Here is a 115,343-nt window from a genome sequence, read left to right on the forward strand (position 1 = left end):
CGCCCAGCGATGTCGAGCTGCCGCAAGCTGTCCACCCCGATGGTCTGGCTAGGGTTTTTGAAGGTTCCCCACCACACGGACGCTGTTGAGGAAGTTCCGGGGAGTGCGTTGAGAACCAGATTGCGGCTGTTACTGCCCGTCTCAGCAGTACAGGGCACAGTTCCAATCGGCGAGCTGATGTCCGAGAACGAGCACTTTGCCCGGCCTATGACCGCCGCTAGGTTCCGTCCTCCCGTTGTCGAGGACGTCGATCGAGATCGAATCTGGGAATGAAGTCTTGTTATAGCTCATCACCATCTGCCGAGTAATCCGAGCAGTGAGGCAGCCACTGTCTGCTCCTTCTGGGTCCTATTGATACCAAACGAGCAAGATCACATTGTTTCTCCTGGTGCCCGCACCTCGTGGTGGTTGGTTCGGGCCGAGTCAGTTCACGGGCGGCGGGATGATGCGTACCGATCGCGGCGGGCTGCAACGGTGAAGCCGCATCGACGAGCGGCCGCCACCAGCGGCTCGGGGTTCGCGTCGGTCGACCAGGTGGCCTCCCCCGCTTCCCCGAACAGTCCGACGGCGTTGGGGTTCGGCCGGGTGCTGAACCGGGTCTGGTAACGGATTCCGGCGAAGGTGGCCGAGAACGCCGCCGCCCATTCTTGCGGCACTCCGTACGGGGTCATGGACTCGAGCTCCCTGGTCAGGCCGAAGTCTGCGGCGGTACCCGCGCACGTGTCGGCCAGCTGATGCTCGTGCGGCACGGCCAAGGTAGACAGGCATCGGGTAGCGGCGAAGGCGTCACTGACGACCCCGGTTCTCGCCAACGTCTCTCCGACGGTTTCCCGGATCGCGGTGAGTTCGTCGAATGTGAGGTAGCAGGTGCCGTGTGGCTGTGTCAGGTCGCAGCGGCCTCTGCCGGAGGAGGCGAACCACCATGGTCCGTTCCCGGTGCTGTGTCCACGGATCAGTGGCTGCGCGGCGGTGAGCTCGCAGCCGGGGAACCTGAACAGCGAGCGCAGCGGCGGGCCGAGAGCGACAGTGTCGCGGTGGCTCACGCAGCCCACCGTTGTGTGTCGGCGCTGGCAAGCGCCACGACGATCTCGTGAGTGCGGCCGTCGGCGATCCACTCGGCTGCGCTGCGGCCATCGAGTTCGGGCTGCGGGCTGCGTAACCAGACTGCGCAGGTCCAGGGGTCAGCGGCAGCGCGCAGCGTCGACCACAGGGGAACCAGGCGCGGATGCACTGTTCCCGAGTCCGTGAATTGCCAGGTGAAATAGGCCCATTGACCTCCGTCGAGTCGGCAGGCGATCACGGCGCCGGCGGCGACAGCCTTGTTGATTGCTTGGCGGCTTATGCCCCACCACTGGGTAAGGCCGGTGGGTTGTAGAACGGGCCGACGAGCTGGTTGTAGATGCCGCTGATGGGCAGTGCCGCGGTCATGGAACGGGCGATCGATTCGACGTCGTCGAAGACGTCGGTGGGAACACCGGCAGCGCGGGATGCGCCAACGGCAGCGAACTGCAGTACACGGCAACCCTCGATGCGCGACGCGCGCATTTCACTCACCCCCCGGCCAACGCCTACCCTGTTCCAGTGAGCGATTCAGACGACAACGCACGTCTCGGTGCCGCGGCAGCGTTTCTGCAGGAAGATCGCCTCAAACTCTTCGCATTCACGGTCGCGGAAAAACACAACGAATATCTTTGGGTGCTTCGTGCCTTCGACATCGCCCGCGCCAACTATGTCGTTCTTCTACATGCGGCCGAGATTGCGGACACGCTGGCCAGGAATGCCCCCGAAGACGCGCGGCTCACCCCGGCCGAAATCGCACCGCTGCTCGAGCAGCTTCATACCTGGGAGCTTCTCGAGCGCAGCTACGACGGATCACGCGCCGCTACGTTGGCCGAGTACCGCAACCGCCATTACGTCTACCAATTCAGCCAGGCCGGCTACAAGGCGTTTCGAGCCGTCGAGGACGTGCTCGGTGCCAGGCTCGACGACGCATCACTGTCCCGGCTCGTCCTGCCTGAGCTGCTCGCCGACATGCACGAGTTGGCCGAGGCGAACCGTCAGGCCGACGGTGACCGCATCTACCGCAAGCTCAGCCGACTCGACTCGACACTCTCCGAAATGGCCACTCGGGCGGCGCATTTCTATCTGGTCCTCGGCGACCTCGTCCGCACCACCGAGATCACACCCGAATCGTTTCTGGTCCACAAAGATGCACTCCTGACGCATATGCGTGAGTTCAGCTCGGACCTGACGCGGTACGCCCCGAAGTTGGCGGAGGCCATCGCCGTCGTCGAATCGACATCCATCTCGACGCTGATCGAACGTGCCGCAATCAGTGACGAGCGGGTCTTTCTGACCATCGACGAGCGTCGTGCCGACTGGCAGGCGCGGTGGTCGGGTCTATCTCATTGGTTCGTGGCTGCGGAGGCCGAACTCAGTGAGTCCGAACGACTACGTGAAGGCACGATGAGCGCCATTGCCGCGGTGTTGTCGCTGCTTCGACGGGTAACCGAGACGCGCAGAGGTGGTGTGAGCCGCGAGAGTCAACTCCGTCACCTCGCAGGTTGGTTCGCCAACACTGCCACCGAGGACAGTGCGCACGCACTTTTCCATGCCGTGTTCGGTCTCGGCAGGCCCCGTCATCTGTCCATGGTCCACCCGGATGCGGACATCATTCCCACATCTCGATCCTGGTGGGAAGCCTCTCCCGTCGAAATCTCACGCACCTTGGCGGAAACCGGTCGCGCGCCGTCGCCCGGCCTGCCTGGCCGCGTCCAACGCAACGACGGCGGGATTCGTCGCCTCCGCGAACAGCAACTCGCCACGCAACGCACTCGCAGTGCCGCAGCTCGATCTCTGGCCTCGGTAGGTGTGTACGACCGGACGCTGAACGAGGAGGAGACCGAAGTGCTGTTGAGTTTGCTCAATGCCGCGCTCACCGCCCGGGTCCGGGTGAGTGGTCGTACGTCCGGCTCGACGGGTTCGGACAGTGGTGTGAAATTGACACTGAGCGACTCCGAAATATCGACCGTCGTCCGCACGACGCGTGGACGGTTACATCTGGATCGGCTGCAACTCGAGGTTGCGGATGTGACGCGCCGATGAGAGCACGCGAAATACCTTCTCTGGCACTCGATTCCTATCAGCGTGCGGCGCGCGTTGCGTTGGCGAACCATCTGGTGACGGCGACGTACCCGGACCGGATCGCTCTTCCACTTCTTCGTAGATGGGCAACGGAGCTTCGCGAGGATCTTCTCGAGTTGTTCGGCTATCGCCTCGAGGTCACCGAAACGACAGCCCGCTTGTTTCCGGTTCTCGACGCGCTCGATTCGACCCAGCCTGCCCGAACCGCCTCGGACCGCGTCTTCGATCGACGCAGATACGCCTACCTGGCGTTGTCCTTGGCTGCGCTCGGCCGAGCAGGCAATCAGATCACGCTCTCCGAACTCGCCGACCACGTAGCCGCCGAGGCAGGCCAGGTGGACGGTGTGGAACTTGCGACCGACCGCGCTGCGGACCGAGATGCGTTCGTCGACGCTGTCGGCTGGCTGGCCGCGCGGGGCGCGATATCGCTCGCCGATGGTGATGCAGGCGGCTGGGCGAACAATCCGGCTTCGGGTGAGGCTCTCTACGACATCGAGCGATCGGTGGTAGTGGCGATGTTCCGTCCCCCCAGAGCCGTTCAGCACCTCCGTTCGGTCACCGGTCTGCTCGTCGGTTCCGACGAGCAGACCGAAGACAGCGATGAGGACGGGCAATCCCGGCCGCCGATAGATCCCAAGGAGACTCTCAAAAAGGTGCGTCGTGCATTGGTCGAGCATCCCGTCGTCTATTTCGACGATTTCGATCAGGACGGTCGCACCGCACTCACTGCAGTACGGACAGTCGCCGACGTCGAATTGCTGACCGGTCTGATCGCCGAGCGTCGCGCCGAGGGCGTCACGTTGATCGATACATCCGGGCGGATGTCGGACCTCCGATTCCCCAGCACAGGAACGATCGCTCAAGTCGCGCTGCTTCTGGCCGGTGAGATATCGGACCGGGTGATCGATCCCGATGCCCTCGAATTGGCACGCCATCCGATTCCCGAAAACGGCGACCTGATCGACCTCATCGACTCGGCAATACCTGGAGGTGGGGTTTTCGACGACCTCGCCGAGTTCGGTGGGCGAGGTCGAACCGGTGAAAGCTCTACTACCGAGCTTTACCCTTTCGTGGAGAACAGTTGGGTGAACGGCGCGGTCTCCGACCTGGTCGAGAGGTACGGACGCACGTTCGCGGCCCAATGGCAGGCCGACCCGATCGGTCTCGGTGAGCGAGCGGTCGGCATGCTCCATCGACTCCGGCTGGTGCACATCATGTCCGGCGGGATACTCGTTCTCCCCGTCATCGCTCGCTACCGTGATGTGGTGATCAGTGTGCGAGACCGGATACCCCAGGATTTTCTCTTCGATTCCACAGAATTCGACGGCACAGAACCGAGTTCGCATTCTCACACCACGGAAACCGAGGCGCACTAGATGACCGCACATGCTCAGCGCTTCCGCCCGACCCGCGCCGGAATCATCAATCTGTGGGACTACCGCGATCAGGAATTCTCCTTTGCCGACGGTCGCCTCGTGTTACGTGGACCGAACGGCTCGGGAAAGACCAAAGCGCTCGAGGTTCTGTTTCCGTTCGTGCTCGACGGACGAATCGAGCCGAGGCGGTTGAACCCGTTCGCCGGTGAAGAGCGCACGATGAAGTCCAACCTTCTCTATCGCGGCCAGGAGAGCGCGCACTCCTATGTATGGATGGAGTTCGGGCGGGGCTCACGCGAGGATCCCGAGTCCGTCACTGTTGGTATCGGAATGCGCGCAAGTCGACAGAACGACAAGGTAACTCGCTGGTACTTTGTCGCCGATGGCCGTGTCGGCGTGGACTTTTCGCTCCTGGGTTCCGATGATCGGCCGCTGACCAAGAAGCAGCTTGCCGATCGACTCGGCACCGACGCGCTTTCCGACCGGCCGGTCGACTACCGAGCGGCCATCGACGCTCGGATGTTCGGTCTCGGCTCGCAGCGTTACGACCAATTGATCAATCTGATCTTGACGTTGCGTCGTCCGCAATTGGCAAAGAACTTGGATCCCAAGGGGCTCTCTCAGGCACTGACCGACGGTCTGCGCCCGCTGGACGAGCAACTGGTTCTCGAAGCAGCGCGCTCGTTCAGTGACATGGAAGAGGTCGGTCGCGCGCTCGAAGGCTTGACTCGGGCAGATCAGGCCGCCACAACCTTCGTCGGCGTGTACGCGAAATACCTTCGAGTGCAAGCTCGCTCGGACGTGGAACAGATCAGCCGCAGACTCGAGTCCGTTACCCACGCAACCACGGCGCACTTCGCGGCCGCGGCGCTGAAGGAACGCCGGCTGTCCGAGCGCGCTGCCGCGGAGAAGCGATTCGACGACGCCGAACGAAGTCTGGACCAAGCTCTCGCCGACCGCGAAACATTGCAGCGATCGAGTGCCTACGAAGGCAAACAGCAACTCGACGATCTCGCCGAATCGGCAGCGAAGCTGAAGATCTCCGCCGCCCAGCAGTCCGAGCGTGCCGGTAAAGCGCAGGCGGATCTGGCGCAGCGTTCCACCGAGGCCATCGACGCCGAAAGCTCGGTACGCGACTCGGTCGCCGCACTGACACGCGCCGAGGACGATCTCCAGATTGCTGCCGAGGACGCCGGCATCGCGTGGGCGTCGATGCCGGCCAGTGCGCGCACCGACCAGTTCAGCACGGCACTGCGCGGTCACGCCGAGGAACGTGACGGTGATGTGCGTGCCGTCCGCGATGCGCTCAGCACCGTCGAAAAGGCGATGACCGAACGCGCCCGTGCAGACAGAAGCGCCTCGCGTGCAAGAGAATTACTCGAAGCTGCTCGCGCGTCGGTCACCGAAGCCGAAGCTGCCGTGGAGTTGGCTCGTGCGCAGTATGCGTCGGGACTCCGGTCCTGGTGGGCCGAGAACTCGGCCCTGTACTCGGCTGCTGGAATCACCGTCGCCGCATTCGATTCCCTCGACGCTGCGGTACCTCACATCGGCGAGGACGACGCACCGAGCCTGGATGCCGTCCTTGCCGAGGCTTCGGCCGAGGGCCTCGAGAACGTGCGCGGACGGCGGACGCAGGCGGGTGCCGCCGCTGCAGCGCTGACCGAAGAACTGGCATCGATGCGTGCCGAACATGACCTCGTCACTGCTCAACGCGACGATGCTCCCCCATCGTTCGCAGCTCGTACGTCCTCGCGTGACGGGCTTGTCGGAGCGCCGCTGTGGCAACTCGTTCGATTCGCCGACGGCGTGGAACCTGCTGTAGCTGCTGGTGTCGAAAGCGCATTGCAGGCTGCGAACCTTCTCGACGGATGGATCTCGCCGACCGGCGCTCTCGGGTCCATGGAGTCGGACCAATTTCTGGTCGGCGTACCGAAAGCCGAGCGTCCGACGGGCCGCACGCTGGCTGACGTCCTCGAGGTCGAACCTGGAACGGACGTGCCAGAGGCCGTGGTGCGCGATGTACTGACCTCGATCGCACTGCTGGAGGAAACTGGCGCATCGAAGAATGCGGTGACCTCGATCGGCATCGACGGGCGCTACTGGCAAGGCGTTCAACGGGGACGTCACGTCAAGCCGGATGCGGAATACATCGGGGCTACTGCCCGTGCGCGTCGTCGGGCTACGCGGCTCGCCGAACTGGACACCTCGATCGAAACGGCCAGCATGTCCTTGGCGGCCGCCCGCGAAGAGGAGCAGTCGGCGGCCGAACTCCTGCGCGGCCTCGCGGTTGCTGCGAAGAATTTGCCGAAGGTCTCCGGAATCGTCAAGGCGCAGAAGACTGTCACCGAGTCGGCGGGCGCACTTCGTACCTCACAGGCAGGTTCCACGGCCGCGGACAGCGAGCTCGACCAGGCTATCGCGGAGCTCTCGGCGAAAGAGAGACACCTGCGGAGTACCGCGGTCGCCCACCGAACTCCCCATAGCGCACGGGATATCGACTCACTCGCTGCAGCGATCCGGCACTTCGAGAATCAGGGTGGTCTCGTCCTTCGTCGCCGAGGCGAACACGTTCGCGAAGCCGAGCGGGCACGCGAAGCACAGAACCGATTGGAAGAATCCACCGGCCTCGCCGAGGAGTTGGCCGAGGAGTCCGCGATCGCACAGGAAAACCATCTCCAACAGGTTCAGCGGTTGGACATCCTCACCGAGAAACTCGGATCCACTGCCGAACAGATCAACGCCGACCTGGAGAAGGCACGCGACAAGATCGAAGCATGCAAGGTCGAGCAACGAGCAGCACGCAAAGCGGACAAGGAAGCCGGAGAGGCGATCGGTAAGGCCGAAGGTGCATGCAACACAGCCCAGGAGGGTCTGCGCGCCGCGCTCACCGAGACGCTCGACGACACAGCACGCCTCGCCCCGTATGCCCGCAAGGATCTACTCGCCATCCTTGGTGTGCACGAGCTCTATTCCTGGCCATCGTCCGACTCCGCGTGGCTCACTGTCGAACAGATCCTCTACCGAATTCAGAGTGCCTCGTCACCTGATGAGGAGATTTCGGTGCTGCCACCGGTGGTGCACCAACTTCACTCGGCGCTCGACGAGGCCACCGCGTCGGTCAAGGCCGGCGACTCCTACCGCAAGAGCACGCGGACTGCGTTGACCGGTGCTCTGCAGGAATTCGACTCACAGCTGGCGTCGTCCGGGCAGGACTACCGGTTGCAGTGGGACGCACCAGACGGATTGACCATCGTTCGTGTGCAGGACGAGCAGGGATTCACCTCGGTCGGCGAGTTCGCACACCGTATCGGCGACGCGCGGTCGAATCAGGAGACGTTGCTCACCGAACACGAGCGTCGAATTCTCGAGGATGCACTGTTGACCGGCTTGGCGCAGCAAATCCACGAACGCACCGTCGATGCCCGCGAGCTCATCGCGCAGATGTCTTCCGAGATGAAGCAACGGAAGATGTCCTCTGGCAACACGATCGGTGTGCATTGGGTCCTCGCGGACAATCTCGACGAAGGCGCACGAGCGATCTCGAAGCTACTCGATCGTGACGCGTCCGGACTGAATTCGGACGACCTCGCCTCCATGCGAGCACATTTCGCGTCCGAGATCAGAATCGCGCGTGCGGCACACCCGGAGCGTTCGTACCCCGAGATTCTGGCCTCCACGCTCGACTACCGCCGTTGGCGGGTCTTCTCGTTCACGCTCATTCGCGGCGACGGTACCGAGGATCGCCTGACGGTCGCGCGACACAGCGCGTTGTCCGGCGGTGAGCAATCGGTGTCTCTACATCTACCGTTGTTCGCGGCCGCGCACGTCATGCTGTCCTCGGCCGATCCGCACGCACCCCGGCTGCTGGCACTCGACGAAGCCTTCGCCGGCGTCGATGACAACGGTCGTAGTGAACTGCTCGGGCTCAGCGTGCAGTTCGATCTGGATCTGTTCATGACGGGCTACGATCTGTGGATCACCTACTCCGATGTCCCCGGGTGTGCGCACTACGACCTTGCGCATTCGACAGCGGAAAACACTGTCAGCGCAGCGTTACTCGTCTGGGAGAACGGTGAACTGTTCGCCGAACACGATGGTTCCGATCTAGCCGCCGCCCTGGGTTCGCCGTTGACACGACGCGTGCCCACTCACGCCGAAGGCGGTCTCGAATTTGTCCGGTAACGAAGAACTCGGATGGCGAAACACGCCGGAACTCGACGCACTCTTGGCCGCCGCGCGCAAGAAGTTGGAGTCGAACTACCTGAAGGTCGGTGGCAACATCACCGTGCACCTGGGTGAGCCGGCAGAGTTGTGGCGATTGTGCAGTGCAATCTCTCGATCCAGTACCGGCCTGCACAGCCGCGCCCAGACTACAAAACTCGATCTCGCCCGTTTCGACGAATGGCTCGCCCACCCACGAAACGGTGGGATCGGCTTGATCGCAACTCTCGACGCCGTCGCTCCGCTACAGGACAGAAAACAGATCGCATCCGACAAGGCCGAGGTCAAGGCCACTGCACTCGCCGACGCGCGGGCTCTACTCGCCGAAACAACCGACGACGACTGGGCCGAGCATTGGTTGTCCTCGCTGCTGAATCAGGATGGCACACTCGGAGGACGCGTGGCCGTCGACGCCTTACGGGTGGCTGCACGGGTGTTGGCGTGCCTTCCCGTCGACGGCTTGTCGTTGACCGAACTCGCCGAATACGCGTGCGGGGACACCAAGGCACTGTCCTCCGGTGGTGCCCCACGTCTGGTTCTCGACGCACTTTCGCTCCGCGAAGGAATACCCCGTCCAGTCGACCCCGTCGGCATTCGGCTGCTGTGGGAAACTGCCGGAGTCTCGGTCGACGCACTGTCCAGCAGGGTTCTGGTGTTCGGGTATCGAGTCGACGAATCACATACCGTCGGACGGTGGCTGAACGACGCTGCAGACGCCGGGATTCCGTTCCCACTCACCCTCGACATGGCCTCGCGCGGTCCGCTCACCAACGTCGCAGATCGAATTTACGTGTGCGAGAACGTCGCAGTCGTCGCGGCGGCCGCTCGATCGTTGGGAAGTCGTTCTGCGACTCTCGTCTGCACCGATGGCCAGCCGTCGGCTGCGCTGCACAAACTACTCTCGGGCGTGCGGGCAGGCACGGAACTTTTCTGGCGCAACGACTTCGATTGGCCAGGCCTGCAGATGACCGCCCGCGCCCGCTCGCGCTACAACGCAGTCCCGTGGCGGATGGATGCGCAGTCGTATGTTCGTGCGCTGGACGCGCGAAATTCCGAACCGTTGAAAGGTCATCCGGGGCCGAGTGAGTGGGATCCTGATCTTGCGTCGGCGATGCACGAGTCGGGACGCGCGGTAATGGAAGAGCGTCTCGTGCCCGACCTTCTCCTCGACCTGGCGTAGTCCGGTGGGGACGGCTGATCCCGGGCAATGAAAGCCCCGGGATCACTGCCGGTTCGAAAGGCGCATCAGCGCAAGGGCACGCCGAGGAGTGCGTCGACGGCGTCGGCGAATGCACCGGGAGCGGTGGTGTCCGATCCCCCGCGCTCGACGGCGAAACTTGCCCACGCATCAAGTGCATCGAGAGCCCTCGGTGTGTCCAGATCGTCGGCCAAGTGCTGACGTAGGCGAACTACTGCGTCGTCAGCGCTGGCGGCCGATTCCAGTGCAGCTGCCTTGCGCCACAACGCCAACCGGGTATGTGCACGTTCGAGAACTTCGTCCGTCCACGGACGATCCTGACGGTAGTGCCCGGACAACAGACCCAACCGAACTGCAGCCGAATCGACATTGTCGGCGCGAAGCTTCGACACGAACACAAGGTTGCCGCGACTCTTCGACATCTTCTCGCCGTCCAGACCGATCATCCCGGTGTGCACATAATGCCGAGCGAACCGACCGCCACCGGATACAGCTTCGGCGTGCGCGGCCGAGAACTCGTGGTGCGGGAAGATGAGGTCGCTGCCGCCACCTTGCACATCGAAACCGGTCCCGATGCGATTGAGCGCAATGGCCGAGCACTCGATGTGCCAGCCCGGCCGGCCAGGACCGAACGGAGACGGCCACGACGGCTCACCCTTGCGCTCTGCACGCCACAGGAGGGCATCGATCGAGTCCTTCTTCCCTACTCGGTCAGGGTCGCCTCCACGCTCGGCGAAGAACTTGTCCATCGTCGCCCGGTCGTAACCCGACTCGTAACCGAACTCGGGCGTGGCGTCCGCACGGAAATACACATCGGGATACTCGGCGTCGTCGACGACGTATGCCGCACCCGAAGCGACCAGCTTCTCGACCATGTCGATGACCTCGTCGATGGATTCGACAGCGCCGATGTAATCACGCGGAGGCAGAACTCGGAGCGCCTCCATGTCCTCACGGAACAAGGCGATCTCACGATTACCCAGGTCGATCCAGCTTTCGCCGTCGCGGTCGGCTCGTTCGAAAAGTGGGTCGTCCACATCGGTGACGTTCTGCACGTAATGCACCTCGTGACCCGCGTCGCGCCACAGTCGGTTTACCAGGTCGAACGTCAGATATGTCGCGGCATGACCGAGATGCGTCGCGTCGTACGGGGTGATTCCACACACGTACATCTTCGCCACTTTGCCGGGCGTGACCGGTCGCACTTGCCGATCTGCCGTGTCGTAGAGCCGGAGCGTAGGCCCCTGGCCGGGGATCGAGGGAACGGCTGGTTCGGACCAAGACTGCATGAAGACGAGCCTAACGGAGAGGCTTCAGAAGGCGGGCCACGGTATCGGCCTGCTCGATCGTGGCTCCGGCATCACCGGATGTGCCACGAGCGCACGGGCTCGGCCGAGCAGGGCCTCGATCTCCTCGTCGGTGATGTGCCCACGAATTCGTGGTTCGACGACAGTGGCGAACGACTCTACGAAAGCGACGACGTCGGACATCGCAGCGTCGTCGATAGCGGTGCCGGCCCAACCCCACAGCACCGTTCGAAGCTTGTTCTGCGAGTGCAGACAAATGCCGTGGTCGACGCCGTAGACATATCCGTCCACCCCCTCGAGGGCGTGGCCGCCCTTCCGGTCGGCGTTGTTGATGAGTACATCCAGTACTGCCATCCGCTGCAGACGGGGATCGTCGGCATGAATGAGCGAGACTTCCTCGCCATCACCGTCGTAAGCCTGCATGACCGGTATCCATCCGGTCGGAACGAGGTCCGGCCTGCAGATATCGACCAGGTCGAACGTGCGGCCGTGCTCCCCGTCGCGGTCCGGCGTGTCGATCCACCGTTGCACCATCCCCGGGCCGAACGGACCGTCCCGAAGAATCGTGGTCGGAATCACATTCCAACCCAAAGAGTCCGACACCTCGTAGGACGCGATCTCTCGCCCGGCCAAGGTCCCATCGGGAAAGTCCCAAAGCGGCACTTCTCCGCGAACAGGCTTGTAGACGCACCGAACCGTGGACGTCTCACCGTCGTCCCCGGTGCCCGTTGCCTCGCAGACCAACGTCGCGTTGCTGGCCGACACCACTCGACCGATGATGGTCAACTCACCGGTTTCCATCACCTTGCGGCCCGCGAACGGCGGCCGGTCTTCGGTCAAAGCTCTTCGCCAAGTTCGCCGACCGAGCCGAAGGTGGCATCTCGTTTGTATCCGTTCGATCGAATACAGGTGTGTCCGTCCTGAGTCAGCGGCTCACCACACAGGGGGCACGGCGCACGGCCGGCAGCAATCACCCGCTCGGATCGAAGTGCGAACTCCCGGGCCGCGAGCGGCGTCAGGAAGACGCGAACTGCATCAGGACCTTCGTCGGTGTCATCGAGGACGACAGACTCGTCGACCTCTACCTCACTGATAGCCAGGAGTTCGACCACCACCGCGTTCGCATCCGCGTCCCAGCCCAGACCCATGGTCCCGACCCGAAACTCGGTATCGATCGGAGTCATCAACGGACTCGTGTCGCCCAGTTCGGTTTCCTCGGGCGGGAACTCCGCGCCGAACCGTCGTTGAACTTCATCCAGCAGCAAACCTATCCGGTCTGCGAGAACCTGCACCTGCTGCTTTTCGAGTGCGACCGAGACGACGCGGGCGTCGTGGACTGCCTGCAGAAAGAACGAACGATCGCCTGGCTCTCCCACGGTTCCCGCGACAAAACGATCAGGGGTGCGGAAAACATGTATTGCGCGTGGCATTGCACCTCCTGGAGCTTCATTCTCGGATCCGAAAACTCGGACCCGAACTTCATTATCCGCTATCGGCGGGCCTACGTTCCGGAACCGCCACCGGGCACCGCATCGGAGTCCATGCTCGATGCCGCCGGCACCGCAGGTACCAACGCGGTCAAGTCGAGACCGGTGTCGTTCGTCCGAAGCACGAACGGCCTGGTCGAGCTGTACCGGACGACACTGACGGAGGCAGGATCGGCAACGATACGTTGGAACGAATCCAAGTGGCAGCCCAATGCATCGGCGAGGATCGATTTGATGACGTCACCGTGTGAGCACGCCACCCAGAGGACGTCGCGGCCGTACTCCTCGGCGAGACGCGCGTCGTGTTCCCGGATTGCGAACACAGCCCGCGACTGCACCTGAGCCAGTCCCTCGCCACCAGGGAACACCGCCGCGGACGGGTGTTGCTGGACCACCTTCCACAGCGGTTCCTTCACTAGATCCTTGATCAATTTTCCCGTCCACGACCCGTAGTCGACCTCGATCAGCCGTTCGTCGACCGTCGGAGCCAGACCGCGCCGGGCGGCTAGAGGTGCAACCGTTTGCTCACACCGCTGCAGCGGTGAGTGCACGATCTCCTCGACCGGAAGCCCGCCCAATCTCTCCGCAACATGAGCGGCCTGTTCGAGTCCGCGGTCGTCGAGTGCGACACCGGCCGATCGCCCGGCCAGAGCACCCGCAGTATTCGCCGTCGAGCGGCCATGTCGCAGCAAGATCACCGTCATGGAACCCAGCCTAGGGCGTCTGGCGAATCAGGTGGCTGACACCACGCCCGCAGACAGCAGCGCCATCACGCCGATGCCGAGCACGATGCGATAGCCGACGAACCAGTACAGCGAGTGATTCGCAACGAACTTCAGCAGCCATGCGATCGAGGCGTAGCCGAGTGCGAACGCGACGATGGTCGCGACCAGCAACTGTGGGCCGGAGGCATTGAGACCTTCACCGGCCGGCTCGAATGCATCGGGCAGCGAGAACAGTCCGGACGCAGTCACAGCTGGTATGGCGAGCAGGAACGAGAACCGCACGGCTGCTTCGCGTTCGAGGCCCATGAACAGGCCTGCACTTGTGGTGGCGCCCGACCGCGACACACCGGGAATCAACGCCAGACATTGCGCGGCACCCATCACGAGCCCGTCCCGTGTGGTGATTTTTTCGAGTGGTCGCTTCTTGGAACCGAGGTACTCGGCGACTGCGATGACGATGGCGAACACGATGAGCATCGTTGCGATGAGCCACAAGTTGCGTGCCCCGGTTCGGATCTGGTCTTTGAACAGGATCCCCAACAGCCCGATCGGGATGGTGGCGATGATCACGTACCAACCGAGCCGATAGTCGAGATCGCGCGCAGCCTTGTCGAGGATGCCGCGGAACCAGGCCTTGACGATTCTCACGATGTCGCGCCAAAAGAACACGAGCACTGCCGCTTCGGTTCCGAGCTGTGTGACAGCGGTGAACGAAGCTCCTGCATCGGACCCGAAAAAGACGCTCGAGACGATTCGTAGGTGTCCTGACGACGATATCGGTAGGAACTCGGTCAACCCCTGCACAGCGCCGAGGATGATTGCCTGTAGCCAACTCATGGACTCACCGATCATCCTCGAACCTCCCCGAAGGTCGACGAGAGCAGAGGGGTTCGGCTGAGGAAAGGTGCGCAATTCACGGCCCGACGGTACCTGGCGCGGCTCGCCCGGATCGACCGGCACTCGCACCGCCGCCACCGGCGCACTACTCTGCTCACCTGGCGCCGTTTTCGTGATCGACTCAGAAAACCGACACCATCACAATCGACAAGGAATGTTGAAAAACTATGAAGCAGCGATCAGTCGGCTCCAGTGGCCTGCGCGTGTCGAGGATCGGGCTCGGCACGCTCGGATGGGGCAGCGGCACCGACGGTGACGACGCGGCTGCCCAACTCGCTGCCTTCGCCGACGCCGGAGGAACACTCGTCGACACCTCACCCGTCTACGGGGATGGACGAGCGCAACGAGTGCTCGCGGAGGTCCTCGACGACGTGGTCCCGCGCTCGAACCTCATCGTGAGCAGTGCAGCCGGTATCGAAACCGCGAGTGGGCACTACCGCGTCGACTGCTCTCGGCGCGCCCTGCTGGGTCAACTCGATGCGACGCTGCGTGATTTGGGTACCGACTACCTCGATCTGTGGCAAGTGGCGGCGTGGGATGCGAGCACGCCCGTGGACGAGATCGCGTCCACCTTGGACTACGCCGTATCGAGCGGAAAAGTCCGGTACGTCGGCGCACGTGGCTATCTCGGCTGGCAACTCGCGACTGCGGCTGGAGCCGCAGGCGCAGGCCGCATCGTCGCGACGCAGGCCGAGTATTCACTTCTTGCCCGCGGCATCGAGGACGAATTGCTGCCGGCCGCGCGTCATCACGGTGTCGGCATCCTCGCTGCGGTCCCATTGGCCGGCGGAGTACTGACCGGAAAATATCGAAACGGCACGCCGGCGGATTCGCGAGGTGCCGACGATCTCCACGCAGGATCGCTTGCCGGCTACCTCACCGACGCTGCCGTCAACGTCGTCGATGCGGCCGTCATGGCCGCAAGTGGCCTGCAAACTTCACCTCTGGCAGTGGCCTTGGCCTGGGCGCGCGATCGCCCGGGTGTGAGCTCGGCGATAGTCGGAGCCCGGGACCTCGCGCAATTGACCGGGGTACTCGTCGCGGAAGACCTCGAGTTGCCTGCGGCTATCACTTCGGCGTTGGACGACGTCAGTAGCTGACCGCGTGCCCACGCCGTCACGTTCTGCCGCGTCCGAATTCGGTCGAGGATCGACCCGACGCGCTGCAGAAACGACAGTGGGTTCGACGACTCCGGCGAGCCCGGGATCAGCTCGTGGGTAGTCCGGGAGTGTCGACTTCCGACCCATCAGGCAGGGTGGACTCGACACTTCGTTCCGCGACGCCACACCGTGGCACCCTTCAGACGCACGATCACAGTATCCAGGAGCAGGCATTCCCATGAGAGACAGACGTTTGCGGTGGCGAACTCTCGCCGCGGTCGCGGCAACCTCGACGATCTTGTTGGTGGCCGGTTGTTCGGGTGACGGAGCCGACGCACCCGATCCGGTAAGCGTCGAACCCCTGGCCGGAGTCAGCTCCCCCGAAACCTCGACTCCCCCAGCGGGAAGCATCACGGCGTCTCCATCCGGGATCCACTTCACCACGTTCGACACTGCCACGCGCAGCGTTCTCGCGCTCGACGACAGTTTTTCGAACCTGCTGGTGTTCGATACATCCGACGGCAACGCCGAACCTCGTGCAATATCGCTACCGGGCAAGGCAGCCACCATGGTGGCCCCCGGCGACGGCACAGTCGTACTGCCGATGAACGGAAGCCTCGCACGCGTCGATATAGGCGACTCGAAGGTCACCTCGACGAAAGTAGACGCGAATCTACTCAGTGCCGCTGTTCTAGAGGACGGCAGAACAGCTGTAGGAGATGATCGTGGTTCGGTTCACATTCTCGAGCAAGACGGGACCGAATCGCAGACCATAGACGGTTTGACCTCAGTCGACGCGCTCGCCTCGACCATGTACGGACTTACTGCTCTGGATCGCGATCAGACCTCGGTCACCGTCGTCGACATCGACAAAGGTTCCCTCGGCATCGCCCTCCGCGCCGGCGAGGGTGCAGCCGAGCTGGCCACCGACCGGTTCGGGCGAATCCTGGTTACGGATGCCACCGGAGAAGAACTGCTTGTGTTCTCCTCGGATGACTTGTTGTTGCGTCAGCGCTTTCCTGTCGATGCTCAGCCATGGGCGGTCACCTACGACAACCAGTCGGACGTCGTCTGGATCAGCGTGCCCGCCATCAATGAAGTTGTCGGATACACCCTCGACACGGGAATTCCTGTGGAGGTTTCCAGGTTCCCGACCGTAAGGCAGCCAGACTCCCTTGCGATCGACTCCGCGACGGGTGACTTGCTTGTAGGGTCGGCCGCCGGTGAGGGATTGCAGCGAATACCGGTTGGCGAGCCCCGGTAGAGGCAAAGAGAGTCGAGGCGACAACCCACGGTGTCGAAGAATCGTTACGGGAGCGGACGCTTCCCGCGAGAGTGGGACTTGACGTCCGAGGAGTGGGAATACGTTCCACTCCGCCTGCCCCCAGATGTCACACGGGTGGCAGCCTCGATGCGGCTTGCCATCCAGGCCGAGTTCGGCGGTTGGGAACTCTCACACGTGCGCGTCTACACCGATGGAAGTCGGCGGGTGCTGCTCAAGCGAAAGAAAACTGCCCAGCACATACCCGATCCTGGAATATGAGACAAAGAACGAAGACGGAAAGAAGAACCGTGGGCCAGACCTTGTACAGAGCACTGCTTCGGTTGATGTTTTTGCTGCAGCCGGAGCGAATCCACCATCTCGCGTTCGCGACCATGCGCACGCTGACCTCCTTTGCTCCGACGAGGAAGCTTCTCTCGCAGGTATTCGTGGTCGACGATCCACTACTTCGAAGCACAGTTTTCGGCGTGAACTTCCCCAGGCCACTCGGTCTTGCTGCAGGTTTCGACAAGAACGCCGACGGCGTGGATGCCTGGGGGCCGCTGGGCTTCGGGTTCGCCGAGGTAGGCACGGTCACCGCGCAACCGCAGCCCGGTAATCCGACTCCCAGGCTGTTCCGGCTGCCTGCGGACCGCGCTCTGATCAACCGCATGGGCTTCAACAACCACGGCGCCGGCAATGCCGCCAACGTGCTGAGGAACCGCCGAGGCGGTGTACCGATCGGCGCGAACATCGGGAAGACGAAGGTCACGCTCCCCGCCGACGCTGCTGCCGACTACACCACAAGCGCAACGCTTCTCGGGCCGCTGTCCGACTTCTTGGTGGTGAACGTCAGCTCACCGAACACACCGGGCTTGCGGGATCTTCAGGCTGTCGCGTCTCTACGTCCCATCCTCGAGGCGGTGCAAAGTGTCGTCACGGTCCCCATCCTGGTGAAGATCGCACCCGACCTGTCCGATGAGGACATAGACGCCATCGCCGACCTTGCTGTCGAGTTGGGACTGGACGGTATCGTCGCGACCAATACGACGATCGACAGGTCGGGGCTGCGCACTTCGGCCGAGGAGGTCGAGTCGATCGGAGCCGGCGGATTGTCGGGTGCACCCTTGGCAGACCGCTCGCTCGTGGTTCTACGACGGCTGTACGCCCGGGTGGGGACACGCATTGCCCTCATCTCGGTCGGTGGCATCGAGTCGGTGGATCAAGCCTGGGAACGCATCACCGCGGGCGCGTCACTGATCCAGGGCTACACAGGTTTCATCTATGGGGGCCCGTTCTGGATGCGTCGAATCAACAAGGGCATCGCCGGCAAATTGCGAGCGCACGGGTTCACGTCGTTGTCGGACGCGGTCGGATCGGACCACCGCAGCAGCTGACCCGTCGAACACGGCCGTGCTGCGCGCTCCGCACAGCACGGCCGTGTGCTGGGGTCGAGGACTTGTCGCCCGCCGCCCGCTGGGCCTCGCACATGCCATCTGCTGCGGGTGAAGCCCTGCGTCAGCTCAGGCGTCGAATGGCATCGACCGGTGACCAGACGCCGTCGCGTGATCTGGTGAGCGGGTAGCAGCACAGCCCCAGAAGCACCGCAGTGAAGTGACCGACCGCGGTGAAGTTCACATCGACGAACAGCGGAACTGCATAGAACACCAATACGCCAGCGAAATACACGTACCGCCAAGGTGAGGCGATCCGGTAGGTCAGTATCGCGATCACTCCTGCGAGTCCGTAGCTGACACCGACGTCCAGGGTAGTGACCGCCGACTCGGGTGCATAGCCGTGTTGGATCGCCCAGTACAACACCCCTTCACTCACATAGGTAGCGCCGACGTGGGAGACAACGACCACGGACACCCATCGCAGTGTCCCCAACCACCGCTCCCCCGGCACATGAAAAATGTTGTACAGGACAAAGTAGGTAAGCCATCCCCCACCTTCGAGCCAGAACGCGCTCGCGATCAAAACCCGAACCGGGTCTTGGGAAAGGTGGTGCAGGTTGGTGGACCGATTGCCCAACAACACATCGAGAGTGTCCGGCGACAAATGCCTCATCGTTATCGTCGTCACCAGCAGAATCGCCAGCCAGACGAAGGTGCCCGGCGCCCGGCGGACATAAGATCCGGCAGCACGCACGTACCTCAGAGGTCGCGACGAAACCGATCCATTCATCGACGGACCTCGATTACTGTGTCAACTCGAGCGGACGATCATCTGCGATCGGCGGAACCCTACGCTGAACGCTGTTGAACATATCGACTCCCGTTCGCCGCCGGGTGAGTGCTTCCGCGCGGTCGCACCGAACTCGGGACTACTCCCGACTACGCAAACCTTGCAGCCTCTGGAGGATCGGTCCTCACCCACCAGGGATGAAGACTGACCGTCTCACCCCTCGCGGGCCTCATCGAGCTTCGTACACCCCCGTCAGGATGGCTCGCCCGATCGCGTGTGAGAACAGGTTGAAACCGAGAAACGCCGGCGTTGCTGTCTCGTCCACTTCCAATCGCTCGACGTCGACCGCATGGACCACGAACATGTAGCGGTGCGGTCCATGACCGGCTGGAGGTGCCGCGCCGATGTACCGAAACAGACCCGCATCGTTCTTCAACGTGACAGCAGCACTGGGAACACCCGTACCGCCATCGTCACCGGCACCCGCGACGAGCGAAGTCGTGTCGACTGGGATGTTCGCCACCGCCCAGTGCCAGAAACCCGAAGCCGTCGGTGCGTCCGGGTCGAAGACGGTGAGCGCGAAGCTTTTGGTGCCTTCCGGAAACCCGGACCAGGACAGTTGCGGTGAATTGTCGTGGCCACCGGCGCCCATGATTCCGCTCAACTGCTGGCTATCGAGAGTTCCACCGTCCTCCACATCCTCCGAGGTGAGTTCGAAGGAAGGCAGTGCGGGAAGTGCGTCGTAAGGGTTGTACGCCATCAAATGATCCTTTCGATTCAGCTGTGCAGCAGAAAGTGTTCCAACACCTGTGTACCGAACTCCAGTGAACTGACCGGTACCCTTTCGTCCACTCCGTGAAACAGGGCTGCGAAGTCGAGTTCGGGCGGCAATTTCAGCGGCGCGAAGCCGAAGCATCGAATACCCAAGCGCGCGAAGGCCTTTGCATCCGTACCACCCGACAACATGTAGGGAACCGTACGTCCGTTCTCGTCGTGTGCAAGTATCGCGTCGTTCATGGCGTCGACGAGGTGCCCGTCGAATGTCGTCTCGTAGGAGTCGAGCTTGGTGACCCACTCGCGTTCGACGTTGGGCCCGATCAGTTCGTCCACTTCCCGCTCGAACGCGGCCTGACGCCCGGGGACCACCCGGCAATCGATCATCGCCTCGGCCGTCTGCGGAATCACGTTTGCCTTGTATCCGGCTTTGAGCATCGTCGGGTTGGCGGTATCTCGCAACGTCGCGCCCACGATCCGCGCGATGCTGCCGAGTTTGAGCAAGGTGCCGTCGAGATCCGGGCTCGTCGGGTCGAAATCGAGTCCGGTTTCCTCGGCCACCGCTGCGAGGAACTCGGCAACAGAATCGGAGATCACCAACGGGAATGTGTGGTTGCCGAGCTTGGCCACAGCTTCTGCCAGGTAGGTCACCGCATTCTCTTCGTGCAGAAACGACCCGTGTCCGGCTCTCGCCTTCGCAGTGAGTTTCATCCAGCCGAGACCCTTCTCTGCCGTCTCGACCATGTACAGCCGCTTCTCGGTGCCGTCCGGCCTGGCGACGGTCAAGGAGAAGCCCCCGACCTCGCCGACGGCTTCGGTGACACCTTCGAACAGGTCGGGACGATGCTCGACGAGCCACTGTGAGCCGTACTTCCCACCGTTCTCTTCGTCGGCAAGGAAGGCGAAAAGAATATTGCGTGGTGGAACAGTGCCGTTCGATTTGAATTGTCGAGCCAGCGCCAGCGCCATTCCCACCATGTCTTTCATATCGATCGCGCCGCGACCCCACACGTACCCGTCTTCGACAGCGCCGGAGAACGGATGCACACTCCAGTCCGCAGGCTCTGCCGGGACGACGTCGAGATGCCCGTGGATCAACAAAGTACCGCGGCTCTGGTCCGCACCCGGCAACATCGCGAATACATTCCCACGGCCGGGGGCACCGGATTCGACGTACTCGGTCTCGTACCCGACCTCGTGAAGTTTCTGCGCCACCCACTCGGCGCACTCCTTCTCACCCTTGGTCGTTTCGAGTTCGCCGGTGTTGGAGGTGTCGAATCTGATCAAAGCGCTGACGAGGTCGACGACCTCGTCCAATGCGGTCGTCGGGGCAGGGTCGGGATGGGGATGATCGGCGGAAGACACCCCACGTTCCTACCACCCGGACCAGAGCTATGGGCGAACTGACGTGGGGATTTGGGCGATAGGCCACCCGTCGTATATCTTTGTCCAGCACGCAGCGAGCAGGCGTGCGAACAAGATGTGTACACCGTGTTGCTGGTTTTTTTCAGTGCACAACTGGTCCGAGTGGCGGAATGGCAGACGCGCTAGCTTGAGGTGCTAGTGTCCTATTAACGGACGTGGGGGTTCAAGTCCCCCCTCGGACACCAGGGAATTGCACAAGATTTTGTGTATATGTTCCAGAAGTTCTGCGTTGAGACAGACGACATAGGCCCCGATTCCCCGGAATCGGGGCCTATGTCGTTTTCGCACGTAGCAAGGAGAGGAAGACGGATGGTCGACGGGAACGCTGTTGTCGATTCGGAGTTGCTCGGTTCGTCGACCGAGTGCTCGGCGATCGAGCCGGCCGATCTCGCGATCTGCCTCCGTGTCCTCGCCCAGGCTGGGTCGCTGGACAAGGATCATCCTGATTCGATTGTCGTACAACGCGCCTCGGGGCAACTGTTCAAGGACCTGAAGCGGGCACGCCGTGTCGCTGCACGTTCGGCCAAGTCGGATGCCGATCGGGCAGTTGTCGAGGCAACCGCCACCGGGTCACCGGATCGTATCGACGACGAGACCGCGGGCATATCGCTGACCTCGCGGACCGAAACCGAGTTCGCAGGCACGTTGATTCGCCCTCGCCCGTGCTACATCTGTAAACAGCGCTACACGCTGGTCGACTCGTTCTATCATCAGCTTTGCCCGGACTGCGCAGCCTTGAACCGGAGCAAACGTAATGCCACTACCGATCTGACCGGGCGCACCGCACTGCTCACCGGTGGGCGAGCCAAGATCGGTATGTACATCGCGCTGCGACTCTTGCGGGACGGCGCGCATACGACGATCACGACGCGCTTCCCCAATGACGCTGTCCGCAGATTCGCTGCGATGCCGGACAGCGACAAGTGGCTCCACCGGCTCCGTATCGTTGGAATCGATCTGCGCGACCCGGCTCAGGTTGTCGCACTTGCAGATTCGGTGGCCGCTCATGGACCGCTCGACATCCTGATCAACAACGCAGCGCAAACGGTGAAGCGCTCGGTAGGTGCATACAGTGCGCTCGCAGACGGTGAGTCGACACCGCTGTCCTTGGACTTCATCCCAGCCGGGTCTCGGCCGGAAGTGACGAAGTTCGGCACGACGAGTGATGCGCATCCCGCGTCGCTGGCGAGTTCGCTGCCGGAGACCGCTATCACCGCGGGCGGTCGTGAATCCCTCACCGCTGAGGCCGTCGCATCTCTTGCGCTGGTTGCGGGATCGGCTAGCGCCGATCGAATCGAGCAGGGCATCGCTATCGACGCCGGTGGACTCGTGCCGGATCTGGCAGATACGAACAGTTGGATACACACCGTCGAGCAAGTCGATCCGGTGGAACTGCTCGAAGTTCAGCTTTGCAATTCGGTGGCACCGTTCATTTTGGTCTCCCGTCTGCGCGCAGCCATGGAAGCCTCGACTGCCCGCCGCAAGTACATCGTGAACGTCTCGGCGATGGAGGGGCAGTTCAGTCGGGCGTACAAGGGTCCCGGACACCCGCACACCAACATGGCCAAGGCCGCGCTCAATATGCTCACCCGAACGAGCGCCAAAGAAATGCTCGATCACGGAATCCTGATGAGCGCCGTCGATACCGGTTGGATCACCGACGAACGACCCCACCCGACGAAGATGCGGTTGGCGGACGAGGGATTCCACGCGCCACTCGATCTTGTCGACGGTGCGGCGCGTGTCTACGACCCCATCGTGCAAGGCGAGGCGGGTATCGATCTGTACGGCCAGTTCCTCAAGGACTACGGCCCCTCACCCTGGTGATGTCGCCTCCTGGGCAGTAGCCACCATGATCGGCCCTCGCACGTTTGTGCTGCGACACTCGAGGGAATACCGGTTTGCGAAGATCGGGTCTCGGGCGTGGTGACGGATAGGCGGTTGGGGTATGGGCGACGATGTCGAACAGCGGAAGTTCACCAGGGAGGACCGTCATCGGTTCCGACAGAAGGTTCAGGACTGCCTCGATGCACTCGCGATCATGCTTGCGGAACAGACATTCGAGGTCGGTCAACCGCAAATAGGGATGGAGATCGAACTCAATCTCGTCGACGAAGCCATGGCACCTGCGATGGCCAACGCGACCGTCCTCGACGCGATTGCCGACCCGGACTTTCAGACGGAACTCGGCCAGTTCAACATCGAGATCAACGTCGAACCACGACCGTTGCGCGGCAGCAGCATCGAAGATCTCGAACGCGATCTGCGGACTTCGCTCAATGCTGCTGACGAGCGTGCACGGGCGTCGGGTAGCAGACTCGCGATGATCGGAATGCTGCCGACGTTGACCGAGAAGCACTTCGAGCATCGCTGGTTGTCGGCGAACCCCAGGTACGACCTCCTCAACCAACAGATCTTTGCCGCTCGCGGCGAGGATATCGAACTCGATATCCTCGGGGTCCGGTTGCCCGGAGCAGATTCTGCCGAGATGTTGTCGACAATCACGGACACGATCCTGCCCGAAGCGGCCTGCACGTCGGTGCAACTCCACCTACAGGTGGCCCCGGAAGAATTCGCCTCGCATTGGAATGCCGCGCAGGCGCTCGCCGGGGTACAGGTGGCGCTCGCGGCCAATTCACCGTTCCTTGCCGGCCGTGCACTGTGGCACGAGACTCGTATCCCGTTGTTCGAGCAGGCAACCGACACCAGGCCGAAGGAATTGGTGAATCAAGGAGTACGGCCGAGGGTCTGGTTCGGTGAACGATGGATCACCTCGATCTTCGACCTGTTCGAGGAGAACTCACGATACTTTCCAGCGCTGCTGCCCGTCTGCAGCGACGAGGATCCACTGGCAGCGTTGGCGGAGGGCGTGACACCGAACCTGTCCGAGTTGCGCATGCACAACGGGACCGTCTATCGCTGGAATCGGCCCATCTACGATCGCTCGTCCGGCGGTCACCACATTCGGCTCGAGAACAGGGTGCTACCCGCCGGTCCGTCGATCGTGGACACGCTCGCTGACGCCGCGTTCTACTACGGGACCGTCCGCTCGCTCGCAGACGCCGATAGGCCACTGTGGTCGCAGATGTCGTTCGATGCGGCTGAGGAAAACTTGCATTCAGCCGCTCGAGGCGGATTCGATTCTCGGCTCTACTGGCCGGAAGTAGGTTCGGTGAGTCCGCAGGAATTGGTCCTTCGACGGCTATTACCGATGGCAGACGCCGGGCTCGCGTCCTACGGCGTGGATGTCGCCGTGCGCGAGAAGTATCTCGGCATAATCGAGGGCCGCTGCTTGGCTCGACGTTCGGGCTCGGTCTGGCAACGCGAGGCGGTAGTGGCGCGCGAGCGTGCGGGAGAGGACCGAGAGTCCGCGCTGGCCGGGATGCTCGGTGACTACATCACATTGATGAACGAAGGCGAACCGGTCCACACCTGGTCTTTCTGACCCTCTGGGGGCATAGGATCGGTTCATGATGTTCCGGGCGCTGGCCGACATCACGGTAGCGGCGCACCTCGCGTTCGTCGTGTATGTCGTTGCGGGCGGTTTTCTGGCCTGGCGCTATCGACGCACAATTTGGCTGCATGGCGCCGCAGTGGCGTGGGGGTTCGTCTCGATAGTGATCGGCGTCGATTGCCCGCTGACCCAACTCGAAAGCTGGGCCCGAGTGCGCGGCGGCGGATCAGCGCTGCCGTCTACCGGTTTCATCGACTACTACCTCACCGGGGTCGTCTACCCCGAAAGCATGCTCGGCGTGGTTCGGTTTGCGGCTATCTGCACCGTCGCCATCTCGTGGGCGGGATTTATGGTGCTCCGGTCGCGGTCGCGGCACTTCAGCGCAACCTGATCGAGGATGGTGGGCGTCGTCGACTCTCGGCGTGATGCACGTTACTGTCGAGTACATGACTTCGAGTGTTCCCGAACCCGCCGAAACCGCTGACAAAACCTGCTCATACGACATAGTCGTCTATGGCGCAACAGGCTTCGTCGGACGTCTTACTGCCGACTATTTGGCCCGCCACGCCCCGGAAGGAACTGTCATAGCCCTCGCAGGCCGGTCTACTTCCCGTGTCGAGGCGGTGCGGCGCACCCTCCCCGCCGCCGCGGCGCAGTGGCCCATCGTCGAGGCCGACGCTGCGGACGAAGACGCGCTCCGAGCTCTCGCTGAATCCACTCGCGTCGTGATCACTACCGTCGGCCCCTACGCGAAGTTCGGACTGCCACTCGCTACCGCATGCGCGGTCGCCGGCACCGACTACGTCGATCTGACCGGCGAAGTACTTTTCGCTCGTCAAAGTATCGACAAAAACCACGAGATCGCCCAGAAGTCCGGCGCCCGCATCGTCCATTCCTGTGGATTCGACTCGATACCCTCCGATATCGGTGTCCACGTTCTGCACGCAGCCGTGGCAGCCGATGGTGCCGGCGAACTGACCGACACCACCCTTGTGGTCTCCTCGATGCGCGGCGGCGTCAGCGGCGGCACCATCGACTCGGTTCGGACACAACTCGCCGAGATGAAGAAAGACGGCAAACTTCGCAGGCTTGCCGCTCGCCCCTATTCTCTGAGCCCGGACCGTAGCCGCGAGACCGACTTCGGTCGGCAACTCGATGCTCAGGTCGTCAACGGCACCCAGATCTCCCCCAGCGTTCGAGGATGGAAAGCTCCGTTCTTCATGGCGTCGTACAACACCCGCGTCGTCCGGCGAAGCAATGCTCTTCGAGATTGGGCTTACGGCAAGCAGTTTCGTTACCGTGAGGTGATGAACGTCGGTACCTCGTTCGCGTCTCCCGTCATTGCCGGTGCAGTCTCCGTCGGGCTCGGCGCCGCGTTGGTGGGAATGACAGTTCTGCCCGGCAAGCTGCTCGACCGCATCCTGCCCGAGCCCGGCAAGGGGCCGAGCACCCAGGCGCAGGAGAACGGTCACTTCACGATGGACGTATACACGACCACGACGTCCGGTGCTCGATACCGTTCGCGGGTGAAGGCCGACGGCGATCCAGGCTACAAGGCCACCGCGGTGATGCTCAGCGAGTCAGCGCTCGCTCTTGTTCACAACCGAGACAGCCTGCCCGAGGCTGCTGGAGTACTCACTCCAGCAACGGGAATCGGTGATGCACTGGTGACTCGCCTCCAAGATGCGGGCCTGGAAATCTGGGCTCGCAAGGAGTGACGGTAGCCGACGGGTCCGATGCCCACACCGATCTCCTGCGAGCGTACGAGAAATCGGTGGGGGTGTCCGGCGCCTACAGCGAGTTCGTGACGGCGCCGTGGGGCGATCGACTGTCGGCTGTATTGCCGGTACGCGCACTCGCATCCGGTGCTGTCGCAGCGTTCGCGTCATCAGTGGATCGGTATCGGCGAAGCGTGGGACTCGATACCACTGCGTGGAAACTCAGCCCCGATCGCATTTCCGCGTCCTTCAGCGGTGACCGCATGTACCGGGAAAACGGTGAGCCGGTACGCGCCTTCGCCGAACTCTCGGGGTTCTTCGAATGCGCGGACGGTTGGGTACGCACGCACGCCAACTATCCCCACCATCGACGTGCGTTGTTGCGAGCGATCGGCCTCGACGAAACAGCAACAGTCGACGCGGCCCGGATGCGCATCGGATCGCTCGACAGCGCCACCATCGAGCGCCGATGCGCACGCGCCGGTGCGATAGCGGTCCGGGTCCGCACCGAGCAGGAGTGGGCCGAACACGAGGTAGGCGCAGCGGTTGCCTCCGAGCCTCTCGTTCGATCCATTCATCGATCCGATGCAGCACCGCGCCCCGATTACGCTGCGACACAACAATATCCATTGCGCGGACTTCGGGTACTCGACTCGACCCGTGTAATTGCAGGACCCGTTGCATCGCGCGCCCTTGCGCTTCTCGGCGCGAGTGTTCTGCGCATCGACCCACCGGACCTACCCGAGATCGGGTGGCAACACATGGAAAACGGCCAGGGCAAACGTAGCGCCCTACTCGATATGAAAACTGTCGAAGGATTGAACACGGCTCGACAATTGTGCGCCCAGTCCGATGTCTTTCTCTCAGGCTACCGACCGGGCGCCATCGAGAACTTCGGCTTCCTACCCAGCTCGTTTCGGCCGGGGATCGTGTGTGGATCGGTGTCGGCGTGGGGGCACGGTGCTCGGCAGAACAATGCATGGCTCCAGCGTGGTTTCGACAGCATCGTCCAAGCCGCGAGCGGGATAGCGGTGATCGAGGGATCCGAGAACGATCCTGGCGCCTTGCCCGCGCAGGCACTCGATCATGCCAGTGGTTACCTACTCGCCGCGGGCATCGTGGATGCACTCACCGCAACACGCATTTCGGGATCAGGCTGCGATGTATCGGTGTCACTGGCGCGAACAGCCTCCTGGCTCACCTCCGCAGGAGGTCGGACCGAACACCCCGACGCTGCGTCCTTACCCGGTCCGGACTCCACCGTCACACATGGACCTACGACGACCGCCTTGCCTGCGCTCGCGGACTACAGCGACTACCCGTTTCCAGCGCACCCGCTCGGTTCGCACGCCCCGAGCTTCGACGACGACCGAGGACCCACTTCCGCATGACCATTCCACTGATCGTCGACGTCGACACCGGAATCGACGACTCCTTGGCTCTGCTCTACCTGTTGGCCAGCCCCGAAGCCGAGATCCTGTCGATCGCATCGACCGCAGGTAACGTCTCGGCGAACCAGGTGGCTGCAAACAACCTGGCGTGGCTCGACCTGTGCAAGGCAACCGACATCGAGGTGACGCTGGGTGCACAGGTGCCGCTGGCATCCCCGCTCATGACGACCGAAGAAACGCACGGCCCACGCGGAGTCGGGTACGCCGACCTTCCGGTTTCCGATCGCTCACTGTCGAATCGTGATGCAGCAACTGCCTGGGTGGAACTGGTACGCGAACGGCCAGGCGAGATCGTCGGATTGGTCACCGGGCCGTTGACCAATCTCGCACAGGCTGTTCGAATCGATCCAGACCTTCCGCGACTGTTGAAGCGACTCGTGTTGATGGGTGGGGCTTTTCAGCACCCCGGTAACACGACACCGACGAGCGAATGGAATATCGCAGTCGATCCGGAGGCAGCATCGGAAGTGTTCGCGGCATTCTCCGGCCTTCCAGAGGCTCGCTTACCTGTCGTGTGTCCACTCGACATCACCGAGACCATCGAAATGATCCCCCACCACATCGCGCGGTTGGCCGATCGCGCGGGAAGTACTCCGCGCGAGATCATTTCGGAGACAGATGGATCCGATATCAGATCCACCGCGTCCAACGCGGTCGTGCGCCACTTTTCCGATGCAGTCCGCTTCTACATGGAGTTTCACCGCGATCACGACCAAGGATTCCTGGCGCACATGCACGATCCGTTCGTCGCTGCCGTAGCACTGAATCCCGCGATCGTGACTCTGCGCACAGCCACCGTGGATATCGAACTGGACGGAACCCTCACCCGCGGGACAACGGTTGCGGACTGGAGAGGGATGTGGGGCCGCCCGCTCAACGCGGCAATCGCATCGACAACAGATCCGGAAGCATTCTTCGACGACCTGATCGAACGCATCGGAGCGATGGCCGCACGCCTGTACCCCTGACACTACCGATTCCTCGGAAAGTGCAGGGGTACAGGATGTTCACAATCGAACTACGTCCAGGCGGATGGCGCGGCAGCGTCGAAGGTGTCGAGCAACTCCTGAGCTGCCAATGCCGCGGTCAAAGACCCGTCACGAACGCGCTCTTCGACCCCGACGCGAATAGCTTTCACCGCAGGATTCTGTGCGATCCGGCGCAGCATCTGATCGTTGACCATCGACCACATCCAGTCGACCTGCTGGCGTCGACGCTTTTCGGCGAACTCACCGGCGTCGGTGAGCACCTGTCGATGCCTCAGAACGGTGTTCCAGAATTCGTCGAGCCCGGTCCCCTCGATCGCGCTGATAGTGAGAACCGGTGGCTTCCAAATCGCATCGTGCGGATAGATCATCCGAAGCGCGCCTGCCAACTCCCTGGCCGCGCTCTTGGCCTCCATGATGTGTTTGCCGTCAGCCTTGTTCACAGCCACCAGATCGGCCAGCTCGAGGACACCTTTCTTGATGCCCTGCAACTGATCTCCGGTCCGGGCCAGAGTCAAGAATGCGAAGCAGTCCACCATGTTGGCAACCGACACCTCCGACTGCCCTACCCCGACGGTCTCGACGAGGATGACGTCGAATCCCGCAGCCTCGAGCAGAACGATGGTCTCGCGGGTCGCTCGCGTCACTCCCCCGAGAGTGCCCGACGTCGGCGAGGGACGAATGTAGGCGTCCTTCTCCACCGACAGCCGAGCCATCCGGGTCTTATCGCCCAGAATCGACCCACCTGTACGGGTGGACGAGGGATCGACGGCCAAGACCGCGACCCGATGGCCCTGCTCGATCAACCGCATGCCGAGTGCGTCGATGAACGTCGACTTCCCTACCCCCGGAACTCCGGTGATGCCGACGCGGTGTGCGCCTCCGGCCTTCGGCAGCAGTTGCAGAAGCAGTTGCTGTGCAAGGTCGCGATGATCCGCTCGCGTCGACTCGACCAACGTGATCGCCCGAGCGAGCCCGGAACGATCGTTGGCGAGGACCGACTTCGCCACCGCGTCGATATCGATCTCGAGCGGCGTTCTGGTCGAGCTACTCATGTGAGTACGTCACGATCACGCCGTCGCCTCGTGCGGCTCCGGCCCGTTTCCGTGACCGAGCTGTTCGGAGATTTTCTGGACAAGTCCGATAGCGGCATCGGCGATGACCGTCCCGGGTGGGAAGATCGCGGCAGCGCCTGCGGCATACAACTCCTCGAAGTCGCCGGGCGGGATGACGCCACCGACGACGATCATGATGTCGGGCCGATCGACCGCTGCGAGTGCTTCCCGAAGTGCAGGCACCAACGTCAAGTGGCCTGCTGCGAGTGAGGACACACCGACGACGTGTACGTCGTTGTCGGCCGCCTGCCGCGCAACCTCTTCAGGAGTCTGGAACAGCGGTCCGACGTCGACGTCGAATCCGATGTCGGCGAACGCAGTCGCAATGACCTTCTGACCACGATCGTGGCCGTCCTGGCCCATCTTGCACACCAGAACGCGGGGACGTCGACCTTCGTCCTCGGAGAACTTCTCCACCAACTCTGTCGCCTTGATCAGGTTCTCGGACTTTCCTGCTTCATCGCGGTACACACCACTGATTGTCCGGATTTCGGCCTGATGCCGCCCGTAAACCTTCTCCAGTGCGTCGGAAATCTCTCCGACCGTCGCCATCTTGCGGGCAGCGTCGATCGCCAGATTCAGCAGGTTGTTTTCCATACCGGGCTCGTCGGACGCCGCTGCACGCGTCAGGTTCGCCAGCGCGGCCTCCACCTCTTCGGTGTTTCTTTCCGCGCGGAGGCGCTTCAGTTTGTCGATCTGTTCTTTGCGGACCTTCGAGTTCTCGACCTTGAGAACCTCGATAGTGTCGGGCTCGTCCGGCACGTATTTGTTGACGCCGACGAGCGGCTGGCGACCGGAGTCGATACGAGCCTGGGTTCGGGCAGCTGCTTCCTCGATCCGCAACTTCGGAATGCCTTCGCCGATGGCCTGCGCCATTCCTCCTGCAGCTTCGACCTCGGCGATGTGTGCCCGTGCGCGGTTCGCAAGCTGGTGAGTGAGCCATTCGACGTAGTGAGAGCCGCCCCACGGGTCGATCGGTCGTACCGTGTTCGACTCCTGCTGAATCAGCAACTGCGTGTTACGGGCGATGCGAGCGGAGAAGTCAGTAGGCAGCGCCAATGCTTCGTCGAGTGCGTTGGTGTGTAGCGACTGCGTGTGCCCCTGGGTTGCGGCCATCGCCTCCACACACGTGCGTGCGACGTTGTTGAACACGTCCTGGGCAGTCAGAGACCATCCTGAAGTCTGCGAATGTGTACGCAGTGACAACGATTTGGCGCTCTTAGGCTCGAATTTCGCCACCAACTCTGCCCACAGCAACCGGCCTGCACGCAGCTTGGCAACCTCCATGAAGAAGTTCATCCCGATGGCCCAGAAGAAGGAAAGCCGAGGCGCGAACGTATCGATGTCCATTCCCGCGGCCAGACCTGCGCGGATGTACTCGACGCCGTCGGCAAGGGTGTATGCCAATTCGAGATCGGCTGTCGCACCGGCCTCTTGGATGTGATAGCCCGAGATCGAGATCGAGTTGTACTTCGGCATGTTCGCACTCGAATACGCGAAGATGTCCGAGATGATCCGCATCGACGGTTTCGGCGGATAGATGTAGGTGTTACGGACCATGAACTCTTTGAGGATGTCGTTCTGAATGGTCCCGGCAAGTTTCTCCGGCCCGACGCCCTGTTCCTCGGCCGCAGCGACGTACAGCGCGAGGATGGGCAGCACGGCACCGTTCATCGTCATCGATACCGACACGCTACCGAGATCGATACCGTCGAACAACTGCCGCATGTCGTAGATCGAATCGATCGCTACACCGGCCATACCCACATCGCCCTGTACGCGAGGATGATCCGAGTCGTACCCGCGGTGGGTCGCCAGATCGAACGCAACCGACAGACCCTTCTGACCGGCCGCGAGATTTCGCCTATAGAACGCATTCGATTCCGCCGCAGTCGAGAATCCGGCGTACTGACGAATCGTCCACGGCTGGTTGACGTACATCGTCGGGTAGGGCCCACGAATGAACGGCGGCGTGCCCGGATAGCTGTCGAGCGGGTAGCCCTCGGCTTCGGCGGCATCGCGATCGGCCTTGGTGAACACAGGCTTGACGTCGATACCTTCGGGAGTGGACCACACAACCTGCTCGGCGGAGTAGTTGTTGGCCTTCGCACCCGCTGCAATGTGCTCCGATGCTTCTTCGGCCGTGGGCGAGGACGGGGGCGGCGACTGCGGATCCTTCAGTGGAACATCGGCAAAACTGCCGATGACATGAGTTACCCGTGGTTCGGCTTCGTTGGTGGTCATTTCTCAGGCCCCCAGATTGGTGAGGAGATCGGACAGAACTGCGATGGCGTCGACCTTGGCGGTCAAGAAATCGTCCGGCCGACCTTGGCCGGTGATATCGGTGAACAGCTTTTCGGGCCCGGCGAGAAGTACCCGTTCGATGCCGGCCGCCCGGAGCGCGCTCACTGCGGACGAGGCCTCTTCGGTGTATCGCTTGTCGGTGCCGCACACGACCGCGATACGAGCGCCCGCCGTGCGTACGGCTTCGGCGATGCTCGACTCTGTCAGCGGTCCTGGATTCTGCGACTCGATTCCGCCCGAAGCCAATAGGTTCGCGGCGAAAGTCGTTCGAACATTGTGCTCGGCTACCGACCCGAGCGGCACGAGCAGCGCCAGTGGCCGCGCATCGTGCTGGGCGAGATATGCATCCGAGCGGTCACGTAGAGCTTCGAACGCAGCTCCGTACCGAGCAACCCGTGGCGCTGTGCCCGCCTGCTCCGGGCCTACCGGCGGAAGCGGCGCCTCGGCCAGGTTGGGGAACTCGTTGACACCCGTGAGCGGCGTCCGGCGGTGAGCGACATCGGAATCACGAGCGGCTTTGGTCTCCGCGATCGACGACGCAAGCGTCCCGGACTCGAGTGCAGCGCGATAACCACCGTCGGCTTCGATCTTCTGGGTGAAAGCCCATGCCTTCTCGGCGATGTCATCGGTGAGTTGCTCGATGTACCAAGAGCCGGCACCCGGGTCGAGAACGCGCCCGAGATGAGACTCCTCGAGAAGCAACAGCTGCGTATTTCTTGCGATTCGCGCCGCGAAAGTCTTCGACACCCCGGCTGCTCCCCCCTCCAGCGCCACATCGAACGGAAGGACGGTGATCGCGTCGGCTCCGCCGATACCCGCGCCGAAGGCCGCCAACGTGGTGCGAAGCATGTTCACCCACGGATCACGCTGCGACATCATCGCTTCGGAGGTGACCGCATGCTGCGGAGCGCCGCCGGCGTCGGGCGCACCGGATACCTGTGCGACGCGTGACCACAAAATGCGTGCCGCACGGAACTTCGCGATTGTCTGGAACTGGTCGTCGGTCGCTGCAAAGCGAAACTCCAGTTGCCCGAGTGCATCTCCGATGGAGAGGCCACTCGATGTCAGAGCGCGGAGGTATTCGAGGCCGGCAGCAACTGCTGCTCCGAGTTCCTGTGCATCGCCGGCTCCGGCGTTGTGGAACACGGTGCCGTCGACGGTGATCGCGCGAACGGTCTCGGCGCGGGCGGCCGACTGTGCGGCCAGGTCTACGAGCGTCTGAAGTTCGGGTGCGGGAGCCCCTGAGAACTGTGAGGTGAGCGTGGCACCACCCAGCCGAATGTCCACCGCTTCCGCATTCTCGGCGGTGGTCCGGTCGAGCAATTCGAACACTGCGTGTGCGGCTGCCTCTGTGGCGTTGCCGGCGTCCACGACCAACGGTGCGAGATCGAGCAGGACGCCGTCGACTGCTTCGGCGATCGAAGCTGCCGGAAGATCACTCTCGCCGACGCGGAGCCAGAGTGCGCTGACACCGTTGTTCAAGCCGTCCAGTATCGACCGGTTGACCTTCGCTGCGTCCGACTCACCGACACCGAACCTGGCACTGACCTTCCACCCAGCGTTGACGTCTCGGGCCGCATCCCGTCCACGTACGAAAGGGAACACTCCAGGGAGTGCGTTCTCGGGGTGCTCGTCACGAGGACCGTAGAGAGGTGAGATCGTCACCCCGTCGTAGGTCGTCGTCTCGAGGAGACGCTCAGGATCCTCTGGCAGATCTGCGACGTCGACTCTGCGCGACTTTGCCAGAACTCCGGCAACCGCCTTCTGCCAGGCGGCATACGCAGTGCGTGAGGCATCTTCTTGTGAAGCAATGGGCACGATGACTGCTCCCTCAACTCGATCGACGAGAGTCGGTCGACAATAGCGACTTTTGTGATGTGAAACCCGATCTCTCCGACAGTATCGTGAGGATCACCTCATGTTCGAATCGGAGGTGGTTTGGTCGCGGCGCGAAACGCTTCGACGCAGGTAGGCTCGGTGATCGTGACGAGGCGATTGCGTGATCCACGGTTGATCGGCATCGTGGTTCTTCTCGCAACTCTGGCCGTGGCAGCGGTATCGGCACCTCACTTGTCGGCAGAACAGCTTCGGCACTGGGCGCTGTCGATCGGGCCCGTCTTTCCGCTCGTGTTCTTTCTCGTCCACGCGATCGTGACCATTCCGCCTGTGCCGCGAACGCTGTTCACCCTCACTGCCGGAGTTCTGTTCGGTCCGGTCACCGGCATCGCTGTCGCGGTGGGTGCGTCGACCCTCAGCGCCGTTCTTGCATTGCTACTCGTTCGGATTATCGGTCGAGAGTGGTTCGCCGCGAGGATGACACATCCTGCCGTTCGCGCGATCGACGACAGTCTGATTCGGCGCGGATGGCTGGCGGTGGGATCTCTCCGGTTGATCGCACCGGTTCCGTTTTCGGTCGTCAACTACTGCTGTGGAGTTTCTTCGATTCGGCTCGTACCGTTCGCCGTGGCCACCGCGATAGGCATGGCGCCGGGAACGGTGGGCATCGTCGTCCTCGGCGACGCCATCGGCGGACACACGAATCCAGTACTGCTCGCGCTCTCCGGTGTGTGTATTGCTGCCGGGGTGATCGGCCTCTACATCGATTGGCGCCTCTCGGCGTCGACTCGGTTGCCGAAAGCGAATTCCGAAACGTCCAAGTAAACTCTTTTAGCTTGACTTTGCTTAATCAAGCCCTAACCATTGACTATGAGATATCAAGCCTCTAGGCTTGACTCATGTTCGTCATGACAGTGGATCAACGTCGAAGTCGACGCGATATCGACAGAGTCGAAGCAGTGCTGGAACTGACTCGCCACGCTCCCCTCCTTAGAGGTTTCGAACGAACGGCAGGCGATGAAATCCAGGCAGTGGCGACCGACGCGCACACTGTCGTGGACCTCACGCTGACACTGGTCAGACTGGGCACATGGAGCGTCGGCATCGGCATCGGACAGGTCGAAGAGCCTCTGCCCGACACGACACGCGCGGGCCGGGGCCCGGCTTTCGAGGCAGCACGTGACGCGGTCACCCGTGCCAAGAACGCTCCCGCTGCCGTCGCCGTCACGGCTGCGAATCCAGATCTCGATACGCCATGCCGAGATGCCGAGACCGCATTGACCCTGATCGCACTACTCATCACCGACAGAACAGAACAAGGGCATGAGGCGACAGACCTGATGGCCCGCGGCCATACGCAAAAAAGCGCGGCAGAGACTCTCGGGATCACCAAGCAGGCCATGTCTCAACGGTTGTCGGTAGCTCGGTGGAGTATCGAGGCGCCCGGCCGCGCCCTCGCCGAGCGACTACTCACCGAACTGGACGGCACCACCGAAAACTACTGAATCATCGGTCCGATCGATCGCACTCGGCAACACTGCACGGAATACATAGGGGGAATTCATGATCGCGGTGACTCTGATACTTCTGGGGCTGTCGGCAACAGCCTCGGTCTTCCAGGCGAGAGCCTCGGTTCCTCGTTGGGCGCCTGCCGCACTATCTCTCACCTTGTTGGCATCGGCGGCAGCGGTCGGGACGACCACCGATCCGGCCAGAGGATTCGCCCTGGCCGCCACCTACGTCGTCACCGTTCTGGCGGCCGTAGCGGGTGGGTCGCCGATCGTTGCCGAAGTCTTCCGCTTGGCGCGACGAGACGGGACACCGAACCCCGACACGCCCGCAGAGCCACTACACGGCGGGCGCACAATCGGAGTGCTCGAGCGCACTGCGGTCGCGGCATCCATTCTGGCCGGATGGCCCGAGGGAATCGCAATCGTTCTCGCGGTGAAAGGCCTTGCCCGATATCCCGAGCTACGAGGATCCCAGGCGTCCGCGGCGTCCGAGCAGTTCATCATCGGAACGTTCACCAGCGTCATGTGGGCGGTTGCCGTCTGTGGCGTCGGACAGGCACTCGCCACCTGAACTGCGGCAGATACACATCATCCCTCGGCCGCCACCAAGTGACGTGCCGAGGGATGATTCGAGCTTGTTGAGTCCGAATGGGGCCTAGTTCGGCTCTGCCGGCGGAGCCGTCTCGGGCTGCGGTGCAGCAAGTTGTCCGACGTCAGTGCCCTTGGTCAGACTGGGGTCGGGCGCCAACGAGGTATCGACCGGTGTCCGGGCAACCGCCTCGGCTGCAGCGACCGCCTGGGCCACTGCGGGGTCCGCTTTCGTTTCGAACCAGTCGGCAACCTCGGCGGAATCGTCTGCAGCCTTGGGCTCGTCGCCGATACTCGAGCTGGGCTCGTAACGGAAAACACCGTCCTCGCCTGGTGTTCCGAGGGTCTTGGCAAAACCTTTCAATGCATCACCGAAGTCGCTCGGGATCATCCACACCTTGTTGGCGTCGCCCTGCGCCATCTGGGGAAGGGTCTGCATGTACTGGTAAGCAAGTAGTTCCGGAGTCGGCTTTCCTGCCTTGATGGCCGCAAACACCTTCTCGATTGCTTTTGCCTGCCCCTGAGCCTGCAAATACTTCGCAGCCCGGTCGCCTTCTGCCCGCAGAATCCGAGACTGACGCTCGCCCTCGGCTGTGAGAATCGATGCTTGCTTTCCGCCCTCGGCGGCAAGAATGCGGCTCTGCTTGTCGCCCTCCGCGGTCTTGATCGCGGACTCGCGGTGGCCTTCTGCCGTAAGAATGGTGGCCCGCTTCTCACGGTCCGCCTTCATCTGCTTCTCCATCGACTCTTGGATCGATGGAGGCGGATCGATGCTCTTCAGTTCCACGCGTGCGACCCGCAGTCCCCATCGACCTGTCGCCTCGTCGAGGACGACGCGCAATTGGCCGTTGATCTGATCACGAGACGTCAGAGTTTCCTCCAGCGTCATGCCGCCCACGACGTTACGCAGCGTCGTAGTGGTCAACTGCTCGACGCCCACGATGTAATTGTTGATTTCATAGACCGCGGACTGCGGATTCGTCACCTGGAAATACACAACGGTGTCGATCGACACAGTCAGGTTGTCCTTGGTGATCACCGGTTGCGGCGGGAACGACACGACACGCTCTCGCAGATCCACCTTCGCTCGAATCCGATCGACGAACGGAACGAGGAAAGTCAGCTGCCCGGAAACGGTGCGAACATAACGACCGAGCCTCTCGATCACTGCTGCCTCGGCCTGCGGAATAATCGATACGGATTTGGCGACGAGTATGACGACGAGAAGAACGATCACGCCGAGAACGATCAGTGCTGCCATAAAACTACGGTCCCCTCCACACGACGGCAGTAGCGCCGTCTATTTCCATCACGGTCACAGTGACTCCCGGTGCATAGACCTCGGATTCGTCGAGGGGACGCGCAGTCCACACCTCGCCGCCGAGCTTCACCTGACCCTCGTGTGCCGAAACCTGTTCGAGCACAATCGCACTCTTGCCCGACAACGCAGCAGCGTTGGTGGCAAGCGCGGGCGGGGCGGCGAAGCGTCGCAACAACATCGGCCGCACACCCAGAACCAGTACCAAGGACACGAGACCGAACACAACCGCATCGGCCCACACTGGGAAATCCGTGACGGCCGCAATTCCGGCAGTGGCAAGAGCACCACCGGCGATCATGAGCAGAAAGAAATCTCCCGTCAGCGCCTCGGCTGCCGCGAGTGCGATTCCTGCGATGAACCAAATTATCGCCGCCACAACCTCCATCTAACCAGAAATAGGACATCGGGCGGCGGCTCTCACTCCGTTACGAAGTCGACCAGCTGTTCGACCGCTCCGATCAACGGCGCTTCGAGATCTCGGAACGTCGAAACCGACGAATACACATGTCGCCAACCCTCCTTCGGAGTTCCCCACCCGAGCTCGCGACAGATTCCAGTCTTCCAATCCTGACCGCGGGGAATCTTCGGCCACGCGCTGATTCCGACAGCCTTCGGCCGGACGGCTTCCCACACGTCGATGTACGGGTGACCGGTGACAAGTACGTGCGGGCCAAGAGACGCAGTCAATTTCGACTCCTTGGATCCCGTGACGAGGTGGTCGACCAGGACACCTACTCGCCGGCCAGGGCCTGGTTCGAATTCGGCCAGGCGCTCGCCCAGATTGTCCAGCCCCTCCAGGTGCTCGACAACGACTCCCTCAACCCGGAGGTCGTGGCCCCACACACTTTCCACCAGGGCAGCGTCGTGCACGCCCTCGACCCAGATCCGGCTGGCGCGAGCGGTACGAGCACGCAATCCCTCGACCTTGGTAGAGCCGGAAGCCGACCGGGTCGACTCTGCCTTCTTCGGAGATGCGGTCGCACGCACGAGGGTGACGCGTTTGCCGTCGATCAGAAACGCCGCTTCGCGCAACGCGAACAACCGCGTCGTGCGAGCTGAATCTTCTAGGCGTACGAAATCGCCGTCGTACGTGCGCTCGAACCCGACCACTGCACCGCAATAGCCGGTCGCGGAGTCCTCGACGACGAGTCCGCGCTCGGCCGGCACCTGCGGGACAGGCACCTTTCGCATGCGGCTGTGTCCTGAAAGTATGTCTTCGCCGTACATGTTCGTCACGGCCGACAACGGTAGCCACCCCCACGCCCGAGCGCGCGTCGCCACGCCGACCTATGCTTGGAAGTCGTGAGTTCTCCAAGTGCAAGCCTTGCCGTGTGGGCCAGCTCGTGGCTGGCTGGATTCAGCGCGCCCGACAACGTGATCGATTCGATGGCGGAGTGGGCACCGATGCATCTGGCAGTTGCCGGCGACCAAGAAACGGCGCTCGAGACCGGGCTACCATGGCCGAGCCCTCGCGACGAGGGCGTGGCAGGCCTACTCACCCTCATTCGAGCTCAGGTACCGAGTGACCGCACCAACCCCGCAATCGAACTCCTCCTCCCCCATCCTGGTGCCACGTCGAACGTGTCACCGAAGAGCCTGTTCGGGCGCCTGGCCATTCAGACCGGAGAGGCCGTCCTGGTCGGCGATCCCGAGAACCGAGGACTGGGACTCGTACCGACCGTAGAGGGGCCGGACGTCCTCCGATGGACGGTGTTCTCGATCGTCCTGCCGCCGCGTGCGATGCGCGACTTCACGCTCGGGGAAGCCGAATACGCCATGCGTGAAGCGGTTCGTGGCGCTGCCGAAGCCCTCGGCTCGCTTCAATCACTACCGACGCGAACCGAACTGGGAGACCCCCGAACACGTATCGCCGCCGAACTCGCCGATCTCGGCCGACACCGCTATCCGTCGGAAATGTCGGATCGGGCACTTCGAGTGCTCGAGTCGGCAGATCGAGTGGCAGCCATTCTTTCGGTGGCACAACACTCTTCCCCGACCGAACCCGCCACTGCAATCGGTGCGGCAGCACGTGAGGATTTGATCAGACCGTTGTGGGCTGCGGTCCGGAAAGCTCGTGCGATAGCACTCTCGACGAGTATCGAGTCCAGGGCGCCCGGCCGCTAGCTGGGGCGTGTCGGGCGAACGGGCTGCTCGCAGCATCGAATTGCGCATCGGCTGCCGTTGAGCGTCGAGCCGTACTTCGGGACACTTCCGATGCCACGCGGCGCCGCATCGCTGAGATGCTCCTCTACGAGTTCGAGGATCATCTGCGCAAACCGAGGGTCCGTTCCCGGTGTCGAGGCCCGCGCGAAAGCGATATTGAGCTCCCGAGCCTTCTCCTCGGCCTCGGTGTCGAGGTCCCAGACGACTTCGAGGTGATCGGAGACGAATCCCACCGGACAAACGACTACCGCTTCGACACCGTTGTCCGACAAGGCATCCAAATGGTCGCAGATGTCCGGTTCCAGCCACGGTACCTGGGGCGGACCTGACCGCGACTGCCAGACGAGGTCGTAATCGTCCACACCGACGGCTGCCGCAGCGAGCCTGGACGCTTCGGCCACCTGCCTGCTGTAGAGGTGGCCGCCGTCGGCCGGGGGCCCGGCATTAGCGTCGGCAGCGCTTGGAATCGAATGTGCTGTGAACACCAATCTCGCTTTCGAGCGATTCTCGGGGGAGAGCGAATCCATCGCGGCCGTAATCGAATCGGCGAACGCAGCGATCAGCAAGGGATGGTCGTAATACTGTCTGATCTTCACCAGGTCGGGTGCGTCGGCACCGACCGCTTCCCTGGCTCTGGCCACATCCTCGTGGTACTGGCGACAACCCGAGTAACCACCCCACGCCGACGTCGGAAACACCAGCGCACGTTCGATCCCGTCCGACTGCATCTGCGCGAGAGTGTCTTCGACCATCGGATGCCAGTTCCTGTTACCGAAGTAGATCGGCAGGTCGACACCGGCCGTGGCGAATTCAGCTTCCAAAGCGGAGATAATGTCGCGATTGAGCGCATTGATCGGCGACACACCGCCGAAGTGCATGTAGTGCTCGACTACTTCGTCGAGTCGTTCGGGCGGGACCCCACGCCCGCGCGTCACATTTTCTAGAAACGGCCGAACATGGGCGGGCTCCTCCGGGCCGCCGAAGGAGAGAACCAGGATGGCATCGAAACCCGCAGACTCGGTCATGTCCCCATTGTGCGCGCTCGAAGACAACAGGTTCGCGCAGGTTGCCTCATGCAAGCATCGATCCCCCATCTGGTAGGCCCCCACGCGTCGATGCTTGCATGAGGCGAGACGGACTACATGTCGTCGGGCAACCAGGTGTTGTGGCTGGCGCCGCCGTCGACGTACACGATCGAGCCGGTCGTTCCCGGCAACCAATCCGACAACAACGCCACGATCGACTTGGCGACCACCGTCGGGTTGTCTACGTCCCAGCCGATGGGTGCCGAGCCGGCCCAGTAATCGTTGAGCTGATTCATTTTGGTTGCGTCGCCGGTAGCCGTTCCGGCGATGGCCTTGGCAGCAAGAGTCTTGATCGGCCCAGCGGCAACCAGATTGGACCTGATCTTCTTCGCAGCGCCTACTTCACGAGCCACGTACCGGTTGACCGACTCGAGTGCAGCCTTCGCCACGCCCATCCAGTTGTAGTACGGCATCGAGGTACGCGGATCGAAGTCCATACCGACGATGGAACCGCCTTCGTTCATGACAGGCAGAACAGCCCGCGCCAGCGATGCGTAACTCCACGCCGATATTTCGAATGCGCGCGCCGCGTCGGGACCGGGCCCCTCGAGGAACGGCATCGCATCCGGGCCCATGAGTGTGCGAGGCGCAAACGCGATCGAATGCAAGACGCCGTCGATGCCTTCGGGGGCCACTTCACGAATGCGATCAGCGAGGGCCGCCAGATGCTCCTCGTTGGTGGCGTCGAGTTCGATCGCTGGGGGCACTTCCTTGGGCAGGCGCTTGGCGATGCGATCGATCAACCGAAGTCGATCGAACCCCGTGATGATGACCTTCGCGCCTTGCTCCTGTGCCATAGCTGCGGCGTGGAACGCGATCGAGGCATCGGTGATGATGCCGGTGATGAGGATGGTCTTACCTTCGAGCAGTCCGCCCATGTTCTTCCTTACCGATCGAGTCGAAATGAGAAAAGAGGTGTACCAGTTGCGAAAACTCGGATAGTCGAGAGGTCAGTGGCCCATGCCGAGACCGCCGTCGACAGGAATGACCGCGCCCGAGACGTACGCGGCGTCCTCTGAGGCAAGCCAACTGACGACGCCTGCAACCTCATCCGTCTTACCCTTGCGACCAAGCGGAATAGCGCTGACAGCCATCTCTTGGTACTTCTCGTCCAACGCCTGAGTCATCTCCGTGTCGATGAAGCCGGGAGCGACGACATTCGCCGTGATCGACCGGGACCCCAGCTCACGGGTGAGCGACCGAGCAAGCCCGATGACGCCGGCCTTCGACGCCGCATAGTTGGCTTGCCCGGGAGTTCCTGCCAGAGCCACGACGGATCCGATGAAAATGAAGCGGCCGTAACGGGCACGGAGCATCGAGCGGCTGGCGCGCTTGGCGACTCGGAAGGCGCCGGTCAGGTTCGCGTCGATCACCCGAGAGAACTGATCCTCGCTCATTCTCATGATCAGGGTGTCGTCGGTGATGCCGGCGTTCGACACCAGAACCTCGACCGGTCCGTGCTTCGCTTCGACCTCCTTGAAGGCGGCGTCGATCGACTCGGAATCGGTGACGTCACAGACAACACCGAACAGGCCGTCGGGCACCCCGGAACCACGATGCGTCACGGCCACCTTGTGGCCGTCCTCCGCAAGTCTCTGAGCGATGGACAGACCGATACCTCGGTTCCCTCCGGTGACAAGTACCGATCGAGCAATGAAGTCTGGTTTGGACATGCCTGCAACCTATCTGTTCGTCCCGGAATGACAAAGCGAAACTTACTGGTGAGTAATAACAGGGGATCAGGGCAATCGTTGCCGAAGAACCAAAGCCGTGCCCAAACCCAATGCGGTGAGTACGACTCCGAGAATCAACCACGGACGGCTGGCATCTCCACGGGTGATCTCGAACCCGATCTGCTCCTCCAACGTGTCGTACACCGCGCGCAGTTCTTCGAGTGAGGACGCAGTGAAGAAGCTCCCACCGGAAAGATCGGCAATCTCCCGCAAGGACGGATCATCGACTGGAACCGGAACTCGTTCGACTCCCGACTCGTCTTCGATATCGACTGTCCCATAACTCGTTCCGAACGAGATTGTGGAGATCGGTACGTTCTTGTCCTTCGCGGCGCGCGCGGCAGTGTATCCACCCCGCGGATCGTCAGGGCTCTCCGGGACGGTCTGCTTACCATCGGACAACAAGACGATTCGAGCGGGCGGGGCCGCATCGCCGCCACCGAGAACGGCTCCCAGCGTGTCGATCGACTGCAGGGAGGTGAAAATAGCCTCGCCAGTGGCCGTGCGTTCGCTCAATTGCAGTTTGTCGATGGCCGCCTTGGTCGCTTCTCGATTGGCGGTCGGAGATACGAGCACCGACGCCGTCCCAGCAAAAGCCACGAGTCCGAGGTTGATACCTGGAGTCAGCCCTTCGGCGAACGACTTTCCTGCCTCCTGTGCAGCAGCCAACCGAGACGGTTCGACGTCCGTTGCCTCCATAGACAACGACACGTCGATCACGAGTATCACCGTCGCGCGGTTTCGCGGCACCTTTTGATCAGCAGTCGGGCCCGCCAACGCAATTGTCAGCACGAGCAAACCGGCCAGGATCAGTGCAGTCGGCACGTGGCGCCAGTAACCCGGCCGCGTCGGCGCCACTTTCTCCAACAGTTCCATGTTCGAGAACCGCAAAGTGTGTTTGTGGCGACGACGCTGCGCCAATACGTAACCGACGACCAAACCGGCAACAACGAGCACGAACAGCAGCCACCACGGTGAGGTGAACTCGGACAGACTCACCGGCGACCTGCCCGAGCCGAATTGACTGCACTGGAACCGAGAGTGTGTCGGCGTGAAGAAACGAACCGGACGACGTCCGCTATCCAGTCGCCGTCGGTTCGAAGTGTCAGGCGCGGAGCGCCACATCGACGAAGCGCACGCTCCACGTCCTCGCGATGAGACGCGGCGGCTTCGGCGAAATCGGCACGCAACCGCGGCGTCGTGCTGAATTCACGGGTGCGACCGGTTTCGGGGTCGTGTAGGACCACATCCCCGACATCTGGTAGTTCGAGGTCCCGAGGATCGAGTACTTCCACTGCCAACACATCGTGTCGTGCAGAGATCGCTCGCAGCGATCGCTCCCAGTCGATCGGCCCGAGAAAATCACTGATCACCACTGCCATCCCCCGCCTGCGTTGGGGGCGGCGGAGCGCCTCGATGGCCTCGCGAAGATTTCCTCGCACACCGTCGGCAGCACTGGGCATCGTCGCGATGGTCCGCAGCAACGTCTGCGAGTGGATTCGGCCACCCCTGGCCGGGATCCGAGTCGTCTGTGCCCCAGTAGCAACCACAGCACCGACACGATTACCACCGCCGCTGGTCAAGTGCGTGATTGCGGCGGCTGCTGCGACAGCCAGATCTCGCTTCTCGCATCCCGTCGTACCGAAATCGAGACTGCCCGACAGATCGACGACCATCCAGGTTTCCAGCTCGCGATCGGCAACAGACTGACGAACGTGTGGATGAGTCGTCCGAGCAGTCACAGACCAGTCCATCTGTCGGACGTCGTCGCCAGGCTGGTACTCCCGCGCGTCGCCGGGCTCGGAACCAGGTCCCGGAATCAACCCGAGGTGGTCACCGTGCAGCACGCCGTCGAGACGACGGCGGACTGTCAACTCCAAGGTGCGCAACGCCGCAGCGAGTGTGGGGTCACGTAGTTCACCGCTCCGGAACGACGGGGGCCGCGAGTCGGGTGTCCGACCCGTCCCGCGGGCAAGTGCCCCGCTCACTGCTGCTGGCTACCCACGGCTGGGGAACTCCCCGCGGATTTGTCCAGGGATGGCGCTGGACCGGGATGTCCTTGTTGCACGCCTGGGTTGAATCCCTGCTGCGGTACACCCTGCTGCGGTACACCCTGCTGTGGCGTCCCTTGCTGCGGCGCCGCGCCTTGGTTCGCCGGTTGCTGCGGGACGAACGGCGCTTGGGGGGCCTGCTGCGCACCGACCGCTTGAGGTGCCACCTGGGGAAGACCCACCGCCTGCAATACCCGAGTGATCACATCTTCCGGAGTCACCTCGTCGGCGAGTGCGTCGTAGGACAGGACGAGTCGGTGACGGAGAACGTCGGGGATCACTTCGAGCACGTCCTGCGGCACCACGTAGTCACGTCCTCGCACCAGGGCAAGGGCCCGCGATGCCGCGATGATTCCGAGAGTTGCTCGCGGCGACGCACCGTAGGCGATCCAACTTGCGACGTCGTCGAGACCAAGTTGTTCCGGCGTTCTCGTCGCGGCGATGACGCGGACGACATAGTCGACGAGTGCGTGATGAACGAATACCGAACTCGCGACGTTTTGGAGCCGCACCAACTCCTCTGGATCGAGGATCTGCTTCGGAGTCGGGACTGCGGTGCCCATCCGGTAGACGATTTCGCGTTCTTCCTCGACCGAGGGGTAGTCGACGACGATCTTGAACAAGAACCGGTCACGCTGAGCTTCAGGAAGGGGATAGACACCTTCGTTCTCGATCGGGTTCTGTGTCGCCATGACAAGAAATGGGTCGGGCATCGGGAACGTGTGACCACCGATGGACACTTGCCGCTCCGCCATAACTTCCAGCAATGCGGACTGTACTTTGGCGGGCGCGCGGTTGATCTCGTCGGCCAGCACGAAGTTGGCAACGACCGGGCCTAGTTCGGTGTCGAATTCTTCGCGACCCTGCCGGTAGATGCGGGTACCGATCAGGTCGGTGGGCACCAGGTCGGGTGTGAATTGAACGCGAGAGAACGTTCCACCGACAACCTTGGCAAAAGTTTCCACGGCAAGCGTCTTCGCCACTCCAGGCACTCCTTCGAGGAGTACGTGACCGCGTGCAAGAAGCCCTACGAGGATTCTTTCGACCAATCGATCCTGGCCGACGATCACCCGCTTGACCTCGTACACGGCCTTCTCGAGGATCTGCACATCATGTGCGAGCCCCGCCGCATCGGTGCGGCCTGATCCATTCCCGCCCGAGACGCCGCCCTTGGACATGCTGCCGTTCGACCCGCTGTCCTGCGAGACGCTGCCGTTCGCTTCGGCGCCGTCACGTGATGTCACCAAGAATTCACCGCTTCCAATCGAATCACTTCTCGGGCACGTTCGGTATCGACCATCGACTATTTCAGACGATGACTACTTGCGCCGTGGGGCCGCCCCCCAAGGCTACCGATGTCTCCTGTGGGGCGAGCCTACCGAGTGGCCCCCGAAGAATTCTGTCAGGACACCATACGTACTGCATACGGCGTCATACCGTCGTATCGAACGGACGAAATCTTCACGATGTCGCCGGATTGCGGGGCTTCCAGCATCTTCCCGTCGCCCAGATACAACGCAACGTGCTGACTGGCGTTCGGTCCATAGAAGATCATGTCCCCGCGCTTCATGTTGGAGGATGGGACCTGTTTGCCTGCAGTGTATTGATAGCCCGTGTAGTGAGGCAGCGAGATGCCGAGTCCCCCGAACGCGTAGATCATCAATCCGGAACAGTCGAAGCCCACCTTGTTGTAGTCGCCGTAGCTATCGGCCACTCCCCCGTCCCGGATACCTTTCGTCGGTCCGTTTTCGTCGCCGCCACCCCAGGAGTACGGGACGCCCAGCTGAGACATTCCGCGGTCTATGGCGAGTTCGACTGCTGCACTGCCGGTGAGCGACGAATTCGATTGACCTGAGCTTCGCGGCTTCTTCGGTGTCGTGGTCGTTGTGGTACCCGTGCTGTCGGCAGAGTCGCCGCCGGTGGAGTCGCTGCCGACAGAGTCCTGATCTTCGTCGATATCGGTGTGGGATCGTTGACCTGCTGCTGCGGCCGCTGCAGCCGCACTTGCAGCCTGGTTCGCTGCAACCCTCGCAGCGGCTTGAACTGCCGCTTGCTTCGCTGCTGCCGCCGCAGCAGCAATCGCCGCGTCTTCGGCTGCTTTCTGTGACTCCCAGGTCGAGTATGCGACGCGCTGATCGGCAAGTCCCGCCACGTTCGATCGTGCGGAATCGAGCTGACTCTGCGCGGAGTCGCGCTCGCTCTCGATCGCAGCCTTCTGTTCTGCCTGGGCTTGCAACGCAGCGCGGGCTGTCGCTATCGCTTCCTCGGCATCTGCTTTCTTGGACTCTGCTGTCGAGGCTGCGGCATCGGCTTGTTGTTTGGACTCGCGAGCGGCGGAGTCACGGTTGGCCTGTTCGGTCCTGGCCCGCTGGAGACCGTCGAGCACAGCGTTCTGGCTGTTCGACAGAACCTTCAGCACCTGCGCACGGTCGAGAACGTCGTCCGGTCCACTCGATCCGAGGAACGAGGACACCGAGGCGACACCTGTGCCCTGGGTATAACTCGACACGGCGAAGTTGTTGAACTTCTGCTGTGCCGCCTGGATTTGAACACCTGCATCGGTGAGAGCCTGCTGAGCAACGACCACGAGTTGGGCAGCTACGTCAGCGGCGTCCCGAGCATTCTGAAGGTCGACGAGGGCCTTGTTGACGTCCTCGCGTTTGATCGCCACATCGGCATCGAGTTGGGCGAGCTGTTGGTTTGCAGACGCGACTTGGTTGATCAACGAACCCACGGCACCGAGCTGTTGCTCTACCGCGGATCCCGCGGCGGCAAGGTCGGAGTCGGATGGGTTGGGCGGCGGCGGCGGAACAGCGACGGCGGCGCCGGACGCCCCACTTATCAACGCAACAACCATTCCGGCCCCAACGAACATTCTCGCCGTGTTGGAGAACGCGCAGCTGCGTGTCCCGCGGAATGCTCGTCGCCTCAAAGTTGTCTCCCTCTGGTCCGGCGCTCGCGACGTTCTCTCGTTCGTCGACGCCGGACGAGAGGACCCAGCACCCACATCGGGTGCCGGAAATCACGCTCACCGGGCAGGGAGGAAGCACGCAGCATCACCACAGGTGTAGACCACGTCGGTCCCACCCGAAGCAGGCGTCACCCGAGGCAACTCGGATAGACCTCTGCCTTCTGCGACACTCCTTCCCCAGCAGTGCCAATGGCACCGTACGACACTTTGCACACTAAAGAAACTCCAGTCACAAAGAACACATATGTAATTCGACCAGCACAAATGAGCTGAACTCGGTGTTTACGCGAAAGCAATTTTTTCGACTTTTTTCGCCATACGACGAACGCCCCGACCAGATGGTCGAGGCGTTCGTTCCTGCAGTATCCGGCAGAGTCGATTTTCAGCGCTCGGTGGCAGACTCACCAGAAGAGTTGCTCGGTTCGGAGGCCTGCGTGTGCCGCTCCGCCTCGCGGAGCCCTGATGTCGAGATACTCCGCGCCTTGTGACGCCGGATCTTCGCTACTGCAGTTGCTGCTGCCACCGCCGTGACGAGAACCAGGATGAGACCCGTGATCAGACCCCACGGGGTCTGCGGGCCGACGAGCGTATCGACGAAATTGTCGGCTCCCACGACCGGATTTCCAGTATAGGTGCGATCTTGCCCAGCCTCGAGAGTCACTCGACTGACTGTGTCGCTGAAGGACCCCACCTGACCTGGACTCAAGACAAGGACTGTGCCGCCGTCCTGGGTCCCGACCGCTGTCGCGAGATCACGCAACTGAGAATCGTGAACGGGGTCCTTTTCCATGACCACGATGCCGAGATCGACTCCGTGCTCTTCAGCACGCTGGACTACGGCCTGCAGATCGCTCCGAAGTGCCGAAGGCGCACTGACACCGGACTCGGCGATGTCGGCCACGATCGAATCGATGTCTGTGCCGGGCGGGACTTCGGCGGCCAGCGGAACAAAAGCAAGAATCGGATCAGGCATCTCTCGTCCAGTCGCAATAGCGGAGTCGGTGGGTGGCGGTCGTTACCGAAGAGTACGAGCGGCCCGTCCGAACCCTACGTCACCGACACCTACCGGGACCGCATTGGACACTCACCGCACGGCCCGTAGTGAGGTTGCCCTGCATTGCGAAGGTAGTGCCACTGCGTGAGGATTGTCGGTGCAGGGCACGCCGGCGCAGCATCAGGCCTGCCCTCAGGGTTTCACAGGACAAGCGTACTGTTAGACTTACAACGAGGCGTTCGGCGCACCGTTCGGTCGCGTAGAAGGTCTCGCTTCAACCGTCGACACAGCCCCGTCGGCGGTGTGCCTCATAGACGAGTGGAGCTGAAGTGACCGCTAGTAATAACTCATTCGGTGCAAAGGGCACCCTCGAGGTCGGAAAGAACTCCTACGAGATCTTCCGTCTGTCGGCCTTGCCCGGCGCCGAAAAGTTGCCATATGCACTGAAAGTCCTCGCGGAGAACCTCCTTCGCACCGAGGACGGTGCCAACATCACCGCCGACCATATCCGTTCGATCGCTTCGTGGGATCCGTCCGCGGACCCGAGCATCGAAATCCAGTTCACCCCAGCTCGTGTCATCATGCAGGACTTCACCGGCGTGCCATGCATCGTCGACCTGGCAACCATGCGCGAAGCCGTGACCACACTGGGCGGCGACCCGAGCAAGGTCAACCCGCTCTCTCCTGCCGACATGGTCATCGACCACTCGGTGATTCTCGACGTGTTCGGTCGCGCCGACGCCCTCGAGCGCAACGTCGACCTCGAGTACGAGCGCAACGGCGAGCGCTACCAGTTCCTTCGGTGGGGACAGGGCGCATTCGACGACTTCAAGGTCGTTCCCCCCGGCATGGGTATCGTGCACCAGGTCAATATCGAGTACCTGGCACCGACCGTCATGACCCGCAACGGCCAGGCGTATCCCGACACTTGCGTCGGCACCGATTCACACACCACGATGGTCAACGGCCTGGGAGTGTTGGGTTGGGGCGTCGGCGGAATCGAAGCCGAAGCAGCAATGCTCGGCCAGCCCGTCTCGATGCTCATCCCCCGCGTCGTCGGCTTCAAGCTCTCCGGCGAGATTCAGCCCGGCGTGACCGCAACCGACGTCGTCCTCACCGCGACCGAAATGCTCCGTAAGCACGGCGTCGTAGGCAAGTTCGTGGAGTTCTACGGCAAGGGCGTTGCAGAGGTACCTCTGGCCAACCGAGCAACGCTGGGCAACATGAGCCCCGAGTTCGGTTCCACCGCGGCGATCTTCCCGATCGACGGGGAGACCATCAACTACCTGCGCCTGACCGGACGCAGCGACGAGCAGCTGGCGCTCGTCGAGGCGTACGCCAAAGAACAGGGCATGTGGCACGACCCGGAGAACGAGCCCGTGTACTCCGAGTACATCGAGCTCGACCTCAACACCGTCGTTCCGTCCATTGCAGGACCGAAGCGCCCCCAGGACCGAATCCTGTTGTCGGAGTCCAAGCCTGCCTTCCGCAGGGACATCCACAACTACGTCGATGAGAGCCACGCTGCACACGAAGGCGACAGCAAGCTCGACGAGGCGCTCAACGAGTCGTTCCCGGCGAGCGACCCCGCTTCCCTGTCCTTCACCGAGGACGCAGCCGTCGCCGTCCAGTCCGCCGCATACGGCTCCGACGGTCGTCCGAGCAAGCCGATCACCGTCAAGTCCGAAGAGGGCGCCGAGTTCGTCCTCGACCATGGCGCGGTCGTCGTCGCAGGCATCACCTCCTGCACCAATACCTCGAACCCGTCGGTCATGCTCGGCGCTGCACTGCTCGCACGCAACGCCGTCGACAAGGGCTTGACTACCAAGCCGTGGGTCAAGACCAACATGGCGCCCGGTTCCCAGGTGGTCACCGACTACTACGAGAAGGCCGGCCTGTGGCCGTACCTCGAGAAGCTTGGCTACTACCTCGGTGGCTACGGATGCACAACCTGCATCGGCAACACCGGTCCTCTCGCAGAGCCGATCTCGAAAGCGATCAACGACAACGACCTTTCGGTCACTGCAGTTCTCTCCGGTAACCGAAACTTCGAAGGCCGGATCTCCCCCGACGTAAAGATGAACTACTTGGCGTCTCCGCCGCTCGTCATCGCATACGGCCTCGCCGGCACGATGGACTTCGACTTCGAGACCGATTCGCTCGGAAACGACCACGACGGCAAGCCTGTCTACTTGAAGGACATCTGGCCGTCCGCACAGGAGATCGACGACACGATCAAGTCGTCCATCAGCCAGGACATGTTCCGCAAGTCGTACAAGACGATCTTCGACGGAGACAGTCGCTGGCAGAACCTCTCGACCCCCGAGGGCGACACGTTCGCGTGGGACGAGAAGTCCACTTACGTGCGCAAGCCCCCGTACTTCGACGGTATGACGATGGATCCGGAGCCGGTCAAGGACATCAAGGGCGCTCGCGTCCTTGCACTGCTGGGAGATTCGGTCACCACCGACCACATCAGCCCGGCCGGCCCGATCAAGGCCGGAACGCCTGCTGCCCAGTACTTGGACTCGCATGGCGTCGAGCGCAAGGACTACAACTCGCTGGGTTCGCGCCGCGGCAACCACGAGGTCATGATTCGTGGAACGTTCGCGAACATCCGCCTGAAGAACCAGCTCCTCGATGACGTTTCGGGCGGTTACACCCGTGACTTCACCCTGGAAGGTGGACCGCAGGCATTCATCTACGATGCTTCGCAGAACTACCAGGCTGCGGGCATTCCGCTCGTGGTCCTCGGTGGCAAGGAGTACGGTAGCGGCTCCTCACGTGACTGGGCAGCCAAGGGAACCAGCCTGCTCGGCGTGAAGGCCGTCATCACAGAGTCCTTCGAGCGTATCCACCGCTCCAACCTCATCGGGATGGGCGTTGTGCCGCTTCAGTTCCCGGTTGGCGAAAGCGCAGCATCGCTGAAGCTCGACGGTACCGAGACATTCGATATCGTCGGCGTCGAGAAGCTGAACGAGGGTGTCACACCCAAGACGATGGCTGTCACCGCGACGAAGACCGACGGCACGAAGGTCGAATTCGACGCCGTGGTGCGCATCGACACCCCCGGTGAGGCGGACTACTACCGCAACGGCGGCATCTTGCAGTACGTCCTCCGCAATATGATCAGAGGCTAGGCACTTCTTTACGGCTCAGCGCTGGTGAGTGAACTCGACCAGTGAGCACGCAGAACGCGCACGACCACTTCGAGCCCGGTTCAGGCTCGAACAGACAGTGGGCGTGCGCGTTCTGCGCTTAAGGCGGGACCACGTATCAGCCGATGAAGGAGGCAGTGTGCCGAAGGTCAGTGAAGACCATTTGGCAGCACGACGTAGCGAGATTCTCGACGGCGCACGACGTTGCTTCGGTGAATTCGGCTACGAGGGTGCGACGGTCCGCCGCCTCGAGGAGACGACTGGCCTGTCCAGAGGCGCGATTTTTCACCACTTCAAGGACAAGGACGGGCTGTTTCTCGCGCTCGCGCAGGAAGATGCTCGGCGGATGGCAGAAGTGGCTGCTCGTCAAGGACTGGTTCAGGTCATGCGGGACATTCTCGAGCAACCCGATCGGTTCGAGTGGCTGGGTACTCGGCTGGAAATAGCCAGGCGCTTACGCACCGACCCGGAGTTCAGGAAGAGCTGGGCGGAGAAATCCTCGGAACTCACCGATGCAACCCTTGCCCGGCTGGAACGTCAGAAAACGGCAGGCAAACTGCGTGAAGACGTTCCGAAGGATGTGATGCACGATTATCTCGATCTCGTGCTCGACGGTCTTGTCGCTCGCATCGCCTCCGGTCAGGGAGGGCCCAACCTCTCGGCGGTACTGGACCTTGTCGAAGCATCGGTTCGCAGGCCCGACAGCGCTTAGCTTGATGTACAGCTAATCGGTGCGATGTGACTTCTGCCGATTAGGGCCGCCCCTCGAACGTAACGCGACACCCGATTCGGCCAGAATCTTGTGCACGAATCCATAGGATCTATTGAGATCGTGAGCGAGACTACGAATACTCGCCCCTGCGGAGTACTGCTCCTGCAGTGAGGCTCGCAGCCTCTCTCGCGATTCGCCGGTGATTCGTGCACCTTTACCGATGGGCGGATCCTCGGATTCGGCGAATAACCCTCGGGCCGGTAGTGGTGGCATGGCGTTCCTCCAGTCAGCGATACTTCACTCACCGAACACCCCCGCACGACCAGGGTAGAGGACGCCACACTCCGGCCACGAGCAAACCGATTATCAGGCCAGCTGAATCAGTTCCAGGTAGTCCTGTGACCAGTGGTCCTCGTTACCGTCGGGCAGCAGGATGACCCGCTCGGGTGACAGGGCTTCTGCCGCACCGGGGTCGTGAGTGACCAGCACGACGGCTCCCTTGTAGCTGCGGAGAGCATCGAGCACCTGTTCACGTGAAATCGGGTCGAGGTTGTTCGTCGGCTCGTCGAGAAGCAGGACGTTGGCAGCAGAGGACACAAGCCCGGCAAGTGCAAGTCTGGTCTTCTCACCGCCCGACAGCGTGCCTGCCGGCTGTTCCAGCTGCGGTCCGGTGAACATGAACGCCCCCAGCAACGAGCGCAACTCCTGCTCCCCCGTATCCGGAGCCGCATGGCGAATGTTCTCCCACACCGACGCGCGATCGTCGAGTGTGTCGTGCTCCTGTGCGAAGTATCCGACGCGTAACCCGTGGCCGGCGAGGATCTCACCTGCGTCGGACTTTTCGGTACCCGCCAGAATCCGGAGCAAGGTTGTCTTGCCCGCACCGTTGAGTCCGAGCACGACGACGCGGCTGCCGCGGTCGATGGCCAGATCGACTCCGGCAAAGATTTCCAAGGACCCGTACATCTTGGTGAGGTTTTTCGCCATGAGGGGGGTCTTGCCGCAGGGTGCAGGCTCAGGGAAGCGGATGTGTGCAACCTTGTCCGAGACGCGCTCGGCGTCGAGGTTTGCCATGAGCTTGTCGGCACGCTTTGCCATGTTCTGCGCGGCAACAGCTTTCGTGGCTTTCGCGCCCATCTTCGCGGCCTGCACGCGCAAGGCGCCTGCCTTCTTCTCCGCGTTGGCACGCTCACGCCGCCTGCGCTGCTCGTCGGTTGCCCGAGCATCGATGTACTTTTTCCAGTTCATGTTGTAGACATCGGCTTCACCGCGCACCGCATCGAGGAACCACACGCGGTTGACCACGTCGCTCAGAAGATCGACATCGTGGCTGATCACGATCAGTCCGCCATCGTGATTTTGCAGGAACCCCCGAAGCCAGGTGATGGAGTCGGCGTCGAGGTGGTTGGTGGGTTCGTCGAGCAGCAGTGTCGTGTCGGAACGTCCGCCGCTCCCGTCGGAGGCCGCGAACAGAATGCGTGCCAGTTCCACGCGCCGACGTTGGCCACCGGACAGCGTGCGCAGTGCTTGCGCGAGGATGCGATCGGCAAGTCCCAGGCTGTTGCAGATTCGCGCTGCTTCGCTCTCGGCTTCGTAGCCGCCCAGCGATGCGAATCGCTCCTCGAGCTCGCCGTACTTGCGGACCGCCTTGTCGAGAAGCACCTCGTCGGCGACCTCTGCCATCAACGCCTGCTGCTTCTCCATTTGATGCAACAAAGTGTCCAGTCCACGCGCGGAGAGAACTCGATCCCTGGCAAGCACATCGAGGTCACCCTCTTTCGGATCCTGTGGCAAGTATCCGAGATCGCCTGTACGAACGACGGTGCCCGCGTAGGGTTCGCCCTCACCCGCAAGGATCCTCAGCGTCGTGGTCTTGCCGGCTCCGTTACGGCCGACCAACCCGATACGGTCTCCGCCTTGTACGCGAAGTGCTGGTCCTTGAGTCGACAGCAACGTGCGGACACCGGCACGAACTTCCAAGTCGGTGGCGGTAATCACGCGGGTGCTCCTAGCTATAGCGGGCGAAGTTCGGCGTCTGGCCGTTTTCACGAGCGGTCGAGTCGCAGGCGGTAGCGAACGATGACTCGTCGAAGGTGCGCTGGGCCTGGCCCTGAAACCACTCATGGCCCATGAACCTCTCATTTTAACCCCTTGGGGGCCGTGCTACCGACCGTCCGAGCAGTGACACCGGTAACGTCTTGATTCATGACCGCCGCAAACACAGCCCCAGAACAGGATCTGACAGGCAAGGTGGCCCTCGTCACCGGTGCCAGCCGAGGAATCGGCAAGGCAATCGCCGCCGAACTGCTTGCTCGAGGCGCACGAGTAACGATCACCGCTCGCAAACCTGAACCGCTGGCCGAAGCGGCCCGCCAACTCGGCGAAGCCACAAGTAGCGGAACCGACAGGGTCCTTGCCATTGCAGGCAACGCCAGTGATGCCGACTCTCGTCGCGACTCGGTGGACAAGACGATCGAGGTATTCGGTTCGCTCGACATCTTGATCAACAACACCGGTATCAATCCTGTCTACGGTTCGCTGATGGACGCCGATCTCGACGGCGTCAAAAAAATCTTCGACACCAATGTTGTCGCCACATTGGGGTATATCCAGGAGGCCTACCGAGCCTGGATGGGAGCGCACGGTGGCGCGGTAGTGAACGTCGCGAGCGTCGCGGGCCTGCGCTCGACGGGCGTGATCGCTGCGTACGGCGCGTCCAAAGCGGCCCTGATCCGCTTGACCGAAGAACTCGCGTGGCAGCTGGGACCATCGATCCGAATCAACGCGGTCGCACCGGGCGTGGTGAAGACGAAGTTCGCCGAGGCGCTGGTGGCTGGAGGCGAGGAGCAAGCTGCCGCGGCATATCCGATGAAGCGGCTCGGATCCCCGGAAGACGTCGCAAGCCTCGTGGGATTTCTCGTGTCCGACGCATCGTCCTGGATCACCGGCGAAACTGTCCGAGTGGATGGCGGATTGCTGGCCACCGGCGGACTGTGAACGATTCAACGCTGTCCGAGGATGTCGCGGCGGACCTCGTCGTGGTCGGGCTCGGCCCGGCGGGTCGCGCCCTCTCACATCGAGCGTCCGCCGCTGGGGTCGACGTCGTAGCCATCGATCCTCATCCGAACAGGCGCTGGACCCCGACATATTCGGCCTGGTCGGACGAGCTTCCCCACTGGCTCCCCGCCACAGCCGTCGCATCGACCATCGCTCGTCCGGCGGCGTGGACTGTCCGACGTCACACGATCGATCGGACGTATTGCGTCCTCGACACCGCTGCGCTGCAACAGGTGCTCAGCGAAGGATCAGCTCGCGTACTCCGGGGAACAGCACTATCGGTGACCAAGGACGCCGTTCGTCTCGCCGACGGGAGAACCGTCACCGGACGCACGATTGTCGACGCGCGAGGATCTGCCGGCGTGGTTGGCCTCGCTGAACAGACGGCATACGGCATCATCGTCGATCGCTCTGCGGGCGTTGAGCTCCTCGAGGACACCAATGCTTGGTTCATGGACTGGCGATACGACAACGGCACGACACCGGAGGAGGTACCGAGCTTTTTGTATGCGGTCCCGCTCGACGAAGAACGAATTCTGCTCGAAGAGACCTGCCTTGTCGGAAGTCCGCCGCTGGGTCTCGATGTCCTACGAGATCGCCTGGCGAAACGACTACGCAACCGCGGCGCCCGCCCGACGGGAACCGAGCCGATCGAACGCGTCCGGTTCCCGGTACAACCGCCGACGCACCTGCGAGGTGAACGCGGCGCTGTGCGGTTCGGCGCGCGTTCCAGTCTCATGCACCCGGCCACCGGCTACAGCGTCGCAGCATCACTCGCCGCGGCCGACACCGTTGTAGGGACACTCCGCACCGGCAATTCCGTTCGCCCCCTTTCGGTTTGGGCGGTCCAACGTCTACGCAACCTCGGGCTCCGGACTGCACTGAACCTCGAACCCGAGCTGATCCCCCACTTCTTCGCCAGTTTCTTCGAGCTTCCGGTCGCCCAGCAGACCGCTTACTTGTCCAACCGAGCGGATCCACTCGCAACGATGAACGCAATGATGCGAATGTTTCCGACGCTGCCACCACGAGCTCGCATGGCGATAGCGCGAACGGTAGTGAATCCGCGGCGGGGAAACGGCCACGACAAGTCGACTCGATAACGCAACTCTCGACACAACACCCTTGCCTCGTGAATCATGAACCGCATGCGTTCCATATGGAAGGGATCTATCGCCTTCGGGCTCGTCAATGTGCCGGTGAAGGTGTACTCAGCGACGGAGACACACGACATTCGGTTCCATCAAGTGCACGCGAAAGACGGCGGTCGGATCAAATATGATCGCGTCTGCTCCGAATGCGGAAAATCGGTGCAGTTTGCCGACATCGACAAGGCGTACGACTCACCCGACGGTGAACGCGTCATCCTGACGGACGAAGACTTCGACAAGCTTCCTTCCGCCGAAAAACACGAGATCCCGGTTCTGGAATTCGTCCCCACCGAACAAATTGATCCCATCCTGTATGACAAGAGCTATTTCCTCGAGCCCGACTCTTCGTCGCCGAAGGCATATGTGCTGTTGCGACAGACACTCCTGGATACAGAACGCACAGCGCTGGTCCATTTCACCTTGCGGCAAAAGACACGACTTGCCGCATTGCGGGTTCGCGACAACACTCTCGTGATCCAGACATTGTTGTGGCCGGACGAGGTGCGGGCCGCGGAGTTCCCCTCGCTGGACGACGCACCCGATGCACGCCCTCAGGAAGTCAAGATGGCTACCTCGCTGGTGGAGAGCATGTCGGCAGATTTCGATCCCACGGAATACACCGACGATTATCAAATCGAACTACGCAAGCTGATCGACGATACGATCGAAAACGGCGGCGAGAAAGTCGTCCGGGTCGAGGACGAGACCTCCAGCGATGGCGAAGACGCCGAGGTCGTCGATTTGGTGGCTGCTCTCCAACGCAGCGTGGAGGCCGCGGGCAAGAACGCCAAGGCGGCACACTCGTCGTCCAATACCAAGACGGCCACGAACAAGGATGGGTCGGAGAAGAAAACTCCGCGGAAGAAGACTGCTGCAAAGAAAGCACCCGATAAAGAGGCTGTGCCGGCAAAACAAACTGCCGCCGACAAGTCGTCGAAGTCGACGCCGACTCGAAAAGGCGCATAACCGAACCTGCATCGAACAGAACCCTGCAGCTTCGTCGAGCTAGGACGCCTTCGAGCTCCGGTTGGTTCACCAGAACGTCCAGGAAATACTGGCCATACTGGTGAACCTACGCGTTGCTACCCCTCGCGAGAGAAGATCACACGGTAAAGCCGAGGGCCCTGAGCTGCTCACGTCCGTCGTCGGTGATCTTGTCCGGTCCCCAAGGCGGCATCCATACCCAGTTGATCTTCAGGTCGGCGCACAGACCACTTCTCACAAGCGCTCCACGCGCCTGATCTTCGATGACGTCTGTCAGCGGGCACGCAGCCGAAGTCAGCGTCATATCGACCGTGACGATGTCGTCGGCGTCGATATTGATGTCGTACACCAGACCGAGGTCGACGACGTTGATCCCCAGTTCGGGGTCGACCACATCGCGCATTGCCTCTTCGAGGTCTTCGAGAACCTTGATCTCATCCGGGGTAAGCGATGCAGGCACCGCCGTAGTCGACGACTCTGCCACGGCCGACCCTGCCACGTCGGTCTCCGGGGCGGCAGTGCCACCGTCCTGCGAATCGGTTGTCTGTGTCTGGGTCATACTTGTCCTCCGGATCGTGCGGGTACTGCGGGAGTCTCTTCTACTATTCGAACAACCGCATCCTTGAAAGCCATCCATCCGAGCAGCGCACACTTGACGCGGGCCGGATATTTGGACACTCCGACGAACGCGATTCCATCACCGATGACATCCTCGTCGCCATCCACGGTACCCCTGCTGCCGACCATTTCACTGAAGGCATCAACGACTCTCAACGCTTGCTCGACAGGTAGTCCGATGACCTGATCCGTCAGGACCGAAGTCGCGGCCTGACTGATCGAACAGCCCTGACCGTCGTATGACACATCAGTAACGATGCCGCCATCATCGATATTTACCCGCAATGTCACCTCGTCGCCGCAAGTCGGGTTCACGTGGTGGACCTCGGCTCCGAACGGCTCGCGAAGACCGCGCCCGTGCGGATGTTTGTAGTGGTCGAGAATGACCTCTTGATACATCTGTTCCATACGCATATCAGGCAGCACCCTTGGTCCCGAAGAATCTCTGGGCGTGCTCGATCGCGTAACCGAGCGCCTCGACTTCGTCGAGCGTGTTGTACAGAGCAAACGACGCCCTCGCAGTGGCTGCGACACCGAAACGACGGTGCAACGGCCACGCACAATGGTGCCCCACCCGAATCGCAACACCGTCATCATCGAGAATCTGACCGAGATCGTGTGCGTGGACGCCGTCGACGACGAACGACACCGCTGACCCTCGATCGATGTTTTCGGTCGGTCCGATCACTCGAACACCCTCGATTTTCGCGAGCATGTCGAGTGTCGCGCCGACGAGTACGTGCTCGTGCGCCGCAATTGCGTCCATGCCGATGGACTCGAGATATGCCACCGCTGCGCCGAGGCCGACCACCTGAGAAGCCATCGGTACGCCCGCTTCGAACCGCTGAGGCGGCGGCGCGTAGGTGGTCTTCTCCATCGTCACTGTCTCGATCATCGAACCGCCTGTCACGAAGGGCGGCATGGCATCGAGGAGTTCTGCCTTGCCGTACAACACGCCGACGCCCGAGGGCGCCAGCATCTTGTGACCCGAGAACGCCGCATAGTCGACATCAAGTGCATGAAAGTTGACGCTCATGTGAGGCACGGACTGGCATGCGTCGAGCACGACGAGCGCCCCGACCTCACGAGCCCGTCGAACGAGCTCGGCCACAGGTGACACCGCGCCCGTCACGTTCGACTGATGTGTGAACGCGACAACCTTGACTGCATCTGTGAGCTGCAGAGAATCGAGATCGATCCGCCCCTCGTCGGTCACGCCGAACCACCGCAGCGTGGCACCGGTTCGTCTGGCCAATTCCTGCCAGGGCACGAGGTTGGCATGATGCTCGAGTTCAGTGATCACGATTTCGTCGCCAGGTCCGACGTGGCGATCGAATCGATCGTCTCCGAGAACATAGGTGACGAGATTGAGAGCCTCGGTGGCGTTCTTGGTGAACACGAGTTCATCGGCATCCGCACCGACGAACGACGCAATAGCGGCGCGGGCGCCCTCGTACGCATCGGTCGCTTCTTCGGCGAGCTGATGTGCGCCACGATGGACCGCGGCGTTGCACGTCAGCAGAAATTCACGTTCTGCGTCGAGAACCTGGACCGGGCGCTGAGAGGTCGCGCCCGAGTCCAGGTACACCAACGGCTTACCGTCGCGAACCGTACGCGAGAGGATCGGAAAATCGGCACGGATCGAGCTGACATCCAATGCGCTGTTCGACAGTGCTGCTGGTGCAGCCATACTTACGCTCCTGTGGTCGCAGGCTGAGTGAAAGCGGTGTAGCCGTCGGCCTCCAGCTCGTCTGCCAACTCGGCTCCACCGGACTTCACGATCTCGCCATCGACGAACACGTGAACGAAGTCGGGCTTGATGTAGCGAAGAATCCGCGTGTAGTGCGTGATCAGCAGAACGCCGCCGTTCTCCCGTTCCTTGTACTTGTTGACACCCTCCGAAACGACTCGAAGCGCATCGACGTCGAGACCGGAGTCTGTCTCGTCGAGGATGGCGATCTTGGGCTTCAGCATTCCGAGCTGCAAGATCTCATGGCGCTTCTTCTCACCACCGGAAAAGCCTTCGTTGACGTTCCGCTCGAGGAAAGCCGGATCAATTTCGAGCTCGGAGAGCGCAGTCTTGGCTTCCTTGACCCAGTGCCGAAGCTTCGGGGCCTCACCTCGGACCGCCGTCGCAGCAGTGCGGAGGAAGTTCGACATCGATACTCCGGGAACCTCGACCGGGTACTGCATCGCGAGGAACAAACCTGCGCGAGCCCGCTCGTCGACGGTCATCGCGAGCACGTCTTCGCCGTCGAGCGTGATGGTGCCCGAGGTGACTGCGTACTTCGGGTGACCGGCGATGGCGTAGGACAACGTCGACTTGCCGGATCCGTTGGGGCCCATGATCGCGTGTGTTTCACCGGACTTCACGGTCAGGTTCACACCCTTGAGGATGTTGATGGGCTCTGCGGTGGTATCAGAGTTTGCGACGCTGACGTGCAGGTCGCGGATTTCGAGCGTGGACATGAAATTTTCCTTACGAATGTCGAGAAGTACGGGAGCCGGAATTTACGAGCCGACGAGGGCCAATTCGGCCTCGATCGCAGCGTCGAGTCGTTCACGAACCGCGGGGACCGGAATCTTGTCGATGACTTCGTGGAAGAAGCCGCGTACGACGAGTCGACGAGCCACTTCCTCGGAGATTCCTCTGGACCGGAGGTAGAAAAGCTGTTCGTCGTCGAACCTGCCGGTCGCACTGGCATGGCCTGCGCCGACGATCTCGCCCGTTTCGATTTCGAGATTCGGTACCGAATCGGCGCGCGCACCGTCTGTGAGAACCAGGTTGCGGTTCAATTCGAAGGTTTCGGTTCCCTCTGCTTCAGCACGGATCAGAACGTCGCCGATCCATACGGTGTGTGCATCGTGCTTGCCGACACCGACCTCGCCCTGAAGGGCACCCTTGTACATGACGTTCGACTTGCAACGCGGCGCTGAATGATCGACGAGCAGACGCTGCTCCAGATGCTGACCCGCATCGGCGAAGTAGACGCCGAGCAGGTTTGCATCGCCGCCGGGAGCGTCGTAATGCACGGTCGGGCTGATGCGAACCAGGTCGCCACCGAGACTGACGTTGAAGTGCCTCAGTGTCGCGTCGCGGCCGAGCCGAGCGTGGTGGGCTCCGACGTGCACTGCATCGGACTCCCATTCCTGGATCAGTACGACCGAGAGGTTGGCGCCGTCACCGATGACGAACTCGATATTCTCCGCATATGTGCCCGACCCGACCTGGTCGATCACCACTGTCGCCTTGGCGAACTTGTCGAGTCGAATCTGCAGGTGGCCGTATGACACAGCGTCGACGCCAGGCCCGGTGACTGTGATCTGCACAGGCTCGGAGACCTCGTTCTCGGCCGCCACCGAGACGATCGTGGCCTCGGTGAACGCCGAGAATGCTTGCGCAGCAATGCGATCGGCGGGAACGCCGGCGACACCGATACGTGCATCGTCACGGCCGACGGTCTCCACTGTCACATCCTCGGGTGCCTGCACGAGAACGTCGGCCCCGGCGGTCGCCACCGCAGATCCGTCGTGCAGTCCCTTGAGTCGACGAATCGGTGTGAATCTCCACAGCTCGTCGCGGCTGGAGGGGACCTCGAAAGCGTTGACATCGTACGAGGTGAACTGGGCACCCTTGTTCGCTACGATGACCGACTTGTCCTCGGCCGCTGGATTCTCCGACGCTACGGCACCCTGAACTCCGGTGAGCGACTCTTCTGTATTCGGATTAGTCACTTATCCGACCGACCCTTCCATCTGAAGCTCGATGAGCCGGTTCAGCTCGAGGGCATATTCCATGGGAAGCTCACGCGCGATCGGTTCGACGAATCCGCGCACCACCATCGCCATGGCTTCGTCCTCGGTGAGGCCTCGGCTCATCAGGTAGAACAGTTGGTCGTCACTGACCTTCGAGACTGTCGCCTCATGGCCCATGGACACGTCGTCCTCGCGTATGTCGACGTAGGGATATGTATCCGAGCGCGAGATATTGTCGACGAGCAGTGCATCGCACTTGACGGTCGAGCGAGAACCATAGGCTCCCTTGTTGATCTTGACCAATCCTCGGTACGAAGTCCGTCCACCACCGCGAGCGACGGACTTGCTCACGATATTCGACGACGTGTGCGGCGCAAGGTGCAGCATCTTCGAGCCAGTGTCCTGGTGCTGGTCGGGACCGGCGAACGCCACGGACAGGACCTCACCCTTGGCGTACTCACCCGTCATCCATACAGCGGGGTACTTCATGGTGACCTTGGAGCCGATGTTGCCGTCGACCCACTCCATCGTGGCGCCTGCTTCTGCCTTAGCGCGCTTGGTCACCAGGTTGTAGACATTGTTGGACCAGTTCTGGATAGTCGTGTAACGGCAGCGACCACCCTTCTTGACGATGATCTCCACGACGGCCGAGTGCAACGAGTCCGACTTGTAGATGGGCGCAGTGCAGCCCTCGACGTAGTGCACGTAGGCACCCTCGTCGACGATGATCAGAGTGCGCTCGAACTGCCCCATGTTCTCGGTATTGATCCGGAAGTAGGCCTGCAGCGGGATGTCCACATGGACGCCCGGCGGGATGTAGATGAACGATCCACCCGACCAGACCGCGGCGTTCAGCGCGGAAAACTTGTTGTCCCCTGCGGGGATGACCGTGCCGAAGTACTCGCGAAAGAGCTCAGGCTGTTCCTTGAGCGCAGTGTCGGTGTCGAGGAAGAGCACGCCTTGCGCTTCCAGGTCCTCGCGGATCGAGTGATAGACGACCTCGGACTCGTACTGCGCTGCAACGCCCGAGACGAGGCGCTGCTTCTCGGCCTCCGGGATACCCAGCTTGTCGTAGGTGTTCTTGATGTCCTCGGGAAGATCTTCCCAAGTCGCAGCCTGCTTCTCGCTGGAGCGAACGAAATACTTGATGTTGTCGAAGTGGATACCTTCGAGATCCGCACCCCAGTTGGGCATGGGCTTACGGTCGAACGTCTTCAGCGCCTTCAGACGCGACTCCAGCATCCACTCGGGTTCGCTCTTCTTCGCCGAGATGTCACGCACCACCAACTCCGACAGTCCGCGCTTGGCGCTGGCTCCGGCGACGTCGGAGTCCGACCAACCGAAACCATATGTGCCCAGCGACGCAATCGTCTCGTCCTGAGTGAGAGGAGCAGCGGGGGTCAGCGGCGCAACGGGTGTCACCTGGTCTGGTGTGACGGTCATGCGAGCTCCTTCCGGGGGCTTACGCGATCTCCGGTACTGGGCTGAGCACCGGAAGTTCTGGTTGAGGTGGGGTGGGACATCGAATTCGACTTCTTCGAAATCTCGGGGCGATTGCGACCGGTCAACGGAACATGCGTCGTGCAGGCGCAGTCGCCGTTCGCGATGGTCGCCAAACGTTGCACATGAGTTCCGAGAAGATCGGAGAAGGCTTGCCGCTCGGCGTCGCACAGCTCAGGAAACTCGGAGGCCACATGCGAGACGGGGCAGTGGTGTTGACAGATCTGCACGCCGTTGCCTACTTGACGGGTAGTTGCGGCAAATCCGGCAGCCGTGAACGCGTCGGCGATCCGGCCCGCTGCTTCTTCCACATCCACAGGGCGACTTCCCACCGCCGGCTCGACGTCGGCCACGATGGCTTCGACCCGCTGGCGTGCGAAGGTCTCGATCGCGCGGTCCCCGCCGATCTTGCGTAGCTGACGCATTGCTGCACCTGCAAGATCGTCGTAGGTGTGTCCAAGCCTGCTGCGACCGACTGCCGTCAACTGAAAATACTTGGCCGGTCTTCCGCGGCCTCGTTGAGTGACGACGGCCGAGGACGTTATTCGCGCCTCACCGTTATCGATGAGTGCTTCGAGATGCCGTCTTACCCCAGCAGCGCTGAGGCCGAGACGGGTACCGATATCGGAGGCGGTGATCGGGCCCTCTTCGAGAAGTAGGGTGACAACAGCTCCCCGCGTCTGGCCTTCGTGACCGACAACAGCTGAACCCGTCACCGTGGAGGTGGTGCCGCGACGTGCGCGTTCTCCCCCATGCGTCGTACTCGCTGATGATTTCACAACACCAGTGTGACGGAATTAGCCAGGATGGTCCACCAAGGGTGCCCTACTTCACCAAGGGCGACACCAGGGAATACTGGCGTGGTCTTCATCTGCTGCCGAATCTCCGCCGGATGTACTGCGATCAACGGGCTGTGCAGAGTCACAGTTACGCTGCCATTCGTGTCGACGACCCCAGCCGAGAAGCAAACCGCCGAAAAATCCGGCGTGCAACTTCGAATCGTCGACCCTCTTCGCAAACTGGGCGGACCTCTTCGCAAACTGGTCGGCCTCGATACCGATCGGCCGGCATCGACCGTCGCTGCGTTACACGGCGACGAGGCCGAGGCGCCCGGCCTGAACAAGACCGAGACGGCACAGCTCCGCGGAGTCCGGCGATTCGGCGCAGTGGGTTCGATATTGATGGCGATCGGTGCACTCGGGGCAGGCGCCCAACCTGTTCTGCAGAACCCTGTCGTCGGTGTTCGCATTCTGAGTCTTCCCTCGCGCATGGCCACCTCCGCGCTGACCATCACCATGACGGGCACCGTCATGGTGGTGCTCGCCTGGCTCCTGCTCGGGCGATTCGCAGTCGGGCGTCTACGCGATGGAACTGTTCCGAGAAGACTGAGCAGATCACAGTTGGACCGCACGCTGCTGCTGTGGATCTTGCCACTGTGTGTGGCACCACCGATGTTCAGCAAGGACGTCTACTCCTACTTGGCACAAAGCGAGATCACCGCGAGGGGACTCGACCCGTACGAGATCGGGCCTGCCGGGGCCCTCGGCGTCGACAACGTCCTCACCCGGACCGTGCCGAACATCTGGCGTGAAACCCCGGCGCCATACGGTCCACTGTTCTTGTGGATGGGCCGCGGTATCACGTGGTTGACCGGCGAGAACATTGTTGCCGGGATCTTCCTGCATCGACTTCTTGCGCTCGCAGGTGTTGCGATGATCGTGTGGGCACTCCCCCGGTTGGCGCGTCGATGCGGCGTCGCGGCGGTCAGTGCATTGTGGCTCGGTGCTGCCAACCCACTCCTGCTCTTCCACCTGGTCGCGGGCATACACAACGAAGCGCTGATGATCGGTCTCATGCTCGCCGGGGTGGAGATCGCACTACGAGCAATCGAGCCCAGTTGTCCGATTCGCGGATCGTCCTTGCTTCTCCTGCTCTCTGGTTCTGCCTTGATTGCACTGTCGTCGACCGTGAAGATTCCGTCGTTGCTCGCGCTCGGTTTCGTCGGGATGGCATTGGCCCGAAGGTGGGGCGGGACAATCCGAGCGGTACTGAGTGCGGCAGCAGTCCTTGGGCTTGTCACCGTCGTGGTGCATGTCGGAGTCAGCCTGGGTAGCGGCCTGGGCTTCGGCTGGATCAACACACTCGACACCGCCAGCGTTGTGAGGAGTTGGATGTCGATTCCCACGATCCTGGGAATCGGGACCGGATTCGTCGGTGTATTGCTCGGACTCGGCGACCACACCACTGCGGTGCTCGGCCTCACTCGACCGATCGCAGCGGCCGTGGCCGCATTCGTAGCGCTTCGCATGCTCGTCGCCGTACTGAAGGGCCGGTTGCATCCGGTGGGCGCACTCGGTGTCTCGCTCGGCGCTCTCGTTCTGCTGTTCCCCGTCGTCCAGCCGTGGTATCTACTGTGGGCCGTCATACCCCTGGCCGCATGGGCGACCCGGCCTGCATTCCGCGTTCCGGCAATTGTGTTTTCTTCCATTGTCAGTGTCATCTTGATGCCTAACGGGAGCGAGTATTTGCCTTTTCAAATCGTTCAGGCCGCCGTCATGACGATTCTGACCGTCGTTCTCATGTTCTTCGTCACCCGCAATCGACTGCCCTGGCGGTCGAACCTCGGACCGTCGGCAAACACCACTGCCGCCGGGGCATACGCTGGATCCTCGTGATCGTTAGCGCGTCGAATTCGACGCATCCTGCCGTGCAGCTCACGGGTGTACGAAAGTCGTACGACGGTGTCGCCGCCGTCGACGGACTCGACATCACCGTCGAGAGGGGCCAAGTTCTGGCGCTCCTCGGCCCGAACGGAGCAGGAAAGACAACGACGGTCGAGATGTGTGAAGGATTCGTCTTACCGGAATCCGGGTCCGTTCGGGTTCTCGGACTCGATCCCATCGCACAATCAGCGCAGCTCAGACCACGTATCGGGGTCATGCTGCAGGGTGGCGGTGCGTATCCGGGCTCGAAAGCGGGCGAGATGCTCCGCCTGGTTGCGTCGTATTCCGCAAACCCGTTGGACCCTGACTGGCTTCTGGACTGCCTGGGACTCGACCGCGCCGTGAAGACGCCGTATCGACGCCTGTCCGGGGGTCAACAGCAACGGCTGGCACTCGCTTGCGCCATCGTGGGCCGCCCCGAACTCGTATTTCTGGACGAACCGACCGCGGGACTCGATGCCCAGGCTCGACTACTCGTGTGGGAATTGATCGACGCGCTGCGTCGGGACGGAGTGAGCGTGCTGCTCACAACCCACCTGATGGACGAAGCAGAACAGCTCGCCGACGAACTGGTGATCATCGACCACGGCAAGATCGTCGCCTCCGGCACCGCTTCCGAGCTGACCAAACAGGGTGCAGAGGGGAGTCTGCGATTCAGTGCGCCGGCTGGACTCGATCTGACCTCGCTCGCCGAGGTCCTACCGACCGAGTACAGCACTCATGAGGAAGGACCAGGCTCTTATGTCGTCGTGGGCGTCATCGAACCCAGAATCCTCGTCATTGTCACCTCCTGGTGTGCTCGACAGGATGTGTTGGCTACCGAACTTCAGGTGGACCAGCGCCGCTTGGAAGACGTCTTCCTGGAGCTGACCGGAAAAGAGTTGAGAAGATGACGATCCACGGTAGCGACCGTCGTCCGGACAACCGATTCGACGTCGGATTGTTCAGTCCGAATCCAACCCCTAACACGGCCGTTGCGATGCTCACTGCGCAGTCGATTCTCGAGCTCAAACTGTTGCTACGCAATGGCGAGCAGTTGCTCCTGACGATGTTCATCCCGATCATCCTTTTGGTCGGGCTCACATTGCTGCCGCTGGGGGCGATGGGCGACCATCCGGTAGACCAGGTCGTCCCTGCCGTGATGATGGTGGCGATCATGTCCACCGCCTTCACCGGTCAGGCAATTGCTGTCGGCTTCGACCGCCGATACGGCGCACTCAAACGTCTCGGTGCAACGGCACTACCCCGGTGGGGAATCATCGGCGGTAAGAGCATCGCAGTAGTGATGGTGGTGATCCTGCAGACCGTCGTTCTCGGATCTATCGCGGTGGCGCTGGGTTGGCGTCCCGACATTGTCGGGCTAGCGCTCGGAGCAGTGGTGATCGCACTCGGCACGGTGACATTCGCCACCATGGGGCTACTGCTCGGAGGCACCCTCCGAGCCGAAATCGTCCTGGCTTTGGCAAACATCTTGTGGTTCATCATGCTGGGAATCGGCAGCCTCGTCGTTCTCTCCGAGGACATGCCGACGGCATTGCACACCATCGCCCGATTGGTTCCGTCCGGCGCGCTGGCCGAAGCATTGGGACAGGCAGTCGATGGATCATGGGATTGGTTCGGCGTTGCGGTGCTCGCCGCCTGGGCCGCAGTCTGCGCTTGGCTCGCGGTTCGCACATTCAAGTTCACGTGAAGTGAATTCCCGGCGTCCTGCCGGGCCTACAGCATGGGGTCAACGACGCTCTGTAGTTGACAGCCGTTTACGATCACATAGTGCTGTATCGAGCGTTTCTCCGCGTCGTGGACCTGCTGCCTGTGCCTACCCTGCGGGTGCAGAAAATCGTGGCATTCATCGTCATTCTGACTCAGGGCGGAATTGCCGTCACCGGAGCCATCGTGCGGGTGACGGCGTCGGGACTCGGTTGCCCGACGTGGCCGCAGTGCTTCCCAGGCAGTTTCACGCCGGTCGGCGTCTCGGAAGTTCCAGTTCTGCACCAGGCAGTCGAGTTCGGCAACCGGTTGTTGACCTTCGCTGTAGTACTTGTTGCAGCGTTGATAGTTCTCGCGGTCACACGTGCCCGTCGGCGTCGGGAAGTAATTCTTTTCGCCTGGCTCATGCCACTCGGAACCGTTGTACAAGCAGTGGTCGGCGGCTTCACCGTGCTGACAGGGCTGCTGTGGTGGACGGTCGCCGTACACCTCGTCTTGTCCATGATCATGGTCTGGCTCGCAACGCTGCTGTACTTCAAAGTCGCCGACCCCGATCCTGCCGGACCTTCTGTCCCCACTGTCCCCGAACCGCTGAGGTTGCTGACCGGCCTGTCTGCGATCGTGTTGGGAGGCGTCCTGGTAGCCGGGACGATGGTGACCGGCGCGGGCCCGCACGCGGGCGACAAGAGTATCGATGAACCTGTGCCGCGCCTCGGTGTCGAGATCGTGACCCTTGTGCATCTGCACGCTCAGCTGCTCGTGGGGTACTTGGCCCTTCTGGTTGGGCTGGGTTTCGCACTCTATGCGGTGAAGGCCCCGCTGACGATCAAATTCCGGTTGAAGGTACTGATCGGCATCGTTGTGGCGCAGGCTTTGGTGGGAGTCGTCCAGTACTTCACAGACGTGCCGGCCGTCCTGGTTGCAATCCACGTGGCAGGTGCAGGCGCGTGCACTGCGGCTACTGCCGCGGTATGGGCTGCCTGTCGTACCCGCAGTTCTCTCGATGACGCGTCGGCCGACAAGCTACCCGCCGCCCAGACAGCAGCTACCACCAACGGATAGAAGAGGAGAGGTAGTCGGACTCCCCCTCAGACGACCGACTACCTCTCCTGCTTTCTTTGACGCACCCGATCGGTGAACGGTTCCGTCTGCTTCGAACTATTTTTCCATCGACGCGTTTCTGGCCTTTGGAAAGCGTGTCTGACGTGCGACCCACCCGGCCATTTTCCGGTAGTGACCGGGTGCAGGGTTGACCGAACTGACAAGTTCGCGATCCCACTCCGACTCAGTCAGATTGCCGGCGGCCTCGACCAACGCACGCGCAACTGCCGGACTCTCTACAACCTGGTCGCCCAGTATCCCGTCCGCGCCGACCATCGTCACACGTGTGCCGGCCCGTCCGACCGGTTGAATGACGACTTTGCCCGAACCACCGTGTTCGCCGACGAAGGATCGGACGGCCGACAACGCACCAGCAGGCACATCGATTGTCGGACCGGACTTGTTCTCGGAGGTCGAATCCTCGACGGGCGAGTTCTTTTCATCGGTTGCCATGGTTCGACAATACCGCTGGGTAACAGGGATAGAACAGACAGGTCGACACCGGGCGCCACCCACACATGTCGGCAATCGAACCCTGCGCAACCGATCACCCGAACCTGCCGCGGCGGCAGTCGGGCGTCAGTAGAGATACACGGGGTTCGAACTCAGGACAACAGTTGAGCGAGCGTGTCCCAGCCGACGACGGAGTCCACAGCCAGGCCACAGAAAACCAGTGCCAGATATTCGTTCGAGAGGATGAATAGCTTCATCGGCTTGACCGGAGTTCCCGCGCGGACTCCTGCGTAGAGACGATGGGCCACGGTGAGGAACCAAGCGCCGGCCGCCACGGCGATCACGGCATAGATGACGCCGGATCCGGGAGTGAGCGCCAACGTCGCAGCAACAGTGGCCCACGCGTACAAGACGATGTGCTTGGTCACCTTCCGCTCGGATGCCACCGCCGGCAGCATCGGAACGTTCGCAGCCTGGTAGTCCTCCTTGTAACGGAGCATCAGAGCCCACGTGTGCGGAGGGGTCCACAGGAAGATGACCAGGAACATCACCACGGCCTGCCAGCCGATCGTCCCGGTGACGGCCGACCAGCCGATCATGACGGGCATGCAACCAGCGGCACCGCCCCACACCACATTCTGCGATGTCCGGCGTTTGAGGACCAGGGTGTAGACGAAGATGTAGAAACAGATCGTGACGACGGCAAGGATGCCGCTGAGCAGGTTAGTGGTTGCCCACAACCAAAAGAACGAAACGACGCCGAGAGTCACGCCGAACACGAAGGCGTGCGACACAGGCATTGCTCCACGAGCAAGAGGCCTCTTGGCAGTGCGAGCCATGATCTTGTCGATGTCGGCATCAGCGACCATGTTCAGGCTGTTTGCACTGGCTGCTGCGAGCATTCCGCCGAACAGAGTGCTGAGGATCAGCATGGGCTGAACGTGACCACGGTCGGCAAGCAACATCGCCGGAATCGTCGTCACCAACAGCAATTCGATCACTCGGGGCTTGGTCAGGGCGACATACGCCATGAACAATGCCAAAGCCCGACGGGGGGCCGAAGTGGGACGACTCGGATCGGCTTCGCTTCCAGCGTCGGTACCGAGGTCATTGTCCTCTGGATTGCTGGGACCGCTTGCGAATCCGTGGCCGCCGGACTGCTGCCCAATTCGCACTACGTCTCCTTGCACAGGCTCGAACACACATGAACATGCGTACGCGCGGTGATCACGGTCGGCGATTACCTACGTACTACTACAGGCGATGGTAGACGCCGAGCATCGCGGCTCCAATTCGCAGGCCCCCAAAGTGAGAAACATATCCCCTGCCGGGTAACTGCGTCAGGCCCGGGCAGCGAGTGCAGAGGAGCACGACGGGGGGAAGACACGACAATGAGCTGCCGCGGAACTAGGCTGGTGGTCGGCGGCATTTCGATCGAACCAAGATCGAACGCACGTCGGCCTCAATTATACGAATGTCAGGAGATCTCTGCTCGTGTCGACCACAGACGATATTGACGTCCTCACCACGGCGCACCACCCCAGCGACTGGACGGACCTGGACACCAGGGCGGTCGATACCGTCAGAGTCCTCGCTGCGGACGCGGTTCAAAAGGTCGGAAACGGTCACCCCGGAACGGCGATGAGTCTCGCGCCACTCGCGTACACGCTGTTCCAGCGGACCATGCGCCACGATCCGACAGACACACACTGGATCGGTCGCGACCGCTTCGTTTTGTCCTGCGGACATTCGAGCCTGACGCTGTACTTGCAGCTCTACCTCGGCGGATTCGGACTCGAACTGATCGACATCGAATCCCTACGCACATTCGGGTCGAAGACACCCGGCCACCCCGAGTTCCGGCACACCGACGGCGTCGAGATCACCACTGGTCCGCTCGGTCAGGGACTGGCGTCGGCTGTCGGTATGTCCATGGCGTCGCGACGTGAGCGTGGATTGTTCGATCCAGAGCCTGCGCTCGGCGCAAGTCCGTTCGACCACTTCATCTACGTCATCGCTTCCGATGGCGACATCGAAGAGGGAATCACCTCCGAGGCGTCCTCTCTTGCCGGTACCCAGCAACTCGGCAACCTCATCCTTTTCTACGACGACAACAAGATTTCGATCGAGCACTCGACCGATATCGCATTGTCGGAAGACACCGCAGCACGCTACGAGGCTTACGGCTGGCACGTCCAGGTCGTCGAGGGCGGCGAGAACGTCACGGCCATCGAGGCAGCCATCGAGGCAGCCAAGGCGGTGACCGACAAGCCGTCGATCATCGTTCTGCGCACCATCATCGGCTTCCCCGCGCCGACGATGATGAACACTGGCGCCGTTCACGGTGCGGCGCTCGGCGAAGAAGAGATCGTGAAGGTCAAGAAGGCTCTCGATTTCGACCCGAAGAAGACGTTCGAGGTGACCGACGAGGTCATCGCGCATACCCGCACCCTTCAGGAACGCGGCCGCAAGGCGCACGAAGAGTGGAACATCGAATTCGACGCCTGGGCAGCGCGTGAGCCCGAGCGCAAGAAGTTGCTCGACCGTCTCACCCAAGGGACGCTCCCAGAGGGATGGACCGATGTCCTCCCGACCTGGGAGCCCGGCAGCAAGGCCATCGCCACCCGAGCGGCCTCCGGCGAGGTTCTCAACGCGGTAGGACCCGTTCTCCCGGAACTGTGGGGCGGATCGGCGGACCTCGCGGGCAGCAACAACACCACCATCAAGGGCGCCAAGTCGTTCGGCCCCACCTCGATCTCCACCGACGACTGGGACGCCGAGCCCTACGGTAGGACCCTGCACTTCGGCATCCGCGAGCATGCGATGGGCGCCATTCTGAGCGGCATCGTCATGCACGGACCGACGCGCGCCTACGGCGGCACGTTCATGCAGTTCAGTGACTACATGCGCCCCGCTGTTCGGTTGGCGTCGCTGATGGACATCGATCCCATCTACGTGTGGACACACGACTCCATCGGTCTCGGCGAGGACGGCCCGACCCACCAACCCGTCGAGCACCTCGCTGCTCTGCGCGCAATTCCGAATCTCTCGGTGGTCCGCCCAGGCGATGCCAACGAGACAGCCTTCGCATGGCAAGCCGTGCTGGCCAAGTCGAGCAGCAGTGGCCCGGTCGGGCTGGCACTGACGCGTCAGGGCATCCCGGTCCTGGCGGGAACCAGCTACGAGGGTGTGTCCAAGGGCGGTTACATTCTGTCGGACTCCCCGACCGCACCCGACGTCATCCTCATCGGTACCGGCTCGGAACTCCAGTACGCAGTAGAGGCCCAGAAGCTGCTCGCAGAGCAGTCGATAGCCGCTCGCGTCGTATCGATGCCGTGTGTGGAGTGGTTCGAAAGCCAGGACCAGAACTACCGCGACCAGGTGATTCCACCCACGGTCAAAGCCCGCGTCTCCGTCGAGGCCGGAATCGCAATGCCGTGGTACAAGATCGTCGGAGGGTTCGGCGAGATCGTTTCGCTCGAACACTACGGCGAGTCGGCGGACGCCAAAACACTGTTCCGCGAGTACGGATTCACAGCCGAGGCCGTCACCGCCGCCGCGCAGCGTTCGATCACCAACGTGAAGGGATGACAGACATGACCCAGAACAAGAATCTCGCCGCTCTCTCAGCCGCTGGAGTATCGGTATGGCTCGACGACCTGTCGCGTGACCGTATCTCCTCGGGCAACTTGCAAGAACTGATCGACAGCAAGAGTGTCGTCGGCGTGACGACCAATCCGTCGATCTTCCAAGCAGCTCTCAGCAAGGGCAACGCCTACGACGCTCAGGTGACCGAACTGGCCGAACGTGGTGCCGATGTCGACGCCACCATCCGCACCGTCACCACAGACGACGTACGGAACGCGTGCGACATCTTCACTCCGGTCTTCGAAGCGACCGACGGAGTCGACGGACGCGTTTCCATCGAGGTAGATCCGCGCCTGGCACACGACACCGAGAAGACGGTCGCTCAGGCAGTCGAACTGTGGAAGATCGTCGACCGGCCGAACGTCCTGATCAAGATCCCGGCAACCGAGGCAGGCATCCCCGCCATCGCCAAGGTCATCGGTGAAGGCATCAGCGTCAACGTGACGCTGATCTTCTCCGTCGAACGCTACGAACTGGTCATCGGCGCATACCTCGAAGGTCTCGAAGCTGCTCGCGCCGCAGGGCACGACCTGTCGAAGATCCACTCGGTCGCGTCGTTCTTCGTCTCTCGCGTCGACACCGAGATCGATGCGCGCCTGAACAAGATCGGCACCCCTGCCGCGAAGGAACTCGAAGGCAAGGCCGCGCTGGCCAATGCGCGGCTCGCGTACGTGGCCTACCAGCAGGCGTTCGAGGTGGGCTCACGGTTCCACGATCTCGCTGGGTCCGGCGCACGCCCGCAGCGTCCACTGTGGGCGTCGACCGGGGTCAAGAATCCGGCATACCCGGACACCTTGTACGTCACCGATCTGGTCTCCCCCAACACTGTGAACACGATGCCGGAAAAGACCATGGATGCGGTCGCCGATCATGGTGAGGTCACCGGCGACACTATTTCCGGTAAGGGTCCCGAATCCCAGGAAGTGTTCGACAAGCTTTCCGCCATCGGGATCGATATTTCGGACGTATTCCTCACCCTCGAGAACGAGGGCGTCGAAAAGTTCGAGGCATCGTGGAACGAACTGCTCGAAGCCACCGGTGAGCAGCTTCGCCAAGCGGGCCAGAAGAGCTGATACGTGGCCACCGCAGACACCGACCCGAAGAGCAATGCGGAGTGGCACAACCCACTTCGCGATCCTCGCGATAAACGCCTTCCTCGTATCGCCGGCCCATGCAGCCTGGTGATATTCGGCGTCACGGGCGATCTCGCTCGAAAGAAGCTCATGCCTGCGGTGTACGACCTGGCGAACCGGGGGCTACTCCCCCCCGGTTTCGCTTTGGTCGGCTTCGCTCGTCGCGAGTGGGGCAACGAAGATTTTGCGAAGATCGTGCACGATGCAGTTCGCGATCACGCACGAACGCCCTTCATCGAAGAAGTATGGAACACACTCGCCGAAGGATTCCGATTCGTACAAGGTTCCTTCGACGACGACGCCGCCTTCGACGAATTGGCCCGCACGCTGGGCGAACTGGATGCAACACGTGGAACCGCCGGCAACCACGCCTTCTACCTTTCGGTTCCTCCCAGCGCATTTCCGGTTGTGCTCGAACAACTCTCGCGATCCGGGTTGGCGCAGAGCACGGACGACAAATGGCGTCGCGTCGTCATCGAGAAGCCTTTCGGACACGATCTGGCGAGCGCCAAGGGACTGAACGCCGTTGTGAACCGAGTGTTTCCCGAAGACACCGTTTTCCGCATCGACCACTATCTCGGCAAAGAAACAGTTCAGAACATACTGGCGCTCCGGTTCGCGAACCAGTTGTTCGACCCGATCTGGAACGCACACTACGTCGATCACGTCCAAATCACGATGGCCGAGGACATCGGCCTCGGTGGGCGGGCCGGCTACTACGACGGCATCGGCGCAGCACGTGACGTGATCCAGAATCACCTGCTGCAACTGTTGGCCATCACTGCCATGGAGGAGCCGGTCAGTTTCAGTCCCACCGAATTGCAGTCGGAGAAGATCAAAGTTCTCTCGGCAACGAAACTGGCGGAACCACTGGCCCAGACTTCGGCGCGCGGGCAATACAGCGCGGGCTGGCAGGGCAGCCAGAAGGTGAAGGGCCTCAAAGAAGAAGAAGGTTTCGACACCGAGTCCAATACCGAGACCTACGCCGCCATCACGCTCGAGGTCGACACGCGTCGATGGGGTGGAGTTCCCTTCTATCTCAGGACAGGTAAGGCCCTCGGTCGCCGGGTTACCGAAATTGCGATGGTGTTCAAACGTGCGCCGCATCTTCCTTTCGACGAGACGATGACGGAAGAACTCGGTCAGAATGCACTCGTCATCAGAGTTCAACCCGATGAGGGTGTGACGATGCGTTTCGGGTCCAAGGTGCCTGGCTCGAGCATGCAGGTTCGAGACGTCAGCATGGACTTCAGCTACGGCCAGGCGTTCACGGAGTCTTCACCGGAGGCCTACGAGCGGCTCATCCTCGACGTGCTGCTCGGTGAGCCGTCACTGTTCCCGGTCAACGCCGAGGTCGAGCTTTCGTGGCAGATTCTCGATCCGATTCTCGACTTCTGGGCTACGGGTGGAACGGCCGAGCCGTACGAAGCGGGTACGTGGGGTCCGACATCGGGCGACGAAATGATGCACCGCACCGGACGCGAATGGAGAAGGCCGTGATCGTCGATATCCCCGCCACGACGACGAGGGCGGTGGGCAAGAAACTGATCGAGCTTCGTGAATCCGGTGGCGCTGTCACCATCGGACGGGTGCTCACGCTCATCGTCGCCAGCCGTGACGGCGAGCAAGCCGAGACTGCCATCGAGGCAGCCAACGAAGCGAGCCGAGAGCATCCGTGTCGCGTCATCGTCCTCATTCGAGGAGACCGCTCTGCTGATTCCGGGCTGGATGCCCAGATTCGGGTGGGCGGCGATGCGGGAGCATCCGAGGTAGTGGTGCTCAGGCTGCACGGTGAACTTGCCGAGCACGAGCACAGTGTCGTCATTCCTTTTCTGTTGCCGGACACCCCGATCGTAGTCTGGTGGCCGAACGAAGCGCCCAAGATCCCCGCGCAAGATCCGTTGGGCAAGTTGGCAATTCGGCGAATTACCGATGCCACGAAGTCGCCGGATCCGACGTCGACGATCAAGTCACGGCTCGACAGTTATTCCCAGGGCGACTCGGATCTGTCGTGGAGTCGAGTCACCTACTGGCGTGGGTTGCTCGCCACCGCGCTGGATCAAGCTCCACACGAGAAGGTCTTGGATGTCACTGTGTCCGGCCTCGCAGAGGAGCCCGCACTCGACATCCTTGCCGGGTGGCTCGCAGCGAAGCTCGAGGTACCCGTGCACCGCAGGACCGGTGAACTGAAAGTCGAACTGAAACGCGAGAACAGCGCTATCAGCATCGTCCGACCCCAGACCGGAAAGACGGCAACGCTGTCGAGAACAGGTCAACCCGACGCCGAGGTCGCACTCGCGCGCCGTGAGACTCGTGAGTGCCTTGCCGAAGAATTGCGCCGACTCGATACCGATGAAATCTATGAACTCGCATTGAAAGGGCTGTCCAAGGTGAGCTATGAGTGAGACTTCGGTTCTGCAATTCCTGGACGCGCAAGCACTGGTCGACGCTGCGCGGTCCCGGTTCGTCGAAGTGGTTGTCGCCGCCCAGGCCGATCGTGGGTCTGCCTCGGTCGTACTGACGGGGGGCGGCACCGGAATCGCACTGCTCGAAGCCCTGCGAGAGGACTCCGGCGCAATCGACTGGTCGCAAGTGGACGTCTACTTCGGTGACGAACGCTTCCTTCCGTCGGGCGATCCGGAGCGCAACGAAGTGCAAGCCAGGAACGCTCTGCTCGACCACGTCCCGGTTCACCCGGACCGTGTTTTCCCGATGGCCGCCTCCGACGGGCCGCACGGGAGCGATGCACGACTTGCCGCCGTGACCTATGCCCAGATTCTGGCGTCGCATTCGGAGGGGAACCACACGCCTGCGTTCGACATCCATCTGCTCGGCATGGGCGGTGAGGGCCACATCAATTCGCTCTTCCCGCACACCGATGCAGTGCGCGAGAAGACTCACTACGTCGTTGCCGTCGAGGACTCCCCCAAGCCACCGCCCGTTCGAATCACGTTGACACTACCGGCAATTCAACGTGCCCAGCATGTGTGGTTGCTGGTGTCCGGTGCCGCGAAGGCCGAAGCGGTATCCGCTGCCGTAGGTGGCGCCGACCCAGTCGACATACCGTCTGCCGGCGCGCTCGGTTCTACCTCGACCGTATGGTTCCTCGACGCGGATGCAGCATCGGGACTTGCCACCGACTGAAGGCCCTGTAGACGGCGCCGATCCTTGTCATGTCAGACGGGCTCGGCGCCGTGCGTGCCGGACTCGAGAGCCTGTTCGGTGTCGACCGGGGTCTGGCTGATCGGGGTTTGCCTGGCCGGCATCTGGACTCGACGTCCCCCGTGCCCGACCGAACGGTAAGCCCTTCCGTCGCGCCATGATTCGATGCTTTCTCTGCACTGTGACATTTCTGCCTCCTTGGTCCGCGGTCCCGTCCCCCTACCTCTTATGACGCGCCAACGGCGGGGCCGGTTCCACCGACGCCCCTATTCGTTCGCTCGTGCCGAAACGCTCGCCGCCACGGCCGGACCGATCGAGCCCCGGACGAACGAAACCTCAGCCGCTGTTACGAAGTGCGGTGGCGAGACCGTTCATCGTCAACAGAATTCCGCGTTTGACGCGTTCATCCGTATCGCCGGCGCGGAACCTGCGCAACATTTCCACCTGCATCTGATTCAGCGGTTCGAGATACGGGAACCTGTTGTGAACCGAGCGCTCCAATGCCGGGTTGTCCTCGAGCAGTCGAGTGTGACCGGTGATCCGCAGATACATACGCACCGTCTTCGCGTGCTCGACTTCGATCATGCCGAAGATCCGTCCGCGTAGCTCCCGATCCGGGACGAGCTCTGCGTAGCGCGCGGCAATACCCAAGTCCGACTTGGCCATCACCTGGGCAAGGTTGGACAACACGGTCTGGAAGAACGGCCATGTCCGATACAGATCGGTGAGAGAAGCAAATTTGCCCTCGTCCCCGCCGACCCACTCTTCTATCGCAGTCCCTGTCCCGTACCAGCCCGGAAGCATGACTCGACATTGACTCCACGACATGACCCACGGGATCGCACGCAGGTCGCCCACCGAGTTGGTCGGCTTACGGGACGCTGGACGGCTACCGATGTTCAACTCACCGACCTCCGCTACTGGCGTCGCCATCCGGAAGTACTCGACGAATCCAGGCTCGTCATGGACCAGTCGGCCGTATGCCGCACGCGCTCGCTCGGCTAGATCGTCGAGTACCGCGTAGGCAGGCTCCGCATCCTCGCCCAGACCCTCGACATCCAACAACGTCGACTCGAGCGTTCCTGCTACGAGCGACTCCAGATTCCGCCGAGCCCTGGAAGGCTCGGCATACTTGGCGGCGATGATCTCGCCCTGCTCGGTCAGTCGAAGTGAGCCCTGGACGACTCCCGGCGGCTGCGCGAGTATCGCGTCGTAGCTCGGGCCACCACCGCGGCCGATAGTGCCTCCGCGGCCATGGAAGAGCCGCAACCTGATCCCGGTCTTGCGCGAGGCCTCGAGTAGATCGAGTTCAGCTCGATACAGCGCCCAGTTGGCGGCCAGATATCCGCCGTCCTTGTTGGAGTCCGAGTAACCCAGCATCACTTCTTGGTTCATGCCTCGACCAGCGATCAACGCTCGATACACGGGAACTTCGAGAGTGGCGATCAAGGTCGCCGCACCCTGTTGAAGGTCCTCGATTGTCTCGAACAACGGCACGACGCCCACGGACGACGTCGGTTCCGACCCGTCGACTCCGGGGTCGAAGATGCCCGCCTCCTTGAGCAACAAGGCTGCCTCGAGCATGTCGCTGACGGACTCGCACATGCTGATGATGTAGTTCTGGATCGTGTCAGGACCCAGATGATCGATCGCTTCCTTGGCAGCTCGAACGATGCCCAGTTCCTTCGTCGCGAGCTCGCTGAGCTCGGCGGTCGGACCGATCAATGGGCGCCGGGTCGTCAGTTCACGAGAGAGTACTGCCACTCGGTCCGCCTCGTCGAGTGACAGGTAGTCCTGGTGTACGCCGGCCCATGCGAGAAGCTCGGCGACCACAACTTCGTGCGTTTCGGAATTCTGTCTCATGTCCAACGCTTGCAGGTGAAAGCCGAATGTCTCGACGGACTGCCGCAACTTACGAAGGCGATCATCGGCGATCAATGCGTCACCGTCTGCTCGCAAAGCACGATCGACCGTGTCCAAATCGTCGAGAACCTCCTGTGGCCGAGCGTAGGGCGCCGCCCCACGGTCGAGCGCCGATACCGGTACGGAGTCGAGGACCGCACCCGCCGTGGCCGACAGTCGTGCTCGAATACCTGCTATGGCCACTCGATACGGCTCATCGGACCGACGATCATCCGGCTCACCCGAGGTAGAAGCGAGGGTGAGCAGGTCCTCCGTGACGGCCACCAGCCTGGCAGACATCGACAGTTCCTTCTCGAGCGAGACCAATTCGTCCAAGTAGTACGCAAACGCGACGTACCCGGCTTGGTGCGTGGCGGTATATACCACCTCGGCGGTGACGTTCGGATTTCCGTCGCGATCTCCACCGATCCACGAACCAGGACGCAGGATGGGTCGTGCCAGCAGATTGCTGTCCGGCCACCGGAGCCGCAGTGCGCTCCGCACATCGGCGTTCAACGCGGGGATGACATCGAACAACGAGGATTCGAAATATCGAAGACCGACTTCGATCTCGTCTTGAATACGCAAGCGCGACAAACGAATCAGAGCTGTTTCCCACAGGGTCAGTACTTGACGTCGGATCTGGGTGTCGATGGAAGTCAATTCCTGCGCGGAACCCGAGGCCTTGGCCGTCGAGACGACCTGGCGCCGACGCATGAGGTCGGTGATGTTCGCCTGGACGTCGAATACGGTACGTCGACGGGTCTCGGTGGGATGCGCGGTGATCACCGGCGAGACCAGTGCGTCCGCCAACGCTGCAGTCACCTCCGACTGCGTGAGGCCCGCTGCATCGAGTGCAAGCCACGTTGCATCGAGACTGCTGGCCTGCGGCGGATCGTTTCTGTCGACGTGGATGGCGCGACGTCGCTCGCGGTGTAAGTCTTCCGCGAGATTTGCAAGGAGCGAGAAATGACTGAACGCTCGAATCAATGGAATCGCTTGGGCCACATCGGCGTCGGCATAAAAGCTGGCAGAATCTTCGCGCTCCACCTCGGATCGGCGAACAGCAAAAGATTCGAGCCGTGCACGTTCGACGAGATCGAACACGTCAGGGCCTTCGTGTTCGCGAATGATGTCGCCGAGGATTCCACCGAGATAGCGGATGTCCTCACGGAGGGGCTCGGTCAACTCACGGCCCTGAGTGGTCGGTGTGACGAATGCTGGTGAACCGACCGACTCGAAGGAGGATTCGCTCATTCCCCCAGTATCGCCGAGTCGAGCCGCGTGCGCAGCCCAAGACCGGATCGATACCGCAGGCAGCCGAATATCAGGAGTACTTGATCTCCAGACCGATTCCGAGAATCGCGATGAGCCACACCACTCCGGTGAAAATCGTCAAACGATCGAGGTTCTTCTCGACCACAGTCGAGCTGGACAAGCTCGACTGGACGCCGCCACCGAACAGACTGGACAGACCGCCGCCCTTGCCGCGATGCAGCAGGATCAACAAAATCAACGCCAGACTGGTGATAACCAGCAGGATATCCAGAAACAGATCCATGTCCACCTCAAAATCGATTGGATGCCTTTGGCAGCTTACCTGCCTTACGAACAGGTTCGGACACCGTGCCCGAAGAGCACGGTGTCCGAACCGTTCGAATCTGTCACGATCGCGTCTACTGCCCGACGACCGTTAATACTCTCGTGCCTGAAAACCGAGGCTCGAAGCGAAGAACTCCGGATCAGGGAAGAGGCCCACCGGCGGCGATGGCCGACAGTGTGGCAAATTCGTCCGCCTTGAGGGAAGCCCCACCGACGAGTGCTCCATCGACATCGACCTGGCCGACGATCTCGCCGACGTTCTTGGCGTTGACCGAACCCCCGTAGAGAACCCGAACCACCGCGGCAACTTCGTCGGAAGCCAGGGTCTTCAGTTCCTCACGGATCGCGCCGCACACTTCCTGAGCATCGGACGCGCTGGCCACTCGACCTGTACCGATGGCCCAGACCGGCTCGTAGGCGATGACCACCTTCGAGATGTCCTCGGCCGACAGTCCGTTCAGCGAGCCGCGCAGTTGCTTGACGTTGTACGACACGTGCTCACCGGCCTCCCGGATGTTCAAGCCCTCTCCGATGCAGACGATCGGGGTGAGCCCGTTCTTCAGAGCGGCCTTGGTCTTGGCCAACACCGTCGCGTCGTCCTCGCTGTGTAGCGTGCGACGCTCCGAGTGGCCGACGACCACGAAAGTGACACCCAGCTTCGCCAGCATCGAGCCGCTGATTTCGCCTGTGTACGCACCCGAGTCGTGCGCCGAGACGTCCTGCGCACCGAAGGTGAGCAGTAGCTTGTCACCCTCGATGAGGGTCTGCACGCTGCGGATGTCGGTGAACGGCGGGATAACCGTCACATCGACCTTGTCGAAGTACTTTGCCGGCAGCGAGAAAGCGATCTTCTGCACCAGCGAAATCGCTTCGAGGTGGTTCAGATTCATTTTCCAGTTACCTGCGATGAGCGGCTTGCGTGACACGAGTCAGACCTCCAACGCTGCGAGTCCGGGAAGGTGCTTACCCTCGAGGTACTCCAGGGACGCGCCACCCCCGGTCGAGATGTGCGAAAAACCATCGTCCGGCAATCCGAGGGCACGAACGGCTGCAGCGGAATCACCACCGCCGACGACGCTGAACGCACCGTTGGCAGTAGCCGATCCGATTGCCTCGGCCAAGCCCTTGGTCCCGGCTGCAAACTTCTCGAACTCGAACACGCCCATCGGACCGTTCCAGAACACTGTCTTGGCCGCGCGTAGGACCGCTCCGAAGCGTTCCACCGACTCAGGTCCGATATCGAGCCCCATCCAGCCGTCCGGAATCTCGTAGGACTGAACGATCTTCGATTCGGCAGAAGCAGAGAACGAATCGGCGACGACGACATCCTTGGGAAGATGGATGACGTCTCCGAATCGCTCGAGCAGGTCCTTGCAGGTCTCGATCATGTCCTCCTGCAGAAGCGAGGTGCCTACCGAAACACCCTGAGCAGCGAGGAATGTGAAGCACATGCCGCCGCCGATCACCAAAGTGTCGACCTTCGGAGCAAGCGCCTCGATAACCGCGAGCTTGTCCGTCACCTTCGAACCACCCAGGACCACTGCGTACGGGCGTTTCGGAGTCTCGGTCAGTGTCTTCAAGACCTCGACCTCGGTGGCCACCAGATTTCCCGCGTACGACGGCAAGAGTGCGGCAACATCGAAAACCGAAGCCTGCTTGCGATGAACCACCCCGAACCCGTCGGATACGAAAGCGCCCTCGCCATCGGTCAATGCGACCAGTTCGGCAGCCAAGCTCGCGCGCTCGGCGTCGTCCTTGCTGGTTTCACGCGGGTCGAAGCGGATGTTCTCCAGCAGGAGTACATCGCCATCCGTCAGACCCTCGGCACGTGCCTGCGCATCCTGGCCGACGACGTCACCTGCGAGTTGAACATGGCGCCCGAGCAACTCACCCAGCTTCGCCGCGACCGGAGCCAGCGAGTACTTCGCCTCCGGCTTGCCCTCGGGTCGGCCGAGGTGAGCTGTGATGATCAGCTTCGCGTCGGCGTCGAGCAGCGCTTTCAGCGTGGGCAGCGACGCAACGATCCGACCGGGATCGGTGATGACACCGTTCTCGATCGGAACGTTGAAGTCGGCGCGCACGAGCACTGCGCGGCCGGACACGCCGGCCGATAGCAGATCCTGCAGTGTCTTGACGGCCATGTTGATCAGAGAGACTTTCCGACGAGTCCGATGAGGTCGACGAGGCGGTTGGAGTAGCCCCACTCATTGTCGTACCAGGAGACGATCTTGACCTGGTCGTCGATGACCTTCGTCAGCGGTGCGTCGAAGATGCTCGAGTGCGGGTCGGTGACGATGTCCGAGGAGACGATCGGGTCGGTGTTGTACTTCAGGATGCCCTTGAGCGGTCCCTCTGCTGCAACACGCATAGCCTCGTTGATCTCCTCGACGCTCGCCTTCTTGGCGAGGTGAGCGGTGAGGTCGGTGACCGAGCCGGTTGGGATCGGAACCCGGAGTGCGTAGCCGTCGAGCTTGCCGAGCAGCTGCGGGAGAACCAGGCCGATGGCCTTCGCTGCGCCGGTACCCGTCGGAACGACGTTCAGAGCGGCCGCGCGTGCACGACGGGGGTCCGAATGCGGGCCGTCCTGCAGGTTCTGATCCTGTGTGTACGCGTGGATGGTCGTCATGAGGCCCTTGACGATGCCGAAGTTGTCGTCGAGGACCTTCGCGATGGGGCCGAGGCAGTTGGTGGTGCACGACGCGTTGGAGATGATGTTCTGGCTGCCGTCGTACTTGTCGTCGTTGACGCCCATGACGATCGTGATGTCCTCACCCTTGGCGGGAGCGGAGATGATGACCTTCTTCGCGCCTGCGTCGAGGTGTCCCTTTGCCTTGGCAGCGTCGGTGAAGATACCGGTGGACTCCACGACCACGTCGACACCCAGATCGCCCCATGGGAGCGCCGAAGGTCCTTCGCGCAGCGACAGAACCTTGATTTTCTGGTTCCCGACAACGATCGTGTCGTCACCCTCGAGGCTCACCTCGTGGGGCAGGCGCCCAAGGATGGAGTCGTACTTCAGGAGGTGAGCGAGGCTCGCGTTGTCCGTGAGGTCATTGACGGCGACGATCTCGATATCGGTTGTGCCCAAAGCCTTCTGCGCATCTACCGCCCTGAAGAAGTTACGTCCGATACGGCCGAAACCGTTAACGCCTACCCGGATCGTCACTGTTCGCTCCTAAGTTGTTGAATCGATGTCGTTGCACCGATGTTGTCGAACGATGTTGTCGAACGATGTCTTCGAACCGGTGCTGTTGTACCGGTTCTTCGTGGTTTGCGCATGCGAACTTCCGCACGCGCAGATTCCACCCTAGTGTGCGGGCACCGCTTGCGCGCGCTACACCCGACACCCGAGTGTTCAGGCCTCGTCGAGTAATTCTGCTGTGACGGCCGACTCGGTGTCCGGAATACCGGTGTCCTTGGCTTTACGGTCCGCCATCGACAACAGTCGACGGATTCGTCCGGCGACGGCGTCCTTCGTCATCGGCGGATCGGCGAGCTGACCGAGTTCTTCCAGCGACGCCTGGCGATGCTGTACGCGGAGAGCACCTGCGTCTGCCAGATGGTCCGGCACCTCGTCCCCGAGAATGTTCAAGGCTCGCTCCACCCGCGCCGCAGCTGCGACGGCAGCTCGAGCCGATCTCCGGAGGTTGGCGTCATCGAAGTTCGCGAGGCGGTTTGCGGTGGCCCGCACTTCCCTGCGCATCCGACGCTCTTCCCACACCAACCGGGTGTCCTGAGCGCCCATTCGGGTCAAGAGTGCGCCGATCGCTTCACCATCACGAACGACGACCCGGTCGGTACCCCGAACTTCGCGTGCCTTTGCTGCGACACCGAGGCGCCTGGCAGCGCCGACCAAGGCCAACGCCGCTTCGGGTCCTGGGCAACTGATCTCGAGCGCGGATGAGCGGCCCGGCTCGGTAAGTGACCCATGGGCGAGGAACGCACCCCGCCAGGCAGCTTCTGCATCGCCGATCGTTCCGCCGACGACCTGAGCTGGGAGACCTCTGACGGGACGGCCCCGCATATCGAGCAGTCCAGTTTGTCTGGCCAACGCCTCGCCGTCCTTGGCAACCCGGACGACGTAGCGCGAGGTCTTACGCAGCCCGCCGGCACTCAGGACATGGACGTCGGACGAGTAACCGTAGAGTTCGAAAATTTCGCGTCGCAGACGCCGAGCGATCGATCCAAGATCGACCTCCGCTTCCACGACGACTCTTCCTGCAACGATGTGAAGCCCACCGGCGAATCGCAGCAGGGCCGATACTTCGGCTCGCCTGCAGCTCACCTGGGTAATCGCGAGCCTGCTCAGCTCGTCCTTCACCTCCGCTGTCATGGCCACGAAGTGTTCCCCTCTCTGCGTGCGGAACCCATCGGTGCCTCGTCCCGCGACGAGACGATGTTACCGAGGGCAGCAGCCAACTTGCCGAAATGATGCGCGTGAGTTCCTGATTCGGCTACGTCTACGTACACGACGTCGGCCCCGAGCCTTGCGGCAGCTCGAGCTACGTGGTCGCGTTCCGCGCCGTCCGGGACGAAGGCCGAATCCACCACGACGTAGTCCACGGAGAAATCAGGTGCGTGTTGGGAGAGTACGTGCAGATGACGCTCGGCAGAGAATCCTGTGGTCTCGCCGAGCTCCGGTGCCAGGTTCAGAATCAGAACCTTCTGTGCTGCTGTCGTCTCCAGCGCCGTCAGCAGATCCGGGACCAAAACATGGGGAATGACACTCGAGAACCACGACCCCGGCCCGAGTACGACAAGGTCGGCCGCCTCGATTGCCGCTATCGCCTTGGGCGTCGCCGGCGGACCGGGTGGCGTCAGCCGCACCCTTCTCACTTTGCCTGGGGTGGTGGCGACAGCGACCTGACCACGAATGACTCTGCTCACACGCGGATCGTCCTCGAGACCTGACACGTCGGCTTCGATGTCGAGCGGCACCAGTGCCATCGGCACCACTTGTCCCTCGATGCCGAGCAGCGATCCGATCTCTTCCAATGCCGACAACGGATCACCGAGAACCTCGGTGAGCCCGGCAAGGATCAAGTTCCCGACCGAGTGTCCCGCCAGCGCGCCGGAACCACCGAACCTGTGCTGGAGGACCTCCGCCCATCGCTGAGTTCGCGGATCCTCGGCAGCCAGAGCGGTGAGCGCCATGCGTAGATCCCCTGGCGGCAGTACGCCGAGTTCGGCACGAAGTCGACCGGAGGATCCGCCGTCATCGGCCACGGTGACCACCGCGGTCACATCCGACGCCAGTCTGCGTGCGGCACTGAGCGTCGCGTACAAGCCATGTCCCCCACCGAGAGCCACGATCTTCAGCGAAGACCCGACAGCGCCTCCGTCTTTCGCACTCATTCGCGGCCCGCATCGCGATGCTGAACCCGCACCGACAGATCATCGTGCCGATCCAGAAGTATCGCCAAAGCCTCCGACATCGCCACGCTTCGATGTTTGCCGCCCGTGCAACCCACCGCCACCGTCATGTACTGCTTACCCTCTCGCCGATAACCGTTCACCGTCAGCTGCAACAGGTGATGGAACGTCTGCAGATAGTCCTGCGCGCCGTCCTGACTCAGGACATACTCGCTCACCGCGGGGTTACGACCGGTGTGCTCGCGTAGTTCTGGAATCCAATGCGGGTTGGGGAGGAACCGTACGTCGCAGACCACATCAGCATCCATGGGTAGTCCGTACTTGAACCCGAACGACTGCACGGTCACACCGATCAGATCTGCGTCGACACCGCTGAAAGCCGTCTCGATCTTCCGCCGCAGTTGATGCACGGACAGTGAAGTGGTGTCGATGGTGACGTCGGCGGCAGCTTTCACCTGCGCCAACCGAATCCTCTCCGCCGCGATGCCCTCGGTGAGGGTGCCGTCCTGACCGTCGTTCTGCAGCGGATGACTGCGACGATTCGATTCGAATCGTTGAATCAGGGCGGCATCGGTGGCGTCGAGGAACAGCACACGATTTCGGACGCCCTTGGAATCGAGTTCTCGCACCACCCAGTCGAGGTCGCCCGTGAACAATCGACTTCGAACATCCATCACCAACGCAAGACGGTCGATTCGCGGTTCCGACTCGAGACCGAGATCGACCATCTGCGATATCAGCTCGGGTGGAAGATTGTCGGCGACGTACCAACCGAGATCTTCGAGAACTTTTGCGGCAGTCCGAAGCCCTGCGCCGGACAACCCGGTGACGAGCGCCACTTCGATGCCGTCACCTCGGCCGACCAGCCTGTCCGGCTGGTCGGTGGCATGCTGGATATTGGGTTCGCTCACGTCATGCCTGCCCTGTCGAAGTTGCTTCCTGACGACTGCGTTCGCCCCCATCGAACGTGCCGCCACCGGGGACATCATCCCCCACCTCGACGCCGGGCGCGCCGGAAGCCGTTTCACCGCTGAGTGCCGTGAGCACAGCTTTGGCTGTCATCTCACCGATACCGGGCACCTCGATGATGTCGGCAACGGTCGCTTCTTTGAGTTTCGCGACCGAACCGAAGTGCCCCACGAGTGCGTTTCGCCGACTCTCCCCCAGTCCTTTGACCGAGTCGAGAGCTGATGCGGTCATGCGTCTGGATCGCTTACTGCGATGGAAAGTGATCGCGAACCGGTGCGCCTCGTCTCGCACGCGTTGCAGCAAATACAGAGATTCGCTGGTACGCGGCAGAATGACCGGGTCCACCTCGCCCGGCACCCACACTTCTTCGAGTCGCTTCGCCAAGCCGACGACAGCCACGTCGGTGATACCGAGCTCATCGAGAACCTCGGCCGCTGCTGCTACCTGGGGTGCGCCGCCGTCGACAACGAAAAGATTGGGAGGGTACGCAAACCGCCGCGGCCGCCCGGTCTGCGGGTCGAGCGCCGCCTCGGGCGCGAGATCTCCACCGGAACCAGCTCCGCTCGCATCGGAGCTGTGACGTAGGAACCTACGGCGCGTCACCTCCGCGATACTCGCCACGTCGTCGGAATGCCCATCTCCGGCCGCTTCCTTGATGGAATAGTGCCGATAGTCGCTCTTGCGTGGAAGCCCGTCCTCGAACACCACCAACGACGCGACGACATCGGTCCCTTGCACGTGGGAGATATCGATGCACTCGATACGAAGCGGTGCCGAATCCAGATCCAGTGCCTCCTGAATTCCTTGCAAGGCGGCAGATCGGGAGGTGAAATCGCCTGCACGCTTGAGTTTGTGTTGCTGCAGCGCTTCCTTTGCGTTGCGCTCCACCGTCTCGGCAAGGGCCTTCTTGTCCCCACGTTGGGGTACTCGAAGCGTCACATTGGATCCGCGAAGCGAGCTGAGCCACAGCTGCACTTCGGCTGCGTTGGCGGGTAACACGGGTACGAGAACCTCACGCGGAACCGCGTTGGCACTGCCGTCGTCGTTCTGGCTGTCCCGGTTGCCCGGCACGTGTGACGACAGCGCTGCCTGCTCACCGTAGAACTGGGTGAGAAACTGCTCGACCAATGCCGGTAGGTCGGATTGATCGGCGGCCTGCTGCTCGATCACCTCGCCTGCCTTCTCGACGACCCAGCCTCGCTGGCCTCGCACACGCCCGCCGCGAACGTGAAATACCTGCACCGCGGCCTCGAGTGCATCGGTGGCGAAGGCGACGAGATCGGCATCGGTGCCGTCACCGAGCACGACCGCCTGCTTCTCGAGCGCGCGACGCAGTGCGCCGACGTCGTCGCGCAGTCGTGCAGCGGTTTCGAAGTCCAGATCATCCGACGCCGTCTGCATCTGCTTCTCGATCTGACGAACCAGTCTGTCGGTCTTACCGGAGAGAAAGTCGCAGAAGTCTTCGACGATCGTGCGATGCTCGTCCGCCGATACACGACCCACGCACGGCGCCGAGCACTTGTCGATGTACCCGAGCAGGCAAGGTCGACCGATCTGCTTGTGCCTCTTGAACACTCCGGCTGAACAGGTACGTGCTGGAAATACCCGCAACAGCAGATCGAGGGTTTCCCGGATGGCCCAGGCATGGGCGTACGGACCGAAATACCGCACACCCTTGCGCCGTGGTCCCCGGTAGACGAACAGGCGTGGATACTCTTCGTTCATCGTGACCGCGAGCATCGGATAGCTCTTGTCGTCGCGATAGCGAACATTGAAGCGAGGATCGAATTCTTTGATCCAGTTGTATTCGAGCTGGAGTGCTTCGACCTCGGTCGTCACGACGGTCCACTCGACCGAGGCCGCAGTGGTCACCATCTGTCGGGTGCGGGGATGAAGAGAGGCGACGTCGGCGAAATACGAGTTCAGGCGACTGCGGAGGCTTTTTGCTTTTCCGACATAGATGACGCGTCCATGCGGATCACGAAATTTGTACACACCGGGCTCGACCGGAATAGTTCCGGTTGCAGGGCGGTACGTAGCTGGATCGGACACGTATCCCAGGCTAGTCGCAGCTACCGACGAACCAGGCCCAGCGCTGCTCGCTCACTCTTCCGTCACCCTGTCAGCGCCCGTGTACTTTGCTTCGAGCGAACGGAATGCCCGCACAGCGTCGACGGCGTGGCCTCGGTCGTTGGACTGAATTGCCATCACCGGGATGAACTCGTCGTCGGGGATGTCCACTCGAGCCCACATCGCGCCGTCGGGAAAAGACAGCCCGCGCACCAAATCCCATTCGATCAAGCGCTCGGACAAAATGTTGCGAACGGCGACGCCTTCTCTACCGACCCGCACGCGCGGTCGTGTCATTAACAATGCGATCCCGGCGAGCAGGACACCGATTCCGGCGAGTGCAAGCTGATCGGCCGTGCGAAAGTAGACCCCGGTTGGAGACACGCGCAGAAGAATCGCCACGGTGGTGTGCGACACCAGCAGCACGACCGCCGCTGCTATCGCGAACCGGGCAGACTTGATCGAACGAACCTCGAGTTCCCAACGAGCTTCGTCGGTCATCGGAACGCCTCGTCGGTCCACGGCTGACGTAGGTGCTTGAGTGTCAGCGCGGTGTCGACAGCAGCGGCTACCGCTTGCGCACCCTTGTCCTCTTTCGATTCCGGGAGACCGGCCCGATCGAGTGCCTGTGCTTCATCGTTCGTGGTGAGCACTCCGTTGGTGACAGGCGTGCTCTCGTCGAGCGAAACCCTGGTCAGACCGGCGGTGACAGCGTCGCAGACGTACTCGAAATGCGGAGTACCGCCACGGATGACCACCCCGAGTGCGACCACTGCGTCATGCGATTTGGCCAACGCCTGAGCAACTACCGGAAGTTCGATGGCACCGGCGACACGCACCACGGTGACATCGGTGATACCGACCTCTTCGGCCTTCCTCTTGGCACCTGCCAGCAGCGCCTCGGAAATCGTCTTGTGCCACTGGCCCGCAACGATAGCCAGCTTCAGGTCCTCTGCACCGGACAGCTGCAGTTCGGGTTCGCCGCCGCCGCTCATCGATTTGTCCCTGCTTCGTACTCGTCCAAACCGACGAGGTCGTGTCCCATGCGGTCTCGTTTGGTGCGAAGGTATGTCAGATTCTCGGCATTCGCGCGGAGCGGCATGGGAACCCGCTCTGTCACGTGGAGTCCGTACCCGTCCAACCCGACTCGCTTCGCCGGATTGTTGGTGAGCAACCGCATGGACGAGATTCCGAGGTCCACGAGAATTTGGGCACCGATCCCGTAGTCCCTGGAATCTGCTGGAAGCCCCAACTGCAGGTTTGCGTCGACGGTGTCCGAACCTGCGTCCTGCAGCTGGTAGGCCTGCAGCTTGTGCAGCAAACCGATGCCGCGACCCTCGTGACCGCGCATGTAGAGCACGACACCCCGACCCTCTGCGGCAATCATGTCCATCGCAGCATCGAGCTGGGGTCCACAATCGCATCGAAGCGATCCGAACACGTCGCCGGTGAGGCACTCCGAGTGAACGCGAACGAGAACGTCGCTTCCGTCGCCGTCCGGGCCTGCGATATCGCCCATAACGAGCGCAACGTGCTCGACCTCGTCGTACACGCTCTGGTAGCCGACGGCACGGAACGTCCCGTGTCTGGTCGGGATGCGTGCATCGGCGACGCGGACCACGTGCTTCTCGTGCTTACGACGCCACGCGATGAGGTCGGCGATAGAGATCAGAGCCAGGTTGTGTTCGTCTGCAAAGACCCGCAGTTCGTCGGTTTGGGCCATCGCTCCCTCGTCCTTCTGGCTGACGATTTCGCAGATGACGCCCGCAGGCCGCAGATCGGCCATGCGTGCGAGGTCGACGGCGGCTTCGGTGTGTCCGGGGCGACGTAGAACGCCGCCCTCCTTCGCACGGAGCGGTACGACGTGACCAGGGCGTGTGAAGTCGTTGGCACCTGTGTCCGGGTCTGCTAACAACCGCATGGTTGCTGCACGATCGGATGCGGAGATTCCGGTGCCGATGCCCTCGCGCGCATCGACGGTCACAGTGTAGGCAGTGCCGTGTTTGTCCTGGTTGGTGGCGAACATCGGCGGCAGCCCGAGCCGATCACAGTCCTCACCGGCCAGCGGCACACACAGATATCCGGAGGTGTACCGCACCATGAACGCGACGAGTTCGGGCGTCGCCTTCTCGGCGGCGAAGATGAGATCGCCTTCGTTCTCGCGATCCTCGTCATCGACTACCACAACTGCTTTGCCCGCGGCGATGTCAGCGACCGCACGCTCGATACTGTCGAACCTTGTCACGTCCTGCGCTCCATACTTGTCATACCCCACCATGCATCCGAGGGTGCGGGTGCACCTTCGAGCGTACTTTCTAGGCGCCTACGGTCTGCAGCCGCTCCACATACTTGGCGATGACGTCCACTTCCAGATTGACAGGGGCGCCGACCTCAGCACTTCCCAACGTCGTCAAGTCGAGAGTGGTCGGGATCAACGAGATCTCGAACCAGTGCTCGCCGCTTTCGTACTTGCCGAGCGCCGACACGGTCAACGACACGCCGTCGACTGTGATCGAGCCCTTTTCCACGACGTAACGAGCGACCGACGTAGGCATCGATACGCGCACCACGGTCCAGTTCTCCGACGGCGAACGATGAACGACCGTTCCGGTCCCATCGACGTGCCCCTGTACCAGGTGCCCGCCGAGGCGCTTGCCCATCGCCATGGCACGTTCCAGGTTGACTCGGCTGCCCACCTCGAGCCGCTGCAACGACGACCTGTCGAGTGTCTCCTGCATGACATCAGCGGTGAATGCGCCTTCAGCCAGCACATCCACGACGGTCAGGCATACCCCGTTCACTGCGATGGAGTCGCCGTGACCTGCGTCCGAGGTCACGATCGGCCCCTTGACCGTGAAGCGGGCTGAGTCGACAAGGTCTTCCCTGCCGATGATCTCGCCGAGTTCCTCGACGATTCCGGTGAACACTTCGTACTCACTCCTGTCCGGTCGATCTCTATGTCGTTCCGCTACTACAGCGGACGATGCGTGCATATGCGGTTCAGGCGTGTCGGTTCGGAACGGCGCTGAGAAAGATGTCAGCTCCGATCGGCTGCACACTCTCGATAGAAAACCTCAAGGCGTCGGTGATTGTTCCGACACCTGCATTCTCCACCGCCGCCGCGCCGGATCCCAGCACGAGAGGAGCGATATAGGCCACGATCCTGTCGACCAGCCCCGCCGCCAGAAACGCGCCGGCCAGAGTCGGTCCACCTTCGATCAGTACATCGGTGTGCTCGGCCAGCGCATGCATTACCTCGGCCGGCTCGCGGCTCCGCACGAACACCGTCGGAGCGTCGGAGCTTCGGACCTGCGCTGTCGGGGATATCTCCCGGAGTCCCACGACGACTCGTGTGGGCTGATGTGGCGAGTCGCTGCCGTCGGGCAACCGAGCGGTCAGTCTCGGATCATCGGCTACTACCGTGCCGGTACCGACGACGATGGCGTCGAGTGTGGACCGTTGCTCGTGGACGTGGGCACGCGCTGCCGGCCCCGTGATCCACTGACTGGAGCCGTCGGCCGCAGCACTTCGGCCGTCCAGACTTGCGGCGTACTTCAAGGTCACATGTGGACGGCCGGTCCGCTGCTTGTGCAACCACGCACGCAGTGGCCCCTTGGCCACGGTCTCGGCACCTGTTCCGGACTCTACGAGCACGCCTGCTTCGATCAACGTCTGGGCGCCGCCCTGTGCCAACGGAGTGGGATCGGCAACGGCGAACACCACTTTGGCGATGCCGGCTTCGATGAGTGCCCTCGAGCACGGACCAGTTCTGCCAGTGTGATTGCACGGCTCCAACGTGACCACCGCAGTGCCCCCGCGCGCCTTCTCGCCTGCTTCCCGCAACGCCACGACCTCGGCATGTGGACCACCCGGAGGTTGGGTCGACCCCATGCCGACGACCAAGCCGTCGACATCGAGAATGATCGCACCCACTGGTGGATTCGGGCTCGTTCGGCCTCTGGCTGCGTCGGCTTGGCCGACGGCCATACGCATCGCCTCGTCGATGGAGATGGAACCGCCACCAGCCATCCGGGCGACACTCATCCGTTCGACAGGTGTTTCGAGGCCCGGGCTGCTTGCGCACGTAGGCCACGGACCGCGCCTGCTGGATCCGAGGTGCCATAGACCGCCGAACCTGCCACGAAGCAGTCGATCCCGGCCGCCGCGGCCTGCTCGATCGTGTCGACGTTGATCCCTCCGTCGATTTCGACGATCAGCTTCAGCTCACCCGAATCGACGAGCGATCGGACGATACCGGCCTTGCTCAGCACCTCGGGCATGAACGACTGCCCACCGAATCCAGGCTCCACGCTCATGACGAGAAGCGTGTCGAACGAACGAAGGATCTCGAGGTACGGCTCGATGGGTGTACCGGGCTTGACGGCCAGGCCGGCTTTCCCACCCGCCGCACGAATGTCTTTGGCCACCGCGACCGGGTGGTCGGTTGCCTCGGCATGGAACGTGACGTTGTACGCGCCCGCCTCGGCGTACGACGGTGCCCAGCGAGCCGGATCCTCGATCATCAGGTGGCAGTCCAACGGAATGTCGGTGGCCTTCAACAACGACTGAACCACCGGCAGCCCCAATGTCAGATTGGGTACGAAATGGGCGTCCATGACATCGACGTGCAACCAGTCGGAGCCCTCGACTGCATCGGCTTCTTCACCCAAACGAGCAAAGTCGGCGGAAAGGATGGACGGTGCGATCATCGGAGCTGCCACACCACTGATCCTAGTCGGTATCGTCGTACTGCTTTCTCGCAGTCGGGGTTGCCTTGTCGCGCCACGCGGCGACGATCATCTCCCGCAGTTCGTCGCGGTCCAGAAGATCGAGATCGACGATGATGTAGCCGTACCCGTCATAGTGCGGGGTTGTATAGAACGCCGGACTCCCGCCGGAGAGAAGCGCTTGTTTCTCGTCCAGGCGGCACACCAGAAGCAGCCCACCTTCCGCCTCGGTGCGCAGCCTGGCGAACAGCTTTCCAGCAACCTTCAAGGCAGGAGTTCCGTACGACGTCGACAGCGCTACTTTCGGCAGCGTCTCTGCGAATTCGACAACGCTCGTCCACGTGGTAGCGCCGTCTTCGGCGCGACCACCACCAGTACCGATGCGCATGGTTCGTAAGTCTCCTCCGCTGATCCCAGCGGCGCTTGGACGAATGCGCACCGAACAGATCCGCCGAGTCAGAGAGGTTTACGCAGCGCGGCCATGAACATCGCGTCGGTACCGTGCCGGTGTGGCCAAAGCTGCACCGAGGGACCGTCGCCGATCAGAGGAACATCCGGAAGCAACTCCCGCGTGTCCAGTTGCTCGACGTTATGGCGTCGCACAGCATCGGCGACGACAGCGGTCGTTTCCGACAGATGCGGCGAACATGTGGAGTAGACGACGACGCCGCCCGGCCGCACGAGTGAGATCGCCGAAGCGAGAAGCTCCCTCTGCAGAGTGACCAGCGCCGCAACGTCCTTGGGTGAGCGACGCCACCGTGCTTCCGGACGGCGACGCAGCGCGCCGAGTCCGGTGCAGGGGGCATCGACGAGAACACGATCGAATCCGGGGTCGAGGCCGGATTCTCGGCCGTCGACGATGTGGACGGTGACAGGGAGTGATGCGGTGGTCTTTCGGACCAGTTCGGCGCGATGAGGAGTCGGTTCCACTGCGTCGACCCGTGCACCGTCGATTTCGGCGAGTGCACCGAGTAGCGCGGCCTTGCCTCCCGGCCCAGCGCACAGGTCGAGCCATCGACCGCCGTCCGGACCTTCGAGCGGCGCCAGCGTCAGCGCCCTGGCAACAAGCTGACTACCTTCGTCCTGGACTCCTGCCAGACCCTCGCGAACTGCGTCGAGCTTGCCTGGATCCCCGCCGTCGAGGTGCACCGCGTACGGCGAATAGGGACCTTCTTCACCACCGGTGACGAGAGCGAGCTCCTCCGCCGAGATTTCACCCGGACGCGCGACGAGATGCACGGCAGGACGCGCGTCGTCTGCGGCCAGAACGTCCGCGAGTTCACCGGCGTCGGCTCCGAGCGCATCGGCGAATGCTTGGGCGATCCACTTGGGATGTGCGTATTCGAATGCCAAGTGTCCGACAGGATCCTGTTCTGCGGATGGACTCAGCTCCTCCACCCATTGCGCCTCGGTCTTCTCCGAAACTCGTCGCAGCACAGCATTGACGAAGCCGGCTTTGCCGCTGCCGAACTCCGCTCGCGCGAAATCGACGGACGTGGCTACTGCAGCGTGCGGTGCAACTCTGGTGCGGAGTAGTTGATACGCCCCGAGCCGCAGAATGTCGAGCAATCCCCCGTCGATATCGGCGATGGACCGGCCCGAGCCACTCTCGATGACGGCGTCGAGCAGCCCGCGGGCACGGGACGCTCCGTAGGCGAGTTCGGTTGCCAGGGCTGCGTCTCGAGTATCGAGTTTGCGCTCGCGTAGCAGGCCAGGCAGGACCAAGTTTGCATAGGCATCGCGCTCTCGAACAGCTTTGAGAACGTCACGAGCCGCCAGACGGGCAGCGTCGATCGCACCGGCAGCGGCCGGGCCGTTTCCCCGAGGTGGCCGGTTGGTGCCCGTGCCGCGCGATGTCCCCTGCGGTCGTCGGGACGCGCCTTTGGTGCCGGACGACTCCGTAGATGTCGGCCGACGCTTCCCTGGACGGCCACCGTGTTCGTTTCGGCCGCCTCCCGCGTTGCCGCGACTGGACTTGTCTTCCGAACTCATTGCGCCACTGCCGTTTCCGTAAGCCGGGCTCCACGAGCCCAGTCGAGTGCCTTCATCGGCTTCTTGCCCTGCGGCACTATGTCACCGAGGACGACGGCCGTGCTTGCCGTACCTACGTACACACCGTCCTTTCGTACAACGATGTGCCCAGGTTCCATTCTCTCGGTCGATACGGTCACCGGGAGGACCTTCATACGAATATCGCCAACCGTCGTCCATGCGCCGGGGTTGGGCGTGACTGCACGAATCTGGCGGTCGACTGCTGCTGCAGAACGTGTCCAGTCGATGCGCGCAGCATCGACGGTCACCTTCTTGGCGTACGAGACGCCATCCACGCTTTGTGGGAGCGCGGACGCCTCCCCCGCATCGATGGCATCCAAGGTGGCTTCCAACAACTCGGCCCCGCTGATCGCCAGCCTGGAGAGCAGGTCGCCAGCAGTGTCCGAAGGCCGAACGACTTCGGTTACGACACCGAGTATCGGCCCCGTGTCCATGCCTTCCTCGAGCAGGAAGGTCGATGCACCTGTCACGTCGTCACCGGCGGCGATAGCTGCCTGCACGGGTGCGGCGCCACGCCAGGCAGGTAACAGTGAGAAATGAAGGTTGATCCAACCGAACCGGGGAATGTTCAACACCGGCCGAGGCAGTAAGGCGCCATAGGCCACGACGGGGCAGACGTCGGGCTCCAATGCCGCCAATGCGTCGAGAAACTCAGGATCAGAGGGGTTCGTAGGCGTCAGGACAGGGATGCCGTGTGAGTCGGCCAGCACACCGATCGGCGAGCGAACCTGCTTGCGTCCACGGCCCGCCGCTGCATCGGGTCGGGTGACTACCGCTATCACCTCGTGCTTGTCCGAAGCGATCAGACGTTCCAGCGAAGGAACCGCCGGTTCAGGCGTCCCTGCAAACACAACACGCACCAGTGGGCTCCCACGAATAGGCAATACGACTCTTACGACGAACTCCCTATTCTAGGGACCATCTGCTCACTTCCCGACAAACCGCCGCTCCTGCGCCGGTCGGTCTTGCATCGTTATCGCGCGGGACATCATGTACTCGGCACTATTCGGCCGAGAAAACAACTCGCCCGCGATCACCCGCTAGCCTGGTCGGGTACGCGAGCGTCGACTCGACCATCTCGATGTCGCGCTGGTCTCACGCGCAGTCACAGCGCGCCGGACCGAGGAACCCGACGAACCTGAAACGCGGATCAACAAGCCCAGTCGGGCCTGGCATATTCGAGCCAGCCGACAAGATCAACACACGATAAGCACCCAGCCGATGCACACCACCGCCTCGGCCGATAAATTTTCGCGTACGAGAGGAGGGAGCTTGGCCATCACCAGCCCCTCGGCCTCTGCAGGGTCCGAATACTCGATGCTTCGACGAACAGCGGCCTCCCTCGGTGTCGTTGCCGTCGTAGTCGCCATCGTCTCGCCCGGAATTCTGCCGAAAGAGCTCTCCGTCGTGCTGGATGATCTCGCGCAGCTGATCTGCGGAGTCGCAGCAGCTTCGATCTGTTGGTACACGGCCAGACATCGCACCGGAGCCGAGCGAAGGTGGCGGGTTCTGATGGCTGCGGGTATGGCCTGCTGGTCGGCAGGGATTCTGACGTGGGCGCTGTACCGTTCAGTTCTTCACACCGCATTGCCGTCGCCGTCGTATGCAGACATCGGATTCTTTCTGCTTCCAATTTTCTCTGTCGCAGCACTCCTCGCGGTCGTCGGACAGTCGCCACGCCGCGCCGCGGTCGGCTCCACTCATGCTTGGATCACCTCGGTTCTCGACGGGATGGTGATCGTCGGCTCACTGTTCGTACTGTCATGGTCCACCGCGTTGGGACACGTCGTACGATCCGAGGAAACGAATTCCTTGCGATTCCTCGTCGCATTGATGTACCCGATCACCGACCTCGTACTTGTCATCATGGTCGGTCTACTCGCTGTGGTCGCCGACGTTCCTCGCCGCTACCGCGCACAACTGTCTCTACTCGGCGCCGGACTCGTGTGCGTGGCCATCTCGGACAGTCTGTACGCGTATCTCGTTGCCGTCGGTGCCGAAGAAATGCCGTTGGTCGCCGACGCAGGCTTCATCGCGGGACCCGTTCTGGTTGCTCTCGCCGCGTCCGTACCGAACGGTCGACCCGCCGACAATGTCGGTCGGATCGAACATTCGAATTGGGCACCGAATACACAGTCCACGTCACCCCGACTGTCGCCTGATTCCCCCCGGTCTTCGTTCGTTTCGTTGGCCAGTGATCGAACGCAACTGTTGCTGCCCTACGCATTGATAGTGCTGATCGGCACGTTCCTCGGCGTGCAATGGGCGGCCCACGGTTCCATCGATACCGTGGTGCTCGCACTGTTCTTCGCCGTGGTGGTGCTCTCGCTGGCCCGTCAGGTAATGACGTTGCTGCAAAACGACACCCTCCTCCGACGATTGTCCGAAGCGCAGGCGGAGCTCAGCTTCCGAGCACATCACGACGGATTGACCGGCCTGCTCAACCGATCCGCATTCGACGAGCACCTGAGCGCAGCGATCGACCTCCACAACTCGAGCGGACGACTTGGTGTCTTGCTCTTGATCGACTTGGACAACTTCAAGGCCATCAACGATCGCCTCGGCCACAGTGCGGGTGACCGCTTGCTCGAGATTCTCTCGAATCGGTTGGCGGACACTGTCGACGGCGGCGAACACGGTGGCGCCGTCGCCCGATTCGGGGGCGACGAATTCACCGTCCTGATCCCCGCGGGTATCGACGCCGGTTGCCGGGCCGCGATAAAGATTGTCGACGCACTTCGCAAGCCGCAAGAAATCGAGGGCCACAGGGTGTCGATCGGCGCCAGCGTGGGGGTGGTCGAATTGAACGTTTTCGACGGCGACGTGACGGCAGGTGCCGTAGTTCGGAGTGCGGATCGGGCCATGTACGAGGCGAAGAAGAGCGGTAAGGCAGGGGTCTTTACCTACGATTGCGATGGCGCTCTGCGGATGGTCTACAACCTGAACGATATGGCTGCGGCGTTCGACTGGTGGCCGAATCACCGCAGCCCTGACATCCAGCGGATTCCGATCGGTTCAGGTGATCAGGCAAACCTGGGGAGCAGTCCGAATATCGTTGCGGGTGAACCCGACCCGGCTCGGTTGATCGGGCCCCCGACCAAAACATAGGCCCCGGTGGTCGGCAACGAACCCAGGTTGGTGAGATTTTCCAAACTGATTCTGCGCCGGTCGTACAGTTTGACCGACACCGGATAGGTCTCGTCGTTGCCGAGATCGGGACCGAACGTATCGGTTCCCAACGCTCCTCGATCAGCAAGTCGGCCCGTATCGATGAGCCATTGTGCCGCGTCCGCAGAGAAACCGGGCTGGTGGCTCACGCCCTGCGCATCGGCATTGGCGTACGTATCCGAGCCCCACCGCTCATCCCACCCCGTCCACAACAGGACTGCTGCGCCCGACGGGATACGGCCGTTGACCGTCTCCCATTCCTGCAGGTCTGCGACTGTGACTGCGTAATCTGCGTTCGCGGCCGACTTCTCACGAATATCTATCTTCACTGCAGGCAGGAACAGATCTTCCGGCGCGAGCTGGTCGGCGGTGAGCCCGCCCTCCTGGAAGTGCGCCGGTGCGCCCCAGTGTGAACCCGTGTGCTCGCCTTCTCTGACATTCTGAATGTAGAAGCCGTCTTCGGCTACGGTCGCGGCAGTCTCCAGAACGAACTCGGGATCGCCCGGGAATATCGGTGTCGTAGCCGGGTCGTTGACGTGGGAAAGCGAGACGATCTTCAGCAAGCGATCCAGTGGGATCCCGATCCCAGGAAAATCTGCCGAACCCGTTCCCGGCGCCGCCTGCGCAAGCGTGGGACCCGCCAAACGTGCGCCCGCAACTACTGCCAAACCTGTTGCCACGCGTCGAATCAGCTGTCGTCTTTTCATCGAATGAACCTTCGCTTCTCCCAGGGCCCGAACAGCACCCTTGCTCAGTGTCTAGAGAAACAGACTCTATGCCCTCGAAGTCGCACTCCCGCACCAACTACTCATCCGATTCTGATGGGATCGATCTGCACTCGAACCGAAGACGTACTCTTCCGCGCACTCCTGGCGGCCTGCGCGTCTGCGAGTGAACGGGCAAGCGACCCGCCGGCGTTACGGGGCACCCGAAGCAGAAGTCGTTGTACATCGCCCGGCAGGACGTCTTCTCCCCCTCCTGCTGGGGCACGCTGACCATCAGGGAGATCTACCGGCCCGAGTACTTCCACCTCGTCCGAGAGCCCAGCCGCTTCGACGAGCGCAGTAATCGATGCCGTCGTCCCATCGATTGCCGCAACGTGGACCGCCGGCGGGAAACGCACCTCTATTCGCTCCTCCAGCTGACTTCGCGCGTGCCCGACCGGATCCCAACGCACGAGTGCCTGCACCGTCGGAATCTCCGATTCAGCCACCACGACCACTCGGCCGTTCTCGGTACCGGGCCGCACCAAGGCTGCAGCCGTCATCCATCGGCGAAGTGTCTCCTCTGCTGCACGTAAATCTGCACGGCCCAGCAATGCCCACCCGTCGAGCAGCAGGGCAGCACCGAACCCACCGGGCGTGGTCGGTTCGGCTCCCACAGTGGATATGACCAGCCTCGCGCCGGAAGCAACGGAGTCGAGCACCGATGCTCCCCCGGAGGTGTGGACCGGCACGCCAGGAAATGCGCGTCCCAGCTCTTCCGCTGTTCGATGTGCACCGATGACAACTGCCCGTAAGGTTCGAGACCCGCAGACGGTGCAGCGATGGTTGGTATCGGCGACGCCGCACCAACTGCAGGTGGGGCTGCCTGCGCCGTCCGCTCCCGGAGCAGACGGCAATGACAACGGTCCGTTGCAGCGACGGCATCTCGCAGGATTTCGACACTTGCCGCAGGCCAGCGATGGAACGTACCCACCGCGTGGAACCTGAACCAGGACAGCCAGATTCGCGGCCAATGCTGTTCGTGCCGCCTCGAATGCGATGGCAGGCAATCGCGCTGCACGTGCCCCCGGGTCTCGGGCCAACGCGTGATCGCTGTCCGCCAGCGCGACGACGTGTGGTTGCCGAGCCCGGACCACTTCGCGGGGCGCGAGAAGATCGTGTGCCCAACCGGAATCCACGAGCGCCTCGGCTTCTGCGGTTCTGGCATGCCCAGCCAAGACGACCGCACATCCGCATTCGTGCGCGCGCAACAACGCCACCTCACGGGCATGTGGATAGGGCGATCGAGGTTCGGCATAACCGTCGTCACCGTCGTCCCACATGAGCAGCAAGCCCAGATTTCGTGCGGGAGCGAACACCGCGCTTCTGGTGCCGACGACGATCGACACATCGCGTCGTAGTGCCGCCAACCAGCGTCGGTAGCGTTTGGCAGGTCCGAGACCTGCGGACAGTGCGATCACCGCGTCCGAGCCGGCCACCGCCTCGCAGGCCGACGCTACGCGATCCAAGTCGCGTTGATCCGGCACCACCACCACCACACTTCGTCCACTCGCCGCCGTGACTGCGGCGAGTTCGGCGATGCGATGAGCCCAATCCTCGCCCGGAAGTGCTTGCCACACCGCACGCGGACTCCTCGATGCCCTCAGCGCGTCGAGGAAAGCCTCACCGTGGGTGTACGACGACCACGCGCCCGAATCGATCGCCGGAGCAACGATGACCGGCATGTCTCCGGAAGGCTCCCCTTCGACCTTGGCATGGCGCGGCGGAACAGCAAGACGCAGGACATCGGCTCTCGTCCCGGCATATCTCGCGGCGACGGCAGTGACCAGCGCGCTGATCTCGGGCGTCAGGACCCTCTCGGGAGAGACGACACGGTCGAGCCAGCCGAGCTTTCCCGTGTGATCGCTGGACTCGACACGCTCGACGACGTATCCGTCGACCAGCCTGCCGGCGAACCGAATTCGAACCCGTACCCCTGGTTGAGCACTATCGGCGAATTCGGCCGGTACGAGATAGTCGAATTCCCGGTCGAGGTGAGCGAGCGGCAGCAGCGGCAACACCCGCGCGATGGGACGCTCCTCGGCTGCCGTTCTCGCTGCGCCGCTCACCTCACTCCGTTCGTGAACTGCTCTCCCTCGAAGTACCCGAAACCGATATCAGAGACCGGCGGCAGCGCGCAGCTTGTCGGCACGATCGGTCGATTCCCACGGCAGCGAAATATCCGTTCGGCCGAAGTGGCCGTATGCGGCGGTCGGTGCATAGATCGGACGAAGCAGATCGAGGTCACGAATGATTGCACCGGGGCGTAGATCGAACACCTCGGAGATCGCCGCCTGAATCCGCACGGGATCGGTCTTTTCGGTTCCGAAGGTCTCGACGAACAGACCGACCGGCGCCGATTTACCGATTGCATACGCAACCTGAACCTCGATGCGATCGGCAAGTCCGGCTGCCACAGCGTTCTTCGCAACCCATCGCATCGCGTAGGCGGCGCTACGGTCGACCTTGGACGGATCCTTGCCGGAAAAGGCGCCGCCGCCATGACGGGCCATGCCGCCATAGGTGTCGACGATGATCTTGCGGCCGGTCAGTCCGGCATCACCCATCGGCCCGCCGAGCACGAACTTGCCGGTGGGATTGACGAGCAGTCTGATGTTGGAAATGTCGAGCGTAGGGATGTTCAGATCTGCGAGCACCGCGCCGAGGACCTTGTCGCGGATGTCCGGCGTCAGCAGATTGTCCAGGTCGATATCGGCCGCGTGCTGGGTGGAGACGACGACCGTGTCCAGTCGCACTGCCTGATCGCCGTCGTATTCGATGGTGACCTGGGTCTTACCATCCGGACGCAGATACGGCAGGGTGCCGTTCTTGCGAACCTCGGTCAATCGACGAGCGAGGCGGTGCGCCAATGCGATCGGAAGCGGCATCAGCTCTGGAGTATCGGTATTTGCGTACCCGAACATCAGCCCTTGGTCGCCTGCACCCTGGCGGTCGATCTCGTCCTCGGAGAGTCCTTCGACGCGAGACTCGTGTGAATTATCCACTCCCTGGGCAATTTCCGGAGACTGAGCACCGATCGCAACGTTCACGCCACACGAATTGCCGTCGAAGCCTTTGGCAGAGGAGTCGTAGCCGATCTCGAGGACCTTCTCGCGGACGATCTTCGGAATGTCTGCATAGGCGGTGGTATTGACTTCACCGGCAACATGGACCTGGCCGGTCGTGACCAACGTTTCTACTGCCACGCGTGCACGAGGATCCTCGGTGAGAAGTGCATCGAGGATCGAGTCGCTGATCGCATCACAAATTTTGTCTGGGTGACCCTCTGTCACGGACTCACTGGTGAAGAGCCGACTGCCGGACTTGCTCACGGATTTCCTCTCGACGCGTACTTTCGGCCGGCCAGGGGCATTACTCCCTGTCTGCCATCACATTCATTCGATTCGAGCACATACCTGGTGAAGCACTCTGAACTACAACTATTATTCGACGTCCCGAGCCGGATTCCGACACGAAGCGCACGTCACTTTAGTCGGGCGGACGCGTGCTGTGCACCCTTCGAATCACCGGTGATCCGAAGGCTGGATCGCGAGCATGCCGACAACTGCGTCGACGACGCGGCTCGCAAGCAAAGCTTTCGAACCCTCTCCGAGCGCCGATTCCGAACCATCGGATCCCAACAGCCACCCGTCGTTGTCGTCGACCTCGAACGCTTTTCCATCTCCTACCGCGTTGACGACGAGCAGATCGCAGCCCTTGCGTTCGAGCTTCGCTCGCGCATAGGTGAGTACGTCTCCCTGCTCGTCACCGGTCTCGGCAGCAAAACCTACGATCACAGTGGCTTGTGCAATGTCCCCGTTACGACGTGACTCGACCAGTCCTGCCAAGATGTCGTCGTTTCGAACCAGCGGGATCGAATCCGGTTCGTCGGCGCCCTTCTTGATCTTGCTTGCGGCGATGGTTGCCGGACGGAAGTCGGCGACAGCCGCCGCCATCACGATCACGTCGGAATCCGGGGCGAACTTGCGCACCGCCTCCTGCATCTGCCGCGCCGTCTTCACATGCACGACGTCCACAGCTGCGGGATCTGGAAGTTCGGTGGTGAAACCGGCGATGAGGGTGACGTCGGCGCCACGTTGAGCTGCCACCCGGGCCAACGCATATCCCTGCTTACCGGAACTACGGTTGCCCAGGAATCGGACGGGGTCCAGCGGTTCGCGGGTTCCGCCGGCGGTCACGACGACTCGGCGACCGGAAAGATCTTGCGGGAGTGCATCCGATCGCTCGGCCAGCAGCATCGCAAGGGCAAATATCTCTGAGGGTTCCGGAAGGCGACCCGCTCCGGTATCGCGGCCCGTCAGACGACCTGACGCAGGTTCGACGACGGTGACACCGCGACCACGCACGGTGGCGACGTTGGCAACCGTCGCCGGGTGCTCCCACATCTCGGTGTGCATTGCGGGAGCGAGAACAACCGGGCATCGCGCGGTCAGAAGTGTGGCGGTCAGGAGATCGTCCGCACGCCCGCCTGCGATCCGGGCCAGCAGGTCTGCCGTGGCAGGCGCGACGACCACGAGGTCGGCTTCCTGACCCAGCCGAACGTGTGGAACCTCGGGCACGTCGGAGAAGACTCCGGTGTGGACCGGGTTACCGGACAGCGCTTCGAACGTTGCCCGCCCCACGAACTCTAGCGCCGACTCCGTGGGGATCACCCGGACGTGATGTCCACCCTCGGTGAAGCTGCGAATGAGGGAACAGCTCTTGTAGGCGGCGATCCCGCCACCTACTCCGATGACTACGCGCAACGGCTGCTTCCTTACCAGCGGTTCTTATTCGCCTTCGGAATGCTCGAGGAGATCGGCATGAATCTCCCGGAGTGCGATCGAGAGCGGCTTCTCCTGCAGACCCGGCTCGACCAAGGGGCCGACGTACTCGAGGATGCCGTCGCCGAGCTGGTTGTAGTAATCGTTGATCTGACGGGCCCGCTTGGCCGCATAGATCACGAGGGCGTACTTCGACGACGTGCGCGCCAGAAGTTCGTCAATGGGGGGATTCGTGATGCCGAGCGGCGTGTCGTAGGCCGGCAGAACGCTGGATCCGTCGAAATCGGATACGGCCGCTGAAGTGCTGCTCACTATTGATCTCCTGAAAGTGCATCGGTACTGCTGCGAAAAATGCTGGTGCTGTCTGCTGGTCGAAGCCACACTGCTGGTAGTGCAAGACTGCTGAAGCTGGCGAAAATCGGCTCTACATCGCCCGGAGTACGCCGGAATCAACCGACCGAAGACCTACCGACCAACAAGGATACCAACTCATCGCACGAATGGTCGACATCGGCATTGACAATGATCTTGTCGAACTCGTTCTGTGCCGCCAATTCGACCCGTGCGGTCTGAAGTCGCCGCTCGGTAGCATCTGATTCTTCGGTGGCCCTGGACGTCAGGCGCTGCACGAGATCTTCCCAGGTAGGTGGTGCCATGAACACCAACAGAGCTTCGGGCTTGGACACCCTGACGGCACGTGCACCGGCGAGATCGAGTTCGAGCAGCACCGGATGCCCTCGCTCCAAGGCTTCCTCTACCGGGGCGGCCGGTGTGCCGGAGCGGTGCAGACCACCGTGCACACTCGCCCACTCGAGCAATTCGTCTGCCTCGACCATCCGATCGAACTCGTCGGCAGTCACGAAGTGATAGTCCTCGCCGTCGACCTCGCCGGGCCGCGGCGCCCGGGTGGTCACGGAAACGCTGAACCACAGCTCGGGCAGGGTCCGTCGGACAACTCGAACGACGCTGGACTTACCGACGCCCGAGGGACCGGACAACACGATGAGCCGACCCCTCCCGCTCGGTGACGCGTCACTGTCGGACACGGTCGATACCTCCGCCACTAGTCGAACCTCTCAGGCTTCGAAATCGAATTTCGTCAACAGCGCCTTGCGCTGTCGGTCACCGAGACCACGTAGACGACGAGTCGGTGCAATCTCCAACTCGGTCATCAATTCCTGGGCCTTGACCTTGCCGACTTTGGGAAGTGCTTCCAAAAGTGCCGACACCTTCATCTTGCCGAGAATCTCGTCGGTTTCGGCATCCTTCAACACTTGCTGCAGGTCGGTGCCGCCACGCTTGAGACGCTCTTTGAGCTCGGCTCTTGTTTTACGGGCGAAAGCCGCCTTCTCCAAAGCGGCTGCTCGCTGCTCTGCGGTCAACTGGGGAAGGGCCACGTTTCCTCCGTCACATCGAAAGGTGAACAGTGCACGGGTATTGCTTGCACTTGGCTGCGGTATACCAGCGGTAACCTGCAACGACAGCGACGGTACCCACGCTCGACGGAGTTCGCGAACCCACCCCCACCGCCGAGCGCTTTCGGCCGGTGAGCTAAGCCAATGCAGTCTCGATCTCATCGCGCAGCGTTCGAGCGGCGTCTTGGAGGGCGCCGACCGTCGGCCCGGCAGCAAGCACTCCGCGGGACGAACTGGGCAGCAACAGGTGCCGGCAATCCCCGAAGATGTGCCGCAAATCGCCTACCTCGGCGCCCTGAGCACCGAGACCCGGTGCGAGAATGGGTCCACCGAAGCCCTCGAGGTCCAGACCGTGATCTCGGGTGGCACCGACGACAAGGCCCACCGTGCCGAGACCGTCTTTACCGACAGTTCGTGCTCCGTCGACGACCGCCTGCGCAACCGATCGTTCGTTGTTTTCGGCCAACTGCACCGAAGAACCTTCGGGATTCGACGTCCGTGCGAGAACGAAGACGCCTCGCCCGTGAGCCGAAGCCACGGCGAACGTCTCGGCCAAGGAGTCGAATCCCAGATACGGCGACACCGTCACCGCATCTGAGGACAACGTGCTCTCCTCCCCCAGCCATGTCTGCGCATACGCACGCATGGTGGTACCGATATCCCCACGCTTCGCGTCGGCGATCACCATCGTGCCGGCGTCCCGCAACACCGTGATCGTGCGTTCCAACACTGCGAAGCCTGCGCTGCCGTAGGACTCGAAGAAAGCGACTTGAGGCTTCACGACGGCGATCTCACCGACGAAGGCCTCGACGCATATCTCCGCGAATGCCTCCAGCCCGTCGGCGTTCCTGGGCAGACCCCACGCGTCGAGCAGTGCCGGATGCGGGTCGATGCCGACACAGAGTCGACCCCGCGAGGCGGTCGCGGTGCGGAGTCGGTCCAACCACCCGCCCACGGTCATGCCTGACCGCGTCCGGCCATTGCGGCATGCAGATCCTGAAGCGAACGAACTCCGATACCGCCTGCGATGGAAGCTTCGATGCCTTGCACGGCCGCCGATGCACCCTGGACCGTCGTGATGCACGGGATGTTCTGTGCCACGGCCGCACTTCGAATTTCGTACCCGTCGACGCGCGGACCCGAGTTGCCGTAAGGCGTGTTGATCACCATCGCGATGTCGCCGGCGAGTATGCGGGCGACGATCGTCGTTTTTCCTTCTGGGACTTCCTCGCCGGACTGCTTGTACACCTGCTCGCAGGTGATCCCGTTTCGCCGCAAGACTTCTGCGGTTCCCTCGGTGGCGAGAATTGTGAAGCCCAGGTCGGCAAGGCGTTTGACGGGAAAGATCAAGGAACGCTTGTCCTTGTTGGCGACCGATACGAACACAGCGCCCGATAGTGGAAGCGATCCGTACGCCGCTGTCTGACTCTTGGCGAACGCAGTGCCGAAATCAGCGTCGATTCCCATCACCTCGCCGGTGGACTTCATCTCCGGGCTCAGCAGAGTGTCGACGCCGGTGCCGTCGGCGCGACGGAATCGGTTGAACGGCAACACTGCTTCCTTGACGGCAATAGGTGCATCGAGCGGTGTGGTCCCGCCGTCGCCGACCGCAGGAAGCATGCCGCTGGCGCGTAGGTCGGCGATCGACTCACCCATCATGACCCGAGCACATGCTTTGGCGAGTTGCACTGCCGTCGCCTTCGAGACGAACGGCACGGTGCGACTGGCACGCGGATTCGCTTCCAGGACATACAGAATGTCGTCCTTGAGTGCGTACTGAACGTTGAGAAGGCCCTTGACGCCGATCCCCTTCGCGAGGAGTTCGGTCGAGCGACGAACGTTCTCGATATCGGCTCGGCCGAGCGTGATCGGTGGTAGCGCACAGGCCGAGTCACCGGAGTGGATACCGGCTTCCTCTATGTGTTCCATCACCCCACCGAGGTACACCTCGGTGCCGTCGCACAGCGCATCGACATCGATTTCGACGGCATCTTCGAGGAAGCGGTCGACGAGGACGGGCCTGTCGTGCGAGATCTCGGTTGCGCGGTCGATGTACCCGGCCAGTGACGGCTCGTCGTACACGATTTCCATCCCGCGCCCACCGAGAACGTACGAGGGACGCACGAGCACGGGATATCCGATGCGTGCCGCGATGTCGCGCGCGCCGTCGAAGGTCGTCGCAGTGCCGAATTTCGGTGCAGGCAAACCGGCTTCGTTCAGGACTCGGCCGAATTCACCGCGGTCCTCCGCGAGGTCGATCGCTTCAGGGCTGGTACCGACGATCGGGACGCCCGCTGCTTTCAGCCGTTTCGCCAGGCCGAGCGGAGTCTGACCACCGAGCTGAACGATGACGCCCGCTACCGTGCCCGACTGTGCCTCGGCTCGGTAGACCTCGAGCACGTCCTCGAAGGTGAGCGGTTCGAAGTACAGGCGGTCGGCCGTGTCGTAGTCGGTGGAGACGGTTTCGGGGTTGCAGTTGATCATGACCGTCTCGTACCCGGCTTCGGACAATGTCTGCGCCGCGTGAACACACGAGTAGTCGAATTCGATTCCCTGGCCGATGCGGTTCGGTCCCGATCCGAGAATGAGGACCTTGTCGCGTTCGCGTTGCTCGGCGACCTCGGACTCGGCTTCGGGATCGAGTTCGTAGGTGCCGTAGTGGTACGGCGTTTTCGCTTCGAATTCAGCGGCGCAGGTGTCGACCGTCTTGTAGACCGGGTGGACTCCGAGTTCGCCTCGCAGAGCCCGGACGCCGTCTTCGTCGCCGAGTTCGGGTCGGAGCGCGGCGATCTGACGATCGGAGAGCCCGTGGTACTTCGCCTGACGCAGAAGGGCTTCGTCGAACTCTGCTGCCTCGCGGATGTCGTTGCCGAGCTCGTGGATCAGCTGGAATTGATCGAGGAACCACGGATCGATCTTGGTGGACTCGAACAATTGCTCGACCGTTGCCCCGAGCGCAAATGCCTTCTCGATGCCGTACATGCGGCCGTCCTGCGGAACGGCCAGATCAGCAAGCAGTCCCTCCAGATCCTCGGCAGGATCGCCTTCGGCATCGCTCGGCCAGGTCACTTCGGGGCCGGTCCAGTAACCCGCACGCTTGGTTTCGAGCGAGCGCATGACCTTGCCGAACGCCTCGGTGAAGTTGCGTCCGATCGACATCGCCTCACCGACGGACTTCATCGTGGTGGTCAGGGTGCCGTCCGCGCCCGGGAACTTCTCGAATGCGAACCGCGGCGCCTTGACCACGACGTAGTCGAGAGTGGGCTCGAAGCACGCAGGCGTTTCCCTGGTGATGTCGTTGACGATCTCGTCGAGCGTGTACCCGATGGCGAGCTTGGCGGCCATCTTGGCGATCGGATACCCCGTCGCCTTCGATGCGAGTGCAGAAGACCGCGACACCCGCGGATTCATTTCGATGACCACGAGCCGGCCATCGGCGGGGTCCATCGCGAACTGAATGTTGCAGCCGCCGGTATCGACGCCCACCTCACGCAGAATGTCGATGGAGAGGTCGCGCATGGCCTGGTATTCGCGGTCGGTGAGTGTCATCGCCGGGGCAACGGTCACCGAGTCACCGGTGTGCACACCGACCGGATCGACGTTCTCGATGGAGCAGACGATCACGACGTTGTCGCGACTGTCGCGCATGAGTTCGAGTTCGTACTCTTTCCAACCGAGGATCGACTCCTCGATGAGGACGTTCGCGGTCGGCGAGGCGGACAGACCTCCGCCGGCGATACGCGTCAGATCGGTATCGTTGTATGCCATTCCGGAACCGAGTCCGCCCATGGTGAACGACGGGCGCACGACGACCGGAAAACCTAGTTCTTCGACAGCAGCTCGCGCCTCGTCCATCGTGTAGCAGACAGCCGACTTCGCCGACTCGCCGCCGACTTTGGCGACGATGTCCTTGAACTTCTGTCGATCTTCGCCGCGCTGAATGGCGTCGAAATCGGCGCCGATCAGCTCGACACCGTACTTGGTCAGAATCCCCTGCTCGTGCAACGCGACGGCCGCGTTGAGGGCAGTCTGCCCGCCGAGGGTCGCGAGAACAGCTTCGATCGGGTGACCTTGTTCGGCCTCGCGGGCGAAGATCTTTTCGATGAACTCTGCGGTGATCGGCTCGACGTAGGTCGCGTCGGCAAATTCCGGGTCGGTCATGATCGTCGCCGGGTTGGAGTTGACCAGGCTGACTCGCAGGCCCTCTTCGCGCAGTACGCGACAAGCCTGGGTTCCCGAATAGTCGAACTCGCAGGCCTGACCGATCACGATCGGGCCCGATCCGATGACCAGTACATGGCTCAGGTCTGTGCGGCGTGGCATTACTTCTTCTCCTGAAGGACGCTGGTGAAACGATCGAAGAGGTATGCGGCGTCGTGTGGACCGGCCGCGGCCTCGGGGTGGTACTGGACGGAGAACGCCCGCCCGCTCAACAGTTCGACGCCTTCGACGGTGCCGTCGTTGGCGCACGTGTGACTGACACGCGCTCGACCGAAGTCGGTGTCGAATTCTTCACCGGCCTCGCCTTCGAGCGCGAAACCGTGGTTCTGCGCAGTGATGGCGATCCGGCCGGTGGTGTGTTCGACCACCGGGATGTTCATTCCGCGATGGCCGAACTTCATCTTGTAGGTAGAGCGCCCGAGGGCGCGTCCGAAGATCTGGTTGCCGAAGCAAATGCCGAAGAGTGGTATGTCCCGCTCTAGAACGCTACGGGTGAGGGCAACACTGGAGTCTGCGGTCGCTGGGTCCCCGGGTCCGTTCGAGAGAAAGACGCCGTCCGGCTTCAATTCCAAAATCTGCTCGATGCTCGTCGTCGAGGGCACTACGTGCACTCGGACACCGCGCTCGGCAAACATGCGAGGAGTGTTCGTCTTGATCCCGAGGTCGACTGCGACGACGGTGAATCGAGTCTCGCTTGCAGGCTCGATCGTGTAGCTCGAAGCCGTGGTCACTTCGCCGGCGAGGTCGGCTCCCAGCATCGACGGCTGACCGAGTACCTGCTCGAGCATCTCGTCTTTGCTTCCGAGTGCATCTCCGGAGAACACGCCTGCACGCATGGATCCGCGGGTGCGGAGGTGACGCACCAGCGCGCGCGTGTCGATTCCGGCTATGCCGACGACGTTCTGTTTCTCGAGCTCGTCCTGCAGCGTTCCGGTCGAACGCCAGCTCGACGTACGGCGCGCCGGATCGCGAACGACATAGCCTGCCACCCAGATCTTGTTGGGGTCGCTTGCGCTCGAGGCTTCACCGTCCTCTTGGTTCCAGCCTGTGTTGCCGATTTGGGGAGCGGTGGCCACCACGATCTGGCGGTGGTAGCTGGGATCGGTGAGAGTTTCCTGATAACCGGTCATTCCGGTGCAGAACACTGCTTCACCGAAAGTTCGACCTTCGGCTCCGAAAGTTGTGCCGCGAAACGTCCGGCCGTCCTCCAGAACAAGAACTGCGCTGCTCACGCGGGTGTCTCCTTCGAATCATCTGTACCGGCACTCGAGCCGGAATCAGTATTTGTGTCTGTGTCGACCCACGCCGGGTAGACAAATTTGTCGTCGGCGCGAAATCCGGTGTCTATCTCGGTGCCCGTGGGCAATTCCCAACGGATCACCAGAAGCCCGTCCTTGCTCATGACCTTGCCTGCGAGCCCACGCTCGGTTCGGATTGCGCGAATCGACTCTTCAGGAATCCAGATAGTGGATTCGCCGGTCCTCTCCAACAAGATCCCGTGCTGGTGCCGTGAGAGTTCGGCGGTGGCGCGATGGCCGATGTCACCGACCGCGATTCGGTCCTGCCAGCTCGGCGCGATGGTGCTGCCGACATACAGTCCCGTCGACGGCTCGAGCACCGTGCTACCGATATCCGACGGCACCTCCGGGAAAGTGCCGATTCGATCTGCCTGTCGTTTCTGCCGTCCGCGCCAGCCCCAGAAGATCAACGCGATCATCAGCGCCCAGAACAAGACGAACGCGACGACGATGAGAACTCTGTCCATGTCCCTTACGCTCCTGTCGGCGTTCGGATCACACCGTCGCGTGCGGTGATCCGCCCGCGTAGCAGCGTGGTGGTCACTTTTGCCGAGAATGTCATCGATTCGAACGGTGTGTTGTCGGCGACACTCGCCAAATTCTTTCCCGTGACGGTCCAGCTTGCGTTCGGATCCACGACGGTGAGATTTGCGATCTCACCGACCTCGATAGGCCGGCCCTGATCCGGCAACCCCACGATCTCCGCCGGCCGCTCGCTCATGACTCGGGCAACTCCGCGCCAGTCGAGCAGTCCCGGCTCGACCATCGTCTGCACGACAATCGAGAGTGCGGTCTCCAACCCGAGCATCCCAGGCTTTGCCTGCGCGAACTCGCAGCACTTGTCCTGTTCGGCGTGAGGCGCGTGGTCGGTCGCGACGCAGTCGATCGTGCCGTCGGCCAGACCTCGCCGTAGGGCCTCGACATCGGATGTCTCACGCAAAGGCGGATTCACCCGGTTGATCGCGTCGTACGTTTCGAGCCGTGAGTCGTCGAGAAGCAAGTGATGCGGGGTCACCTCGGCGGTGATGGAAATGCCCTGGCCGCGCGCCCACGCGAGTAGGGCGACGGTTCCGGCAGTAGATGCGTGGCAGATGTGGACCCTCGCACCGGCGTCTCTCGCGAGAATAGCGTCGCGGGCGACGATCGACTCTTCCGCTGCTCGCGGCCAGCCTGCCAGTCCCAATCGCGCGGCCGTCGGGCCTTCGTGGGCGATGGACCCGACCGTCAGCCGCGGCTCCTCCGCGTGTTGTGCAATCAGCACTCCGAGCGAACTCGAGTACTCGAGCGCGCGCCGCATGATCAAAGGATCGTCGACGCAATGCCCGTCGTCGGAGAACATGCGTACCTTGCCTACGCCCGCGGCCATGATCGCCATCTCGGCGAGTTGCTTTCCTTCGAGTCCGACGGTGACCGCACCTACCGGATGCACGTCCACGAGGCCGACCTCTTGACCGCGACGCCATACATAATCGGTCACCACGACAGAGTCGGCGACCGGGGACGTGTTCGCCATCGCGAAGACAGCGGTGTATCCGCCGAGCGCGGCAGCAGCCGAACCGGTTTCGATGGTCTCGGTGTCTTCTCGGCCGGGTTCACGCAGGTGCGTATGCAGGTCAACGAAACCGGGCAGCACGATCTGTCCGCGCGCCTCGACGACTTCGGCGTCACCGGCATCGAGATCTGTCCCGATCGCCACGATCTGACCGTCGTCGATCAATATGTCTGTTTCCGGGCCCTCGCCGTAGACGAGCACACCGGTGAGTACAACGCTCATTCCGCTCCTCCGTCCGAGCCGACGAGCAACCGAAACAGCACAGCCATGCGCACGTGAACTCCATTCGTAACCTGTTGCAGCACAGCAGTTCTCGGAGAATCAGCGACCGAGGACGCGATCTCCATGCCGCGAAGCATCGGACCTGGATGCAATACGACCGCATGCTCGGGCAGCAGATCCATACGCTTCTGCGACAACCCGTACGTGATCGAGTATTCGCGAGCCGAGGGAAAGAACCCGCCGTTCATTCGTTCAGCCTGCACTCGAAGCATCAGTACGGCGTCGAGCCCTGGCAATTCGGCATCGATATTGTGCGAAACCCGAACCGGCCAGCTCGACGCTCCGACCGGCATGAGCGTCGGAGGTGCGATCAGCACTACTTCGGCTCCCAGCATCGACAGCAGGAGCGCGTTGGACCGTGCGACTCGGCTGTGCAGGATGTCACCGACGATGGCGACTCGTTTGCCTGCGATGGTCCCGAGACGCTGCCTCAGGGTCAAAGCGTCGAGAAGAGCCTGGGTGGGATGCTCATGCGTTCCGTCTCCCGCGTTGATCACCGCCGGACCAGTACCTTCACCCTGCCCTGCCGTCCACGACGCGATCTGGTGCGCGGCGCCCGATGCCGGGTGCCGCACTATCAGTGCGTCGGCTCCTGCGGCACGCAGCGTCATCGCCGTATCGCGAAGTGATTCACCTTTGGAAACCGATGAGCTGCTTGCACTGACGTTGATGACATCGGCGCTCATCCATTTTCCGGCGACCTCGAATGAGACGCGGGTCCGGGTCGAGTTCTCGAAGAACACCGTCATGATGGTGCGGCCGCGGAGGGTCGGAAGCTTCTTGACCTCACGGCCGAGCAACGCCTGCTCGAAACGATCGGCCTCGTCCAACAGCTGTGTTGCAGACTCGACGGTCAGGTCGGCCACGGACAGAAGATGCTTCATGAGGCCGAGCTCCCGTCGGACAAGCTGACCCCATCTCGACCATCACGTTCGGTGAACAGGACTTTCACGTCCTCCGATCGCGCCGTCGGGACGTTCTTGCCCACGTAGTCGGCGCGCAGCGGCAACTCGCGGTGTCCGCGGTCGATCAGGACTGCGAGTTGGACGGCACGCGGGCGTCCGAGGTCGCGAAGAGCATCCAACGCTGATCGGACCGTGCGCCCGGAGAACAGGACATCGTCGACGAGGACCACCAGGGCGCCGTCGACGCCCCCGGCGGGAACGGAGGTGCGTTCGAGTGGCCGGTGCGGCTTGTTTCGGAGATCGTCGCGATACAGCGTGATGTCGAGCGAACCCAGCGGCGGACGGACACCCGAGAACGCCTCGATACGTTCGGCGAGCCGATCCGCGAGGATGGTGCCGCGGGTCGGGATCCCGAGCAACACGACCCGCGGAGCATCGGCGGAGTCGAGCGCTGTTTTCTCGATGATCTGATGTGCAATTCGCGCGATGGTCCGGCCGACATCGGCAGCGGACAACAGTTCGCGCGCGGACTCCGACTCTTCGGGCGGAGGTAAAGGGCTTTCGGGCGCAGGCAAACTACGACCTCCTTCTCCGCCTCTCTGGACGGATCGTTAAAGGATGTCTGACAATTGGACAGCCTAGCAATGCATCATGCCCTCGAGCACTGCCGGGGCAGCCTGGCGTGACGGACATTACTCGTCGGAAGCGTGCTCTCGGTTTTCGACCGATGAGGTGTCTTCGCCAGTGTCATCCGGGTGAGAACTGGATGTTGCAACGCGCGAAGACACCGCCGCTGCTGCCGCGCGAACCTGCGGCGCGACGAGAACGATTTGGCCGAGCACACCGTTGACGAACGACGGTGAATCGTCGGTGGACAACTGCTTGGCGAGTTCGACCGCTTCGTCCACCGCAACGACGGGGGGAACGTCGGTAGCGTGGAACAACTCCCATACCGCGACGCGCAGAATCGCACGATCCACCGCAGGCAGCCGCTTGAGTGTCCAGTCGTTGAG

Annotated in this window: 103 protein-coding genes and 1 tRNA gene (1 of these 104 only partly in view); 34 read left to right on the top strand and 70 right to left on the bottom strand. The window is 62.2% G+C overall.

Features of this window, described 5'->3' with window-relative positions:
- Positions 1-428 precede the first annotated feature (428 nt).
- The 3 genes from H2510_RS00245 to H2510_RS20660 are packed head-to-tail and all read right to left on the bottom strand — an operon-like array spanning position 429 to position 1,545.
- Positions 429-1,043 (bottom strand): RES domain-containing protein, encoded by a 615-nt coding sequence (locus H2510_RS00245; protein WP_261392656.1) that lies wholly within the window; start codon positions 1,041-1,043, stop codon positions 429-431.
- Entirely contained in the window at positions 1,040-1,300 is a 261-nt protein-coding gene (locus tag H2510_RS00250) for a hypothetical protein (protein ID WP_261392657.1), read from the bottom strand. Before H2510_RS00250 ends, H2510_RS00245 begins: the two co-directional genes overlap by 4 nt.
- A gap of 38 nt (positions 1,301-1,338) precedes the next feature.
- Complete coding sequence (locus tag H2510_RS20660) at positions 1,339-1,545, bottom strand: hypothetical protein (protein ID WP_261392658.1); 207 nt, start codon at positions 1,543-1,545, stop codon at positions 1,339-1,341.
- Positions 1,546-1,629: 84 nt separating this feature from the next.
- Here H2510_RS20660 and H2510_RS00255 point away from each other — a divergent pair, with 84 nt between their 5' ends.
- From H2510_RS00255 to H2510_RS00270, 4 genes are read left to right on the top strand one after another with little or no spacing between them, the layout of a single operon-like run.
- Complete coding sequence (locus H2510_RS00255; protein WP_261392695.1) at positions 1,630-3,105, top strand: TIGR02677 family protein; 1,476 nt, start codon at positions 1,630-1,632, stop codon at positions 3,103-3,105.
- Complete coding sequence (locus H2510_RS00260; protein WP_186626442.1) at positions 3,102-4,520, top strand: DUF2398 family protein; 1,419 nt, start codon at positions 3,102-3,104, stop codon at positions 4,518-4,520. The genes H2510_RS00255 and H2510_RS00260 overlap by 4 nt, the downstream gene beginning before the upstream one ends.
- Positions 4,521-8,702 carry a TIGR02680 family protein gene (locus tag H2510_RS00265; RefSeq protein ID WP_186626443.1) on the top strand — a complete coding sequence of 1,394 codons (4,182 nt, stop codon included), beginning with the start codon at positions 4,521-4,523 and terminating at the stop codon, positions 8,700-8,702.
- On the top strand, positions 8,692-9,921 hold the full coding sequence (locus H2510_RS00270; RefSeq protein ID WP_186626444.1) for a DUF2399 domain-containing protein: 1,230 nt from the start codon (positions 8,692-8,694) through the stop codon (positions 9,919-9,921). The genes H2510_RS00265 and H2510_RS00270 overlap by 11 nt, the downstream gene beginning before the upstream one ends.
- Before the next feature lie 65 nt (positions 9,922-9,986).
- Here the strand turns inward: H2510_RS00270 and mshC are convergent, their stop codons facing one another.
- From mshC to H2510_RS00295, 5 genes are all read right to left on the bottom strand, one after another.
- Positions 9,987-11,228, bottom strand: coding sequence for a cysteine--1-D-myo-inosityl 2-amino-2-deoxy-alpha-D-glucopyranoside ligase (gene mshC / locus H2510_RS00275; RefSeq protein ID WP_186626445.1), 1,242 nt, complete (start codon positions 11,226-11,228; stop codon positions 9,987-9,989).
- A 24-nt stretch (positions 11,229-11,252) separates the two neighbouring features.
- A complete protein-coding gene (locus H2510_RS00280; protein ID WP_168708402.1) occupies positions 11,253-12,047 on the bottom strand; it encodes an SCO1664 family protein in 795 nt (264 codons plus the stop codon).
- A gap of 35 nt (positions 12,048-12,082) precedes the next feature.
- Positions 12,083-12,676 (bottom strand): DUF3090 domain-containing protein, encoded by a 594-nt coding sequence (locus tag H2510_RS00285; RefSeq protein ID WP_136169015.1) that lies wholly within the window; start codon positions 12,674-12,676, stop codon positions 12,083-12,085.
- Between the two features lie 71 nt (positions 12,677-12,747).
- Positions 12,748-13,437, bottom strand: a complete 690-nt coding sequence (locus H2510_RS00290; RefSeq protein WP_186626446.1) for a histidine phosphatase family protein — start codon at positions 13,435-13,437, stop codon at positions 12,748-12,750.
- Positions 13,438-13,464: 27 nt separating this feature from the next.
- Positions 13,465-14,307: an undecaprenyl-diphosphate phosphatase gene (locus H2510_RS00295; RefSeq protein WP_186627042.1), complete on the bottom strand. Its 843-nt coding sequence runs from the start codon at positions 14,305-14,307 to the stop codon at positions 13,465-13,467.
- A 215-nt stretch (positions 14,308-14,522) separates the two neighbouring features.
- Between H2510_RS00295 and H2510_RS00300 the strand changes: the two genes are divergently transcribed.
- From H2510_RS00300 to H2510_RS00315, 4 genes are all read left to right on the top strand, one after another.
- Positions 14,523-15,455: an aldo/keto reductase gene (locus tag H2510_RS00300; protein WP_186626447.1), complete on the top strand. Its 933-nt coding sequence runs from the start codon at positions 14,523-14,525 to the stop codon at positions 15,453-15,455.
- A gap of 238 nt (positions 15,456-15,693) precedes the next feature.
- Positions 15,694-16,719: a YncE family protein gene (locus H2510_RS00305; RefSeq protein WP_186626448.1), complete on the top strand. Its 1,026-nt coding sequence runs from the start codon at positions 15,694-15,696 to the stop codon at positions 16,717-16,719.
- 78 nt (positions 16,720-16,797) lie between these two features.
- Positions 16,798-16,998, top strand: a complete 201-nt coding sequence (locus H2510_RS00310) for a DUF5703 family protein (RefSeq protein ID WP_222438180.1) — start codon at positions 16,798-16,800, stop codon at positions 16,996-16,998.
- 41 nt (positions 16,999-17,039) lie between these two features.
- Positions 17,040-18,113 (top strand): quinone-dependent dihydroorotate dehydrogenase, encoded by a 1,074-nt coding sequence (locus tag H2510_RS00315; protein ID WP_186627043.1) that lies wholly within the window; start codon positions 17,040-17,042, stop codon positions 18,111-18,113.
- A 121-nt stretch (positions 18,114-18,234) separates the two neighbouring features.
- Here the strand turns inward: H2510_RS00315 and H2510_RS00320 are convergent, their stop codons facing one another.
- The 3 genes from H2510_RS00320 to H2510_RS00330 all read right to left on the bottom strand — a co-directional run bounded on the left by H2510_RS00320 (position 18,235) and on the right by H2510_RS00330 (position 20,994).
- Complete coding sequence (locus H2510_RS00320; RefSeq protein ID WP_186626450.1) at positions 18,235-18,903, bottom strand: rhomboid-like protein; 669 nt, start codon at positions 18,901-18,903, stop codon at positions 18,235-18,237.
- A gap of 229 nt (positions 18,904-19,132) precedes the next feature.
- Positions 19,133-19,663 (bottom strand): YbhB/YbcL family Raf kinase inhibitor-like protein, encoded by a 531-nt coding sequence (locus H2510_RS00325; protein ID WP_186626451.1) that lies wholly within the window; start codon positions 19,661-19,663, stop codon positions 19,133-19,135.
- A gap of 17 nt (positions 19,664-19,680) precedes the next feature.
- Entirely contained in the window at positions 19,681-20,994 is a 1,314-nt protein-coding gene (locus tag H2510_RS00330) for a M20/M25/M40 family metallo-hydrolase (RefSeq protein ID WP_186627044.1), read from the bottom strand.
- 204 nt (positions 20,995-21,198) lie between these two features.
- Between H2510_RS00330 and H2510_RS00335 the strand changes: the two genes are divergently transcribed.
- The 7 genes from H2510_RS00335 to H2510_RS00365 all read left to right on the top strand — a co-directional run bounded on the left by H2510_RS00335 (position 21,199) and on the right by H2510_RS00365 (position 28,693).
- Positions 21,199-21,287, top strand: a tRNA-Leu gene (locus H2510_RS00335).
- Positions 21,288-21,411: 124 nt separating this feature from the next.
- Positions 21,412-22,929, top strand: a complete 1,518-nt coding sequence (locus H2510_RS00340) for an SDR family oxidoreductase (RefSeq protein WP_186626452.1) — start codon at positions 21,412-21,414, stop codon at positions 22,927-22,929.
- A 121-nt stretch (positions 22,930-23,050) separates the two neighbouring features.
- The gene (locus H2510_RS00345) at positions 23,051-24,547 is read left to right on the top strand and encodes a glutamate-cysteine ligase family protein (RefSeq protein ID WP_186626453.1); all 1,497 of its coding nucleotides are present in this window, start codon (positions 23,051-23,053) and stop codon (positions 24,545-24,547) included.
- A gap of 25 nt (positions 24,548-24,572) precedes the next feature.
- Complete coding sequence (locus H2510_RS00350) at positions 24,573-24,947, top strand: DUF2784 domain-containing protein (protein ID WP_186626454.1); 375 nt, start codon at positions 24,573-24,575, stop codon at positions 24,945-24,947.
- Positions 24,948-25,002: 55 nt separating this feature from the next.
- Complete coding sequence (locus tag H2510_RS00355) at positions 25,003-26,274, top strand: trans-acting enoyl reductase family protein (protein WP_186626455.1); 1,272 nt, start codon at positions 25,003-25,005, stop codon at positions 26,272-26,274.
- Positions 26,271-27,665, top strand: coding sequence for a CoA transferase (locus tag H2510_RS00360; RefSeq protein ID WP_315901142.1), 1,395 nt, complete (start codon positions 26,271-26,273; stop codon positions 27,663-27,665). Before H2510_RS00355 ends, H2510_RS00360 begins: the two co-directional genes overlap by 4 nt.
- On the top strand, positions 27,662-28,693 hold the full coding sequence (locus tag H2510_RS00365) for a nucleoside hydrolase (protein ID WP_186626456.1): 1,032 nt from the start codon (positions 27,662-27,664) through the stop codon (positions 28,691-28,693). The genes H2510_RS00360 and H2510_RS00365 overlap by 4 nt, the downstream gene beginning before the upstream one ends.
- A 50-nt stretch (positions 28,694-28,743) precedes the next feature.
- On the opposite strand, the gene meaB is transcribed toward H2510_RS00365, so the two are convergent.
- From meaB to mutA, 3 genes are read right to left on the bottom strand one after another with little or no spacing between them, the layout of a single operon-like run.
- On the bottom strand, positions 28,744-29,766 hold the full coding sequence (gene meaB / locus H2510_RS00370) for a methylmalonyl Co-A mutase-associated GTPase MeaB (RefSeq protein ID WP_186626457.1): 1,023 nt from the start codon (positions 29,764-29,766) through the stop codon (positions 28,744-28,746).
- Positions 29,767-29,781: 15 nt separating this feature from the next.
- Complete coding sequence (gene scpA, locus H2510_RS00375; RefSeq protein WP_186626458.1) at positions 29,782-32,070, bottom strand: methylmalonyl-CoA mutase; 2,289 nt, start codon at positions 32,068-32,070, stop codon at positions 29,782-29,784.
- Positions 32,071-32,073: 3 nt separating this feature from the next.
- Positions 32,074-33,948 (bottom strand): methylmalonyl-CoA mutase small subunit, encoded by a 1,875-nt coding sequence (mutA, locus tag H2510_RS00380; RefSeq protein WP_186626459.1) that lies wholly within the window; start codon positions 33,946-33,948, stop codon positions 32,074-32,076.
- 165 nt (positions 33,949-34,113) lie between these two features.
- On the opposite strand from mutA, the gene H2510_RS00385 reads away from it, so the two are divergent.
- The 3 genes from H2510_RS00385 to H2510_RS00395 all read left to right on the top strand — a co-directional run bounded on the left by H2510_RS00385 (position 34,114) and on the right by H2510_RS00395 (position 36,048).
- Positions 34,114-34,791: a TVP38/TMEM64 family protein gene (locus H2510_RS00385; RefSeq protein ID WP_186626460.1), complete on the top strand. Its 678-nt coding sequence runs from the start codon at positions 34,114-34,116 to the stop codon at positions 34,789-34,791.
- A 74-nt stretch (positions 34,792-34,865) separates the two neighbouring features.
- Positions 34,866-35,471 (top strand): hypothetical protein, encoded by a 606-nt coding sequence (locus H2510_RS00390; RefSeq protein ID WP_186626461.1) that lies wholly within the window; start codon positions 34,866-34,868, stop codon positions 35,469-35,471.
- Between the two features lie 58 nt (positions 35,472-35,529).
- On the top strand, positions 35,530-36,048 hold the full coding sequence (locus tag H2510_RS00395; RefSeq protein WP_186626462.1) for a hypothetical protein: 519 nt from the start codon (positions 35,530-35,532) through the stop codon (positions 36,046-36,048).
- Between the two features lie 84 nt (positions 36,049-36,132).
- On the opposite strand, the gene H2510_RS00400 is transcribed toward H2510_RS00395, so the two are convergent.
- From H2510_RS00400 to H2510_RS00410, 3 genes are read right to left on the bottom strand one after another with little or no spacing between them, the layout of a single operon-like run.
- Entirely contained in the window at positions 36,133-37,326 is a 1,194-nt protein-coding gene (locus H2510_RS00400) for an SPFH domain-containing protein (RefSeq protein WP_186626463.1), read from the bottom strand.
- A 4-nt stretch (positions 37,327-37,330) separates the two neighbouring features.
- Positions 37,331-37,762 (bottom strand): NfeD family protein, encoded by a 432-nt coding sequence (locus H2510_RS00405; protein ID WP_186627046.1) that lies wholly within the window; start codon positions 37,760-37,762, stop codon positions 37,331-37,333.
- 41 nt (positions 37,763-37,803) lie between these two features.
- Positions 37,804-38,613, bottom strand: a complete 810-nt coding sequence (locus H2510_RS00410; RefSeq protein ID WP_136172323.1) for a DUF3097 domain-containing protein — start codon at positions 38,611-38,613, stop codon at positions 37,804-37,806.
- Between the two features lie 75 nt (positions 38,614-38,688).
- Here H2510_RS00410 and H2510_RS00415 point away from each other — a divergent pair, with 75 nt between their 5' ends.
- Positions 38,689-39,510 (top strand): hypothetical protein, encoded by an 822-nt coding sequence (locus tag H2510_RS00415; RefSeq protein ID WP_186626464.1) that lies wholly within the window; start codon positions 38,689-38,691, stop codon positions 39,508-39,510.
- On the opposite strand, the gene H2510_RS00420 is transcribed toward H2510_RS00415, so the two are convergent.
- The 8 genes from H2510_RS00420 to H2510_RS00455 form a co-directional block, all read right to left on the bottom strand.
- Entirely contained in the window at positions 39,507-40,574 is a 1,068-nt protein-coding gene (locus H2510_RS00420) for a ferrochelatase (protein ID WP_186626465.1), read from the bottom strand. The genes H2510_RS00415 and H2510_RS00420 overlap by 4 nt on opposite strands.
- A gap of 113 nt (positions 40,575-40,687) precedes the next feature.
- Positions 40,688-41,512 carry an NADH-dependent enoyl-ACP reductase InhA gene (inhA, locus tag H2510_RS00425; RefSeq protein ID WP_186626466.1) on the bottom strand — a complete coding sequence of 275 codons (825 nt, stop codon included), beginning with the start codon at positions 41,510-41,512 and terminating at the stop codon, positions 40,688-40,690.
- A 72-nt stretch (positions 41,513-41,584) separates the two neighbouring features.
- On the bottom strand, positions 41,585-42,307 hold the full coding sequence (gene fabG1 / locus H2510_RS00430; protein ID WP_136169040.1) for a 3-oxoacyl-ACP reductase FabG1: 723 nt from the start codon (positions 42,305-42,307) through the stop codon (positions 41,585-41,587).
- Positions 42,308-42,373: 66 nt separating this feature from the next.
- On the bottom strand, positions 42,374-43,366 hold the full coding sequence (locus H2510_RS00435; RefSeq protein ID WP_186626467.1) for a VWA domain-containing protein: 993 nt from the start codon (positions 43,364-43,366) through the stop codon (positions 42,374-42,376).
- Complete coding sequence (locus H2510_RS00440; protein ID WP_186626468.1) at positions 43,363-44,355, bottom strand: DUF58 domain-containing protein; 993 nt, start codon at positions 44,353-44,355, stop codon at positions 43,363-43,365. The genes H2510_RS00435 and H2510_RS00440 overlap by 4 nt, the downstream gene beginning before the upstream one ends.
- Positions 44,352-45,596 carry an AAA family ATPase gene (locus tag H2510_RS00445; RefSeq protein ID WP_186627047.1) on the bottom strand — a complete coding sequence of 415 codons (1,245 nt, stop codon included), beginning with the start codon at positions 45,594-45,596 and terminating at the stop codon, positions 44,352-44,354. The genes H2510_RS00440 and H2510_RS00445 overlap by 4 nt, the downstream gene beginning before the upstream one ends.
- Before the next feature lie 224 nt (positions 45,597-45,820).
- A complete protein-coding gene (locus tag H2510_RS00450) occupies positions 45,821-47,293 on the bottom strand; it encodes an NlpC/P60 family protein (RefSeq protein ID WP_186626469.1) in 1,473 nt (490 codons plus the stop codon).
- Positions 47,294-47,771: 478 nt separating this feature from the next.
- A complete protein-coding gene (locus H2510_RS00455) occupies positions 47,772-48,362 on the bottom strand; it encodes a DUF6676 family protein (RefSeq protein WP_261392659.1) in 591 nt (196 codons plus the stop codon).
- Between the two features lie 350 nt (positions 48,363-48,712).
- On the opposite strand from H2510_RS00455, the gene acnA reads away from it, so the two are divergent.
- Together acnA and H2510_RS00465 are read left to right on the top strand one after the other, a co-directional pair.
- Complete coding sequence (acnA, locus tag H2510_RS00460; protein ID WP_186626470.1) at positions 48,713-51,523, top strand: aconitate hydratase AcnA; 2,811 nt, start codon at positions 48,713-48,715, stop codon at positions 51,521-51,523.
- Between the two features lie 157 nt (positions 51,524-51,680).
- Positions 51,681-52,253 (top strand): TetR/AcrR family transcriptional regulator, encoded by a 573-nt coding sequence (locus H2510_RS00465; RefSeq protein WP_084349004.1) that lies wholly within the window; start codon positions 51,681-51,683, stop codon positions 52,251-52,253.
- Positions 52,254-52,265: 12 nt separating this feature from the next.
- Here H2510_RS00465 and H2510_RS20595 read toward each other — a convergent pair whose 3' ends face one another.
- Entirely contained in the window at positions 52,266-52,526 is a 261-nt protein-coding gene (locus H2510_RS20595) for a helix-turn-helix domain-containing protein (RefSeq protein ID WP_222438130.1), read from the bottom strand.
- 93 nt (positions 52,527-52,619) lie between these two features.
- Entirely contained in the window at positions 52,620-54,251 is a 1,632-nt protein-coding gene (locus tag H2510_RS00470) for an ABC-F family ATP-binding cassette domain-containing protein (RefSeq protein ID WP_088943139.1), read from the bottom strand.
- A 207-nt stretch (positions 54,252-54,458) separates the two neighbouring features.
- On the opposite strand from H2510_RS00470, the gene H2510_RS00475 reads away from it, so the two are divergent.
- The 3 genes from H2510_RS00475 to H2510_RS00485 are packed head-to-tail and all read left to right on the top strand — an operon-like array spanning position 54,459 to position 57,427.
- Positions 54,459-55,250, top strand: a complete 792-nt coding sequence (locus tag H2510_RS00475) for an SDR family oxidoreductase (protein ID WP_186626471.1) — start codon at positions 54,459-54,461, stop codon at positions 55,248-55,250.
- Positions 55,247-56,413 (top strand): lycopene cyclase family protein, encoded by a 1,167-nt coding sequence (locus H2510_RS00480; protein WP_315901144.1) that lies wholly within the window; start codon positions 55,247-55,249, stop codon positions 56,411-56,413. The genes H2510_RS00475 and H2510_RS00480 overlap by 4 nt, the downstream gene beginning before the upstream one ends.
- Positions 56,414-56,458: 45 nt before the next feature.
- Positions 56,459-57,427, top strand: a complete 969-nt coding sequence (locus tag H2510_RS00485) for a Ku protein (RefSeq protein ID WP_186626472.1) — start codon at positions 56,459-56,461, stop codon at positions 57,425-57,427.
- A gap of 136 nt (positions 57,428-57,563) precedes the next feature.
- On the opposite strand, the gene H2510_RS00490 is transcribed toward H2510_RS00485, so the two are convergent.
- The 7 genes from H2510_RS00490 to H2510_RS00520 are packed head-to-tail and all read right to left on the bottom strand — an operon-like array spanning position 57,564 to position 64,035.
- Entirely contained in the window at positions 57,564-58,004 is a 441-nt protein-coding gene (locus H2510_RS00490; protein WP_186626473.1) for a metal-sulfur cluster assembly factor, read from the bottom strand.
- Positions 58,001-58,477, bottom strand: a complete 477-nt coding sequence (gene sufU / locus H2510_RS00495; RefSeq protein ID WP_088943291.1) for a Fe-S cluster assembly sulfur transfer protein SufU — start codon at positions 58,475-58,477, stop codon at positions 58,001-58,003. The genes H2510_RS00490 and sufU overlap by 4 nt, the downstream gene beginning before the upstream one ends.
- Before the next feature lies 1 nt (position 58,478).
- Positions 58,479-59,753 (bottom strand): cysteine desulfurase, encoded by a 1,275-nt coding sequence (locus H2510_RS00500; RefSeq protein ID WP_186626474.1) that lies wholly within the window; start codon positions 59,751-59,753, stop codon positions 58,479-58,481.
- A 2-nt stretch (positions 59,754-59,755) separates the two neighbouring features.
- The gene (sufC, locus tag H2510_RS00505) at positions 59,756-60,532 is read right to left on the bottom strand and encodes a Fe-S cluster assembly ATPase SufC (protein ID WP_088943142.1); all 777 of its coding nucleotides are present in this window, start codon (positions 60,530-60,532) and stop codon (positions 59,756-59,758) included.
- 42 nt (positions 60,533-60,574) lie between these two features.
- Entirely contained in the window at positions 60,575-61,798 is a 1,224-nt protein-coding gene (gene sufD, locus H2510_RS00510) for a Fe-S cluster assembly protein SufD (protein ID WP_186626475.1), read from the bottom strand.
- Positions 61,799-63,262: a Fe-S cluster assembly protein SufB gene (gene sufB, locus H2510_RS00515; protein WP_088943144.1), complete on the bottom strand. Its 1,464-nt coding sequence runs from the start codon at positions 63,260-63,262 to the stop codon at positions 61,799-61,801. It lies immediately after the preceding gene.
- A complete protein-coding gene (locus tag H2510_RS00520; protein WP_315901221.1) occupies positions 63,259-64,035 on the bottom strand; it encodes a metalloregulator ArsR/SmtB family transcription factor in 777 nt (258 codons plus the stop codon). Before H2510_RS00520 ends, sufB begins: the two co-directional genes overlap by 4 nt.
- Before the next feature lie 303 nt (positions 64,036-64,338).
- On the opposite strand from H2510_RS00520, the gene mptB reads away from it, so the two are divergent.
- From mptB to H2510_RS00540, 4 genes are all read left to right on the top strand, one after another.
- Entirely contained in the window at positions 64,339-65,994 is a 1,656-nt protein-coding gene (mptB, locus tag H2510_RS00525) for a polyprenol phosphomannose-dependent alpha 1,6 mannosyltransferase MptB (RefSeq protein WP_222438187.1), read from the top strand.
- Positions 65,985-66,935, top strand: coding sequence for an ABC transporter ATP-binding protein (locus H2510_RS00530; protein ID WP_397517315.1), 951 nt, complete (start codon positions 65,985-65,987; stop codon positions 66,933-66,935). Before mptB ends, H2510_RS00530 begins: the two co-directional genes overlap by 10 nt.
- Entirely contained in the window at positions 66,932-67,732 is an 801-nt protein-coding gene (locus H2510_RS00535) for an ABC transporter permease (protein WP_186626478.1), read from the top strand. The genes H2510_RS00530 and H2510_RS00535 overlap by 4 nt, the downstream gene beginning before the upstream one ends.
- Positions 67,733-67,812: 80 nt before the next feature.
- Complete coding sequence (locus H2510_RS00540) at positions 67,813-68,811, top strand: heme A synthase (protein ID WP_186627050.1); 999 nt, start codon at positions 67,813-67,815, stop codon at positions 68,809-68,811.
- A 96-nt stretch (positions 68,812-68,907) separates the two neighbouring features.
- Here the strand turns inward: H2510_RS00540 and H2510_RS00545 are convergent, their stop codons facing one another.
- Positions 68,908-69,303 carry a hypothetical protein gene (locus tag H2510_RS00545; RefSeq protein ID WP_084348838.1) on the bottom strand — a complete coding sequence of 132 codons (396 nt, stop codon included), beginning with the start codon at positions 69,301-69,303 and terminating at the stop codon, positions 68,908-68,910.
- A 152-nt stretch (positions 69,304-69,455) separates the two neighbouring features.
- Positions 69,456-70,478, bottom strand: a complete 1,023-nt coding sequence (locus H2510_RS00550; RefSeq protein WP_186626479.1) for a heme o synthase — start codon at positions 70,476-70,478, stop codon at positions 69,456-69,458.
- A gap of 319 nt (positions 70,479-70,797) precedes the next feature.
- Between H2510_RS00550 and tkt the strand changes: the two genes are divergently transcribed.
- From tkt to pgl, 5 genes are read left to right on the top strand one after another with little or no spacing between them, the layout of a single operon-like run.
- Positions 70,798-72,894, top strand: coding sequence for a transketolase (gene tkt, locus H2510_RS00555; RefSeq protein WP_186626480.1), 2,097 nt, complete (start codon positions 70,798-70,800; stop codon positions 72,892-72,894).
- A gap of 5 nt (positions 72,895-72,899) precedes the next feature.
- Positions 72,900-74,024, top strand: a complete 1,125-nt coding sequence (gene tal, locus H2510_RS00560; RefSeq protein ID WP_136169058.1) for a transaldolase — start codon at positions 72,900-72,902, stop codon at positions 74,022-74,024.
- 3 nt (positions 74,025-74,027) lie between these two features.
- On the top strand, positions 74,028-75,584 hold the full coding sequence (gene zwf, locus H2510_RS00565) for a glucose-6-phosphate dehydrogenase (RefSeq protein ID WP_186626481.1): 1,557 nt from the start codon (positions 74,028-74,030) through the stop codon (positions 75,582-75,584).
- On the top strand, positions 75,581-76,489 hold the full coding sequence (gene opcA, locus H2510_RS00570; protein ID WP_315901147.1) for a glucose-6-phosphate dehydrogenase assembly protein OpcA: 909 nt from the start codon (positions 75,581-75,583) through the stop codon (positions 76,487-76,489). Before zwf ends, opcA begins: the two co-directional genes overlap by 4 nt.
- Positions 76,482-77,228 carry a 6-phosphogluconolactonase gene (pgl, locus tag H2510_RS00575; protein ID WP_186626483.1) on the top strand — a complete coding sequence of 249 codons (747 nt, stop codon included), beginning with the start codon at positions 76,482-76,484 and terminating at the stop codon, positions 77,226-77,228. The genes opcA and pgl overlap by 8 nt, the downstream gene beginning before the upstream one ends.
- Positions 77,229-77,260: 32 nt before the next feature.
- On the opposite strand, the gene H2510_RS00580 is transcribed toward pgl, so the two are convergent.
- From H2510_RS00580 to fmt, 19 genes are all read right to left on the bottom strand, one after another.
- Positions 77,261-77,434, bottom strand: a complete 174-nt coding sequence (locus tag H2510_RS00580; RefSeq protein ID WP_168708255.1) for a hypothetical protein — start codon at positions 77,432-77,434, stop codon at positions 77,261-77,263.
- Between the two features lie 148 nt (positions 77,435-77,582).
- On the bottom strand, positions 77,583-80,405 hold the full coding sequence (gene ppc / locus H2510_RS00585) for a phosphoenolpyruvate carboxylase (protein ID WP_186626484.1): 2,823 nt from the start codon (positions 80,403-80,405) through the stop codon (positions 77,583-77,585).
- Positions 80,406-80,475: 70 nt separating this feature from the next.
- Positions 80,476-80,709, bottom strand: coding sequence for a preprotein translocase subunit SecG (gene secG / locus H2510_RS00590; protein WP_084348831.1), 234 nt, complete (start codon positions 80,707-80,709; stop codon positions 80,476-80,478).
- Positions 80,710-80,890: 181 nt separating this feature from the next.
- A complete protein-coding gene (gene tpiA, locus H2510_RS00595) occupies positions 80,891-81,676 on the bottom strand; it encodes a triose-phosphate isomerase (protein WP_186626485.1) in 786 nt (261 codons plus the stop codon).
- Between the two features lie 3 nt (positions 81,677-81,679).
- The gene (locus H2510_RS00600) at positions 81,680-82,891 is read right to left on the bottom strand and encodes a phosphoglycerate kinase (RefSeq protein ID WP_186626486.1); all 1,212 of its coding nucleotides are present in this window, start codon (positions 82,889-82,891) and stop codon (positions 81,680-81,682) included.
- A gap of 5 nt (positions 82,892-82,896) precedes the next feature.
- On the bottom strand, positions 82,897-83,916 hold the full coding sequence (gene gap, locus H2510_RS00605; RefSeq protein WP_088943157.1) for a type I glyceraldehyde-3-phosphate dehydrogenase: 1,020 nt from the start codon (positions 83,914-83,916) through the stop codon (positions 82,897-82,899).
- 189 nt (positions 83,917-84,105) lie between these two features.
- On the bottom strand, positions 84,106-85,089 hold the full coding sequence (whiA, locus tag H2510_RS00610; RefSeq protein ID WP_084348827.1) for a DNA-binding protein WhiA: 984 nt from the start codon (positions 85,087-85,089) through the stop codon (positions 84,106-84,108).
- Positions 85,080-86,105: a uridine diphosphate-N-acetylglucosamine-binding protein YvcK gene (gene yvcK, locus H2510_RS00615; RefSeq protein ID WP_186626487.1), complete on the bottom strand. Its 1,026-nt coding sequence runs from the start codon at positions 86,103-86,105 to the stop codon at positions 85,080-85,082. The genes whiA and yvcK overlap by 10 nt, the downstream gene beginning before the upstream one ends.
- Positions 86,102-87,085 carry an RNase adapter RapZ gene (rapZ, locus tag H2510_RS00620; RefSeq protein ID WP_186627051.1) on the bottom strand — a complete coding sequence of 328 codons (984 nt, stop codon included), beginning with the start codon at positions 87,083-87,085 and terminating at the stop codon, positions 86,102-86,104. Before rapZ ends, yvcK begins: the two co-directional genes overlap by 4 nt.
- Entirely contained in the window at positions 87,036-89,144 is a 2,109-nt protein-coding gene (gene uvrC, locus H2510_RS00625; RefSeq protein ID WP_186626488.1) for an excinuclease ABC subunit UvrC, read from the bottom strand. Before uvrC ends, rapZ begins: the two co-directional genes overlap by 50 nt.
- A 51-nt stretch (positions 89,145-89,195) precedes the next feature.
- Complete coding sequence (locus H2510_RS00630) at positions 89,196-89,663, bottom strand: PH domain-containing protein (protein WP_186626489.1); 468 nt, start codon at positions 89,661-89,663, stop codon at positions 89,196-89,198.
- Positions 89,660-90,157, bottom strand: a complete 498-nt coding sequence (gene ribH / locus H2510_RS00635; RefSeq protein ID WP_186626490.1) for a 6,7-dimethyl-8-ribityllumazine synthase — start codon at positions 90,155-90,157, stop codon at positions 89,660-89,662. The genes H2510_RS00630 and ribH overlap by 4 nt, the downstream gene beginning before the upstream one ends.
- Complete coding sequence (locus H2510_RS00640; RefSeq protein WP_084348997.1) at positions 90,154-91,407, bottom strand: bifunctional 3,4-dihydroxy-2-butanone-4-phosphate synthase/GTP cyclohydrolase II; 1,254 nt, start codon at positions 91,405-91,407, stop codon at positions 90,154-90,156. The genes ribH and H2510_RS00640 overlap by 4 nt, the downstream gene beginning before the upstream one ends.
- A gap of 70 nt (positions 91,408-91,477) precedes the next feature.
- Positions 91,478-92,089: a riboflavin synthase gene (locus H2510_RS00645; RefSeq protein ID WP_186626491.1), complete on the bottom strand. Its 612-nt coding sequence runs from the start codon at positions 92,087-92,089 to the stop codon at positions 91,478-91,480.
- A 73-nt stretch (positions 92,090-92,162) separates the two neighbouring features.
- Complete coding sequence (gene ribD / locus H2510_RS00650) at positions 92,163-93,206, bottom strand: bifunctional diaminohydroxyphosphoribosylaminopyrimidine deaminase/5-amino-6-(5-phosphoribosylamino)uracil reductase RibD (RefSeq protein ID WP_397517302.1); 1,044 nt, start codon at positions 93,204-93,206, stop codon at positions 92,163-92,165.
- Positions 93,203-93,883: a ribulose-phosphate 3-epimerase gene (gene rpe, locus H2510_RS00655; protein WP_186626492.1), complete on the bottom strand. Its 681-nt coding sequence runs from the start codon at positions 93,881-93,883 to the stop codon at positions 93,203-93,205. Before rpe ends, ribD begins: the two co-directional genes overlap by 4 nt.
- Positions 93,884-93,893: 10 nt before the next feature.
- Positions 93,894-94,277 (bottom strand): MmcQ/YjbR family DNA-binding protein, encoded by a 384-nt coding sequence (locus tag H2510_RS00660; protein WP_186626493.1) that lies wholly within the window; start codon positions 94,275-94,277, stop codon positions 93,894-93,896.
- A 68-nt stretch (positions 94,278-94,345) separates the two neighbouring features.
- Complete coding sequence (locus H2510_RS00665) at positions 94,346-95,881, bottom strand: RsmB/NOP family class I SAM-dependent RNA methyltransferase (protein ID WP_186626494.1); 1,536 nt, start codon at positions 95,879-95,881, stop codon at positions 94,346-94,348.
- A complete protein-coding gene (gene fmt / locus H2510_RS00670; RefSeq protein WP_186626495.1) occupies positions 95,878-96,801 on the bottom strand; it encodes a methionyl-tRNA formyltransferase in 924 nt (307 codons plus the stop codon). Before fmt ends, H2510_RS00665 begins: the two co-directional genes overlap by 4 nt.
- A gap of 412 nt (positions 96,802-97,213) precedes the next feature.
- Here fmt and H2510_RS00675 point away from each other — a divergent pair, with 412 nt between their 5' ends.
- Positions 97,214-99,049 carry a GGDEF domain-containing protein gene (locus H2510_RS00675; protein WP_261392660.1) on the top strand — a complete coding sequence of 612 codons (1,836 nt, stop codon included), beginning with the start codon at positions 97,214-97,216 and terminating at the stop codon, positions 99,047-99,049.
- Here the strand turns inward: H2510_RS00675 and H2510_RS00680 are convergent.
- From H2510_RS00680 to nusB, 15 genes are all read right to left on the bottom strand, one after another.
- The gene (locus H2510_RS00680; RefSeq protein WP_186626496.1) at positions 98,965-99,816 is read right to left on the bottom strand and encodes a cyclase family protein; all 852 of its coding nucleotides are present in this window, start codon (positions 99,814-99,816) and stop codon (positions 98,965-98,967) included. The two genes, H2510_RS00675 and H2510_RS00680, sit on opposite strands and share 85 nt — an antisense overlap.
- 101 nt (positions 99,817-99,917) lie before the next feature.
- The gene (locus H2510_RS00685; RefSeq protein ID WP_186626497.1) at positions 99,918-101,942 is read right to left on the bottom strand and encodes a primosomal protein N'; all 2,025 of its coding nucleotides are present in this window, start codon (positions 101,940-101,942) and stop codon (positions 99,918-99,920) included.
- Positions 101,943-101,990: 48 nt separating this feature from the next.
- Positions 101,991-103,205, bottom strand: coding sequence for a methionine adenosyltransferase (gene metK / locus H2510_RS00690; protein WP_186626498.1), 1,215 nt, complete (start codon positions 103,203-103,205; stop codon positions 101,991-101,993).
- Between the two features lie 192 nt (positions 103,206-103,397).
- The gene (coaBC, locus tag H2510_RS00695; protein WP_186626499.1) at positions 103,398-104,639 is read right to left on the bottom strand and encodes a bifunctional phosphopantothenoylcysteine decarboxylase/phosphopantothenate--cysteine ligase CoaBC; all 1,242 of its coding nucleotides are present in this window, start codon (positions 104,637-104,639) and stop codon (positions 103,398-103,400) included.
- Positions 104,640-104,663: 24 nt separating this feature from the next.
- Positions 104,664-104,969: a DNA-directed RNA polymerase subunit omega gene (rpoZ, locus tag H2510_RS00700; RefSeq protein WP_084348816.1), complete on the bottom strand. Its 306-nt coding sequence runs from the start codon at positions 104,967-104,969 to the stop codon at positions 104,664-104,666.
- Positions 104,970-105,106: 137 nt separating this feature from the next.
- Entirely contained in the window at positions 105,107-105,703 is a 597-nt protein-coding gene (gene gmk, locus H2510_RS00705) for a guanylate kinase (protein WP_186626500.1), read from the bottom strand.
- Between the two features lie 30 nt (positions 105,704-105,733).
- Positions 105,734-106,054, bottom strand: a complete 321-nt coding sequence (gene mihF / locus H2510_RS00710) for an integration host factor, actinobacterial type (RefSeq protein WP_084348990.1) — start codon at positions 106,052-106,054, stop codon at positions 105,734-105,736.
- 154 nt (positions 106,055-106,208) lie between these two features.
- The gene (gene pyrF, locus H2510_RS00715) at positions 106,209-107,033 is read right to left on the bottom strand and encodes an orotidine-5'-phosphate decarboxylase (protein WP_186626501.1); all 825 of its coding nucleotides are present in this window, start codon (positions 107,031-107,033) and stop codon (positions 106,209-106,211) included.
- On the bottom strand, positions 107,030-110,395 hold the full coding sequence (gene carB / locus H2510_RS00720; RefSeq protein ID WP_186626502.1) for a carbamoyl-phosphate synthase large subunit: 3,366 nt from the start codon (positions 110,393-110,395) through the stop codon (positions 107,030-107,032). Before carB ends, pyrF begins: the two co-directional genes overlap by 4 nt.
- Positions 110,395-111,525 (bottom strand): glutamine-hydrolyzing carbamoyl-phosphate synthase small subunit, encoded by a 1,131-nt coding sequence (gene carA, locus H2510_RS00725; protein WP_186626503.1) that lies wholly within the window; start codon positions 111,523-111,525, stop codon positions 110,395-110,397. The genes carB and carA overlap by 1 nt, the downstream gene beginning before the upstream one ends.
- Positions 111,522-112,058, bottom strand: coding sequence for a transporter (locus H2510_RS00730; RefSeq protein ID WP_186626504.1), 537 nt, complete (start codon positions 112,056-112,058; stop codon positions 111,522-111,524). Before H2510_RS00730 ends, carA begins: the two co-directional genes overlap by 4 nt.
- 5 nt (positions 112,059-112,063) lie before the next feature.
- Positions 112,064-113,365, bottom strand: coding sequence for a dihydroorotase (locus H2510_RS00735; RefSeq protein ID WP_186626505.1), 1,302 nt, complete (start codon positions 113,363-113,365; stop codon positions 112,064-112,066).
- Positions 113,362-114,309, bottom strand: coding sequence for an aspartate carbamoyltransferase catalytic subunit (locus H2510_RS00740; protein ID WP_136169083.1), 948 nt, complete (start codon positions 114,307-114,309; stop codon positions 113,362-113,364). Before H2510_RS00740 ends, H2510_RS00735 begins: the two co-directional genes overlap by 4 nt.
- Complete coding sequence (pyrR, locus tag H2510_RS00745) at positions 114,306-114,905, bottom strand: bifunctional pyr operon transcriptional regulator/uracil phosphoribosyltransferase PyrR (protein ID WP_186626506.1); 600 nt, start codon at positions 114,903-114,905, stop codon at positions 114,306-114,308. The genes H2510_RS00740 and pyrR overlap by 4 nt, the downstream gene beginning before the upstream one ends.
- Before the next feature lie 117 nt (positions 114,906-115,022).
- On the bottom strand, positions 115,023-115,343 hold the 3' portion of the coding sequence (gene nusB / locus H2510_RS00750; RefSeq protein WP_315901148.1) for a transcription antitermination factor NusB. The gene runs 255 nt beyond the window's last position; only the last 321 of its 576 coding nucleotides appear in the window; its start codon lies off the right edge, out of view — the gene reads right to left on this strand; the stop codon is at positions 115,023-115,025.

The organism is Rhodococcus sp. BP22 (assembly GCF_014281965.1).
Classification (GTDB): domain Bacteria; phylum Actinomycetota; class Actinomycetes; order Mycobacteriales; family Mycobacteriaceae; genus Rhodococcoides.

Excerpts from the sequence above, each read along its gene's own strand:
- H2510_RS00730 (WP_186626504.1), bottom strand. The coding sequence starts at position 112,058 with ATGGACAGAGTTCTCATCGTCGTCGCGTTCGTCTTGTTCTGGGCGCTG.
- sufB (WP_088943144.1), bottom strand. The coding sequence starts at position 63,262 with ATGACCGTCACACCAGACCAGGTGACACCCGTTGCGCCGCTGACCCCC.
- H2510_RS00345 (WP_186626453.1), top strand. The coding sequence starts at position 23,051 with ATGGGCGACGATGTCGAACAGCGGAAGTTCACCAGGGAGGACCGTCAT.
- H2510_RS00285 (WP_136169015.1), bottom strand. The coding sequence starts at position 12,676 with ATGCCACGCGCAATACATGTTTTCCGCACCCCTGATCGTTTTGTCGCG.
- scpA (WP_186626458.1), bottom strand. The coding sequence starts at position 32,070 with ATGACCACCAACGAAGCCGAACCACGGGTAACTCATGTCATCGGCAGT.
- H2510_RS00450 (WP_186626469.1), bottom strand. The coding sequence starts at position 47,293 with ATGTTCGTTGGGGCCGGAATGGTTGTTGCGTTGATAAGTGGGGCGTCC.
- H2510_RS00260 (WP_186626442.1), top strand. The coding sequence starts at position 3,102 with ATGAGAGCACGCGAAATACCTTCTCTGGCACTCGATTCCTATCAGCGT.
- H2510_RS00475 (WP_186626471.1), top strand. The coding sequence starts at position 54,459 with ATGACCGCCGCAAACACAGCCCCAGAACAGGATCTGACAGGCAAGGTG.
- H2510_RS00300 (WP_186626447.1), top strand. The coding sequence starts at position 14,523 with ATGAAGCAGCGATCAGTCGGCTCCAGTGGCCTGCGCGTGTCGAGGATC.
- H2510_RS00400 (WP_186626463.1), bottom strand. The coding sequence starts at position 37,326 with ATGGCAGCACTGATCGTTCTCGGCGTGATCGTTCTTCTCGTCGTCATA.
- H2510_RS00535 (WP_186626478.1), top strand. The coding sequence starts at position 66,932 with ATGACGATCCACGGTAGCGACCGTCGTCCGGACAACCGATTCGACGTC.
- H2510_RS00420 (WP_186626465.1), bottom strand. The coding sequence starts at position 40,574 with ATGACCGAGTCTGCGGGTTTCGATGCCATCCTGGTTCTCTCCTTCGGC.
- H2510_RS00740 (WP_136169083.1), bottom strand. The coding sequence starts at position 114,309 with ATGAAGCATCTTCTGTCCGTGGCCGACCTGACCGTCGAGTCTGCAACA.
- yvcK (WP_186626487.1), bottom strand. The coding sequence starts at position 86,105 with ATGAGTGCGAAAGACGGAGGCGCTGTCGGGTCTTCGCTGAAGATCGTG.
- H2510_RS00600 (WP_186626486.1), bottom strand. The coding sequence starts at position 82,891 with ATGGCCGTCAAGACACTGCAGGATCTGCTATCGGCCGGCGTGTCCGGC.
- rapZ (WP_186627051.1), bottom strand. The coding sequence starts at position 87,085 with ATGGGGGCGAACGCAGTCGTCAGGAAGCAACTTCGACAGGGCAGGCAT.
- H2510_RS00280 (WP_168708402.1), bottom strand. The coding sequence starts at position 12,047 with ATGGAAACCGGTGAGTTGACCATCATCGGTCGAGTGGTGTCGGCCAGC.
- fabG1 (WP_136169040.1), bottom strand. The coding sequence starts at position 42,307 with ATGTCCAAACCAGACTTCATTGCTCGATCGGTACTTGTCACCGGAGGG.
- pyrF (WP_186626501.1), bottom strand. The coding sequence starts at position 107,033 with ATGACCGTGGGCGGGTGGTTGGACCGACTCCGCACCGCGACCGCCTCG.
- H2510_RS00265 (WP_186626443.1), top strand. The coding sequence starts at position 4,521 with ATGACCGCACATGCTCAGCGCTTCCGCCCGACCCGCGCCGGAATCATC.
- H2510_RS20660 (WP_261392658.1), bottom strand. The coding sequence starts at position 1,545 with ATGCGCGCGTCGCGCATCGAGGGTTGCCGTGTACTGCAGTTCGCTGCC.
- H2510_RS00490 (WP_186626473.1), bottom strand. The coding sequence starts at position 58,004 with ATGACCCAGACACAGACAACCGATTCGCAGGACGGTGGCACTGCCGCC.
- H2510_RS00305 (WP_186626448.1), top strand. The coding sequence starts at position 15,694 with ATGAGAGACAGACGTTTGCGGTGGCGAACTCTCGCCGCGGTCGCGGCA.
- H2510_RS00545 (WP_084348838.1), bottom strand. The coding sequence starts at position 69,303 with ATGGCAACCGATGAAAAGAACTCGCCCGTCGAGGATTCGACCTCCGAG.
- ppc (WP_186626484.1), bottom strand. The coding sequence starts at position 80,405 with ATGAGCGAATCCTCCTTCGAGTCGGTCGGTTCACCAGCATTCGTCACA.
- meaB (WP_186626457.1), bottom strand. The coding sequence starts at position 29,766 with ATGAGTAGCTCGACCAGAACGCCGCTCGAGATCGATATCGACGCGGTG.
- ribD (WP_397517302.1), bottom strand. The coding sequence starts at position 93,206 with ATGAGTGTCGCCCGGATGGCTGGTGGCGGTTCCATCTCCATCGACGAG.
- sufC (WP_088943142.1), bottom strand. The coding sequence starts at position 60,532 with ATGTCCACGCTCGAAATCCGCGACCTGCACGTCAGCGTCGCAAACTCT.
- inhA (WP_186626466.1), bottom strand. The coding sequence starts at position 41,512 with ATGGGCGGACTGCTCGAAGGTAAGACCATCCTCATCACCGGCATCATC.
- carB (WP_186626502.1), bottom strand. The coding sequence starts at position 110,395 with ATGCCACGCCGCACAGACCTGAGCCATGTACTGGTCATCGGATCGGGC.
- H2510_RS00660 (WP_186626493.1), bottom strand. The coding sequence starts at position 94,277 with ATGCGCATCGGTACTGGTGGTGGTCGCGCCGAAGACGGCGCTACCACG.
- secG (WP_084348831.1), bottom strand. The coding sequence starts at position 80,709 with ATGGATCTGTTTCTGGATATCCTGCTGGTTATCACCAGTCTGGCGTTG.
- H2510_RS00485 (WP_186626472.1), top strand. The coding sequence starts at position 56,459 with ATGCGTTCCATATGGAAGGGATCTATCGCCTTCGGGCTCGTCAATGTG.
- H2510_RS00395 (WP_186626462.1), top strand. The coding sequence starts at position 35,530 with ATGATCGCGGTGACTCTGATACTTCTGGGGCTGTCGGCAACAGCCTCG.
- H2510_RS00290 (WP_186626446.1), bottom strand. The coding sequence starts at position 13,437 with ATGACGGTGATCTTGCTGCGACATGGCCGCTCGACGGCGAATACTGCG.
- ribH (WP_186626490.1), bottom strand. The coding sequence starts at position 90,157 with ATGAGCGGCGGCGGCGAACCCGAACTGCAGCTGTCCGGTGCAGAGGAC.
- H2510_RS00410 (WP_136172323.1), bottom strand. The coding sequence starts at position 38,613 with ATGTACGGCGAAGACATACTTTCAGGACACAGCCGCATGCGAAAGGTG.
- mshC (WP_186626445.1), bottom strand. The coding sequence starts at position 11,228 with ATGCAGTCTTGGTCCGAACCAGCCGTTCCCTCGATCCCCGGCCAGGGG.
- H2510_RS00390 (WP_186626461.1), top strand. The coding sequence starts at position 34,866 with ATGTTCGTCATGACAGTGGATCAACGTCGAAGTCGACGCGATATCGAC.
- tal (WP_136169058.1), top strand. The coding sequence starts at position 72,900 with ATGACCCAGAACAAGAATCTCGCCGCTCTCTCAGCCGCTGGAGTATCG.
- H2510_RS00325 (WP_186626451.1), bottom strand. The coding sequence starts at position 19,663 with ATGGCGTACAACCCTTACGACGCACTTCCCGCACTGCCTTCCTTCGAA.
- H2510_RS00340 (WP_186626452.1), top strand. The coding sequence starts at position 21,412 with ATGGTCGACGGGAACGCTGTTGTCGATTCGGAGTTGCTCGGTTCGTCG.
- H2510_RS00355 (WP_186626455.1), top strand. The coding sequence starts at position 25,003 with ATGACTTCGAGTGTTCCCGAACCCGCCGAAACCGCTGACAAAACCTGC.
- H2510_RS00320 (WP_186626450.1), bottom strand. The coding sequence starts at position 18,903 with ATGAATGGATCGGTTTCGTCGCGACCTCTGAGGTACGTGCGTGCTGCC.
- H2510_RS00350 (WP_186626454.1), top strand. The coding sequence starts at position 24,573 with ATGATGTTCCGGGCGCTGGCCGACATCACGGTAGCGGCGCACCTCGCG.
- H2510_RS00630 (WP_186626489.1), bottom strand. The coding sequence starts at position 89,663 with ATGACCGACGAAGCTCGTTGGGAACTCGAGGTTCGTTCGATCAAGTCT.
- H2510_RS00365 (WP_186626456.1), top strand. The coding sequence starts at position 27,662 with ATGACCATTCCACTGATCGTCGACGTCGACACCGGAATCGACGACTCC.
- H2510_RS00680 (WP_186626496.1), bottom strand. The coding sequence starts at position 99,816 with ATGAAAAGACGACAGCTGATTCGACGCGTGGCAACAGGTTTGGCAGTA.
- H2510_RS00455 (WP_261392659.1), bottom strand. The coding sequence starts at position 48,362 with ATGCCTGATCCGATTCTTGCTTTTGTTCCGCTGGCCGCCGAAGTCCCG.
- H2510_RS00735 (WP_186626505.1), bottom strand. The coding sequence starts at position 113,365 with ATGAGCGTTGTACTCACCGGTGTGCTCGTCTACGGCGAGGGCCCGGAA.
- H2510_RS00445 (WP_186627047.1), bottom strand. The coding sequence starts at position 45,596 with ATGTCCAAGGGCGGCGTCTCGGGCGGGAATGGATCAGGCCGCACCGAT.
- H2510_RS00580 (WP_168708255.1), bottom strand. The coding sequence starts at position 77,434 with ATGTCACAGTGCAGAGAAAGCATCGAATCATGGCGCGACGGAAGGGCT.
- sufU (WP_088943291.1), bottom strand. The coding sequence starts at position 58,477 with ATGCGTATGGAACAGATGTATCAAGAGGTCATTCTCGACCACTACAAA.
- H2510_RS00500 (WP_186626474.1), bottom strand. The coding sequence starts at position 59,753 with ATGGCTGCACCAGCAGCACTGTCGAACAGCGCATTGGATGTCAGCTCG.
- H2510_RS00665 (WP_186626494.1), bottom strand. The coding sequence starts at position 95,881 with ATGAGTTCGGAAGACAAGTCCAGTCGCGGCAACGCGGGAGGCGGCCGA.
- pgl (WP_186626483.1), top strand. The coding sequence starts at position 76,482 with ATGAGTGAGACTTCGGTTCTGCAATTCCTGGACGCGCAAGCACTGGTC.
- H2510_RS20595 (WP_222438130.1), bottom strand. The coding sequence starts at position 52,526 with ATGCCACCACTACCGGCCCGAGGGTTATTCGCCGAATCCGAGGATCCG.